General features: G+C 72.4%; 108 protein-coding genes, 3 tRNA genes and 1 pseudogene (1 of these 112 only partly in view). 63 read left to right on the top strand and 49 right to left on the bottom strand.

Features of this window, described 5'->3' with window-relative positions; all coding sequences use genetic code 11:
- Positions 1–212, bottom strand: a 212-nt coding sequence (locus tag ACLQ2U_RS09240) for an epoxide hydrolase N-terminal domain-containing protein (protein WP_425750123.1), incomplete at its 3' end; no start/stop codon positions are given.
- Between the two features lie 421 nt (positions 213–633).
- Positions 634–1251 carry a TMEM175 family protein gene (locus tag ACLQ2U_RS09235; protein WP_425750122.1) on the bottom strand — a complete coding sequence of 206 codons (618 nt, stop codon included), beginning with the start codon at positions 1249–1251 and terminating at the stop codon, positions 634–636.
- 306 nt (positions 1252–1557) lie between these two features.
- On the opposite strand from ACLQ2U_RS09235, the gene ACLQ2U_RS09230 reads away from it, so the two are divergent.
- Positions 1558–1881: a hypothetical protein gene (locus ACLQ2U_RS09230; protein WP_425750121.1), complete on the top strand. Its 324-nt coding sequence runs from the start codon at positions 1558–1560 to the stop codon at positions 1879–1881.
- Between the two features lie 77 nt (positions 1882–1958).
- Here the strand turns inward: ACLQ2U_RS09230 and ACLQ2U_RS09225 are convergent, their stop codons facing one another.
- From ACLQ2U_RS09225 to ACLQ2U_RS09215, 3 genes are read right to left on the bottom strand one after another with little or no spacing between them, the layout of a single operon-like run.
- Positions 1959–2636, bottom strand: coding sequence for a GOLPH3/VPS74 family protein (locus ACLQ2U_RS09225; protein WP_425750120.1), 678 nt, complete (start codon positions 2634–2636; stop codon positions 1959–1961).
- The gene (locus ACLQ2U_RS09220; RefSeq protein ID WP_425750119.1) at positions 2633–3649 is read right to left on the bottom strand and encodes an acetamidase/formamidase family protein; all 1017 of its coding nucleotides are present in this window, start codon (positions 3647–3649) and stop codon (positions 2633–2635) included. Before ACLQ2U_RS09220 ends, ACLQ2U_RS09225 begins: the two co-directional genes overlap by 4 nt.
- Positions 3650–3654: 5 nt before the next feature.
- Complete coding sequence (locus tag ACLQ2U_RS09215; protein WP_425750118.1) at positions 3655–5061, bottom strand: APC family permease; 1407 nt, start codon at positions 5059–5061, stop codon at positions 3655–3657.
- Positions 5062–5454: 393 nt separating this feature from the next.
- On the opposite strand from ACLQ2U_RS09215, the gene cutA reads away from it, so the two are divergent.
- Both cutA and ACLQ2U_RS09205 read left to right on the top strand, forming a co-directional pair.
- A complete protein-coding gene (gene cutA / locus ACLQ2U_RS09210) occupies positions 5455–5793 on the top strand; it encodes a divalent-cation tolerance protein CutA (protein WP_425750117.1) in 339 nt (112 codons plus the stop codon).
- Between the two features lie 165 nt (positions 5794–5958).
- Positions 5959–7422 (top strand): annotated as a pseudogene (locus ACLQ2U_RS09205) (NF041680 family putative transposase).
- Here the strand turns inward: ACLQ2U_RS09205 and ACLQ2U_RS09200 are convergent.
- The gene (locus tag ACLQ2U_RS09200) at positions 7419–8708 is read right to left on the bottom strand and encodes a helix-turn-helix domain-containing protein (RefSeq protein ID WP_425750116.1); all 1290 of its coding nucleotides are present in this window, start codon (positions 8706–8708) and stop codon (positions 7419–7421) included. The pseudogene ACLQ2U_RS09205 and the gene ACLQ2U_RS09200 overlap by 4 nt on opposite strands.
- Before the next feature lie 405 nt (positions 8709–9113).
- Between ACLQ2U_RS09200 and ACLQ2U_RS09195 the strand changes: the two genes are divergently transcribed.
- On the top strand, positions 9114–9725 hold the full coding sequence (locus ACLQ2U_RS09195; RefSeq protein ID WP_425750115.1) for a hypothetical protein: 612 nt from the start codon (positions 9114–9116) through the stop codon (positions 9723–9725).
- Here the strand turns inward: ACLQ2U_RS09195 and ACLQ2U_RS09190 are convergent.
- Positions 9715–10161, bottom strand: a complete 447-nt coding sequence (locus tag ACLQ2U_RS09190; protein ID WP_425750114.1) for a hypothetical protein — start codon at positions 10159–10161, stop codon at positions 9715–9717. The two genes, ACLQ2U_RS09195 and ACLQ2U_RS09190, sit on opposite strands and share 11 nt — an antisense overlap.
- Positions 10162–10195: 34 nt before the next feature.
- Here ACLQ2U_RS09190 and ACLQ2U_RS09185 point away from each other — a divergent pair, with 34 nt between their 5' ends.
- The 4 genes from ACLQ2U_RS09185 (at position 10196) to ACLQ2U_RS09170 (ending at position 13459) form a co-directional block, all read left to right on the top strand.
- Positions 10196–10783 carry an HD domain-containing protein gene (locus ACLQ2U_RS09185; protein ID WP_425750113.1) on the top strand — a complete coding sequence of 196 codons (588 nt, stop codon included), beginning with the start codon at positions 10196–10198 and terminating at the stop codon, positions 10781–10783.
- On the top strand, positions 10780–11709 hold the full coding sequence (locus ACLQ2U_RS09180) for a phosphotransferase (protein ID WP_425750112.1): 930 nt from the start codon (positions 10780–10782) through the stop codon (positions 11707–11709). The genes ACLQ2U_RS09185 and ACLQ2U_RS09180 overlap by 4 nt, the downstream gene beginning before the upstream one ends.
- An 884-nt stretch (positions 11710–12593) precedes the next feature.
- Positions 12594–12666, top strand: a tRNA-Arg gene (locus ACLQ2U_RS09175).
- Positions 12667–12784: 118 nt separating this feature from the next.
- Positions 12785–13459, top strand: coding sequence for a hypothetical protein (locus ACLQ2U_RS09170; RefSeq protein WP_425750111.1), 675 nt, complete (start codon positions 12785–12787; stop codon positions 13457–13459).
- A 109-nt stretch (positions 13460–13568) separates the two neighbouring features.
- On the opposite strand, the gene ACLQ2U_RS09165 is transcribed toward ACLQ2U_RS09170, so the two are convergent.
- The 3 genes from ACLQ2U_RS09165 to ACLQ2U_RS09155 form a co-directional block, all read right to left on the bottom strand.
- Positions 13569–14744 carry a low temperature requirement protein A gene (locus ACLQ2U_RS09165; protein ID WP_425750110.1) on the bottom strand — a complete coding sequence of 392 codons (1176 nt, stop codon included), beginning with the start codon at positions 14742–14744 and terminating at the stop codon, positions 13569–13571.
- 411 nt (positions 14745–15155) lie between these two features.
- Positions 15156–15629, bottom strand: a complete 474-nt coding sequence (locus ACLQ2U_RS09160; RefSeq protein WP_425750109.1) for an SRPBCC family protein — start codon at positions 15627–15629, stop codon at positions 15156–15158.
- Positions 15626–15946, bottom strand: a complete 321-nt coding sequence (locus tag ACLQ2U_RS09155) for an ArsR/SmtB family transcription factor (RefSeq protein WP_425750108.1) — start codon at positions 15944–15946, stop codon at positions 15626–15628. The genes ACLQ2U_RS09160 and ACLQ2U_RS09155 overlap by 4 nt, the downstream gene beginning before the upstream one ends.
- Before the next feature lie 250 nt (positions 15947–16196).
- Between ACLQ2U_RS09155 and ACLQ2U_RS09150 the strand changes: the two genes are divergently transcribed.
- The gene (locus tag ACLQ2U_RS09150; RefSeq protein WP_425750107.1) at positions 16197–17078 is read left to right on the top strand and encodes a trypsin-like serine protease; all 882 of its coding nucleotides are present in this window, start codon (positions 16197–16199) and stop codon (positions 17076–17078) included.
- A 64-nt stretch (positions 17079–17142) separates the two neighbouring features.
- On the opposite strand, the gene ACLQ2U_RS09145 is transcribed toward ACLQ2U_RS09150, so the two are convergent.
- Together ACLQ2U_RS09145 and ACLQ2U_RS09140 are read right to left on the bottom strand one after the other, a co-directional pair.
- Entirely contained in the window at positions 17143–17739 is a 597-nt protein-coding gene (locus tag ACLQ2U_RS09145) for an ATP-dependent Clp protease proteolytic subunit (protein WP_425750106.1), read from the bottom strand.
- A 132-nt stretch (positions 17740–17871) separates the two neighbouring features.
- The gene (locus tag ACLQ2U_RS09140) at positions 17872–18543 is read right to left on the bottom strand and encodes a helix-turn-helix domain-containing protein (protein ID WP_425750152.1); all 672 of its coding nucleotides are present in this window, start codon (positions 18541–18543) and stop codon (positions 17872–17874) included.
- Positions 18544–18695: 152 nt separating this feature from the next.
- Here ACLQ2U_RS09140 and ACLQ2U_RS09135 point away from each other — a divergent pair, with 152 nt between their 5' ends.
- On the top strand, positions 18696–19706 hold the full coding sequence (locus ACLQ2U_RS09135; RefSeq protein ID WP_425750105.1) for a potassium channel family protein: 1011 nt from the start codon (positions 18696–18698) through the stop codon (positions 19704–19706).
- Between the two features lie 79 nt (positions 19707–19785).
- Here ACLQ2U_RS09135 and ACLQ2U_RS09130 read toward each other — a convergent pair whose 3' ends face one another.
- The 3 genes from ACLQ2U_RS09130 to ACLQ2U_RS09120 all read right to left on the bottom strand — a co-directional run bounded on the left by ACLQ2U_RS09130 (position 19786) and on the right by ACLQ2U_RS09120 (position 24410).
- Positions 19786–20820: a 2-oxoacid:ferredoxin oxidoreductase subunit beta gene (locus ACLQ2U_RS09130; RefSeq protein WP_425750104.1), complete on the bottom strand. Its 1035-nt coding sequence runs from the start codon at positions 20818–20820 to the stop codon at positions 19786–19788.
- Positions 20813–22660 carry a 2-oxoacid:acceptor oxidoreductase subunit alpha gene (locus ACLQ2U_RS09125; protein WP_425750103.1) on the bottom strand — a complete coding sequence of 616 codons (1848 nt, stop codon included), beginning with the start codon at positions 22658–22660 and terminating at the stop codon, positions 20813–20815. The genes ACLQ2U_RS09130 and ACLQ2U_RS09125 overlap by 8 nt, the downstream gene beginning before the upstream one ends.
- A gap of 295 nt (positions 22661–22955) precedes the next feature.
- Entirely contained in the window at positions 22956–24410 is a 1455-nt protein-coding gene (locus ACLQ2U_RS09120) for a hypothetical protein (protein WP_425750102.1), read from the bottom strand.
- A 146-nt stretch (positions 24411–24556) separates the two neighbouring features.
- Here ACLQ2U_RS09120 and ndhC point away from each other — a divergent pair, with 146 nt between their 5' ends.
- Positions 24557–24934 carry an NADH-quinone oxidoreductase subunit A gene (ndhC, locus tag ACLQ2U_RS09115; RefSeq protein WP_425750101.1) on the top strand — a complete coding sequence of 126 codons (378 nt, stop codon included), beginning with the start codon at positions 24557–24559 and terminating at the stop codon, positions 24932–24934.
- Positions 24935–24957: 23 nt separating this feature from the next.
- Here the strand turns inward: ndhC and folP are convergent, their stop codons facing one another.
- On the bottom strand, positions 24958–25827 hold the full coding sequence (folP, locus tag ACLQ2U_RS09110; RefSeq protein ID WP_425750100.1) for a dihydropteroate synthase: 870 nt from the start codon (positions 25825–25827) through the stop codon (positions 24958–24960).
- A 156-nt stretch (positions 25828–25983) separates the two neighbouring features.
- Between folP and ACLQ2U_RS09105 the strand changes: the two genes are divergently transcribed.
- The 4 genes from ACLQ2U_RS09105 to ACLQ2U_RS09090 are packed head-to-tail and all read left to right on the top strand — an operon-like array spanning position 25984 to position 28388.
- The gene (locus ACLQ2U_RS09105; RefSeq protein ID WP_425750099.1) at positions 25984–26658 is read left to right on the top strand and encodes a DivIVA domain-containing protein; all 675 of its coding nucleotides are present in this window, start codon (positions 25984–25986) and stop codon (positions 26656–26658) included.
- On the top strand, positions 26655–27170 hold the full coding sequence (locus ACLQ2U_RS09100; RefSeq protein ID WP_425750098.1) for an SRPBCC family protein: 516 nt from the start codon (positions 26655–26657) through the stop codon (positions 27168–27170). Before ACLQ2U_RS09105 ends, ACLQ2U_RS09100 begins: the two co-directional genes overlap by 4 nt.
- Positions 27171–27210: 40 nt before the next feature.
- Entirely contained in the window at positions 27211–27807 is a 597-nt protein-coding gene (locus ACLQ2U_RS09095; RefSeq protein WP_425750097.1) for a DNA-3-methyladenine glycosylase I, read from the top strand.
- Positions 27804–28388 carry a hypothetical protein gene (locus tag ACLQ2U_RS09090; protein ID WP_425750096.1) on the top strand — a complete coding sequence of 195 codons (585 nt, stop codon included), beginning with the start codon at positions 27804–27806 and terminating at the stop codon, positions 28386–28388. The genes ACLQ2U_RS09095 and ACLQ2U_RS09090 overlap by 4 nt, the downstream gene beginning before the upstream one ends.
- A gap of 72 nt (positions 28389–28460) precedes the next feature.
- Here ACLQ2U_RS09090 and ACLQ2U_RS09085 read toward each other — a convergent pair whose 3' ends face one another.
- Complete coding sequence (locus ACLQ2U_RS09085) at positions 28461–29252, bottom strand: enoyl-CoA hydratase/isomerase family protein (RefSeq protein WP_425750095.1); 792 nt, start codon at positions 29250–29252, stop codon at positions 28461–28463.
- A gap of 4 nt (positions 29253–29256) precedes the next feature.
- Positions 29257–30075, bottom strand: coding sequence for a PaaX family transcriptional regulator C-terminal domain-containing protein (locus ACLQ2U_RS09080; RefSeq protein ID WP_425750094.1), 819 nt, complete (start codon positions 30073–30075; stop codon positions 29257–29259).
- 189 nt (positions 30076–30264) lie between these two features.
- Between ACLQ2U_RS09080 and ACLQ2U_RS09075 the strand changes: the two genes are divergently transcribed.
- Together ACLQ2U_RS09075 and ACLQ2U_RS09070 are read left to right on the top strand one after the other, a co-directional pair.
- Positions 30265–30432, top strand: a complete 168-nt coding sequence (locus tag ACLQ2U_RS09075; protein WP_007455245.1) for a DUF3117 domain-containing protein — start codon at positions 30265–30267, stop codon at positions 30430–30432.
- Between the two features lie 145 nt (positions 30433–30577).
- Positions 30578–32053 (top strand): leucyl aminopeptidase family protein, encoded by a 1476-nt coding sequence (locus ACLQ2U_RS09070; RefSeq protein WP_425750093.1) that lies wholly within the window; start codon positions 30578–30580, stop codon positions 32051–32053.
- 48 nt (positions 32054–32101) lie between these two features.
- Here the strand turns inward: ACLQ2U_RS09070 and ACLQ2U_RS09065 are convergent, their stop codons facing one another.
- A complete protein-coding gene (locus ACLQ2U_RS09065; RefSeq protein ID WP_425750151.1) occupies positions 32102–32710 on the bottom strand; it encodes an O-methyltransferase in 609 nt (202 codons plus the stop codon).
- Positions 32711–32966: 256 nt separating this feature from the next.
- On the opposite strand from ACLQ2U_RS09065, the gene ACLQ2U_RS09060 reads away from it, so the two are divergent.
- Positions 32967–34304 carry a S1C family serine protease gene (locus ACLQ2U_RS09060; RefSeq protein ID WP_425750150.1) on the top strand — a complete coding sequence of 446 codons (1338 nt, stop codon included), beginning with the start codon at positions 32967–32969 and terminating at the stop codon, positions 34302–34304.
- Positions 34305–34378: 74 nt separating this feature from the next.
- Positions 34379–34801 carry a preprotein translocase subunit TatB gene (locus ACLQ2U_RS09055; RefSeq protein ID WP_425750092.1) on the top strand — a complete coding sequence of 141 codons (423 nt, stop codon included), beginning with the start codon at positions 34379–34381 and terminating at the stop codon, positions 34799–34801.
- A gap of 191 nt (positions 34802–34992) precedes the next feature.
- Here ACLQ2U_RS09055 and ACLQ2U_RS09050 read toward each other — a convergent pair whose 3' ends face one another.
- The 3 genes from ACLQ2U_RS09050 to ACLQ2U_RS09040 all read right to left on the bottom strand — a co-directional run bounded on the left by ACLQ2U_RS09050 (position 34993) and on the right by ACLQ2U_RS09040 (position 38197).
- Positions 34993–36141, bottom strand: coding sequence for an Mrp/NBP35 family ATP-binding protein (locus ACLQ2U_RS09050; RefSeq protein ID WP_425750091.1), 1149 nt, complete (start codon positions 36139–36141; stop codon positions 34993–34995).
- Positions 36142–36315: 174 nt separating this feature from the next.
- On the bottom strand, positions 36316–36918 hold the full coding sequence (locus ACLQ2U_RS09045; protein ID WP_425750090.1) for a DUF1003 domain-containing protein: 603 nt from the start codon (positions 36916–36918) through the stop codon (positions 36316–36318).
- On the bottom strand, positions 36911–38197 hold the full coding sequence (locus ACLQ2U_RS09040) for a magnesium transporter MgtE N-terminal domain-containing protein (RefSeq protein ID WP_425750089.1): 1287 nt from the start codon (positions 38195–38197) through the stop codon (positions 36911–36913). Before ACLQ2U_RS09040 ends, ACLQ2U_RS09045 begins: the two co-directional genes overlap by 8 nt.
- 33 nt (positions 38198–38230) lie before the next feature.
- On the opposite strand from ACLQ2U_RS09040, the gene ACLQ2U_RS09035 reads away from it, so the two are divergent.
- Complete coding sequence (locus ACLQ2U_RS09035; RefSeq protein WP_425750088.1) at positions 38231–39100, top strand: PhzF family phenazine biosynthesis protein; 870 nt, start codon at positions 38231–38233, stop codon at positions 39098–39100.
- Positions 39101–39243: 143 nt separating this feature from the next.
- Positions 39244–39708 (top strand): hypothetical protein, encoded by a 465-nt coding sequence (locus ACLQ2U_RS09030; RefSeq protein WP_425750149.1) that lies wholly within the window; start codon positions 39244–39246, stop codon positions 39706–39708.
- 8 nt (positions 39709–39716) lie between these two features.
- Here ACLQ2U_RS09030 and ACLQ2U_RS09025 read toward each other — a convergent pair whose 3' ends face one another.
- Positions 39717–40415, bottom strand: a complete 699-nt coding sequence (locus ACLQ2U_RS09025) for an HAD family hydrolase (protein WP_425750087.1) — start codon at positions 40413–40415, stop codon at positions 39717–39719.
- A 96-nt stretch (positions 40416–40511) separates the two neighbouring features.
- Here ACLQ2U_RS09025 and ACLQ2U_RS09020 point away from each other — a divergent pair, with 96 nt between their 5' ends.
- The gene (locus ACLQ2U_RS09020) at positions 40512–41477 is read left to right on the top strand and encodes a DMT family transporter (protein WP_425750086.1); all 966 of its coding nucleotides are present in this window, start codon (positions 40512–40514) and stop codon (positions 41475–41477) included.
- 82 nt (positions 41478–41559) lie between these two features.
- Entirely contained in the window at positions 41560–43755 is a 2196-nt protein-coding gene (locus tag ACLQ2U_RS09015) for an amino acid permease (RefSeq protein ID WP_425750085.1), read from the top strand.
- 3 nt (positions 43756–43758) lie between these two features.
- Here the strand turns inward: ACLQ2U_RS09015 and ACLQ2U_RS09010 are convergent, their stop codons facing one another.
- Complete coding sequence (locus tag ACLQ2U_RS09010; protein ID WP_425750084.1) at positions 43759–44046, bottom strand: hypothetical protein; 288 nt, start codon at positions 44044–44046, stop codon at positions 43759–43761.
- Positions 44047–44090: 44 nt separating this feature from the next.
- Between ACLQ2U_RS09010 and ACLQ2U_RS09005 the strand changes: the two genes are divergently transcribed.
- A complete protein-coding gene (locus ACLQ2U_RS09005) occupies positions 44091–44831 on the top strand; it encodes a DUF2785 domain-containing protein (protein ID WP_425750083.1) in 741 nt (246 codons plus the stop codon).
- A gap of 26 nt (positions 44832–44857) precedes the next feature.
- On the opposite strand, the gene ACLQ2U_RS09000 is transcribed toward ACLQ2U_RS09005, so the two are convergent.
- Positions 44858–45616 carry a GNAT family N-acetyltransferase gene (locus tag ACLQ2U_RS09000; RefSeq protein WP_425750082.1) on the bottom strand — a complete coding sequence of 253 codons (759 nt, stop codon included), beginning with the start codon at positions 45614–45616 and terminating at the stop codon, positions 44858–44860.
- A gap of 49 nt (positions 45617–45665) precedes the next feature.
- The gene (locus tag ACLQ2U_RS08995; protein WP_425750148.1) at positions 45666–46490 is read right to left on the bottom strand and encodes an SDR family NAD(P)-dependent oxidoreductase; all 825 of its coding nucleotides are present in this window, start codon (positions 46488–46490) and stop codon (positions 45666–45668) included.
- Between the two features lie 108 nt (positions 46491–46598).
- Between ACLQ2U_RS08995 and ACLQ2U_RS08990 the strand changes: the two genes are divergently transcribed.
- On the top strand, positions 46599–47555 hold the full coding sequence (locus tag ACLQ2U_RS08990; protein WP_425750081.1) for an HpcH/HpaI aldolase/citrate lyase family protein: 957 nt from the start codon (positions 46599–46601) through the stop codon (positions 47553–47555).
- Between the two features lie 69 nt (positions 47556–47624).
- On the opposite strand, the gene ACLQ2U_RS08985 is transcribed toward ACLQ2U_RS08990, so the two are convergent.
- On the bottom strand, positions 47625–48110 hold the full coding sequence (locus ACLQ2U_RS08985; RefSeq protein ID WP_425750080.1) for a DUF4190 domain-containing protein: 486 nt from the start codon (positions 48108–48110) through the stop codon (positions 47625–47627).
- 112 nt (positions 48111–48222) lie between these two features.
- Here ACLQ2U_RS08985 and ACLQ2U_RS08980 point away from each other — a divergent pair, with 112 nt between their 5' ends.
- Positions 48223–49125, top strand: a complete 903-nt coding sequence (locus ACLQ2U_RS08980; protein ID WP_425750079.1) for an SDR family NAD(P)-dependent oxidoreductase — start codon at positions 48223–48225, stop codon at positions 49123–49125.
- Between the two features lie 4 nt (positions 49126–49129).
- Here ACLQ2U_RS08980 and ACLQ2U_RS08975 read toward each other — a convergent pair whose 3' ends face one another.
- Positions 49130–49555: a DUF4190 domain-containing protein gene (locus ACLQ2U_RS08975; RefSeq protein WP_425750078.1), complete on the bottom strand. Its 426-nt coding sequence runs from the start codon at positions 49553–49555 to the stop codon at positions 49130–49132.
- A gap of 180 nt (positions 49556–49735) precedes the next feature.
- Between ACLQ2U_RS08975 and ACLQ2U_RS08970 the strand changes: the two genes are divergently transcribed.
- A complete protein-coding gene (locus ACLQ2U_RS08970; RefSeq protein ID WP_425750077.1) occupies positions 49736–50932 on the top strand; it encodes an acyl-CoA dehydrogenase family protein in 1197 nt (398 codons plus the stop codon).
- A gap of 12 nt (positions 50933–50944) precedes the next feature.
- Here the strand turns inward: ACLQ2U_RS08970 and ACLQ2U_RS08965 are convergent, their stop codons facing one another.
- The 4 genes from ACLQ2U_RS08965 to trxA form a co-directional block, all read right to left on the bottom strand.
- Positions 50945–51697: a hypothetical protein gene (locus ACLQ2U_RS08965; protein WP_425750076.1), complete on the bottom strand. Its 753-nt coding sequence runs from the start codon at positions 51695–51697 to the stop codon at positions 50945–50947.
- 143 nt (positions 51698–51840) lie between these two features.
- Positions 51841–52248 carry a CoA-binding protein gene (locus ACLQ2U_RS08960; RefSeq protein WP_425750075.1) on the bottom strand — a complete coding sequence of 136 codons (408 nt, stop codon included), beginning with the start codon at positions 52246–52248 and terminating at the stop codon, positions 51841–51843.
- An 80-nt stretch (positions 52249–52328) separates the two neighbouring features.
- A complete protein-coding gene (locus ACLQ2U_RS08955; RefSeq protein ID WP_425750147.1) occupies positions 52329–54395 on the bottom strand; it encodes an intein-containing Rv2578c family radical SAM protein in 2067 nt (688 codons plus the stop codon).
- Positions 54396–54483: 88 nt separating this feature from the next.
- Complete coding sequence (gene trxA / locus ACLQ2U_RS08950) at positions 54484–54846, bottom strand: thioredoxin (RefSeq protein WP_425750074.1); 363 nt, start codon at positions 54844–54846, stop codon at positions 54484–54486.
- A gap of 545 nt (positions 54847–55391) precedes the next feature.
- Here trxA and ACLQ2U_RS08945 point away from each other — a divergent pair.
- The 11 genes from ACLQ2U_RS08945 (at position 55392) to ACLQ2U_RS08895 (ending at position 63793) form a co-directional block, all read left to right on the top strand.
- The gene (locus tag ACLQ2U_RS08945) at positions 55392–55907 is read left to right on the top strand and encodes a MaoC family dehydratase (RefSeq protein ID WP_425750073.1); all 516 of its coding nucleotides are present in this window, start codon (positions 55392–55394) and stop codon (positions 55905–55907) included.
- A gap of 78 nt (positions 55908–55985) precedes the next feature.
- Positions 55986–56522 (top strand): hypothetical protein, encoded by a 537-nt coding sequence (locus tag ACLQ2U_RS08940; RefSeq protein ID WP_425750072.1) that lies wholly within the window; start codon positions 55986–55988, stop codon positions 56520–56522.
- 61 nt (positions 56523–56583) lie between these two features.
- Positions 56584–57207: a TrmH family RNA methyltransferase gene (locus tag ACLQ2U_RS08935; RefSeq protein ID WP_425750071.1), complete on the top strand. Its 624-nt coding sequence runs from the start codon at positions 56584–56586 to the stop codon at positions 57205–57207.
- A gap of 74 nt (positions 57208–57281) precedes the next feature.
- Complete coding sequence (locus ACLQ2U_RS08930) at positions 57282–57977, top strand: DUF6758 family protein (RefSeq protein WP_425750070.1); 696 nt, start codon at positions 57282–57284, stop codon at positions 57975–57977.
- Positions 57978–58102: 125 nt separating this feature from the next.
- Entirely contained in the window at positions 58103–58261 is a 159-nt protein-coding gene (locus ACLQ2U_RS08925) for a hypothetical protein (RefSeq protein WP_007455302.1), read from the top strand.
- A gap of 6 nt (positions 58262–58267) precedes the next feature.
- A complete protein-coding gene (locus tag ACLQ2U_RS08920; RefSeq protein WP_425750069.1) occupies positions 58268–59149 on the top strand; it encodes a PH domain-containing protein in 882 nt (293 codons plus the stop codon).
- A gap of 101 nt (positions 59150–59250) precedes the next feature.
- Positions 59251–60042: a SigE family RNA polymerase sigma factor gene (locus ACLQ2U_RS08915; RefSeq protein ID WP_425750068.1), complete on the top strand. Its 792-nt coding sequence runs from the start codon at positions 59251–59253 to the stop codon at positions 60040–60042.
- Positions 60039–61280 (top strand): hypothetical protein, encoded by a 1242-nt coding sequence (locus ACLQ2U_RS08910; protein ID WP_425750067.1) that lies wholly within the window; start codon positions 60039–60041, stop codon positions 61278–61280. The genes ACLQ2U_RS08915 and ACLQ2U_RS08910 overlap by 4 nt, the downstream gene beginning before the upstream one ends.
- Before the next feature lie 48 nt (positions 61281–61328).
- Positions 61329–62189, top strand: a complete 861-nt coding sequence (locus ACLQ2U_RS08905) for a PHP domain-containing protein (protein WP_425750066.1) — start codon at positions 61329–61331, stop codon at positions 62187–62189.
- Positions 62190–62229: 40 nt separating this feature from the next.
- Entirely contained in the window at positions 62230–62844 is a 615-nt protein-coding gene (locus tag ACLQ2U_RS08900; RefSeq protein WP_425750065.1) for a MarC family protein, read from the top strand.
- A gap of 112 nt (positions 62845–62956) precedes the next feature.
- On the top strand, positions 62957–63793 hold the full coding sequence (locus ACLQ2U_RS08895) for a RecB family exonuclease (RefSeq protein WP_425750146.1): 837 nt from the start codon (positions 62957–62959) through the stop codon (positions 63791–63793).
- Positions 63794–63882: 89 nt separating this feature from the next.
- On the opposite strand, the gene ACLQ2U_RS08890 is transcribed toward ACLQ2U_RS08895, so the two are convergent.
- A complete protein-coding gene (locus ACLQ2U_RS08890; RefSeq protein WP_425750064.1) occupies positions 63883–64740 on the bottom strand; it encodes an oxygenase MpaB family protein in 858 nt (285 codons plus the stop codon).
- 47 nt (positions 64741–64787) lie between these two features.
- Positions 64788–65216 carry a Fur family transcriptional regulator gene (locus tag ACLQ2U_RS08885; RefSeq protein WP_425750063.1) on the bottom strand — a complete coding sequence of 143 codons (429 nt, stop codon included), beginning with the start codon at positions 65214–65216 and terminating at the stop codon, positions 64788–64790.
- A 186-nt stretch (positions 65217–65402) separates the two neighbouring features.
- On the opposite strand from ACLQ2U_RS08885, the gene ACLQ2U_RS08880 reads away from it, so the two are divergent.
- The gene (locus ACLQ2U_RS08880) at positions 65403–65885 is read left to right on the top strand and encodes a DUF2231 domain-containing protein (RefSeq protein ID WP_425750062.1); all 483 of its coding nucleotides are present in this window, start codon (positions 65403–65405) and stop codon (positions 65883–65885) included.
- Between the two features lie 58 nt (positions 65886–65943).
- Here the strand turns inward: ACLQ2U_RS08880 and ACLQ2U_RS08875 are convergent, their stop codons facing one another.
- On the bottom strand, positions 65944–66471 hold the full coding sequence (locus tag ACLQ2U_RS08875; RefSeq protein WP_425750061.1) for a hypothetical protein: 528 nt from the start codon (positions 66469–66471) through the stop codon (positions 65944–65946).
- A 152-nt stretch (positions 66472–66623) separates the two neighbouring features.
- On the opposite strand from ACLQ2U_RS08875, the gene ACLQ2U_RS08870 reads away from it, so the two are divergent.
- Positions 66624–66806, top strand: a complete 183-nt coding sequence (locus ACLQ2U_RS08870; protein WP_425750060.1) for a hypothetical protein — start codon at positions 66624–66626, stop codon at positions 66804–66806.
- A gap of 24 nt (positions 66807–66830) precedes the next feature.
- Here ACLQ2U_RS08870 and ACLQ2U_RS08865 read toward each other — a convergent pair whose 3' ends face one another.
- Positions 66831–67412, bottom strand: coding sequence for a flagellar biosynthesis protein FlgA (locus ACLQ2U_RS08865; protein WP_425750059.1), 582 nt, complete (start codon positions 67410–67412; stop codon positions 66831–66833).
- A 288-nt stretch (positions 67413–67700) separates the two neighbouring features.
- Between ACLQ2U_RS08865 and ACLQ2U_RS08860 the strand changes: the two genes are divergently transcribed.
- Complete coding sequence (locus tag ACLQ2U_RS08860; protein ID WP_425750153.1) at positions 67701–67934, top strand: hypothetical protein; 234 nt, start codon at positions 67701–67703, stop codon at positions 67932–67934.
- A 216-nt stretch (positions 67935–68150) separates the two neighbouring features.
- Here the strand turns inward: ACLQ2U_RS08860 and ACLQ2U_RS08855 are convergent, their stop codons facing one another.
- Entirely contained in the window at positions 68151–68816 is a 666-nt protein-coding gene (locus ACLQ2U_RS08855) for a 5-formyltetrahydrofolate cyclo-ligase (protein ID WP_425750058.1), read from the bottom strand.
- A gap of 84 nt (positions 68817–68900) precedes the next feature.
- On the opposite strand from ACLQ2U_RS08855, the gene ACLQ2U_RS08850 reads away from it, so the two are divergent.
- The 7 genes from ACLQ2U_RS08850 (at position 68901) to ACLQ2U_RS08820 (ending at position 75710) form a co-directional block, all read left to right on the top strand.
- Entirely contained in the window at positions 68901–71123 is a 2223-nt protein-coding gene (locus ACLQ2U_RS08850) for a diguanylate cyclase (RefSeq protein ID WP_425750057.1), read from the top strand.
- A gap of 9 nt (positions 71124–71132) precedes the next feature.
- Entirely contained in the window at positions 71133–72092 is a 960-nt protein-coding gene (locus ACLQ2U_RS08845) for a UTP--glucose-1-phosphate uridylyltransferase (RefSeq protein WP_425750056.1), read from the top strand.
- A complete protein-coding gene (gene glp, locus ACLQ2U_RS08840) occupies positions 72089–73384 on the top strand; it encodes a gephyrin-like molybdotransferase Glp (protein ID WP_425750055.1) in 1296 nt (431 codons plus the stop codon). The genes ACLQ2U_RS08845 and glp overlap by 4 nt, the downstream gene beginning before the upstream one ends.
- The gene (locus ACLQ2U_RS08835; protein ID WP_425750054.1) at positions 73381–74031 is read left to right on the top strand and encodes a GNAT family N-acetyltransferase; all 651 of its coding nucleotides are present in this window, start codon (positions 73381–73383) and stop codon (positions 74029–74031) included. The genes glp and ACLQ2U_RS08835 overlap by 4 nt, the downstream gene beginning before the upstream one ends.
- Before the next feature lie 177 nt (positions 74032–74208).
- Positions 74209–75006 (top strand): hypothetical protein, encoded by a 798-nt coding sequence (locus ACLQ2U_RS08830; protein ID WP_425750053.1) that lies wholly within the window; start codon positions 74209–74211, stop codon positions 75004–75006.
- A 210-nt stretch (positions 75007–75216) separates the two neighbouring features.
- A tRNA-Ala gene (locus tag ACLQ2U_RS08825) sits at positions 75217–75290 on the top strand.
- Positions 75291–75425: 135 nt separating this feature from the next.
- Positions 75426–75710 carry a DUF4304 domain-containing protein gene (locus ACLQ2U_RS08820; protein ID WP_425750052.1) on the top strand — a complete coding sequence of 95 codons (285 nt, stop codon included), beginning with the start codon at positions 75426–75428 and terminating at the stop codon, positions 75708–75710.
- Here ACLQ2U_RS08820 and ACLQ2U_RS08815 read toward each other — a convergent pair.
- The 3 genes from ACLQ2U_RS08815 to ACLQ2U_RS08805 all read right to left on the bottom strand — a co-directional run bounded on the left by ACLQ2U_RS08815 (position 75691) and on the right by ACLQ2U_RS08805 (position 78352).
- Positions 75691–76386: a hypothetical protein gene (locus tag ACLQ2U_RS08815; RefSeq protein WP_425750051.1), complete on the bottom strand. Its 696-nt coding sequence runs from the start codon at positions 76384–76386 to the stop codon at positions 75691–75693. The two genes, ACLQ2U_RS08820 and ACLQ2U_RS08815, sit on opposite strands and share 20 nt — an antisense overlap.
- 379 nt (positions 76387–76765) lie before the next feature.
- The gene (locus ACLQ2U_RS08810) at positions 76766–76960 is read right to left on the bottom strand and encodes a general stress protein CsbD (protein ID WP_425750050.1); all 195 of its coding nucleotides are present in this window, start codon (positions 76958–76960) and stop codon (positions 76766–76768) included.
- A 156-nt stretch (positions 76961–77116) separates the two neighbouring features.
- Positions 77117–78352 (bottom strand): RNA-guided endonuclease InsQ/TnpB family protein, encoded by a 1236-nt coding sequence (locus tag ACLQ2U_RS08805; protein WP_425750049.1) that lies wholly within the window; start codon positions 78350–78352, stop codon positions 77117–77119.
- A gap of 23 nt (positions 78353–78375) precedes the next feature.
- On the opposite strand from ACLQ2U_RS08805, the gene tnpA reads away from it, so the two are divergent.
- A complete protein-coding gene (tnpA, locus tag ACLQ2U_RS08800; protein ID WP_425750048.1) occupies positions 78376–78792 on the top strand; it encodes an IS200/IS605 family transposase in 417 nt (138 codons plus the stop codon).
- 174 nt (positions 78793–78966) lie between these two features.
- On the opposite strand, the gene ACLQ2U_RS08795 is transcribed toward tnpA, so the two are convergent.
- The 4 genes from ACLQ2U_RS08795 to ACLQ2U_RS08780 form a co-directional block, all read right to left on the bottom strand.
- A complete protein-coding gene (locus tag ACLQ2U_RS08795; RefSeq protein ID WP_425750047.1) occupies positions 78967–79854 on the bottom strand; it encodes a S1 family peptidase in 888 nt (295 codons plus the stop codon).
- A gap of 289 nt (positions 79855–80143) precedes the next feature.
- Positions 80144–80554, bottom strand: a complete 411-nt coding sequence (locus ACLQ2U_RS08790; RefSeq protein ID WP_425750046.1) for a hypothetical protein — start codon at positions 80552–80554, stop codon at positions 80144–80146.
- Positions 80555–80559: 5 nt separating this feature from the next.
- Entirely contained in the window at positions 80560–81216 is a 657-nt protein-coding gene (locus tag ACLQ2U_RS08785; protein WP_425750045.1) for a 4'-phosphopantetheinyl transferase family protein, read from the bottom strand.
- Positions 81209–82321: a DNA glycosylase AlkZ-like family protein gene (locus ACLQ2U_RS08780; protein WP_425750044.1), complete on the bottom strand. Its 1113-nt coding sequence runs from the start codon at positions 82319–82321 to the stop codon at positions 81209–81211. The genes ACLQ2U_RS08785 and ACLQ2U_RS08780 overlap by 8 nt, the downstream gene beginning before the upstream one ends.
- Positions 82322–82472: 151 nt before the next feature.
- Between ACLQ2U_RS08780 and ACLQ2U_RS08775 the strand changes: the two genes are divergently transcribed.
- Positions 82473–82733: a hypothetical protein gene (locus ACLQ2U_RS08775; RefSeq protein ID WP_425750043.1), complete on the top strand. Its 261-nt coding sequence runs from the start codon at positions 82473–82475 to the stop codon at positions 82731–82733.
- A 547-nt stretch (positions 82734–83280) separates the two neighbouring features.
- Here ACLQ2U_RS08775 and ACLQ2U_RS08770 read toward each other — a convergent pair.
- On the bottom strand, positions 83281–84957 hold the full coding sequence (locus ACLQ2U_RS08770) for a dolichyl-phosphate-mannose--protein mannosyltransferase (protein ID WP_425750042.1): 1677 nt from the start codon (positions 84955–84957) through the stop codon (positions 83281–83283).
- A gap of 92 nt (positions 84958–85049) precedes the next feature.
- Between ACLQ2U_RS08770 and rsmI the strand changes: the two genes are divergently transcribed.
- Entirely contained in the window at positions 85050–85889 is an 840-nt protein-coding gene (rsmI, locus tag ACLQ2U_RS08765) for a 16S rRNA (cytidine(1402)-2'-O)-methyltransferase (protein ID WP_425750145.1), read from the top strand.
- Positions 85890–86132: 243 nt separating this feature from the next.
- Positions 86133–87935, top strand: coding sequence for a methionine--tRNA ligase (gene metG / locus ACLQ2U_RS08760; RefSeq protein WP_425750041.1), 1803 nt, complete (start codon positions 86133–86135; stop codon positions 87933–87935).
- 61 nt (positions 87936–87996) lie between these two features.
- On the opposite strand, the gene ACLQ2U_RS08755 is transcribed toward metG, so the two are convergent.
- Both ACLQ2U_RS08755 and ACLQ2U_RS08750 read right to left on the bottom strand, forming a co-directional pair.
- Complete coding sequence (locus ACLQ2U_RS08755) at positions 87997–88848, bottom strand: alpha/beta fold hydrolase (protein ID WP_425750040.1); 852 nt, start codon at positions 88846–88848, stop codon at positions 87997–87999.
- A gap of 55 nt (positions 88849–88903) precedes the next feature.
- Positions 88904–90154, bottom strand: coding sequence for a hypothetical protein (locus tag ACLQ2U_RS08750; protein WP_425750039.1), 1251 nt, complete (start codon positions 90152–90154; stop codon positions 88904–88906).
- Positions 90155–90236: 82 nt separating this feature from the next.
- Here ACLQ2U_RS08750 and ACLQ2U_RS08745 point away from each other — a divergent pair, with 82 nt between their 5' ends.
- The 3 genes from ACLQ2U_RS08745 (at position 90237) to ACLQ2U_RS08735 (ending at position 93134) form a co-directional block, all read left to right on the top strand.
- Positions 90237–91136, top strand: coding sequence for a TatD family hydrolase (locus ACLQ2U_RS08745; protein WP_425750038.1), 900 nt, complete (start codon positions 90237–90239; stop codon positions 91134–91136).
- Between the two features lie 32 nt (positions 91137–91168).
- Positions 91169–92038, top strand: a complete 870-nt coding sequence (rsmA, locus tag ACLQ2U_RS08740) for a 16S rRNA (adenine(1518)-N(6)/adenine(1519)-N(6))-dimethyltransferase RsmA (protein WP_425750037.1) — start codon at positions 91169–91171, stop codon at positions 92036–92038.
- Between the two features lie 145 nt (positions 92039–92183).
- Positions 92184–93134 (top strand): 4-(cytidine 5'-diphospho)-2-C-methyl-D-erythritol kinase, encoded by a 951-nt coding sequence (locus tag ACLQ2U_RS08735; protein WP_425750036.1) that lies wholly within the window; start codon positions 92184–92186, stop codon positions 93132–93134.
- A gap of 50 nt (positions 93135–93184) precedes the next feature.
- Here the strand turns inward: ACLQ2U_RS08735 and ACLQ2U_RS08730 are convergent, their stop codons facing one another.
- Positions 93185–94162, bottom strand: a complete 978-nt coding sequence (locus ACLQ2U_RS08730) for an NADP-dependent oxidoreductase (protein ID WP_425750035.1) — start codon at positions 94160–94162, stop codon at positions 93185–93187.
- A gap of 56 nt (positions 94163–94218) precedes the next feature.
- Between ACLQ2U_RS08730 and ACLQ2U_RS08725 the strand changes: the two genes are divergently transcribed.
- The 4 genes from ACLQ2U_RS08725 to ACLQ2U_RS08710 all read left to right on the top strand — a co-directional run bounded on the left by ACLQ2U_RS08725 (position 94219) and on the right by ACLQ2U_RS08710 (position 98439).
- A complete protein-coding gene (locus ACLQ2U_RS08725) occupies positions 94219–95184 on the top strand; it encodes a helix-turn-helix domain-containing protein (protein ID WP_425750034.1) in 966 nt (321 codons plus the stop codon).
- Positions 95185–95348: 164 nt separating this feature from the next.
- Positions 95349–97151 (top strand): ABC-F family ATP-binding cassette domain-containing protein, encoded by a 1803-nt coding sequence (locus tag ACLQ2U_RS08720; RefSeq protein ID WP_425750033.1) that lies wholly within the window; start codon positions 95349–95351, stop codon positions 97149–97151.
- Between the two features lie 112 nt (positions 97152–97263).
- On the top strand, positions 97264–97719 hold the full coding sequence (locus ACLQ2U_RS08715) for a DUF4383 domain-containing protein (protein WP_425750032.1): 456 nt from the start codon (positions 97264–97266) through the stop codon (positions 97717–97719).
- A gap of 243 nt (positions 97720–97962) precedes the next feature.
- Positions 97963–98439 (top strand): DUF4383 domain-containing protein, encoded by a 477-nt coding sequence (locus tag ACLQ2U_RS08710; protein WP_425750031.1) that lies wholly within the window; start codon positions 97963–97965, stop codon positions 98437–98439.
- 24 nt (positions 98440–98463) lie between these two features.
- On the opposite strand, the gene ACLQ2U_RS08705 is transcribed toward ACLQ2U_RS08710, so the two are convergent.
- On the bottom strand, positions 98464–99156 hold the full coding sequence (locus tag ACLQ2U_RS08705; RefSeq protein ID WP_425750030.1) for a TetR family transcriptional regulator: 693 nt from the start codon (positions 99154–99156) through the stop codon (positions 98464–98466).
- A gap of 345 nt (positions 99157–99501) precedes the next feature.
- Between ACLQ2U_RS08705 and ACLQ2U_RS08700 the strand changes: the two genes are divergently transcribed.
- The 4 genes from ACLQ2U_RS08700 to ACLQ2U_RS08685 all read left to right on the top strand — a co-directional run.
- Positions 99502–99573 (top strand) — tRNA-Gln (locus tag ACLQ2U_RS08700).
- A 104-nt stretch (positions 99574–99677) separates the two neighbouring features.
- On the top strand, positions 99678–101216 hold the full coding sequence (gene glmU / locus ACLQ2U_RS08695) for a bifunctional UDP-N-acetylglucosamine diphosphorylase/glucosamine-1-phosphate N-acetyltransferase GlmU (protein WP_425750029.1): 1539 nt from the start codon (positions 99678–99680) through the stop codon (positions 101214–101216).
- 55 nt (positions 101217–101271) lie between these two features.
- Complete coding sequence (locus ACLQ2U_RS08690) at positions 101272–102252, top strand: ribose-phosphate diphosphokinase (protein ID WP_425750028.1); 981 nt, start codon at positions 101272–101274, stop codon at positions 102250–102252.
- Between the two features lie 346 nt (positions 102253–102598).
- Positions 102599–102670 carry the beginning of a 50S ribosomal protein L25/general stress protein Ctc gene (locus tag ACLQ2U_RS08685; RefSeq protein ID WP_425750027.1) on the top strand. Its footprint extends 636 nt past the window's final position, so the window shows 72 of its 708 coding nt (coding positions 1–72); its start codon is at positions 102599–102601; its stop codon lies beyond the right edge, outside the window.

Genomic DNA, 102670 nt, shown 5'->3' with positions numbered 1-102670 from the left:
TTGCGCCAGTCGTAGTCGGTCGCCCAGTAGCGAGCGAGGTCCTGCATGAGCGCGAGCGGCACGCCCTGCGAGTCATCGTCGACGGTCTCTTTGTTCGGCCAGCGCGTGGCTCTGATGCGCGCGCGCAGATCCTCGAGGTCCGTCTCGGGGACCTCGATCTTGAATGGCCGCACTTCTGCGGCGCCCGTTCGCGCTTCCGTCTTGACAGCCACGCAGGCCTCCCTTCTGCTTTGAACGCCTTTGAGGTCGAGCGGGTGGTCTCCGCCCGCCTACCGCCGACAAATGGCATGCCCCGGCTCCTGCCTCGCGAGGGGCAAGTCCGGTGAGGGCGCTGCCCGAACTTGTGCCAGGTCAGCAGGGGCGCGCGGCCCTATCTGTCCAGAGCGTAGGACGCCTTTCCCCGCGTCCGGAGCCATACGAGCAATCCCGCATGGCCTTCCGGGACGGGCCGGGCCCGCGCGAGCTATGGACTTTGCTGTCACCGTTGCTGTCGCCAGCCACGGCCCGGGCTTCCCACGCCGCTCGATCCGCCAGGCCACGAACGGTAAGCCAGGAAGGGAACGCGCCGAGCAACAGGCCGCTAGCCACCACGACAGACGCGTAATCCGGGCTGGGTCCTCGCTCGGCAGCGCCTCATTGCTGCCGGTCGCCTGCAGGAGAGCCGACCACCTCGAGGCGTTCGAAGATGTAGTAAACGGGGACGGCGGCGATGATGGCCAGTGCCACTGGCGGGCTGACGAAGGCGACGGCGACCGCGGCCAGATACAGGACCGACGCTACCCCGAATCGCAGCCGCGCCTTCCAACGGGCCCGCTTCGGCAACGGCTGCCGGAGCCGCCCCGAACGCAAGGTCCATTCGAAGATCCCGGCGAAGCTGAACCCCATCCCCATGAAGGCAGCCGCATACAGAAGCACCGCCACCCGGGCGTCCTGCCCGCCCAGCGCGAGGTACTTGGCCACCGTCGCCGTATCTGCCGGGATGAGGACGACGAACACCAGCAGGACGAGGTTGAGGAGGGCCAGCGTCCGGTCGACGACGGCGACGTTCTGGACGAGGGCGTGATGGTTGACCCAGATGAGCCCGATCGTCATGAAGCTGATCAGGTAGGCGACAAATGAAGGCCAGTGGTCCGCGACTTGATGCAGGAGCGGGCCATGACCCGGGCCGGCCACCGCCAGGTTCAGCGCTAGTAGGGTGATCGCGACCGCGAAGACCGCATCGCTGAAGACCTCCAGCCGAGTTCGGCTCACTCCACAGTTCTACCGCAACACTGCGACGTGCCGAGGGGATTCAACCCGGCCAGCTACCGCCGGGCCCCGCCGTCGCAACCCACCCCGGCCTGAGCCCCGCACCTCCGCACTGCGTGTCAGACGTTGAAGCGGAACTGCGAGCCGTGATTGGCTCACCAGCGGGAACAGCATTCGACACCTGCTCACACGGCGTCTCAGGCTGCCAGGGCTGCTCACTAGTCGACAACGTTTGACAGTGTCTCGTGCCCCCTGTGTGCCCCAGATAGCCGCGCCGACAAAGGGTGGCGACCTGGCAGGATCAGCCCGGTGATGAGTTCCGCCGGATTGCTGCGCTGCGCGGCGATCGCATGGGTCGACGAAGACTGGCCGGGGTGGGTCCGTGTGCGGCTGATCGACGCCGACGGACGAAGCTGGTTCTTCGTCGACAAGGTCCCGATCTTCTTCACGGATGACGGCATCCTTCCTGGCGCTTCTCTCCCCCGGCCGGCGTTCGTGCGGTGCTACGTCGTCGGCCAGCAGGAGGACCAGGTCCTTGTCGTTAGCACTGATCCGGACCACGTGGAAGCCGAGGACGGAACCACTCAGTTCCGGGTCCGCCCGAATCAGCTAGAGCGGACGAGCCCGACCTGAGCGTTTGTCGGTCCAGCGGGCGGCGCGGATGCGGGGCAGGGCGGGCACGTGTCGGAGTCCTTTGGTGTGGCGCGAGGTTAGCGGTAGGCGGCGGTGGCGAGGTCGCCGATGGTGGCGTCGACGGCGGTGGTGATGTCGCGTACGGCCTGGTAGTGCTGATCGGCGATCGCCTTCAGGTGTGTGGTGACGGTGGTGGTGTCGTGGTCGAGGTAGAGGTGTTCGGTGAGTCCGAGGACGGCGGTGAGGCCGGCGAGGGCGGCGGTGTGGTTGTCGGGTTGTTCCCGGCCGGCGACCAGGTAGCGCAGCCGGGCTCGGGCGACGATCGCCCATTTGCGGTCGGTGGCTTGGTAGCTGTCGGTGCGGAGGAGGCCGCCGAGGCGTCGCTGGCTGTGCTGGCGCAGGATGCCCGCCGCGACGAGCCCGGCTCGGGTGCGGTCGTACATGTCGGTGGAAGAGGTTCGAAGCCACATCCTCAGCGGCGGGGCAGCGTGCCGGATCGAGGAGAGAGCGGAGTCCGCGATCAGGTCGCCAACGGGTGTGTCGGTGTGCAGGCGGATGCGCTGGTCGGTGGCGGCTCGGACGTCGTCGCGGGGGCCGAGGTGGATCCGTCCGGCGAGGAATAAGTCGATCAGCACGGCGCCGGCGAGGCCGAGAGCGAGGGCCCGCTGGTGCAGGTGGAGCTGACCGGTGTCGTCGTCGTGGCCGAGGAGGTAGAGCTCGTCGCGCAGCGGCAGGCGGGGGAGCGGGAGGCTCATCGGCTGCCCTCCTGCTGGGCGGCGGTGAGCTGCCGCAACCGGTCGTGTCTCCCGTTATACGGGGCGGCGGTTGTGGGCAGTAGCGCCTTGTCGGCTGCGGCGAGGACGGTGTAGTTCGGGTCGCAGACGTTGCCGATGGGCGCCTGGCCTATCTGGGAGACAAGCTGGTAGGCGTCGAGGACGTGCAGGCCGGTGAGCTTGCTGGTCCAGCCGACGAGGTCGTGGTGGGCGATGCGGTAGGCGTCTTCGAGGGGGCGGGCGCATCCCACGGACATGATCGACGTGTCGGTTTCCAGTCGCGGCCACGGTGTGGGCTCGGCTTTGATGACGTCGACGATGAGGGTGGTGGTGGCGGCGATTTCGATGCCGGCGCCGCAGGCTTCGCCGTCGCCTTGTCGGGCGTGGGCGTCGCCGAGGGCGAGCATCGCCCCGTGCACGTTGACCCCGAGGTAGACGGTGGTGCCGGCGCGTACCTGCGGGGTGTCGAGGTTGCCGCCGTGCGTGTCGCCGACGATGGTGGATCGGGCTTCGAATCCGCCGGGGGCGACGCCGATCGTGCCGATCATCGCCTCGAGGGGCAGGTCGATGCTGTGGTCGCTGTCCGTTGCTGCGAACCGCACGGTGCCCGCGCGTCGGTCGATCCGATACACCCATACCCGTTCTTCGAGGGGCGGTTGGAGGGTGGCGGTGTGCGTGGTGGAGGTCAGCGCCCCGAAGTGCGGGAAGGTCGTCGAGACTCCCCAGTCCCTGGCCGGGACGATGGCGCAGATGTGGACGGCCAGGGTGTCGCCGGGCTCGGCGTCTTCGACGAAGAACGGGCCGGACACGGGGTTCAGGTAGGGCATGCGGCACTTTTGTGAGGGGAGATCGGCCGGTCCGCGGACCAGGCCGCCGAAGCAGTCCTCGGTGTAGACCTGCAGCATGTCACCGGAGCGCAGGTGCGCCACGGGCATCCGGCCGCCGAAGGTGTAGGCCAGTTCGTCGCGGGTCGGCCGGTACACGGTCTTGTCCATGGCGTTCACACCCGTTCCGCGTCGTGCCGCAGCGGCTGGACCGGCGCCAGTCCGGACAGCACGGGGCGACGGCCGGTGGCATACAGGCCGGCGAGGACGAGCACGCCGAGGGTGAGCCAGGCCAGCCCGAGACGCTGCGCGGCGATGTTGGCGTTGATCACCACGTAGGCGAGGATCACGAATCCCACCGCCGGCATGACGAGGTGCGCCCACCAGTTGCGGCTTGGGCGGCGGATGAGGTGATGCACGACCACCGAGACGTGCAGGACCAGGAAGGCGACCATCGCCCCGAAGTTGATCAGCGACGACAGCAGGGTGATGCCGTCTGTGCGGGTGGCCATGTACAGGCCGAGGGTGAGGGACACCGCGCCGGTGAGCAGGGTGGCGTTGATCGGGACGCTGCGTCGCAACGACACCTTCGCCAGGAAGCGGGGCAGCTGCCGGTCGCGAGCCATCGCGTACAGCAGCCGGCTGGTGGCGACCTGGGCGACCATCGAGTTCGGCAGCCCCCACGCGATCGCGGTCGCGACCGCGCACAGCGTCGCCAGCCAGTTCCCGCCAGCGGCGCCGGCGGCGTCATAGAAGGCGGTGCCGTTCGGGTCGCCCCCGTGCAGGAGACCGGCAGAGTCGGGGACCAGCATGGCGGCCAGCCACGTCTGGGCGATGAACAGCACCCCGGCGAGGACGAGAACGGCCGCCATCGCCCGTCCGACCTGCCGGGAACCGTCCCGGCTCTCCTCGGCGAGCATGGAGATCCCGTCAAAGCCCAGGAACGACAACACCGCCACCGACACCGCCCCAGCGATGAGCGACCAGGTGAAAGTCTGCGGGTTGTAGAAGGCCTCCCAGCTGAAGCGGCCCTTCCCGGCGACCAGCGCCGCTGCGGCCACGACGAGGAAGATCCCCAGGACGATCAGCTCGCCGACGAGCATCACCCGGGTAACCGCCGCCGTCAGCCGGATCCCCACCGAGTTGACCACCGTGTTGACGGCGACGAACCCGAGCACCCACACCCAGACCGGCACCGACGGCACGCTCGCGTGCATCGCCACCGACGCAACCAGGTACAGCAGCCCGGGCACCAACACGTAGTCGAGGAGGATCACCCAGCCGGCGAGGAAGCCGACCGCCGGGTGCACGGCACGGCCGGCGTAGTTGTAGACGCTGCCCGACATGGGGAACGCCTTGACCATCTGGGCGTAGGAGAACGCCGTGAACACCAGCGCGGCCACGCCGATCGCGTAGGCCAGGGCCACCATCCCGCCCGAGGCGGCGTACACGCTGCCGAAGATCGCCATCGGCGCGATCGGCACCATGTACACCAGGCCGTACGCCATCAGGTCGCGGAACCGCAGTTGCCGGCTCAGCTCCTGCTGATAGCCGTATCGCAGCAGCTCGTCAGGGTCGTACATGAAGGACCTTCCGGACGGATTGCAAGGGGGGTGACCGGTTCCCACGCCAAGCCGCGCCCGTAGGAGTGACTAACAGCCCCGGCTGGCGTGTGGGACACGACTACAGCCAATGGGGCGGACCTTGATGTCGGACAGGGGCGAGCCGTAGATCGCGACAATCTGCCGACAGCACGTTGGCCGGCAGATACTCCCTGAGGTCTCGACAAGTGGTCAGTGATCGAGGAGTCTGCGCTCAGCCGCCGTGGTGGTCACCAACGCTCCGCACGAAGACGATGCCGCCGTGGGAAGCCACGCACGGATCAGCCGATCTGGCGTGATCGAGGTCCGTGGGCAACGGATAGGACCGGCAGTCGCAGGCGACGCATCGACGCACGGATGCGTAGTGTCGCGGGCATGAGTGAGGTTCTGCAGGTCTACACCGCAGCAGGTAGCCGGGAAGCCGCCCAGCGGCTGGCAGAGGGCGCTGTGAAAGCGCGGCTGGCGGCTGGTGGACAGATCGTCGGGCCCGTGGACTGCGTGTTCTGGCACGAGGGGAAGTTCGGTACAGGCCAGGAGTGGCAGGTGGTGCTCAGGTCCAGCAGCCGGCGGTATCCCGCACTGGAGAGCTACCTCAAAGAGCACCATGAGTGGGCCAACCCGGAGGTAACTGCAGTGCGGGTGGTCGCTGGTTCGGAGCCTTACCTGGCATGGGTCCGCAGTATCACTGAGGCCACCGATTCGCAGGACACGTGACGGCGCCTGGTGGCCTACGCGGGGATGTCCCCGCTTGCGGACAGCGCCTTAACTTGATCTTTAACCTCCGAGGGTCCTGTAGGGACCCTGACCGATCACGGAAACAGCCCTTGGTCGATGATCTTCTTGTCTAGGGAAGAACATCAATAACCAAGGGCTGTTCTGGTGACCAGTGTGCATGACCGTCGTCCGACCGATGCCGTCGGGGAGTTGGCGGGGTTCCGGCGGGAGTTCTACGGCTGCTTGACCGCTCGGGCTGACGCGTTGTTCGACCTGACGGACGCGGTGTTGTGCGCCGACGGTCCGGTCCGGTCGCTGGTGGAGTTGTCGCTGGTGGGTGAGCACCGTCGGGGTCACGGGGCGCTGTATGACGCCCTCGCCTGCGGCCGGCTGGACATCGATCGGCTGCGCACGGCCCTCGCGGCGGTGCCGTTGCCCCGGGCAGCTGACGGGCGTCTCGTCCTGGCGGTCGACATCACCTGTTGGCTGCGGCCGGACGCGCACACCTCGCCGCAGCGGATCTTGTGTCACACCTACGGCCGCGGCAAGGATCAGACCATCATGATCCCGGGCTGGCCGTACTCGATGGTCGTGGCCCTGGAATCTGGTCGCAGTTCGTGGACCGCGCCGTTGGACGCGGTGCGGCTGGCGCCTGGTGACGACGCGGCCACGGTCACCGCTGGTCAGCTGCGAGACATCGTGGGCCGGCTGATCGCGGCCGGACAGTGGCAGGCCGGGGACCCGGACATCCTGGTCGTGGCCGATGCTGGTTACGACGCGCCCCGACTGGCGTTTCTCCTGCGTGACCTGCCCGTGCAGGTCCTCGCTCGGATGCGCTCAGACCGGGTACTACGCCGGGCAGTGCCGCCCCGGCAGCCGGGAACGGTCGGCCGTCCGCCCCGCCACGGCGGCGAGTTCGTCTTCGGCGATCCCACCACCTGGGGCGAACCCGACGCGGCCACGATCACCGACACCCGTCTCTACGGCAGCGCGTGGGCTCGCGCCTGGGACCGACTGCACCCCCGGTTGACGTACCGATCCGCCTGGATCGACTCGGCGAAGGTACTGCCGGTCATCGAGGGAACCGTCATCCGGCTGGAAGTCGACCATCTACCCAGCGGCGCGACCCCGAAGCCGGTCTGACTGTGGTGGTCCGGCGTCGACGCCACCGCCGCCGACGTCGACCGGCTCTGGCAGACGTTCCTACGCCGATTCGACATCGAACACACGTTCCGCCTGTTCAAACAGACCCCTCGGCTGGACCTGCCCCAAGATCCGCACCCCACAAGCCGCCGACCGATGGACCTGGCTGATCCTCGCCGCCTACACCCAGCTCCGCCTTGGCCCGCGCCCTCGCCGCCGACCTGCGCCGCCCCTGGGAGAAACCTGCCCACCGCAGCGTCTGTCACCCGCCCGCGTCCGCCGAGGGTTTCGCACCTCCGCACAAAGGCCACCTGCCCCGCCAGCGCACCGAAACCCTCCCAGCCAGGACCAGGACGACCACCCGGCCGCCGCAACACCCACCCCACCCCGCGCTACGACGTCCACACCGCGACCACCACGAACGCCAAGACACCGGCTGCAAAGAAGACGAAGTCTGTCAATCCCCGTCCACGCCGCACGGGTTAAAGATCAAGCTTAAGAGGTGCGATGCGACGGCGCACGGTGGCGATCCGAATGGCGGGACGCGGAGACGCGACACCACGGCAGAGGCGCCTGGACCGGTCCAGCAGGATCGCCGCCCGCTCCACCTCACCAGCATCGAGGTAGGCCTCAGCCAGCCAGGTGGAATAAAGGGCCTTGTCCCGTGCATACGTGTCGTCGAATCGCTCAAGGGCGCTTTCCAGCTCAGGAATTGCCCTCAGTGGGCGCCGTAGCTCCGCCCAGACACGGCCGGTCATGATCTGAATCTCGTCGTGATCGACCCATGCCGCCCAGTCCGGAGCAACGTCGGTTCCAGGTTGGGCGACTGAATCATGCGCGGCGTCGAGCGCGGCGATGGCCTGCCTTTCCTGACCGGCGACCGCGTAGGTGAACGCGAGTCGCTCCAGCAGCAGGGCTTGAACTGCGGGGCTGGCACCGGCGTTCATGGGAACACGGGACGCTTCCGCGGTGGCGATGTCGGGCTGGCCGAGGCTCGCCCGCAGGTAAGCCGACAACGCCATGGCGTTGGCCGCCAACTGCACGTCGTCTGCCTGCACGGCGATGGACCGGCTGATGGCGAACATAGTGTTCGCGTGGGCGTTCTCGCCTGCATCAAAGGCCGCCCAGCCGGCCAATTGGGCCTGCTCGGCGAGGAGTGACAGCAGGGCCTTGGCCGTCGACTGGCTGAACGACGTCGTGTTGAACATGGCCATCGTCGCTCGGAGTTCGGCCTCATAAAGCCGTAGCGTGTCGACGCCACCAAGGTAGTTGTCGAGGCGCCGCAGCCGCGCCGTGCGCCTCACACGCTCCTCCACGTCCGCTAAGCCGATGCGACGGCCTGCCGCGGGGCATACCAAGGCCGCGCCGCCCGCCGCGAGCATCGCGGCGGCTTCGATGAACTCCCGGCGGTGCATCTCCTTGTTCTCCTCCACGAGCTCGGGCTGGATCTGGCTGGCTGGCGGTCCGCCAAAAAAGCCCTGTGATGCCGAGCCTGTCCCTCCAGCGGCACGCCGGAGCACTTGCAGCTGATCGAACGCTGCCGTCAGCTGCCCACCGGTGTCGAGGACCTCGTCGCAACGCTCCCAGAACCGCCTCGGGGGCCGTTGACGGCCAACCTCCACGTTAGCGATGGTGCTACGCCCGTAGTGAAGCAGCGGCGCTAGAGAGTGCTGCGTGTAGCCGGCCAGAGCGCGGAGACGTGCGAGCTGGCGCCCGAGCTGCTGCCAGCGTTCGTCGAGGCCAACCGCGCCCTGCATGGCTTCCTCAGTCATCTCATCTGCACCCGACGAACTCGCTATCGATCGATCACGGCCTCCGTCTCCATGCCGATCTTATGTGTCGGGAGCTCATAGCCCGGGGGCCGACAATGTCAACAAAATGTCATCGCTTGCCCCAACGGGCTTGTCGACACCTTCCCAGTCACCCCAGGGCTCCGAGTCGCTTGCGTGATGGAGCGCGAGCATCCTCGATATCTACACCGCTGGGTGGCTGCGGTTTGCAGCTCCCTGTCGCGATGTCGGCCGATTGTCGAAGGCGGCTGACAACCCTTACCGACATCAGCGGTGACGGTGTCCCCTTGAAGGCGTCACTACGCCGCCTTCTGCCGAGGCAGCGGGAATCTCACGTCCAAACCAGCGGCGCGTCAGCGTCGGTACCGTCGTCAGAAGGGAAAGGCCATGACCTCGGAGAACATGCCCGAGTGCACTGCGGTCGGCCAGTGCGCCGCCGAAATCCTCGACCGGATGAAGGACCACCCGGCCTACGACCGGCTGCACAGCTCCTCGATGAAGTACTCCAGCTGCTGGGCCACGTTCACCGGCTACCCGTCCATCAGCCGCTGGTCCCTGCAGCGCGACGCCGGACCGCTGCTGACCGAGGCCCTGCGCGTCCTGGCGCTCAAGGCCGCGGTGTTCGAGCTCTCCGGCGGCGACGAGCAGGCCGCAGAGCTGCTCGTGCCGGCACCGGTCGACGAGATGATCCACGCGGTGCTGGCCCAGTTCACGCTCATGTCCCGCATGCAGGCCGACCTGCAGGTCGTCTTCGCGCACGCCACCGAGCTCGAGGAGTTTACCTACACCCGCGGGTGCATCACCGACGCCTACTACGCCGCCGCCGGCTGGGGCGAGCAGCCGCTGCGGTACTGGCTCGACTCCGCCGAAGTGTCCCGCCGCCTGGCCGTGCTCAACGCGCACTACCAGCAGGCCGGGCTCGGGCGCGACGGCAGCAGCCACGACCTCGACTTCGACGCGCCGACCTCACCGGCCGCTGCCATGCCGGTCAGCGGTTAGCGAGCTCCACCGACAGGACCCGGCGCATCGCGGCCACCACCTGCCGAGGGTCGAACCGTTCACCGGCGAGCCGCTCCGCGCGCGCCACTGCCGTGAAGATGCCGTCCGGGTCAGCGTTCCGCAACACCGCTACCAGCCACCCTTCAAGGTCGACCAGCTCGGTGGGTAGCTCAAGGGCGGCAGCGGTCGGCGCCGGCCGGGCGGACTCCACCGGAAGAGGCTCCCCGGCGGAGGCGTAGCGGCCGGGAGGCAACCCGACCCGGTAGGGGTGCACACAGACTGCGGTGCCGGACGGCGCGACGCGCCACCCCACGTCCTTGTTGTAGGCGAACTCGGGGCCGGGCCGGTCGACCACGTCGAACTGGCCCGGCCCCAGCTCCTGAGCCGGGCACACCGCGCAGGTCTGCTCACACCACTCCGACCGCAGACCCGTCACGGCATCGATGCTACGACAACCAGGAGGTACCGGTATGACGGTCTTGTCCCATCCCCGTCCTCTGCTCGTTGACCGGGCACTGCGGGACGCCCGGCGCTGGTGCATCGGCCACACGATCGATGACCGGCCCGCCCTCGCACACGCCGTTCGTGTCGCAGTCACCATCGGCGACCACGTCGCCGCCCCCGAACCAGCCCTGATCGCGGCAGCCCTTCTTCATGATGTGCCGGACTTCGCCCCGCCGGGGGAGCACCTGTACCGGACGCTGATTGAGGATTACGGCCTGGAAGTGCCCCGGATCATCGCCGCGCTGCACGCCGAGCATCAGGCGCTCGACCAGCCGGATCCGCCGATCCTCGTCGAGGACGCCGCTGTCGTGCTCGCCTCAACAGCCGACAAGATCGTCGCCCTCACCTCGCTACTACGCCGCGCCCGCGCCAGCGGGGACGTCACCGACTTCTTTAGCAGGCGACCGACGCTGCTCGCCCTGCTCCCGTACTTCCGGGCATACAGCTCCGCCTGTCGCCGCCACGCCCCTGCCAGTCTGGCAGCGGCACTGGAGGCCGTGCTGCATCTGCTCGACGGGGCTACATCGAACGTGCACCCGCGGGCGGCCCGATGAGCACGGCCCAGTGGAGCCAAGCCACGGTGGACGTCATCCGCCAGCATGTGCTGCTTGAGGCCGGCGCAACGATGACAGCCTCCGAAGTCATCAGGATCTGGGAACTGTCAGGAGTCGAACGACTCCACCTGACCACCGACACCAGCGTGATCTTCAAGTTCGCGGTGAAGCCGTTCACAACCGAAGCGGAAACCCTGATCAACCTCGCCGACCACGGCATCCCAGTCGTCGCAGTACAAGCCTGGGCTATACGCGACCAGACGCTCGGAATGCTCACGGAGGACCTCGGCTTACCCGTGCGGACCGCGACCGAGAAGGACGCCGCAACCACGGCCGCATCGCTTCACGCCACCCCGGTCCTCGGCCACCTCGACACCTTCGACGAGGAAGCACTGACGAGCTTGCCCGAACGAGGGCTGGCCGCGCTCGCCGCATTGCAACGTCAGGGCCGCTTCCTCAACGCATGGGATATCAACCGGGCATTACAGCGCCTCGCCTCGTGCGCCAGGGCACTGGCAGCCGGCGCCGAGCGACCACCCTTCGGCGTATGCCATGGCGAGCTTCACCCGACATCGATTCACGTCGGCACCAAGGGCACCAGGCTCCTCGACCTCGCCAAAGCGTTCAACGGCCCGGGCCTGCTGGACCTGGCCACCTGGTTCGGCACCCGCGCTCCTGCCCAACCCCAGCATCTGAACCGACTCATCCATGCCTACATTCACGTTGGCGGCCACCCAGACGCGGCGAGCCGTCGCGGCGGGCTTCCCGCACACCGGTGGGCACTGGGCTGGCACCGCGTCTGGGCCGCGCACTGGTTCCTCGCTCACGCCGCCGCCGGACACCACAGCCGCGCGAGAGACGACTCCCACCACACGATCATCCGCCGGCAGGTCACAACTGCCGTCACGCTCTTGACGTCGTCGTAATCCACCAACTCATAGACTTACGCCCCTATCAAAACCGGGGCCGCGTGAACGCCGACGATGCGGTGGTCAGCGCGTGGCGCGTCTGCACGATCATGAGAATGACTGGCGAACACTGGGTACCCGCCTGGCGCAGCTACGCCGGGCCGCGGGCCACAACCAGCACCGGTGCGGCTTGCGTCAACCGCCCACGGCAGCGGGGACGGTGCTGTGCCGCGGCAGGTTCTGACACCACCATCACGCGGGCCAGGTCGGGCAATGCGCCAATGGCGCGGCCGGATCCGGGATCGTGGTGCGTTTGCGGCGGCCCAGGTGCTGGCCCACGAACCCCCACTGCTGCATGATCCACTCGACCCGCTTGCCATCAACCCGCACGCCGCACACTGCCGTAAGGGCGGTGGCGGCTGGCGGAGTGGTTACCGCAGCTCAACCTGACCCGACCTGAACCCAGCCCGACGCCAACAGTTGCCATCACCTTGAACGCCGGCTAGGACTTGGCGGCGAGGCGAGCCAGGTGTGGGTGGATAGCGGACACTCCTACGGATCAAAGGGTCCAGGTTGCTAGAGTGCTCGGCGCTGATAGGTCCCGTCGCCACCGAGGCCGCCGACGAAGTGAACGGGGGCGGGAGCCGGCTCTGCCAGATGAGGAGCCTGCCCGACCCTGTTGATCCCTGCTGCTCGCGCGGAATCTGCTCGGTGAGTCGTGGGCGCTGCTGGGCCGCCTTGGTCAGCGCTGGGCAGGGACTGGCACGGAAACCGCCCGGCCGGCGATTGCATGCTCCATGTGTGCTCCGCCGGTCGGCGCAACGGCAGCCGACACCGCGCGGCACGGGAGGGCCCTCCTGGGCACTTGTGGGTATCCACTGGCAGGTACGCTGGGCACTCGCGCCCTCGTAGCTCAGGGGATAGAGCATCGGTTTCCTAAACCGTGTGTCGCAGGTTCGAATCCTGCCGGGGGCACCTCGAAGATCAGCGAAAACGCTACCTGAGCTGGCAATACGCGCAGCGCTCGAGTGGCCGGCGTATGCAGCCGTAGGCCACCAGAATCGGCCGTCGTAGGTCGCGGAAAATACGCGGAATGATTTTAACTTCGCCTGCCCAGGTCAGCTGGGGTGTCGGGCCAGGCGACGCCGGTCAACGCCTCATCGATCCGGCTGTTGACGGTGGACTCCTCGCCGCCGGTCCGACAGTCGATGCCATTGCCCGTGAAATGACCGCTACCGCCAACGCGCTGGCGCAACGCGACGCCCAGCAGGCCGAGGACGCGCTGCAACGGCTGGGTGTGGCAGAGGCGGCAAGACGCAACACGACCGAGATGGTCGCCGCAGCATGCGAGGTCGCGCGTCTCTCACCGTGGCGGAGACGACGGCTGGGCATCATGCGCCGGTACGAGCACGCGGCCGAGCACCTTGAACTCGCCTACACCAACAGCCGCGAGATGGTGCAATGGGCCGCGTTGGCCATACGCGCCCGGGAGCCGCTGCCGGCCGGTCTTCCAGCAGCGATCGAGCACTTCGGCCAAGCGTTCAGGCTCCTGCATCGTGACTTCCTCGCCGGACGGGAGCCGGATCGTGGGCGGGAGCGAGCGCTAAGGGCGATCAATGACGCCAACGAGGCGTGCGCCGAGGGTCTCGAGTTCTCCGGGGCTGTCGTCGTCTCGCAACTGCGCGTTGTCGTCAGTCAGTTGCTCCAAGTCTCCGGACTCCCACAGACAGAGGCGAATCAGCAGGCGGGTTTGAATGCCGACGTCTAGCTGATGCCCCGGCGGTTGGACTCCTGCCGGACCGCCTCTGTGAGCCGGCGTTGTCGGGTCTCAGGACGTCCGTGACAGAACAGTCTCCAGACGTGGGTGACACTTCCGCCTAGCCGGGTGGTGACGGCGGCTCGAGTGGGCGTCCTCTCGCGCGGGCCGTGTCGGTGACGGCGATCCCGGCCAGGACTGCGGTCGCGGCGAGGGCGGCCAGCAGCGGCGGCACGAACAGCATCGCCGGTGCCAGGGCGGCCAGCACGAGCACGCCGATCGGCCGGTTCCGGGATACGCGGGCGAAGACGGCGTATTCGAGCCCGGCACGCCCGGCCAGGAACAGCGCGGGTCCGCCGAGGATGACGGTGATCCAGGCCGGTTGCGTGTGTCCGAGTGGATGGGCGATGACGAGTTCGACGCCGACGGCGGTGACGACGATGCCGGCCACCATGATCGGGTGGGAGTATGTCGCCGCGAAGCCGACGCGGGTCGGGTCCGGGGCCGCTGCGGCAGCCTCGGCCAACAGTTCCCCGGCGCGGTAGATGTAGATCCGCCAGAACAGCACCGTGGTGGCGAACGACACCACGAACGCCGCGCTCCGATCAGCCGCGAAGCCGCTGCCATAAAGGGTCAAACCGGAGACCAGGATCAACTCGCCGAGCACGATGATAAAGAACTGCCGGAAGCGGTCGGCCAGGTGCTCGCCCAGGACGCCCAGATCCGCCTTAGGTGAGCGACCCAGCCCCGGCGTGGGCCAGCGGAGCGGGACCGCCGCGTAGTCCACGGCCACCGCCAGCGTCCACAGCGCCCCACGCGCCGCACCGTGCGTGACCGCTCCAGCGATCCACGGCACCGCGGACACACCGAACCAGAACAGCACCCGGATGCTTCTGCTCTGCAACTCGTGGCCACGCAGGGCGAGGACGAGGAAGAGTTGGCGGCCGACATGGATGGCGACGTACCCGCCTGCGAAGACCAGACCTCGCTCGCCGAACGCGTCGGGCACCGCGACCACCATCACCAAGCTGCTGAGCATGGTCACGGTGACCAGCAGCTGTATCGCCGCCCGTTGTGGGTCATACAAGTCGGTTGTCACCGCTGTCATGATCCAGACCCACCACATGGCCAACAGCAGCACCAGCGTCTGGAAGGCGCCGCTCCACCGGAGATCCTGGACCAGCCCGTGCGAGAGCTGGACGAGCGCGACGACAAACACCAGGTCGAAGAACAGCTCCAGAAAGTTTGTCCGCGGCTCCTCGGGTCCTCGCAGCAGCTTGGCACCGCTCGTCGTCATCTTCTCGCCCGTTCTGCCGGCTTTGTCTCAGGCTTGAAGCATTCGTACCACGCGGCGGCGCGAAGATGTCGGCCCGACAGCAACGCTGACAGCAACCAGGTCAGTCGCTAGCGGCCAGCCGACGAGTGAGGACAAGATCCGGACTATTCGTGGAACGATCATGGCGGCGTCGACCGGGGGAGTGCCGTTTGCACTGCTAGTAGGCCCAGCAGCCGATGAAGCGGTAACCCCCTTCCTAAACCGTGTGTCGCAGGTTCGAATCCTGCCGGGGGCACCAGGTCACAGCCTTGATTCACGATCACTGTTCCGCCTGTTCCCGCCGCTGGTGGTTCTTCGGCCATCGCCGGCCGGCAGGCGCCCCGGCGGGGACCGGGGCGCCTGCTGCCGTCGCGGTCGGACCGCCGTTGAGCGTCAGACGGTGGCGGCGTACATCCGCAGCCCGGCCGGCCAGCCGCCATCGCTGGCGACCGCGTCCCGTACGCCCTCCCAGCCGGACCCGTGCGCGTCGAGCCGGTCGTGCACCAGCTCGACCCGGGTGCCGGCCTCCGTCGGGGTGAAGGTGACGGTGACCCGGCTGCCGGGGGCGTCCGGGGCCGGCGGCTTCCAGTCGGGGCCGATCAGCCAGGAGAAGGCGAAGGTGCGCGGCGGGTCCCAGGTGAGGACCCGGCCCCAGGTGCAGACCTCGCCGGCGTCGTTCTCCTCCCACAGTCGGCCACCGACCTGCGGGTCGACGCCGACCTGCTTGAGTTCGCCGGACTGGAGGTGGTGCGAGCGTTCCCACCAGCGGTCCATGCCGGTGGTGAAGACACTGAAGGCGTGTTCGGGTGGGGCGGCGACCTCGACGCTGGTGCGGACGACGGTCGGCCCGGTGGTCTCTGTTGTCATGGTGTCTCCTCGGGCTGGTGCTCTACGGCCTGCGCGAACGCGGCCAGGGCCTGGTTCCAGAACTGGTCGAAGTAGCCGCGTACGGCGGCCAGACCCTGGGGGTCGAGCGCGTAGACGCGGCGGGTGCCCACGGCGGTGGACGAGACGAGTCGGGCTTCCTTGAGGACTTTCAGGTGTTGCGAGACCGCGGGACGGCTGACCGGCAGGCCGGCCGCGATCTCGGCGACGGAACGGGGACCGGCGGCGAGGAGCTCGAAGATGGACCGCCGGGTCGCGTCGCCCAGGGCGTCCAACATCCGCCCTTGGTAAGTGGCCACGAACGGTAAGTCTAGACTTTCCGATGCTCCTGTCAAGGAGGCCAGGGCCCGCCGACGAACGACGGGCGATGTAACGAGAATTGGCCGGAAAGCGCTGCGCCTTCCCGCGCCGCGCGCTGGGCCGCCCCGGCATAGGCTCCCATGTATGTCGACCGCGGGTCACGGTGGGTCGTGACCTGGTCGGACGCGATCGAGGGGGCGCGTCCGGCATCGGTCGTCCTCGTCTTCACGTGACCACCCGGAGGACCCTTTGCGTCGTACCGCACTGCTCTCCACACTGACCGCCGGGGCGCTCGCCGCGGTCCTGGCCGGCGCCGGTCCGGCGTCGGCGATCAACACCTACCACGCGCAGCCCGCGCCCGAACGCACCGAGGTCGGGGCGCTCGTCGTGCAGTGGGACAACGACCTCGACCCGGCCACGCCGGACGTCGTCGACTGGTACTGCACCGGCACCATGGTCGACCGGAACACTTTCCTCACCGCCGCCCACTGCACCACCGACTGGGCGCCGGGCGTGCGCTTCTACGTCTCGCTCGCCCAGAACGTGCAGGCTGAGCTGGACGCGGCCAAGGCCAAGGGGCTCAGCCCGGCCGCGGTCGCCGCGAAGGTCGGCGTCGAGGGCACCGAGCACACCAGCCCCGACTACCCGGGCAACTCGGCCGACTCGCACGACATCGGCGTGATCGAGTTCGGCGACGCCGGGGCCGCCACGCTGGCGGAGCGCTGGCCGTTTACCCCGGCCGTATTGCCGTCCGCCGGCCAGCTCGACGCCCTCGGCTCCCGCGCGCTCGACGCGGCCCGCTGGGAGGTCATGGGGTACGGCACCGAGGAGGCCCTGCGCGGCCCCGGCGGCCACACCCACCCGGGCGGCGGCGCCCGGATGAAGGCCGACGTCGGCTTCGACGCGCTCAACAAGACCTGGGTACGCCTGGCGATGAACGAGTCGCGGGGCTACGGCGGCGCCTGCTACGGCGATTCCGGCGGCCCGAACTTCGTCACCGTCGAGGGCCGGCGGATCCTCGCCGCCACCACCATCACCGGCGACTCTCCCTGCTACGCCACCAACGTGGTGTACCGGATGGACACTGACAGCGCGCGGGGCTTCCTCGACGACTTCGTCGACCTGCCCTGACCCGACGCGCGAGCGGCGGCCGGCGGGAGTCCATCCCGCCGGCCGCCGTCTTTTCCGCCGCGGGTCACACCCCGAGCTGGTCCGCGCGGGTGATCACCTGGTCGATCAGGCCGTAGTCGCGGGCCTGCCCGGCGGTGAACCAGCGGTCCCGGTCCCAGTCGCGCTGGATCTCGTCGAGGGTGCGCCCGCTGTGCTCGGCGGTCAGCTCCTGCATGGTCCGCTTCACGTGCAGCATGTTCTCCGCCTGGATGGTGATGTCGGCGGCCGTGCCGCCCATCCCGCCCGAGGGCTGGTGCATCATGATCCGCGAGTGCGGGAGCGCGAAACGCTTGCCCGCCGCCCCGGCGCAGAGCAGGAACTGACCCATCGAGCCGGCGAAGCCGAGCGCCAGGGTCGCCACGTCGTTCCTGACGTAGCGCATGGTGTCGTAGACGGCCATCCCCGCGCTGACCGAGCCGCCCGGCGAGTTGATGTAGAGGTAGATGTCCCGCTCGGCGTCCTCGGCGGCTAGCAGCAGGATCTGCGCACAGATCTGGTTCGCCGAGGCGTCGGTGACCTCGGTGCCGAGGAAGACGATCCGTTCCCGCAGCAGCCGCTCGTACACCTGGTCACCGAAGGACGGCTGGCCGCCGTCCAGCATTCGCACGCCGTACCCGATCATCGCGACCGCCCTCCACGCGCCGGCGGGCGACCGCACCGCCCGGGAACCGGCGCCTCCAGCCTGCGCCCGGCGGTGGTCGCGGCCCCAGCGTTTCTGCCGGCGGCAGATCGGCCGTGGGCAGAACCGGCCGGCCTAACCGGCGGTCAGTCGCCGCCGGCCCGCCCGGGCCCGCCTCCGGGCCAGCGCCCGGCGGGTACGCGGACCAGGGTGCCCGGCCGGCGCCAAGGCGATCAGCCGGACCCGCAGGCCGGACCCGCCGACGGGCGAGCCGCCGTGCAGCGTCGCCCCGCCGACGTGCACGGCCAAACCCAGGGGCGGCAGGGATCCGACGACGTGCAGCAACGGCCCGCCCGCACCGCCGACGGACGACATCGGCCGGCCCACGTGCGGCATGGAAGCGCCGACGGGCGACATCGACCCGCCCGGCCGCGGCACCGGCGCGGCCGTCCGTGCGTTGGGCCCGCCGGCGTGGAAGCCGATCCGGAGGGTCGGGCCGGTGGCGTCGCGGCGGGCGACCGGCACCCGCTCCAGCCGGGCCAGGGCGGCCCGGGGCGCGGCGGGGATCCGCGGCTCGACCCGGCGCAGGTCGTCGCGGGCCCCCTCCAGCAGGTCCGACAGGCTGATTCCGAGGGCGCGGCAGATCGCGGCGAGCACCTCCGAGGAGGCCTCCTTGCGCCCGCGCTCCACCTCGGAGAGATAGGGCAGCGAGACGCCGGCTGCCTTGGCCACCTCGCGCAGCGTGCGGCCCTGACGCAGGCGTACCCGGCGCAGCACCCCACCGATCACCCGGCGCAGCAGCGACATGCGGGCCTCCTCGTGGTCGGCGTCCCGGGACCTCCCCATCATGCCCGGTCCCGGCCCCGCCTACCGGCCCGGTACGCCACCCCGGGGTGCGCTTTCCCCGCCAACCGCTATGTTGTGGGCGTGCAGGCGACCCAGGGGGAGCAGGACCGACGGTGATCCATTTCCCGGCGCAGCGGCGGGGCCCGCTCAGCGCGTTGAGCCTCCGCCTGGCCGCCGCCCTGGGCCTGGTGGTCCTCACCGTGGCAGTGGTCTACCTCGACCGGGCCGGCTACCGCGACGTCGACGAGAACGGGCTGACCCTGCTCGACTGCGCCTACTACGCGGTGGTCACCCTTTCGACGACCGGGTACGGCGACATCACCCCGTTCTCGCCGTCGGCCCGGTTGGTCAACGTCCTGTTCATCACCCCCGCCCGGGTGATCTTCCTGATCATCCTGGTTGGCACCACCTTGGAAGTCCTGACCGAGCAGTACCGGACCGGCCGTCGCCTGGGGCGGTGGAGGAGAACCGTGAAGGACCACGTCATCATCTGCGGCTATGGCACCAAGGGCCGAAGCGCGGTCTCCGCCCTGCTGGAGAACGGCCTGGACAAGTCCCGGATCGTGGTGGTGGAGCGCAGCGGCGCCGCCCTGCGGCAGGCCACCTCCGCCGGGCTGGTCGCCATCGAGGGCTCCGCCACCCGCTCGTCGGTGCTGGAGGAGGCGCACGTCCGCAACGCCAAGTCGGTGATCATCGCGACCGACAGCGACGACGCGTCGGTGCTGGTGGCGCTCACCGTCCGGCAGCTCACCGCCGGTCAGGTCCGGATCATCGCGGCGGTTCGGGAGGCGGAGAACGCCCCGCTGCTGCGGCAGAGCGGCGCGCACCACGTGATCGTCTCCTCGGCCACCGCGGGCCGGCTTCTCGGCCTCTCCACCTCGGCGCCGCCGCTGATCGACGTGGTGGAGGACCTGCTCACCCCGGGCCAGGGCATGGCGCTGGCGATGCGTTCGGCCGAGCGGCACGAGGTGGGCAAGTCGCCGCGCGAGCTGGAGGCGCTGGTGATCGCGCTGGTCCGGCGCGGCAAGGTGGTCACCCTCATGGACAAGGCCGCCGCGGTGATCGAGACCGGCGACATGCTGGTCCACGTCCGCGACGACCGCCCCACCGCCACCACCTCCTGACCCCCTCCGCGCACGCATACAGAGAAAGAGTGGCCAGTCCCGAGGGGATGGCCACTCTTTCCGTGAAAGCGCGGTGGAGCTAGACGATGGTCCAGGTGTCGCCGCTGGAGAGGAGGGCGGCGAGCTGCTGCTCGGGGGTCTCGGTGACCGTGGCCTTCGCCGTGGCGAGCTGCTCCTGCACCACGCTGTCGTACGACGGGCGGTCGACCGAGCGGAACACGCCGATCGGGGTGTTCCGCAGGTCCAGACCGGGCAGCCGGGACAGCGCGAAGGCGTACGCCGGGTCGGTGACCGTCGCGTCGTGCACGACGATCTCCCCGGCCGGGGTGGTCGCGGTCTCCCGGACCTCGAGGCCGAAGCCGCCCGGCGGGTGGACGACGCAGAACTGCCCGTCCTTGCCGAAGGTGATCGGCTGCCCGTGCTCCAGCCGGATCAGGTAGTCGTCCCGGGTGTCCGGCTCCTTGAGCTGGTCGAACGCGCCGTCGTTGAAGATGTTGCAGTTCTGGTAGATCTCCACGAACGCCGAGCCCTGGTGCTCCGCGGCGGCCCGCAGCACCGACTGGAGGTGCTTGCGGTCCGAGTCGATGGTGCGGCCGACGAAGGTGGCCTCCGCGCCGAGCGCCAGCGACAGCGGGTTGAACGGAGCATCCGCCGAACCGGCCGGGGTCGACTTGGTGATCTTGCCGACCTCGGAGGTGGGGGAGTACTGGCCCTTGGTCAGACCGTAGATCCGGTTGTTGAAGAGCAGGATCTTGAGGTTGACGTTGCGGCGCAGCGCGTGGATCAGGTGGTTGCCGCCGATGGAGAGCGCGTCGCCGTCACCGGTCACCACCCAGACCGACAGGTCCGGGCGGGAGACCGACAGGCCGGTGGCGATCGCCGGGGCGCGACCGTGGATCGAGTGCATCCCGTAGGTGTTCATGTAGTACGGGAAGCGCGACGAGCAGCCGATGCCGGAGACGAAGACGATGTTCTCGCGGGGGATGTTCAGCTCGGGCATGAACTGCTGCACCGCGGCGAGGATCGCGTAGTCACCGCACCCGGGGCACCAGCGCACCTCCTGGTCGGACTTGAAGTCCTTGGCGGTGAGCTTGAGGGCGACGGGCTCAGACATTCTTCAGCACCTCTTCCAGCATCGTCTCCAGCTCGGCGGCGGTGAACGGCAGGCCGCGGACCTGGTTGTAGCCGATCGCGTCGACCAGGTAGCGGCCCCGGATCACCTGGGCCAGCTGGCCGAGGTTCATCTCGGGGATGACCACCCGGTCGTAGGCGCGCAGCACCTCGCCGAGGTTGGCCGGCATCGGGGCCAGGTGCCGCAGGTGGGCCTGGGCCACGGAGAGCCCGCGCTGGCGCAGGCCACGGCAGGCCGCGCCGATCGGGCCGTACGTGGAGCCCCAGCCGAGCACCAGCACCCGGGCGTCGCCGTCCGGGTCCTCCACCTCGATGTCGGGCACCGGGATGGTCTCGATCCGGGCCGCCCGGGTGCGCACCATGAAGTCGTGGTTCGCCGGGTCGTACGAGATGTCACCGGTCTTGTCGGCTTTCTCCAGCCCGCCGATCCGGTGCTCCAGCCCCGGCGTGCCCGGGATGGCCCACGGCCGGGCCAGGGTCTCCGGGTCGCGCAGGTAGGGCAGGAAGGTGGTGCCGTCCTCGCCGTTGGGCGTGGTGGCGAACTCGACCCGCAGGTCGGGCAGGGACTCGACGTCGGGCAGCAGCCACGGCTCGGAGCCGTTCGCGACGTAGTTGTCCGACAGCAGGAGCACCGGGGTGCGGTAGGTCAGCGCGATCCGGGCTGCCTCGAGCGCCGCGTGGAAGCAGTCCGACGGCGACTTCGGCGCGATCACCGCGACCGGCGCCTCGCCGTGCCGGCCGTACAGCGCCATGTTGAGGTCGGCCTGCTCGGTCTTGGTCGGCATGCCGGTGGACGGTCCGGCCCGCTGCACGTCCACGATCACCAGCGGCAGCTCCAGCGCCACGGCCAGTGAGATGGTCTCGCTCTTGAGCGCGACACCGGGACCGCTGGTGGTGGTGATGCCGAGCGAGCCGCCGTACGACGCGCCCAGCGCCGCGCCGACCGCGGCGATCTCGTCCTCGGCCTGCATGGTGATTACGCCGAACCGCTTGTGTTTGCTCAGCTCGTGCAGGATGTCCGAGGCCGGGGTGATCGGGTACGCCCCGAGGAAGACCGGCAGCCCCGAGCGCACGCCGGCGGCCACCAGGCCGAGCGAGAGCGCCGCGTTGCCGGTGATGTTCCGGTAGGTGCCGGGCAGCATCTTCGCCGGCTTCACCTCGTAGCGCACCGAGAAGTCCTCGGTGGTCTCGCCGAAGTTCCAGCCGGCCTTGAAGGCGGCCACGTTCGCGGTGACCAGCTCGGGCCGGGCCGCGAACTTGCGCCCGAGGAAGCGCAGCGTCGACTCGTACGGCCGGGAGTACATCCAGGAGAGCAGGCCGAGGGCGAACATGTTCTTGGCCCGCTCGGCGTCCTTCTTGGACACGTCGTGCTCGGCCAGCGCGCCGACCGTCATCGAGGTCAGCGCCACCGGGTGCACCACGTAGCCGGCGAGCGAGTCGTCCTCGAGCGGGCTGGTCTGGTAGCCCACCTTGGCCAGGTTGCGCCTGGTGAACTCGTCGGTGTTGACGATGATGTCCGCCCCGCGCGGCAGGTCGCCCAGGTTGGCCTTGAGGGCCGCTGGGTTCATCGCCACCAGGACGTTCGGCGCGTCGCCGGGGGTCAGGATGTCATAGTCGGCGAAGTGCACCTGGAAGCTCGACACACCCGGGAGCGTGCCGGCGGGTGCCCGGATCTCGGCCGGGAAGTTGGGCAACGTGGAGATGTCGTTGCCCAGCTGCGCCGTCTCCGAGGTGAACCGGTCGCCGGTCAACTGCATGCCGTCGCCGGAGTCACCGGCGAAACGGATGACCACCCGGTCCAGTTGACGGATCTGCTTGGTCACGCCCGCACCTCGCTTAGCTCAGCCCCGGACCGCGGGCGGCTGAACATGTTGGTGACCCCGCCTTGCCCCGCCACGTGACCTCCTTGACGCGCCACTGCGCCGACCCACCCGTGGCTGGTCCGGCCCGCTGTCGTTCCTCACCTGAGAGCCTACGTCGAGCCGTTAGAGCATCCCTGGTGGAGGTCAGACGACTGGGACCGGATTTGGCAGCCGTATATCCCAGTTTGTGAAGTTTGGCGGGCAGTCGCCGTAATCGAGATCACCGGCCATCGGCACATACCGGTGGCCGGTCCGGTCACTCGGTCGTCGCCGGGTTCGCCGCCGGGTCGGGGGCCGGCCCGGTCATCCGCCGTCGCAGCGACGTGGTGGCCAGGGCCAGCGCCAGCACCACCAGCAGCCCGGAGACCGCGATCAGGATGACCGCGATCCGCTGCACCGAGGTCATCCCGCCGCCGCCGGAGGACTGTCCAGCCGCGGCGAGCACGCCCTGCGAGCCGGTCGGGGCGGGGGTCGCCACCGGCGGCGTGGCCAGCGCGGCCGCGGCGGTGATCCGGAAGCTCATCTGCATCTGCTTCGTCCGGCCGCTGCGCGGGTCGAGCCGACCGACCACGGCGCCGGCCAGCGGCGCCTCGCGCTGCGCCTCCGGCGTGGCGGTGACCGGCAGCCGCAGGGTCGCGATCCGGCCGGCGGGCAGGGTGCCCACGTCGCACCGGGTACGCGTCGGCGAGGTCGCCGCGCAGCCGGCCGGCGGGGTCGGCACGCTCACCCCGGCGGGCAGGACCACCTCGACCCGGCCGGCGGCGTCCACCTTGCCGGTGTTACCCAGCCGGACGGCCAGCTCGGTGGGGGCGCCGCTGATGTCGAAGGCCACCTCGTCGGCGTCCAGCGTCAACCCGGGCACCGGCGGGCCGGGCGGGAAGAGCACCGCGAAGCCCTCGTTGTCCTCGGCGGTGCCGTTCACCCCCGCGCCGGTCGCGGTCACCCGGACCGAGCCGCTCAGCGGCATCTGCCGCCAGGCGGTGCCGCTGACCCGTACCCGGATCAGGCTGCTGAACCTCGCGCCCGGCGCGGTGGTCCACTCGCCGCAGCGCCAGTTCCCGTCGCCGGAGGCGGCGCAGCCGGGAGTCCCGGCGTCGGTCAGCCCGGCCGGCAGCGTGTAGGCGAGTCGGAGCTGCTCCGGCACGGTGCCGGTGTTGGTGACGGTGACCCGCAGCGTGGTGACGGTGCTCCTCGCGTTCCAGTACGCGGGGCTGAGCGACACGTCCCGGGTGTGCACCCGGGCGCCGATCTGGCCCGTGGCCACCGGACCCGGCCCGGGCTGGGCCGGCGGGGCGGGATTGGCGGGCAGACCCGGCGCGGACGGCCTGGTGGCCGGGGCGGTGGTGGGTGCCGCGGTGGTGACGGTCGGGGCCGGCTTGTCCGGCGCGGTGGTCTCCGGCACGGCCGTGGTCGGGGCCGTCGTAGGACTGGTCGGTTCCGGGTCCGGGGACTGGGTGGGCGGCGCGGTGGGCGGATCCGGCTCGGGTGCCGTCGGCTCCACCGGCGGCGTGGTCTCCTCGGTCGGGTCACCGGCCGGAGTGGTCTCCTCGGCACCCACCGTAGCGACGCGGGCGACCGTCGGCGCCGCCGTCGCCAGGCCTGGCGCGACCGCCAGCGCGACCGCCAGGCCGACCGCGAGGGACGCCGCGACCAGCGAAGAAGTATGCCGGTCCGACACCCGTCGATCGGGGCCTGAGTCCACGCGGGCCATCTGTCCTCCGTGACACTGGGTGAAGCTTCATTATTCGGCAACAGTTGCCTCGGGGCACTAGTCCCGTCGGGAAACAAATGCGTAACGTGTTCGGTACTCCGCCCGGTCCGTCCGGTCGGGGTCGGTGCCCGGTAGGCTGACTCACCGTGACCGGTTACCTGGGCTCGTACGCGACGCTCGGGCTCCTGCTGCTCGCCGCCGCGCTCTTCTTCGTTACGGCGTTCTCGGCCAATCGGGTGTTACGTCCCGGCCGTCCGGCCGATCCCCCGGGCAAGCGGGCCAGCTACGAGTGCGGCCTCGACCCGGTCGGCGGGGACTGGGCGCAGATGCAGATCCGCTACTACGTCTACGCCTACCTCTACGTCCTCTTCGCGGTCGAGGCGGTCTTCCTGTTCCCCTGGGCGGTGGTCTTCGACCGGCCGGGCTTCGGCCTGGTCACCGTGGCCGAGATGGCCATCTTCGTGGCCGTCGTCGCGCTCGGCATCCTCTACGCCTGGCGCAAGCGCATCCTCCGCTGGACCTGACGCCCCGGCCCCGGGCGGCGGGGTCAGGCCAGGCCGCGGCGGGTCGCCGTCGGGGGGCGGTGACCCCGGATGGAGGCGACCATGTCGAGGACCCGGCGGGTGGGTCGGACCTGGTGGGCGCGGAAGACCTGGGCGCCGAGCCAGGCGGAGACCGCGGTGGCGGCGAGGGTGCCCTCCAGCCGTTCCGGCACCGGCAGGTCGAGCGTCTCGCCGATGAAGTCCTTGTTCGACAACGCCACCAGCAGCGGCCAGCCGGTGCCGGAGAGCTCGTCCAGCCGGCGGGTGATCTCCAGTGAGTGCCGGCTGTTCTTGCCGAAGTCGTGCGCCGGGTCGATCAGGATGCCGTCGGGGCGTACCCCCAGGGCGACCGCGCGCTCGGCGAGCCCGGTCACCGTGGTGACCACGTCGGCGACCACGTCGTCGAAGGTGGCCCGGTGCGGCCGGGTCCGCGGCGCGAGCCCGCCGGCGTGCGAGCAGACCAGCCCGGCGCCGGTCTCGGCGGCCACCCGGGCGAGTGCCGGGTCGGCGCCGGACCAGGTGTCGTTGAGCAGGTCGGCGCCGGCCGCGACCGCCTCCACCGCCACCTCGGCCCGCCAGGTGTCGATCGAGATGACCACCTCGGGAAAGGCGGCCCGGACGGTGGCGATGGTGTCCACCGTCCGCCGGATCTCCTCGGTCACGTCTACCTCGTCGCCCGGGCCGGCCTTCACCCCGCCGATGTCGATGATCTCCGCACCCTCGGTGACCGCGCGCTCCACCGCGCGTAGCGCGCTGTCCTGGGCGAAGGTGGCGCCCCGGTCGAAGAACGAGTCGGGCGTCCGGTTGACGATCGCCATCACCACCAGATCGCCCGGTGCGAACGTCCGCCCACCGAGCCGCAGCGCCCCGGCCATGCCCCGCCTCCCGCCCGTCACCGGCCGGGTCGCCCGGCCGGTGACGACGCTATCCGGTGGTCCGTCGCGCCGTCGGGGCGGGACGCCGACCAGGATCGCCGACGACCCGGCTCGTTGGGGTCGCTCGGGTGCCGGTCCCCGTGCCACGATCTCCCCATGGGTCAGGTTCTGCTCGTACTCGTCATCGCGTTGACCGTGGCCGCGGTGGTGTTCGGGGTGACGGTGCTGGTCTCCGGGCGGGATCCCGGCCTGGCGCCGGCCGAGCCGGACGGTCGGGCCGTCCCGCTGCCCGGCGCCCGCCCGTTGCGCGAGTCGGACGTCGGGGAGGTCCGTTTCGACACCGCGCTGCGCGGCTACCGGATGGCCCAGGTCGACGAGGCGATGCGCCGCGCCGCCTACGACATCGGCTACAAGTCCGAGCTGATCGGCGTGCTGGAGGCGGAGGTCGCGGCGCTGCGCGAGGGCCGGACGGCGGACGCCGACGCGCTGCGCCGGGTCCGCGAGGAGGCCGCCGGCACGCCGTCCGCCGTCGGCGACGACACTCGGGACCACGACCACCCGCCCGTCACCCCGGCCGGCGGCGCCACCGCGCCCGCCGATCGGCTCGGCGTCGAGCGGGTGCCGCCGGTCGACGGTGCGCCCGGCTCCGCGCGCGATGCCGACGACCCCGGCACCCCGCGGGACGCCGTCGCGGCCCCCGCGCCGGACGGCACGGAGCCGCCGCGGGCCGCCGTCGGCGACACCCCGCTCGACACCGCCACCCGCCACGCCGACGACGCCGCCCCGGTCGACGGGCGACCGGGCGCGGTGGCCCGCTCGGAGTCGGCGTGACCGGCCCGGACGGCCCGGACGGCCCGGACGGCCCAGACGGCCTGGGCGAGGCGGCCCAGCCCGGTGCCGGCGAGTTCACCGCCACGGTGATCGTCGACGCCCCCGCCCCCCGCGTCTTCGCGGCGCTGACCGCCTGGGAGCGGCAGTCCGACTGGATCCCGCTCACCACCGTCCGGGTCGTCGAGGGCGACGGCGGGGAGGGCAGCCTGGTCGAGGTGGTCACCCAGCTCGGCCCCGCGGCGCTCCGCGACGAGATGCGGGTGGTCCGGGTCGACGCGCCGTACGAGGTCGGTGTGGTGCACTGCGGCAAACTGCTGCGCGGCCCCGGCGTGCTGCGCTGCACGCCGCTGGCCCGGGACCGGACCCAGGTGGTCTGGCACGAGTGGTTCCACCTCCCCGGCGGGGCGGCCGGCCGGCTGGCCTGGCCGCTGCTCTGGCCGGGCTCCAAGGGCAGCCTGACCCTGGCGCTGAAGAAGTTCGCCCGGCTGGTCGAGCAGGGCCGCCTGCCCTGACCCGAGTCCGATGTCAGGGCCCTGCCCTACCGTGTACGCCGTGACTGACCTGGTGACCGGCGCCGACGGGCTGCCCCGCTGCGCCTGGGGGGCGAGCACCCCGGACTACGCCGTCTACCACGACGAGGAGTGGGGTCGCCCGCTGCACGGCGACGACGCGCTCTACGAGCGCCTCACCCTGGAGGCGTTCCAGTCCGGCCTGTCCTGGCTGACCATCCTGCGCAAGCGTCCCGCGTTCCGGCTCGCCTTCGACGACTTCCGGATCGACCGGGTCGCCCGCTACGGCGAGGCCGACGTGGCCCGGCTCCTCGCCGACGCGGGGATCGTCCGCAACCGGGCCAAGATCGAGGCGGCGGTCGCCAACGCCCGGGCCGCGGCCGAGCTGCCCGACGGCCTCTCCGCGCTGCTCTGGTCGTACGCGCCACCGCCCCGCGCCGCCCGGCCGGAGTCGTTCGCGGCGGTGCCGGCGCTGACCCCGGAGTCCACCGCGCTGGCCAAGGCGCTCAAGAAGCGCGGCTTCCGCTTCGTCGGCCCGACCACGGCGTACGCGCTGATGCAGGCCACCGGGATGGTCGACGACCACCTCGCGGGCTGCCACGTCGCGTCCGGACCGGCGCGTGATGGGATTGGAGCATGACCGCAACCGACCACCGCACCAGCGGGACGACCGACGCTGACGGCGGCCGGGGGGACGGCGCCTGGGCGGTGCTGCTCCCGGCCGGGCGCTACGACGCCGAACGCCTCGTCCACCACGACACCCTCGAGCTGGCCGCCCCGGCCGGGGAGCACCGGCCGCGCGAGGGCGACCCGGTGGCGGTGCTGACGGACGCGCCGGCCCGGCTGGTGGCGCTGGGCCGGGTCATCCGGTTGGGCGCGGAGTCGCTGGTCGTGGCGTACACCCGGCGAGCCTTCGACCACCCGGCGCCGGCCGAGACGGTGACGCTGGCCGGGCCGGTCACCGCGCTCGACGAGGCGGCCTACCGGGAGCTTGCCGACCGGCTCGGCCCGCCGCCGCTGCGCCGCACCTGGCTGGTCAGCCTCGACCTGCCGATCGAGGCCGACTCGCCGGCCGAGGCGGTCCGGCTCTTCTGGTCGTACGTGCGGGAGCTGGGCCCGGCGGAGCTGCCCGCGTTCGTCTCGCCCTCCGGCGACGAGCTGGCCATGCAGGCGTTCGTGCTGGGCGCCGAGGCCAACCAGGATCCGGAGGAGGACGATTAGCCGGGGTTGGGCCGGGTAAGGGCCGCGGAAGCAACGTCGGCCCCGGAGCCGGCGGCGGGGTGCGGGACGCGTTCAGTGTCCCTCGAAGACCGGTTTCTGCTTGTTCACGAAGGCCATCGTGGCGGCCTTGTGGTCGGTGGTGGCGCCGCAGATCGCCTGGGCCTGCGCCTCTGCGGCGAGGGCGTCGGCGAGGGTGCCCGCGTCGGCGATGGAGAGCTGGCGCTTGATCGCCCCGTACGCCACGGTAGGGCCGGCGGCGAGCCGGGCGGCCAGCTCCTGGGCCGTGGGCAGCACCTTCTCGTCGTCGTCCACCAGCGTGTTGAGCAGGCCCAGCCGGCAGGCCTCGTCGGCGCCGACCGGCTCGGCGAGCATCAGCAGCTCGACCGCCTTGGCGTGCCCGACCAGCCGGGGCAGCGTCCAGGAGGCGCCGGTGTCGGCGGCCAGCCCGACCCCGGCGAAGGCCATCAGGAACCGGGTCTTCGGCCCGCCGATCCGGAAGTCGGCGAGGAACGCCAGCGAGGCGCCGGCCCCGGCGGCCATCCCGCGGACCGCGGCCACCACCGGCTTGGGCAGGTTGGCCAGCCGGGCGGCGATCGGGTTGTAGTGCGCCCGCACGGTGTCCAGCGGGTTCGCGGTGGCGGACTGCAGGGTCTGCACGTGCTCGCGCAGGTCCTGGCCGGCGCTGAACGAGCCGCCCGCGCCGGCCAGCACGACCGCCCGGCAGGACCGGTCGGTCTCCAGCTCGGCGAGGGCGTCCCGGAGCGCCTCCTTGAGCGCCACGTCGAGCGAGTTCATCGCCGTCGGGCGGTTCAGCGTCAGGGTGACGATGGCGTCGGTGCGGTCGACGAGCAGCGGCTCGGTCACGTTGTCAACGACCCTTCTGTCGAGCGGTGCGGTTGCAGGCGTCGAGGCAATGCTCGACGTACCGGTCGGCGGCCGGCCGCAGCCGGGCCGCGTGCCGGTCGAAGAAGCTGGCCGCGGCGGTGCCGGGCCAGCGCTCCGGGAGCAGCGCCGGCGGCAGCTGCGGGTCCCGGAAGAGGAAGGTACGCCACGCGTGCACCAGCCGGAACCGGGCCGCGTACGCCTCCTCGTCGCCGCTGCGTACGGTCACCCCGGCCAGCAGGGGGCGCTGCTCGGCGACGAACCCTTCGTACGCGTGCCCGATCTCGCCGAGGTCCCAGGCCCGGCGGACCACCCCCATCGCGCCGGGGGTGCCGGCGGCATGCGCGGCGGTGAACCGCTCGTAGCGCACCCCGGCCTCCTCCAGCAGCACGTCGACGTCCTCGTTGGCCCGGGTCGCCACCCAGGTCTGCTCGTCGAGGGTGCCGTAGCCGAGGAAGCTCAGGTTGGCGGCGAGCCGCTGCCGGTCCCGCCGGGCCGTCGGGGTCTGGAGCACCAGCAGGTCGAATCGGCCGTCCCAGCTGATCCGGCCGGTCCGGTAGATCCGGGCCGCCGCCTCGTCGAGTCGTCGGGCCGCCTTCGGTGTGATCGAATATCCCGGTCCGGTGGCGAGGCGCAGCGGGTCGAGCCAGCCCTGGCGCACCATGCGGGAGACCGCGGTGCGGACGGCCGGGGGTGCGATCCCCAGCGGCGCCAGCAGCTTGACCAGGGCGGCGACGGGTGCGCGGCCACCCCTCGGACGGAGGTAGTCGCCGTACAGGTCGAAGAGTGCCGACCGTGCCTGCATGACCGCACATTGTGACAGGCCTATCCAAGATAAGCTAGATGCTGTTACATCAATGCTGCTCCGGTTTGGGTCCGGCGGTGTTCATCAGGGAAAATCGTTGTCGACACCCCCGTGCACCTTGCGGGTGGTCATGACGAAGTGGCTGTGGGGCAACCCACCGACCCTGGTGTAGGTCTGAGGGGAGACAACATGGCGGCGATGAAGCCGCGGACGGGCGACGGTCCGCTGGAAGTCACCAAGGAGGGCCGGGGCATCGTCATGCGCGTCCCGCTGGAGGGCGGTGGCAGGCTAGTCGTCGAGATGACTCCCGACGAGGCCAACGCGCTCGGTGACGCGCTGAAGGCGGCCGCGGGCTGAGCGACCGACGGTCCACGCGGCGTCCGCCGCATGGACGGTTCGTCATACCCTGAGCCACCGGCATCGCCGGTGGCTCAGGGCCTTCACGTGTCGCGCGGGGCGTCGAGGTCCCGCACCACGAACTTTTCCGGAGGTACGGTCCAGCGTGCTCGCCATCCGTCTGACCGCCGGCTCCGACCGGCTGGACACTCTCGCCCTGCCCGTCCGAGCCGGGGCGGCGACCGGCGGGGGCAACTCCCCGGCGGCGCTGCTCCCGACCGGGCCGGCCCTGCCGGACGAGGTGCTGACGGAGGCGGCCGCCCTGCTGCCGGCGGCCCGGCTGAAGGGCCGGGCCGGCGAGACGTTCCGGCACCTGCGGCCGGCCCGCACCCCGGGCCGGCTGTTGCTGCTCGGGGTCGGCGACGGCGCCGACCGGGGCTGGCGGGCCGCCGGGGCGGCGCTGGCCCGCGCTGCGGCGGATGAGATGCACGTCACGTTCGCGTTGCCGACCGGCGCGCCGGCGGAGGCTGTCCGGTCCTTCGTCGAGGGGCTGCTGCTCGGCTCGTACCGGTTCCGGCTGACCGACGCGGGGGACCCGCCCGCGCTGGCCGAGGTGGAGCTGCTGGCCGCCGACCCGGACAGGTACCACGACGCGGTCGAGGCGGGCCGGACCACCGCCCGGATGACCCGGCTGGCCCGGGACCTGACCAACACCCCCTCCTCCGTGAAGAACCCACAGTGGTTCGCCGAGCAGGTGGCCGCCGCCGCGACCGACCTGCCCGACCTGCACCTGCGGGTACGCGGGCCGGAGGAGCTGGCGGCCGAGGGCTTCGGCGGCATCGTCGCCGTGGGCGGGGGCTCGGCCAGCGGTCCCCGCCTGGTCGAGCTGGACTGGCGGCCGGCCGACGCCCGTACCCACGTGGTGCTGGTCGGGAAGGGGATCACCTTCGACACCGGCGGCATCTCGATCAAGCCGGTGCCGGCGATGAAGCTGATGCGCAAGGACATGGCCGGTGCCGCGGCGGTCGTCGCGGCCACCCTGGGCGCGGCGACAATGGGCCTGCCCGTGCGGGTCACCACCCTCGCCCCGCTGGCGGAGAACATGGTCAGCGGCTCGGCGTTCCGCCCCGGCGACGTCGTCCGCCACTACGGCGGCCTGACCAGCGAGACCACCAACTCCGACGCCGAGGGGCGACTGGTGCTCGCCGACGCCCTCGCGTACGCCGTGCGGGAGCTCAAGCCGGACCTGCTGGTCGACCTGGCCACCCTGACCGGCGCCAACGCGGTCGCGCTCGGCAAGCGGCACGGCGCCCTCTACAGCGAGAACGACGGGCTCGCCGCCGACCTGCTGGCCGCGATCGACGCCGCCGGCGAGGCCGCCTGGCGGATGCCGCTCGCCGGCGACTACGTCGAGCACCTCGGCAGCGAGCTGGCCGACCTGCACAGCTCGCCGGACCGCGGCGCCGGCTCGGTGATGGCCGCGCTCTTCCTGCGCGAGTTCACCGGCGAACTACGCGACCGCTGGCTGCACATCGACATGTCCGCGCCGTCCTGGGCCGACGGGGACGACGCCGAGCTGACCCGGGGCGCGACCGGCTGGGGCGTACGCGGGCTGCTGCGCTGGCTGGCCACGCTGGCCTGAGCCGGCGGTCGTGCCCGGCACCCGGTGGACGTCGGGTCGGTCAGCGGGTCAGCACTTCACCGCGGCGAGCAGGCCGTGGCCGACCGGCAGCAGCGCGGGGATCCAGTGCTCGGACTCCCGGAGCGCCTTGATCGTCTCCCGGACCGTCACCGTCTCCGCGTCCCGGGCCGTCGGGTCACCGATCCGGCCACCGGCGAGGGTGCCGTGCAGGGCGAGCACCCCGCCCGGGCGCAGCAGCCGCAGCGCGGCGTCCACGTACGCCACGAAGCCAGTCGGCTCGGCGTCGACGAAGACCAGGTCGTACGCGCCGTCGGCGAGCCGGGGCAGCACGTCCAGCGCCCGGCCGGTGATGATCCGGGTACGCCCGGACGGGAAGCCGGCCTCGACGAAGATCCGCCGGGCGATCCGCTGGTGCTCGACCTCCAGGTCGATGGTGGTGAGCACCCCGTCGGCCCGCATCCCGCGCAGCAGCCAGGCGCCGCTGACCCCGGTGCCGGTGCCGATCTCCACCACCGCCCGGGCGTTGCCGGCGGCGGCGAGCAGGCGCAGCGCCGCCCCGGCTCCCGGGGTGACCGCGTCGAGGCCCACTTCCCGGGCGAGGCTGCGGGCGGTCCGCAGTACGAGGTCCTCGCCGACGTACGACTCGGCGAACTGCAGCGCCTGCGCCGTCGGGTTGCCGGAACTGGCGACCGTGGCGATGGGACACCTCCGGGCGGCGGGAGTGGTGCGAGGGGCGGGTTGGCGGTATGAGCCTAGAGGCGAGCCTTCCGCCGCGCAGCCGCGCGTCCGCCGGTGACGATCACGCCCGGTAAGTGCTGACTCCACTCGGGGCATCCGTGCAATCCTGGATGCGGTACCCCTCTCGCCGCGGCGGACCCCCTCCCGGCGCGGCACGGGGGGACCGGGGGACGGACTGGGAGGCACCGACGTGACCGACGGCTGGGACTGGCGCCAGCCCGGCGGGACTCCGGCACCGGCGGGACCGCCGGCCGGGGCGCCGCCGCTGGGGCCGCCGGCGGCGCCGCACGGCGCCCCGGGAGGCGCGACATCACCCTGGTGGTCCGACGCGCTCGCCGACCCGTGGCGGGACCCGTACGCGCCGGCCGCGGTGGTGATCCCGACCGCGCCCGCTCCCGGGACCGCACCGGAGCCGGTCAGCGACCCGGACGCGCCGGGCCGGCCGACACTGCGCCAGCTGCTGCTGGTCCCGCTGATCATCGCGCTGCTCGCCGGCACCCTGGGCGGTGCCCTGGGGTACGCCTTCGCGGTCCGCGGCGGAGCCGGCGCCGGGGTGGCGCTCGGCGCCCGTCCCGAGGCGCCGGCGCTGGCCCAGCGCCGTCCCGAGTCGCTGGCCGGGGTCGCCGAGAAGGTCCTGCCCAGCGTGGTGACCGTACGGGTGGCCAGCCTGGGCGGCACCAGCGAGGGCTCCGGCTTCATCGTCAGCGCCGACGGGCACGTGATCACCAACGACCACGTGGTGGCGGGCGGCATCGGCAAGGCGTCGGTGGTCTTCAACGACGGCAGCATCGCCCCGGCGACCGTGGTCGGTCAGGACCCGGAATCGGACATCGCGGTGATCAAGGTGAAGCGCAGCGGGCTGCGCCCGGTCGAGTTCGGCGACTCCGACGCGCTCGCCGTCGGCGACCCGGTGCTCGCCATCGGCTCGCCGCTCTCGCTGGCCAACACCGTCACCGCCGGCATCGTCAGCGCGTTGGACCGCACCATGCAGGCCGGTGAGCCCGGCGGGCCGGTGCGCTACTACGCGGCCATCCAGACCGACGCGGCGGTCAACCACGGCAACTCCGGCGGCCCCCTGGTCGACTCGGCGGGCCGGGTGATCGGGGTCAACTCGACCATCAAGTCGCTGGTCGCCGAGGGGCATGAGGCGGGCAACATCGGGCTCGCCTTCGCCATCCCGATCAACCAGGCCAAGCGGGTCACCCAGGACATCATCGGCACCGGCAAGGCCCGTCGTACGGTGATCGGCGCCCAGGTGGGCGGTACCGGCTCGGCCACCGCGGCCGGCAGCGGCGTACGCCTGGCGGCGGTGGAGCCGTCCGGCCCGGCGGCGGGGGCGGGCCTGCGGGCCGGGGACGTGATCCTGAAGCTCAACGGCCGGCCGATGACCGAGCCGGCCGACCTGATCGCGCTGGTCCGCAAGTTCGCCCCGGGCTCGGTGGTGACGGTCGAGTACCGGCGCGGCGCGAACCGGCAGAACGCCTCGGTGACGCTCGCCGCAGACGCCAAGTGAGGGCCGGTCACCCCCTCCCGGAGCGGCGTCCGACGTGCGTAGTCTTGCCCTGACGCCGACGAGGAGGCCCAGCAGTGCTCGACAACCTGAACTGGTGGGAGATCGGTGCGCTGCTGCTCCTGGCGCTGCTGATCTTCGGTGACCGGCTGCCCAACGTGATCAACGACGGGCTGCGGATGGTGCGCAACCTGCGGAACATGGCCCGCAACGCGACCGGCGACCTCAGCCGCGAGCTGGGCACCGACATCCAGCTGGAGGACCTGCACCCCAAGGCGTTCATCCGCAAGCACCTGCTCAGCGAGGAGGACGAGCAGGCGATCCGGAAGCCGCTGCAGGGCGTCTACGACAACCTGCGGGCGGACGTCACGGGCGTGCACAACGAGCTCAAGGACGTGGCCGACGCCGCGGACGTACGCGGCAACGGCCGCCGCCCCGGCACCGCCACGGGCGGCGCCCCCGCCCCGGCCCCTCGTCCCAGCTACGACGACGCCACCTGACCCCCGCCCGGCCCGGCCCCGGCCGGCGCACGCCATGTCGCCGACATGGCGGTGTCGCGGTCAACGGGACACCGCCACATCGCCGACCCGGAGTTGATCACCGCCCAGGGCGCACGCGCGCGGAAAGAGGGGCCTCCCGCACTCGGGAGGCCCCTATTTCCGTCAAGCGGTTCTCGGCGGGACCGGGAGGGTCAGCGGCCGGCTGGCTTGAGGCCCAGCGGCTTGCCGAGCAGGGACTCGCGGCGCATGGCGAGCCGGTCGGCGAGCTGGCCCAGCGCCTTCGCGGCCGGGGACTCCGGCTCGGCCAGCACGATCGGGTTGCCGGCGTCGCCGCCCTCGCGGACCCGGGTGTCCAGCGGGATCTGACCCAGCAGCGGCACCTGCGCGCCGATCGTCCGGCTCAGCGACTCGGCGACCGCCTGCCCGCCGCCCGCGCCGAAGAGCTCCATCCGCGAGCCGTCCGGCAGCTCCAGCCAGGACATGTTCTCGATGACGCCGACCACCCGCTGGTGGGTCTGCAGGGCGATCGCGCCGGCCCGCTCGGCGACCTCGGCGGCCGCCGCCTGCGGGGTGGTCACCAACAGGATCTCCGAGTTCGGCAGCAGCTGGGCCAGCGAGATGGCCACGTCGCCGGTGCCCGGCGGCAGGTCGAGCAGGAGGACGTCGAGGTCGCCCCAGTAGACGTCGGCGAGGAACTGCTGCAGCGCCCGGTGCAGCATCGGGCCGCGCCACACCACGGCGGCGTTGCCGGAGGTGAACATGCCGATCGAGATGACCTTCACGCCGTGCGCCTGCGGCGGCATGATCATGTCTTCCACCCGGGTCGGGCGGCCGTCCGCGCCGAGCATCCGGGGCACCGAGTGGCCGTAGATGTCCGCGTCGACCACGCCGACGGAGAGGCCGCGGGCGGCCAGCGCGGCGGCCAGGTTGACCGTGACGCTGGACTTGCCGACGCCGCCCTTGCCGCTGGCGACCGCGTAGACGCGGGTACGGGAGCCGGGCTGGGCGAACGGAATCACCGGCTCCTCGGTGGCGCCGCCGCCGCGCAGCTTCGCCTGGAGGCCCTGGCGCTGCTCCGGGCTCATCACGCCGAACTCGATCTCGACACCCGTCACGCCGGGGACCGCCCCCACGGCGGCGGTGATGTCGCTGCGCAGCTTGTCCTTCAGCGGGCAGCCGGCGATGGTCAGCAGCAGCTCGACGCGGACGACGCCGTCGTCGCCGACCTCGGCGGAGCGGACCATGCCCAGCTCGGTGATGGGCCGGCGGATCTCCGGGTCGTTGACGGTGGCCAGGGCGGCCTGGATCGCGTCGGAGATGGTGCTGACGGGTGCTGACATGCCCGCAATGCTACGTCGGTGGTGATCGGCCATCGTCGCCGCCGGGCCTGGTGTGAGCGAATCGATGGCCGCATCCGGAGGGCGGACGGCCCACCTCCCGAAAGCGGACGTTCGGCGCGAACGCCGTGCCCGCCCCTGCCCGGCCCCGTGCGCCATGCGGCGCCCCGGGGCGGCTCAGCCCTCCGGCCGGCCGTCCCGGGCGAAATCCCCGTCCAGGTCGTCGCGGGGCTCGTCGAGCGCCTCCCCGCCGCCCCGACGGGCCTTCTCCTGCTGCCGCCGCTCCAGCTTCTGCCGGCGCTGCGCCGCCTCGTCCAGCTCCTCGGCCAGCCGGGCCAGCTCGGAGCGGAGGAAGTCCCGGGTGGCCACCTCACCCATGGCGATCCGCAGCGCGGCGATCTCCCGGGCCAGGTACTCCGTGTCGGCCTTCTGCAATGTCGCCCGCCGCCGGTCCTCCTCCAGCGACACCCGGTCCCGGTCGGCCTGCCGGTTCTGCGCGAGCAGGATCAGCGGGGCCGCGTACGAGGCCTGCAACGACAGCACCAGGGTCAGGAACGTGAAGGTGTACGGGTCGAAGCGCAGGTTCGTCGGGGCCAGCGTGTTCCAGACGAACCAGATGGCGATCACCACCGTCATGTAGACGATGAAGTTCGCCGTGCCCATGCCCCGGGCGATCCCCTCCGACCAGCGGCCGAACGCCTCCGGGTCGAACCGGGGCAGCTTGACGCCCCGGGGCTCGCGCGGCTGGTCCAGCCGCTCGGCCCGTCGCTGCTCAGCCATCGGCGTCGTCCGTCGCCGCCTCGGCGGGGGCCGGGCCCGGTACGGCGTCCCGGTCCCGCCAGTCCCGGGGCAGCGAGTGGTCGAGCACGTCGTCCACGGTGACCGCCCCGACCAGCCGGTTGTTGCGGTCCACCACCGGCATGGCGACCAGGTCGTAGGTGGCCATCCGGCGGGTGATCTCGGGCAGCGGCGTGGTCGGCCGCAGCGGGTCTATGTCGTTGACCACCACCCCGCCGAGCATGTCGGCCGGGGGCTCGCGGAGCAGCCGCTGGAAGTGCACCATGCCCAGGTAGCGGCCGGTGGGGGTGGTCATCGGGGCGCGGGTCACGAAGACCTGCGCGGCCACCGCCGGGGAGACCTGCTCCTCGCGGATCCGGGCGAGGGCCTCGGCCACGGTGGCGTCCGGCGGCAGGATCACCGGCTCGGAGGTCATCACGCTGCCGGCGGTGCCGGAGGTGTACTTCAGCAGCTGGCGGACCGGGTCGGCCTCGTCCGGCTCCATCAGGTCGAGCAGCACGTCCTGCTCCGGCGGGGGCAGTTCGTTGAGCAGGTCGGCGGCGTCGTCCGGGTCCATCTCCTCGAGGACGTCGGCGGCGCGTTCCCGGTCCAGCGCGGCGAGGATCTCCACCTGGTCGTGCTCCGGCAGCTCGCTGAGCACGTCGGCGAGGCGCTCGTCGTCCAGCGCCGCCGCCACCTCGTTGCGGCGCGCGTCCGGCAGGTCCTGCAGCGCGTTGGCCAGGTCGGCCGGGCGCATGTCCTCCAGCACGGCGAGCAGGTTGGCCGTACCCCGGTTGTCGGCGATGCCGCTGAGCCCGCGGACCCGGTCCCACTCGACCTGGTGCAGGTGGCCGCGGCGGGTGAGCCGGCTGACCTGCTCGCGGACCGCGACCCGGGACAGCGACCACTCGCCGCCCCGGTGGCACTCCATCGCCACGTCGACCACCGTGCCCGGTTGGCCGCCGGGCTCGAGCTGGACCCGCCGGTCCAGCAGCTCCTGGAGGACGAGCAGCTCGTTCGGGCGCTTCTCGAAGCGGCGCAGGTTGAGGGTGCCGCTGCCGAGGACGACCGCGTCGGCGTCGATGGAGGTGATCCGGTTGATGGACAGGAAGATCCGTCGGCGCATCGGCATCTCGGCGACCAGGCCCACCACCTCGGGCGGACGTTGGGTCGGCCGGATCCGGGCCACCGCGTCGCGGACCCGCCCCACCTGGTCGCCGTTGGGGTCGAAGACGGCGACTCCGGCGAGTCGTGCGATGTAGACCCGGTTCGGCATGCTCACGGGCACCAGCCTAAGCGCCTAGTGTCTATCAACATGTCGACCTTGGCCTACGAGATCGTGGACGTCTTCACCGACCGCCCGTTCGCCGGCAACCCGCTGGCCGTGGTGTTCGGCGCGGAGGGGCTGGCCACCGAACAGATGCAGGCGCTCGCGCTGGAGTTCAACCTGTCGGAGACGGTGTTCGTGCTGCCGCCGACCCAGGTCGGCGCCACCTACCGGGCCCGGATCTTCACCCCGGCGGAGGAGCTGCCGTTCGCCGGGCACCCCAGCGTCGGCGCGGCGGTGACCGCGAGCCGGCGTGGGATGTTCGGTGTGGGGCAGGTCACCCAGGAGTGCGGTGCCGGGGTGCTGCCGATCGTGGTCACCGAGACCGGCGCCACCCTGACCGGCGGCACGCCCACCCTCGGGCCGGAGCTCGACCCCGAGCCGCTGCTGGAGATGGCCGGCCTCACCGCGGCCGACCACGCCGGCCCGGCGCCCCGGGTGGCCGGCTGCGGGCTGGAGTTCCCCTACCTGCCGGTACGCCCGGACGCGGTGGCCCGCGCCCGGGTGAACGCGGCGGCGGTGGAGCGGTACGGGGTGGAGCACGTCTGCGTCTTCTCCTGGGACGCCGAGGCGCAAACCGCGCACGCGCGCGTCTTCGTGCCGGGGCTGGGCGTCCCGGAGGACCCGGCGACCGGCTCGGCCGCCCTCGGGCTCGGCGTCTGGCTGGTGGCCAGCGAGCTGCTCCCCGGGGACGGAAGCTCGGCGTACGCGGTGCGCCAGGGTGTCGAGATCCACCGACCGTCGGCGCTGGCCTGCACGGTGACCGCGCTCGGCGGCTCGGCGGTCGGCGCCACGGTCTCCGGCCACGTGATGCCGGTGGCCCGGGGCGAGATCCTGGTCCCGCCCTTCGTCGGCTGAGCGGGCCGCGCGGCGCTCGCCGAACCACCCCGGTGACGGCACGCGGGGCCGTAGCCGGTGCCGGACCGGGCGACGTACGAGAGGATGCCGGTGTGACGGACGAGCTGGACGCCCGCGAGACGACGCCGCTGGTCGACGAGGCGATGAAGAAGGCGGCCGTGGCCTGGGTGAACGTCCCCGGCGGGCCGGCGCTGGCGCTGTGGTGCGTACCGCTGGAGGGGGCGCTCTTCGTGGTCAGCGGGCCCGGTGAGCAGTCGGCGCCGGGACTGGCCGACGCGCCCGAGGCCCGGGTGACCCTGCGCGGCGACCACGGCGGGCGGATCGTGACCTGGCCGGCCCGGGTGACCCGGGTGACGCCCGGCACCGAGGCGTGGGAGAGTGCGGCGCCGCTTGTCGCGGCGAAGCGGCTGAACGCCTCCGGCCCCACCACCAACCTGGTCGCCCGCTGGGCGGCCGACGGCTGCGCGCTGAACCGGCTCGCCCCGGCCGGCGCGCCCGACTCGGGCGCCGGGCTGCCGGAGGAGTCGCTCGCCGAGGTGCCGCGCGGCGCCCCGGTCGTCCGGGCCACCCGCAAGCCGTTCCGCCTGCACAAGGTCCGCCGCCGCTGAGGAACGGGTCAGCAGCCCGCCGGCACCGCCTCGACCAGCTCGACCACCTCGCTCAACGACCGGACCACCGGGCCGTCCCAGTCCTGTTCCGCGTCGAAGACCAGATGACCGGCGAGGTCCGGGGCGACCAGGCGGACCGCGGTCATCCCGGTCCGCCGGGCGCCGGTCAGCTCCCGGCTGCCGCCGTCGCCGACGTAGAGGCAGCCCTCCGGCGCGACGCCGAGTCGCCGGGACGCGGCCAGGTAGAGCTCCGGGTCGGGCTTGCACCGGCCGACCTGGACGGAGAAGACCCGCACGTCGAGCAGCGGGGCGACCGCCAGCTGCGGCAGGAACGCCGGCAGTTCGTGGGTGCAGTCGCTGACCAGGCCGGTCCGCGCCCCCCGCTGGCGCAGCGCGGCGAGGGCGGGCACGGCGTCGTCGCGCAGCCGGGTGTCGGCGCGTACCGCCCGGTGCCGGGAGGCGACCGCGGCGCGTACCGCGTCGTCGGAGGGGTGCAGGCCGGCCTGTGCGCAGACCCACCGCAGCGTCGCCTCGGCGTTGCCGTGCCGGCCGGCGGCCCGCTGGTAGAAGGTCCGGTCGAGTACGGCGGCGAGGGTGTCGACCGGGCAGCCGAGCAGCTCGGCCGTCATCCGGTGGGCGGAGCCGCGCTGGACGCAGCGGGTCAGGGTGCCGAAGAAGTCGAACAGCACCGCCTGGTAGCTGGGCATGGGGGAGCGCCTCCGGGCGTCGAGGGGGTCGCCGGCGCGGACGCCATGATCGTAACGGAGTACTGACGTTCCGTGGTGTCGGGTGTTGTGTGAGTATTGCTCTCCGTGTCTCCGACCCCGCCCCGCCGTCCGGTGGATCCGTTGACCGCCGGTGTTCTCGTCCTCGCCGTCGCCGCCGTCTCGTCGTCCGCCCCGCTGGTCGCCTTCGCGGCCGCCCCGGCGCTGGCCATCGCGTTCTGGCGGAACCTGCTCTCCACCGCGGTGCTGGGCCCGTTCTCGCTGGCCCGCCGCCGGGCCGAGTTCCGGGCGCTGACCGTCGGGGACGGCCGCCGGGAGGGCTTCTACTGCATTCTCTCCGGGGTGGCACTCGCCGCCCACTTCGCCACCTGGATGCCGAGCGCGCAGCTCACCTCCGTCGCCGCGGCCACCGCGCTGGGCGCCACCCAGCCGGTCTGGCAGGGGTTGATCGCCCGCTGGCAGGGCCGCCACCTGCCGTACGCCGTCTGGGCCGGCATCGCGGTGGCGGTGACCGGCGCGGTGCTGGCCACCGGCGCGGACTTCGCCGCCTCCGGCCGGGCCTTCGCCGGTGACCTGCTGGCGGTGACCGGCGGCATGTTCGCCGCCGTCTACACCGCCTTCGGCGAGCGGGCCCGGGCCACGATCAGCACCACCACGTACACCACGATCTGCTACGGGGTGTGCGCGCTGATCCTGCTGGTGGTCTGCCTGGTGGGCGGGGTGCCGCTGCACGGCTTCGACGGCAGCACCTGGCTGGCGATCCTCGGCCTGGTGGCCGGCGCGCAGCTGCTCGGCCACTCGATGTTCAACTACGCCCTGCGGCGGATCTCCGCGACCACGGTCAGCGTGCTGGTCCTGCTGGAGGCCCCCGGCGCGGCCCTGATCGCCTGGATCTGGCTCGGCCAGCTGCCCCGCCCGCTCGCCCTGCCCGGGTTGGCGCTGCTCCTGGCCGGCGTCGCCGTGGTGGTGCTCGGCGGCGCCCGCGCCGGTCGCCGCCCCTCCCCGGTCCCCCTCCCCGCCGACCCCGCCCCCCTCGCCGACTGAGCCGGTCGCACTTTCCCGGAAAGTGTGGCCATTCCGCAGCCGGAGGGGCCGCTTTCCGTGAAAGTGCGGAGGAGGGGGTGGGATGGGGCGCCGGAGCGGAGGCGACGACGACGAGGCCAAGCGTGGCACCGTCGTCACGCCCTCGGCCGAGTTCCCCCCGCTCGACCCGGACGAGCTGGCCGCGCTGACCCGGATCGGCGACCGGTGGCAGACACCGCGCTGCCCGGGCGGGGACGAGCTGCCCGTGGACCCAACCCTGGGTCGAAACCGGCGTCGGCCGGCGCCGACCCGCTTTGGCCGCCTCGCGCCGATCGAGATGTTCACGGTCGAGGAGCCGGACGAGCTGGTCGCCGCCGAGCCGGCGAACCTGCCCGGCTCCCGGCTGGGGCGCGCCCTCACCCGCCTCCGCCGGGTGCTCTTCGGCCCGCCGCTGAGCAGCACCGCCGTGCTGTACGAGCGGATGCGCAAGATTGTCGCCCTACCGATCCTCTCCTCGGACCTGCTCAGCTCGGTGGCGTACGGGCCGGAGGCGATGCTGACCGTGCTGGCGCTGGCCGGCAGCGGCTCGCTGGGACTCTCACTGCCGCTGGCCGCCGTGCTGGTGGTGCTGATGATCGCGGTCGGGCTGTCGTACCGGCAGACCATCCCGGCCTATCCGCACGGCGCCGGCTCGTACATCGTGGCCAGCGACAACCTCGGCGCCACGCCCGGACTCGCGGCGGCCGCCGGCCTGATGCTCGACTACGTGCTGACCGTGTCGGTGTCGGTGGCGGCCGGCGTGCACGCGGTCACCTCGGCGCTGCCCGGGCTGGCGCCGGCCACCGTGCCGCTCGGCGTGCTGGCGATCGCCCTGCTGCTGGCCGGAAACCTGCGCGGCGTCCGTACCGCCGGCAACATCTTCGTGTTGCCGACGTACGCCTTCGTGGTCGCGGTCCTCGCGCTGCTGGTGGTCGGCTACCTGCGCGTGGCGGGCCGGGGCTTCGCGCCGGTGCCGCCGCCGCCGGTGCCGGCCGTCGAGGGCCTCGGGCTGCTGCTGGTGCTGCGCGCGTTCGCCTCCGGCGCGGTGTCGATGACCGGCATCGAGGCGGTGTCGAACGCGGTGCCGGCCTTCCGGCGCCGGCCCATCGAGTGGCGCAACGCCCGCACCACGCTCAGCTGGATGGTCTCCATGCTGGTGCTGCTCTTCGTCGGGCTGGTCGTCCTGATCCACATGGACGGCCTGGTGCCCCGGCCGGGGGAGACCCTGCTCTCCCAGCTCGGCCGGGTCACCTTCCCCACCGGCCCCTGGTACGCCCTGCTCCAAGCCACCACCGCGCTGATCCTGCTGCTGGCCGCCAACACCGCCTTCAACGACTTCCCCCGGCTGCTCTTCTTCATGGCCCGGCAGGGTCACGCGCCCCGCCGCTTCCTGCACATGGGGGACCGGCTGGCGTTCAGCAACGGGCTGGTGGCGCTCGCCGTCGCGGCAGCGGTCATCTTCGTCGCCTTCGGTGGCAACACCGAGGCGCTGATCCCGCTCTTCGCGGTGGGCGTGTTCCTGGCGTTCACCCTCTCCCAGGCCGGCATGGTGGTGCACTGGCGACGTCGGCGCGGGCCGGGTTGGCAGCGTCGGCTGGTCATCAACGCGGTCGGCGCCACCATGTCCGGGGTGGTCCTGCTGACCGCCGGGATCGGGAAGTTCACCGAGGGCGCCTGGGTGGTGGTGCTCGCGGTGCCCCTGCTGGTGCTGCTCGCCCGCCGGATCCAACAGCACTACGCCACGCTGCACCGGGCACTGGCGCTGCGCCCGCCGCCCGACGCCGGGCCCGCGCCGCGGCCGTCGGGGTCCGCGCCGGGGGCAGCGCCCGCCGAGGGCGAGGAGCTGCCCCAGGAGGTACGCCACCTGGTGGTCGTGCCGGTCGCCCGGCTGAACCGGGCGTCGCTGCGCGCCCTGGCGTACGCGGCCTCGCTGGGGCAGCCGACGCTGGCCGTGCACATCGCGCCTGAGGAGGAGGAAGCCGACCGGTTCCGGGAGCAGTGGCGGGCCTGGGGCGACCACGTGCGGCTGGAGACGATCGTGTCGCCGTACCGGGTCGTGATCGGGCCGCTGGCGCACTACCTGGAGGCGCTGCACGCCTCCCGGACGGATCTGACGCTGACCGTGATCGTGCCGGAGGTGGTGCTGCGCCGCCCTTGGCACCGGCCGCTGCACAGCCGGGCCGGGCAGCGGTTGCGCAAGGCCCTGCGCGCCCTGCCCGGCGTGGTGGTCACCAGCGTGCCGGTGCACCTAGCCGAGTGAGGCTCACAGGTAGGCCGCGAGGTGCTCGGCCACCAGCCCGGCGATCCCTTCGGCGTCCCGGCTGCCGTCCACCTCGATCACCCGTACCCCCAGCTCCCGAGCCGGCGCCACGGTGTCGGCCGCGAGCAGCTCGTCGCGGTCCTCGTGCGCCCGGGCGTCGCGCCGGTCGTAGAGGTACGCGGTCAGCCCGTACCGCAGGGCCAGGGTGGCCGCGAGAGTCGTCTTGCCGGCCCACTGCGCGCCGCCGATCCACAACGCCCGGCGGGCGGTGGCCATGGGATCGAAGTCCATGCCATCGAGCCTGCGCGCCCGACCCTTCCAAGATCAAGCCTTGGGTGCTCAACGGGGTGTGCGACGCCGACCTGGTCGGGTTGGGCGACCGACTGGTCGCCGCGATGGGCCGGGGGCTGGGCGAGGTCGGTACGGACAGCGTGTTCGGGCGCAGCTTCGCCGCGTTGGTCCTCGGCCTGGTGATCGAACGCGACATCGTGGCCGAGATCGTGGACGGCGAGACGATGACCCAGTGGCTGAACGCCTCTCTCGACTGGTTCTCGGCCGAACGCGATCTGCGAGGCGTGGTGGACACCGGGCGAGGCGTGGCGCACGCGCCCGCCCATGCCGCCGATGTCATCGCCTCCCTCGCTCGCAGCCGTCATGTCGACACCGCCGCTGCCGGCCGGCTCCTCGACGCGCTCCCGGCACGGTTGGTCGACACCGCTGGCACCACCCTGCTGCTCTCCGAGGACGAGCGCCTGGCGTACGCGACGGTGACACTGCTGCACCGCGGTGACCTGCCCGCCGGCCGGCTCGAGCGGGCCCTCGCCCCGCTGCGGGAGCTGTCGGCGGTGCGCCACCGCCATGACCTCGATCCGCGCGCCCACGCCCGCCTCAACGCGGTCAACTACCTCCGGGCGCTCTCCCTGCAGCTGGACCTCGGCGTCAGGGCCATGCCCTGGTACGCCGCCGCCGACCACTTCGCCGCACCGCCGCCGGGCCGGGAGGCGATGCGCGCGGTGATCGCTGACGCTCTGCGCCCCTTCTCCTTCTGGTACGCCGACGGCGGTGCTCTGGCCTGATCCGGGTGGGGGGGCCGGACGTCAGCTCAGGCCTCGGACACCTCCAACACCTCGGCGGCCGGGGCGGCGTCGCCGAGGGCGGCGCGCAGCGCGGCCCGCTCCGGGTCGGCAAGGAACGACTCGTAGCCGGCACGGGAGGCGAACCGGATCACGTGCACCTCGCGTCGCCCGTCGCCGGTACGCAGTCGCCGCTCCAGCCGTCCGCCGTGCCGCCCGAGCAGGGCGAGCACCTGGTCCTCGTACCGCTGACCGGCCTCGACCGCGTCGGTGGCCAGCTCGACCAGCGCAACCAAGCGCAGCGCGGCGGCGGGGTCGTCGACCAGCGACTTCCAGAAGTGGTGGTCGACGTGGCCGCCGGGGATGCCGTCGCGGATGCCGGTGTCGGAGTAGCCGTGCCGCCGGTAGAAGCCGGGCGCCTGGAACGAAAAGGAGGACACCGAGATCTCGGTGCAGCCCCGGCAGCGGGCCTCCTCCTCGGCGGCCCGCAGCATCCGCCCGCCCCAGCCCTGGTGTCGGCGGTCCGCGCGGACCCACATCGTGTTGAGCCCGGCGCGGCCGCCCCAGGTCCAGCCGGTCAGCCCGCCGACGAGCTCGCCGTCGGCGTCGGTGACCCCTACCGAGAGGTCGGCCTCGTCGTCGGCCCCGGTCGCGGCGTTGTTGAACGCGGTCAGCTCCCGCCCGATCCGGGCCTCCAGCTCCGCGTCCGCGCCGCCCACGTGCAGGATTGCGCCGTCGGCCCGGACCGTGTCGACGGCGCCGGCCCCAGTGCCGTTTTCCGTGGTCATGGCGCGGAGTGTGGCAGCTGGCCGCGGCCGGACGCCACCGGTAAACCCGTCACCCGTCGATGCCGACGGCCTTGGCGCTGGCCGTCCAGAGTCGGGTGGCGAGCTGCGGGTCGGTGGCCTTGCTCAGCGGTCGGCGCGGTCGCCGGTCGGCGTAGTAGCCGCCGTCGACCAGGCGGGACGGGTCCTGGTTGGCGAGCCAGACCAGCGTCTCCGCGCCCTTCTCGGGGCTGCGGAACGGCAGCAGCCGCATGCCGAGGGCGACCAGCCGGCTGTCGTTGCCGAACCGGGTCCGCACCACCCCCGGGTGGAAGGAGTGCGCCGGGATCTCCGGCCAGCGCCGGGCCGCCTCGGCGGTGAAGAGGATGTTCGCCTGCTTGCTGGTGCCGTACGCGCGCATCGGCCGGTAGCGGCGCAGCGAGGCGTTGAGGTCGTCCGGGTCGAGCCTGCCGCTGCGGTGCGCGCCGGACGCGGTGACCACCATCCGGCCGATCCGGTCCCGCAGCAGGTTGCTGAGCAGGAACGGGGCCAGGTGGTTGGCCTGGATGGAGAGCTCGAAACCGTCCACGGTGGTGAGCGGCTGCAACACGATCGCGCCGGCGTTGTTGGCGAGCACGTCGATCCGGTCGTACGCGGCCCGCAGCCGCTCCGCGAGCCGGCGGACGTCGTCGAGCACCGCGAAGTCGGCCCGGAACAGTTCGGGTCGCTCGCCGGCGACCTCGCGGACCTGGTCCCCGGCGGACTGCAGCCGGGCCGGGTCCCGCCCGACCAGTACCACCTGGTCACCCCGGCGGGCGAGGTCGACGGCGGCGGCGAGCCCGATGCCGGAGCTGGCCCCGGTCACCACCACCAGTCGACGCTCAGTGAGATCTTCCACAGGTCCATTCACCTCGGTCACGGCACGAGGTTACCGTGACGTCACAAAGACCTTTGGGATCGTTAAGTCCGCCGGTGTGCCCGTCGGACGCTGGAAGGAGCGCATTCGATGGCCGCAGTTGGGCGCCCCCGCCGGTCCTGCCTCGCCGTGCCGGGTTCCAGCGTCAAGATGCTCGGCAAGGCCCAGGGCCTCCCCGCCGACCAGGTCTTCCTCGACCTGGAGGACGCGGTCGCCCCGCTGGCGAAGCCGGACGCGCGCAAGAACATCGTCGCCGCGCTCAACGAGGGCGACTGGGCCGGCAAGACCCGGGTGGTCCGGGTCAACGACCTGACCACCCCGTGGACCTACCGGGACGTGATCGAGGTGGTCGAGGGCGCCGGCGCCAACCTGGACTGCATCATGCTGCCGAAGGTGCAGAACGCCGCCCAGGTGCAGTGGCTGGACCTGACGCTCACCCAGATCGAGAAGACTCTCGGCCTGGAGGTCGGCCGGATCGGCATCGAGGCGCAGATCGAGAACGCCGCCGGCCTGGTCAACGTCGACGCGATCGCGGCCGCCTCGCCGCGGGTGGAGACCATCATCTTCGGCCCGGCCGACTTCATGGCCTCGATCAACATGAGGTCGCTGGTGGTCGGCGCGCTGATCCCGGACTACCCGGGCGACCCGTACCACTACATCCTGATGCGGATCCTGATGGCTGCCCGGATGCACGACAAGCAGGCCATTGACGGCCCGTTCCTGCAGATCCGTGACGTGGACGCGTTCCGCGAGGTGGCGAAGCGCTCGGCGGCGCTCGGCTTCGACGGCAAGTGGGTGCTGCACCCCGGCCAGATCGACGCGGCCAACGAGGTCTACCAGCCGGCCCAGGCCGACTACGACCACGCCGAGCTGATCCTCGACGCGTACGAGCACTACACCTCGGAGGCGGGCGGCAAGCTCGGCGCGGTGATGCTCGGCGACGAGATGATCGACGAGGCCTCCCGGAAGATGGCCCTGGTGATCGCGGCCAAGGGGCGCGCCGCCGGGATGAGCCGCACCTCCACCTTCACCCCGCCCTCGGAGTGAGCGGCGCGCGCCGCCCCGGCGAGGGGCGGCGCAGGGGCCGTCCCGGGGAGTCGGGACGGCCCTTTCGCGTCAATTGCTGCTGCCGCTGGACGAGTCGGCGAACGCCAGCACGATGATCACCACGTAGAAGGCGATCAGCAGCACCAACAGGCCGGTGAGGATCCAGCCCACGATGATGGCGGCCTTCGCCATGCCCTCGCCGCCCTCGCCGGTCTCCCGGATCTGCTTGCGGGCCACGTGGCCGAGGATCGCGCCCACCGGCGCGGTGATGCACGAGGCGATGCCGACCAGCGACAGCACCAGGGCGGCGATCGCCATGCTGTTCGTCTTCGGCGCGGCCGGGTAGCCGTACCCGGGATAGCCCGGCGGGGGGTATCCCGGTGTCCCGTACGCCGCCGCGGCGGCGTACGGGTCGACGGGGGCGGCCGGCGATCCGGCGTACGGGGCGTACGGGTCCTTGCCGGTCGGTTGGGCGGGGATCGGCTGGCCGCTGACCGGCAGGGTCGGGTCGGCCGCCGGGTCGTGCCAACCGCCAGGGGGTGGGGGATAGGTCATTAGGCTTCTCCGTCGAGTGTGGGTGCGCCGTCAGGGTAGCCAGGACCAGCCAGACGCGGTGTCCCCGTGGTGCCGCATTGCCCGGGCCGCCTCGAGCGGGCAGGATCGCGGCATGGCTATCGACGCGCGCGGCGCCGACCGTTCCGGCAGCAGACCGAGGCGGGACGTGACCCGTCCCGGGCTGGCCCGGCGCACCCGCGCCACCACCGCCGGCCCGGACGGCCAGGACGAGCCGGCGCCGGTGGCCGAGCCGGTGACCATGCGGCTGGACGGCAGGGTCGCCCTGGTCACCGGGGCGGGCAGCCCGGACGGCATCGGGTACGCGACGGCCCGCCGGCTGGCCGACCTGGGCGCCCGGGTCGCGATCGTCTCCACCACCCGACGGATCCACGAACGGGCCGGCGAGCTCGGCGTGACCGGCTTCGTCGCCGACCTGACCGACGAGTCGGAGGTCGGCGCGCTCGCCGACGCGGTCACCGAACAGCTCGGCGACGTCGAGGTGCTGGTGAACAACGCCGGCCTGGCCAGCCGGGCCAGCCCGGAGGTGCTGCGCCCGGTGGCCCAGCTCAGCTACGACGAGTGGCGCGGCGAGATCGACCGGAACCTGACCACCGCGTTCCTGTGCAGCCGGGCCTTCATCAGCTGCATGTCGGAGCGGGGCTGGGGGCGGATCGTCAACCTGGCGGCGACCGCCGGCCCGGTCAACGCCCTGCCCACGGAGGCGGCGTACGCGGCGGCGAAGGCCGGGGTGGTCGGGCTGACCCGGGCCCTGGCGATGGAGATGATCGCCGACGGGGTGACCGTCAACGCGGTGGCTCCCGGCACCATCTACACCGCGGCCTCCACGATGGCCGAGGTCAAGCAGGGGTTGGGCACGCCGGTCGGCCGCCCCGGCACGCCGGACGAGGTGGCTGCGGCGATCGCCTTCCTCTGCTCCCCGGCCGCGTCGTACATCACCGGTCAGATGCTGGTGGTGGACGGCGGCAACAGCGTCCGCGAGGCGCAGTTCCGTTGACGGGTCAGTAGGTGCTGCCGTTGTCGGAGCCGGCCCAGATGGCGAAGCCGAGCCAGCCGCAGCAGGCCAGCAGGCCGATCACCGTGAAGATGTAGCTGAGGATCAGGCCCCAGGTGGCGAGCTGGTCGCCCTCCTCGCCGGTCCGCTTGATCTGCCGTTTCGCCAGGTGGCCCAGGACGATGCCGGCCGGGGCGAAGAGGAACGCGAAGACCAGCGACAGGATGGCCATCACGTTGGTGCCCCCGCCGCCCGGTGGCGGGCCGTACTGGCCGTACGGGCCCTGCGGCGGGTACGGCGGCTGCTGCCCCCACTGCGGGTGCTCGGGCTGCTGTCCCCAGGGCTGCTGGTCGCCGGGCCGGTCCGACTCGCCGTGCGGCCGCTCGTACGGCGACGGTGGCTGCTCCGGCTCGCCCGGTGGTGGATAGCTCACGTCCGTTCGCCCCCTCCGCCGCAGGTCCACGCCGCTCTCTCTTGCGGACGCTACCCGTAGCGGTGAACCTTTTCACAGCGGTTGTATGGACCGGTCACCTTGGCGCGGCAGGCAGGGAGGCCGATACTGACCGAGCGTTCAGTTACCCACGAGTAAGGCGCCGATCCCCCGGAGGCTGAGATGGCTCGACTCGCCCAGACGCCCGGCCTGACCGATGTGCAGCGGTCGATCCTGGAAACCGTCCGGGAGTTCGCCGACAAGGAGATCATCCCGCACGCCCAGCGGCTGGAGCACGCCGACGAGTACCCCACCGACATCCTCGACGGGATGCGCGAGATGGGGCTGTTCGGCCTCACCATCGACGAGGAGTTCGGCGGGCTCGGCGAGTCGCTGCTGACCTACGCCCTGGTGGTCGAGGAGCTCTCCCGGGGCTGGATGTCGATCTCCGGCATCGTCAACACTCACTTCATCGTGGCGTACCTGATCTCCCAGCACGGCTCGGCCGAGCAGAAGGCCCGGCTGCTGCCGAAGATGGCCACCGGCGAGGTGCGCGGCGCCTTCTCGATGTCCGAGCCGGAGTGCGGCTCCGACGTCTCGGCGATCAAGTCGAAGGCCGTCCGTGACGGCGACCGCTTCGTGCTCAACGGCCAGAAGATGTGGCTGACCAACGGGGCGTACTCCTCGGTGGTGGCCACTCTGGTCAAGACCGACACCGGCGCCGACTCGGTCTACGGCAACATGAGCACCTTCCTGCTGGAGAAGGAGCCGGGCTTCGGCGAGACCGCCCCCGGGCTGACCATCCCCGGCAAGATCGACAAGATGGGCTACAAGGGCGTCGAGACCACCGAGATGGTGCTCGACGGGGTCACCGTCCCCGAGTCGGCGGTCCTCGGCGGGGCTGACAAGGTGGGCCGCGGCTTCTACCAGATGATGGACGGCATCGAGGTCGGCCGGGTCAACGTCGCCGCCCGCGCCTGCGGCATCTCCATCCGCGCCTTCGAGTTGGCCGTCGCGTACGCCCAGCAGCGCCGCACCTTCGGCCAGCCGCTCGCCAAGCACCAGGCCATCGCCTTCAAGCTCGCCGAGATGGGCACCAAGATCGAGGCCGCGCACTCGCTGATGGTCAACGCCGCCCGACTCAAGGACGCCGGCCAGCGCAACGACGTCGAGGCCGGCATGGCCAAGCTGCTCGCCTCGGAATACTGCGCCGAGGTCGTCCAGGAGGCCTTCCGCATCCACGGCGGCTACGGCTACTCCAAGGAGTACGAGATCGAGCGGCTGATGCGGGAGGCCCCGTTCCTGCTCATCGGCGAGGGCACCTCGGAGATCCAGAAGACCATCATCTCCCGCGGCCTGCTCAGGGAGTACAAGCTCTGACCGGTGCGCCGGTCACCCGCCGGCTGGCTCCACGGTCGGCTCCGGTGCGGTGACCGGCAATCCCACCGCCAGCACCTCCGGCCGCGACCGGTAGTGCTCGATCGCGGCCACCAGCCGCGCCTCCGGCACGGCCGTGTCCCGACCGCCGACCACCGGCGCCGGCTCCAGCGACAACCACTTCACCGGCCGCAGCCGTACCCCGTTGATCCGGCCGTCCTGCCGGTGCGGGGTGACCCGGTCGATGTTCGTCCAGTCGTGCCGCCGGCGGCCGTGCCGGATCCCGCTCGCGGTGAGCGCCACGCGGCCGGTGAACCGCAGTTCGTCGTAGACGATCCGACCCGTGCCGGCGGCGATGCCCACCGTGAGCACCACCCGCGCGATGCGGGCCCACTGCGGGTCGTCGGGGAGCGTGGCGATCACGCCCACCCCGATCGCCGTCATCCATACCAGGTCCGCCACCAGGTCCACCCAGCCGGCGAGCGACCGCCGGGCCACCAGGCCGGGCTCCACCCCGTCCCGACCGGCGATCCGCACGTTCCACACCAGGCGGGCGTCGCGCCGCGGCCACCACCGCTTCGACAGCAGGTGGGCCCCGATGATCAGCCAGACGGCGCAGCTGATGCTGTCGTAGTCGAGCCGGGGCAGCCGCAGCAGCGTGGCCGCCACCAGGGCCGTCACCGCCGTGGCGGTCGCGAGGGAGAGCAGCCGCCGCGACCAGAGCCCGTCACCGAGCGAGGGGACGCGGACCGACCGCAGCAGAGGCATGGGCGCAGGGTACGGCGTGGCCTCCAACGATCTCGGGCAGGCATCTCGTCGGCCGCCGCTGACGCGGCACGGTCGACGTCGGCTTTCCGGCCGCTATGAACCTGATGTCGTCGACGGATCGCCGACCCCCGGCGCTGCTGCCGTCAGGGGAGGCGGGTGAGGTTGCCGGCAGCGCGTTCCACGATCAGGCAGCGGTCCTCGACGTAGTCCATGCCGGCCTCCTCGGCGATCTGCCGGGCCTCGGCGGAGACGATGCCCAGTTGCAGCCAGACCGCCGGCGCGCCGATCGCCGCCGCGTCCCGGACCACCTGCACCGCGTCCCGCGCGGGCCGGAAGACGTCGACCAGGTCGACCGGGTGCGGGATGTCGGCCAGCGAGGGGTACGCCTTCTCGCCGAAGAGCTCGTCCACTGTCGGGTTGACCGGGATGATCCGCCAGCCGTACCGCTGCATCTGGAACGGCACGCTGTGGGCGGCCTTGCGCGGGTCGCGGGACGCGCCCACGACGGCGATCACGGCCGAGTCGGCGAGGATCTGCTGAACGGTACGCACCGGCCGACTCTAACCCCGCCGCTCAGCCGCCGTCGGCCAGCGCCCGACACAGCCGGGGCCGGCAGGGTAGACCGGACCCGCTAGAGCAGCGAGAGCTGCTCGGCGGCCGGTGGGGGCGGTGGGTCCGGCAGCCGCCGGTTGTCGCCGCGCTCGCCGCGGTGCAGGCCGTGCCGGCGGGCCGCGATCCGCACCCGCGCGGTCAGCTCCCGCTGGTACGCCTGCGGCGCGTACGCGCCGGAGCGGTAGAGCTCGCGGTAGCGGGGGACCAGGTGCGGGAAGTCCCGGGCCAGCCAGTGCGCGTACCACGCGCGGGCGCCGGGACGCAGGTGCAGCGCCATCGGCGTCACGCTGACCGCTCCGGCGGCGGCGACCGCCGCCACGGTCGCCTCGATCGACTCGTCACCGTCGCTGAGGCCCGGCAGGATCGGTGCCATCAGCACGCCGACCTCGAAGCCGGCGTCGGTCAGCTGCCGGACCGCGTCGAGCCGCCGCCGCGGGCTCGGCGTGCCCGGCTCGACCGCCCGCCACAGCGCCTCGTCGACGAACCCCACCGAGTACGACACGCCGACCCGGGTCACCTCGGCGGCCTGCCTCAGCAGCGGCAGGTCCCGCAGGATCAGGGTGCCCTTGGTCAGGATGGAGAACGGGTTGGCGAAGTCGCGCAGTGCCTCGATGATCGGTGGCATCAGCCGGTAGCGGCCCTCGGCCCGCTGGTAGCAGTCCACGTTGGTGCCCATCGCGACGTGCGCGCCGCGCCAGCGGGGAGCGGCCAGCTCACGACGGACCAGCTCGCCGGCGTTGACCTTGACGATCACCTTCCGGTCGAAGTCGGATCCCGCGTCGAGGTCAAGATAGGTGTGGGTGTTGCGGGCAAAGCAGTTGTGGCTCACCACGCCGTTGGCGATGAAGTCGCCGGTGCCCGTGGTGATGTCCCACAGCGGCAGCTCCAGCCCGAGGGGCTCGATGGCGGTCACCCGAAGCGCCGCCTGGCACTTCAACGCCGCTCCCTCGATGGAGCGCTTCCGGGTGATGGCCGGGTCGGTGAGGTGGAAGAACCGCAGGCGCTCGGGAAGCCCGCCGGTCAGACGGATCTGTCGTACCCGGTTCGGCCGGCCGGGACCCTCCAACACGCTACGGAAGCCGAAGAGGTCGAGGGCCTCGGAGATGTGGTCCAGGATCGCGTCGTCGGCGAGGCAGATCCGGAAGACGCCCTGGCTGCAACTTCCCTCGGCGTCAAAGATCCCGGCGAGGAAGCCCAACCGCCAGTCGTCGCCGGGCTCGTCGGGCCAGTCGACCAGGGATGTGATGGCTTCGATGTCCCGCTGCCGGGAAGTGCGGATCGCCGACATGGCTCGTCGGGTGGCGCTCGCCGCCGCGAACGAGAAGCGGCTGGTTGCCACGCCGAAGTCGGAGAGGAATCGTGCGCTGCGCTGCAGCGCCTCCTCGTCGGTGAGCGCGAGACGGAACCTGTGTACCACCCTTCGGGGATAGCGGTAGGTGCCGAGCTTCGCGTTGCCACGGATCATCCCGCAGAGATAGCCCCGCCGGTAGTCGGTCGAGTCCTTGGGGCCGGACGCGAAACGGCCGGTGCCGATCAGGCGGTTGTCGGTGGTCAGGTAGGGGCGTTGACCGATGCCCTGCATCGTGCCCGTGACGTACTTCCAGCCCCGCTCGGACAGGAACCGGTGGTCGCCACTGGCCACGAGCGTCGTGCCGTCCTCAAGGGTGACCCGGTAGGCGGGCTTGGTGGTCGACCACTTGTCGAGGACCGTGGTGACCACGTAACGGCGGTATGCGCCCCGCCGCTCGGTCCCGTAGATCCGATCGCCGGGCTCCAGCTCGCTGATCTGCTTCGTCCGCCCGTCCGCCATCAGGATCGGGGTGTCACCGGCCACGCAGTACACACACGCATGGCTGCAGCCACGGTACGGGTTGATGGTCCACTCGAAGGGAACACGGGACTCGCCGGACACCCGGTTGATGATCGATTTGGCCCGCACCTCGTAGAACGTCATCCCGGCGAAGCCGGGGGTGTCGAAGGTGCGGGCGATCGCGCCGGGCAGCGCCAGCGGCAGGGGTGGCGTCGCTGGCGCTGACCCGTCGGGATGCCCCTCGTCCGGGGGAGCGGAGAGGTTCTCCCAGCGCATGGTCCTCATTCGAACATGCGTACGAGAAGAGTGCAAGCGGACACGACGATGGCCGGGCCCCTCTGGGTCCGGCCATCCTCGGCGGTGCTCAGTGCTTGTGTTCGGCCAGCTGCTTGCGGACGTCCGCCATGTCGAGCGCCTGAACCTGCTCGATCAGGTTCTCCAGGGCCGACTCGGGCAGCGCGCCCGGCTGGGCGAAGACGATCACGCCGTCCCGTACCGCCATGATCGTCGGGATGGACCGGATGTCGAACTTCGCGCCGAGCTCCTGCTGGGCCTCGGTGTCGACCTTGCCGAAGACGATCTCCGGGTGTTTCTCCGAGGAGCGCTCGTAGACCGGGGCGAACCGCTTGCACGGACCGCACCACTCGGCCCAGAAGTCGACCAGCACGATGCCGTCGCGCTCGGTTACCTCGTCGAAGTTGGCCGTGGTCAGCTCAACCGTTGCCATTGCTCTCTCCGATCAGCGCGGATTGCTCTCGTCCCATGGAACCAGGGCGGGTGCTGCCGAATTCCCGGGCCGGTCCCACCGAAACCGGGCCTGGCCTGCCGGATCGGGATCATGCCGATCGAGCGGAATCTGTCGGTCTCGCCCTGTGGACCGCAAGTGCACGACGCATTTGCGTGACCAGCCGTGATGGGAGCGTTTCCAAGGAGATCGCCGCGATGGTGCGCTACGAATCGGTAACTTCAGCCTTGACAAGCGGGTATCCCACCTGCAGAGATCGCCGATCGCCCGACTTGTCATCACCCAAAGTGACGTTACAAAAAGGTAACTGTGACGCCCGTCTCTGTCCGTCCCTCGCTGGCTACGGCAGAATCTTCCACATCAGAGCGTGGGCGGCGGGTGCCGGGGAGGGCCCCGCCGCTCATTGCGTCTCCCCCCGGATGTGGCCGGTGTGACATTTCCTCACCACCCGCGCCCCCGTCGTCGCCTTAACAATCGGTAAGGCATGCTGTGCCGAACTCCATTGCCGCCCGTCGAAGGGGACAAGGATGCAGTTCGGCCGCTACTACGAGGAGTTCGAGGTCGGCGCGGTCTACCGGCACTGGCCGGGCAAGACGGTCACCGAGTACGACGACCACCTCTTCTGCCTGCTCACCATGAACCACCACCCGTTGCACATGGACGCGCACTACGCCGAGTCGGCGAGCCAGTTCAAGCGCAACGTCGTGGTCGGCAACTACATCTACTCGCTGCTCCTCGGCATGTCGGTGCCGGATGTCAGTGGCAAGGCGATCGCCAACCTGGAGATCGAGTCGCTGCGGCACGTCGCGCCGACCTTCCACGGCGACACCATCTACGGCGAGACCACCGTCCTGGACAAGCGCGAGTCCGGGTCGAAGCCGGACCGCGGCGTGGTCGCGGTGGAGACCCGCGGCTACAACCAGGACGGCGTCATGGTCTGCGTCTTCCGCCGCAAGGTGATGGTCCCCAAGCGGGAGTACGCCGCGGCGGCGGTGCCCGATGGCGTCGACCCGGAGCGGCCCAGCTTCCCCGAGCCCCGCTGACCCGACCGGTACGGACGGAAACCGGCCCCGCCCCGCCCGGTATCGGTGGGACGGGGCCCTTTCCGTGCTCCGCGTCATATGCTGGCGCCGGAGGTCCCCATGAGCCACTCCCTCGCCGGAGAGCCGCCCTCTGCCGGACGTCGTGCCGCACCGTTGACCACCGCCGTCTACTCCGCCGCCGAGTGGGACCTGCTCACCACCCTGCCCGGCCGGGTGCTGGTGGCCGCCGCGTCGCCCGGACCGGGCCGGCCGCCCCGGGACGTGGCCGCCGGGCTCGCCGGCCTCGACGCCGTGGCCGCCGGCCGGGCCTTCGACAGCGATCTGGTCCGGGCCGTGGTGGCCGCGATCTACGCCCGGCACGACGGCACCTCGACGCCGGTCGACCGGCTGACCGACCTGGTGGACCTCCTGGCCGCCTGCCGGGCCGCGGCGCGCATCCTGGATCGCCGGGCCGACCCGGCGGACTCGGCCGCGTACCGGCAGTGGGTGCAGTCGGTGGCCGCCCGGGTCTGCCGGGCCGGCCCGACCGGTGGGCCGGTGACGATCAGCCTGTCGCCCGCCCCCGCTGACCAGCGGTTCCTGGACCGGCTGGGCGGGGCGCTGGGGCTGCGGTGAGCGGACCGTCGGCGGGGGCCCGGGCGGTGCCGGCCCGGTCGGGCCGTACCCTCTTGTGACCGTGACCGAGGACCAGCTCGACGTGGGTGTCGGCCCGTGGCCCGGCGACCCGCCGGACGACCCGCGGTACGACCCGGAACTGCTCGCCGGGGGCGACCGGCGCAACGTGGTCGACCGCTACCGGTACTGGCGGCGGGAGGCCGTCGTCGCGGACCTGGACCGGCGGCGGCACGACTTCCACGTGGCGATCGAGAACTGGCAGCACGACTTCAACATCGGCACCGTCGTCCGCAACGCCAACGCCTTCCTCGCCGCGGAGGTGCACATCGTCGGCCAGCGCCGGTGGAACCGGCGTGGCGCCATGGTGACCGACCGCTACCAGCACGTCCGGCACCACCCGACCATCGCGGAGTTCGTCGGGTGGGCGGCAGAGCGGGAGCTGCCGGTGGTCGGCATCGACAACCTGCCGGGCTCCCGGCCGCTGGAGACCACCACCCTGCCCCGGCGCTGCGTGCTCCTCTTCGGCCAGGAGGGGCCCGGTCTCTCCGACCCGGCCCGGGCGGCCTGCGACCAGCTTTTCTCGATCGCCCAGTACGGCTCCACCCGGTCGATCAACGCCGGGGTGGCCAGCGGCATCGCCATGCACGCCTGGATCCGGGCGTACGCCGGCCCGCCGCCCGCCTGAGGCCGAACCCACCGTCAGCGGGGGAAACGGCGGCTCCGCTTGACGCGCCGTTGGCGCCGGGCCACGGTGGGGATGTGAGTGTCGTGGTGAGTTGTCCGAGGTGCGCCGGTCCGGTCCGGCTGCCGGACCTGATGCACGCCGAGTCGCGGTGCGCGCGGTGTGGACCGGTCGCGCCCCTGCACGTCCCGGAGCACATCGACGCGGACATCGTGGCGAGCGTGGTCGGCCGGGTCGCCGCCACCGAGGCGTCCGAGCGGCGGACCCTGCCGGTGTGGTGCCCCTGGCCGCTCCCTCCGGGCTGGACGGTCACCGGGGTGGCCTGGGCCGGGGACGACGCCTCCGGCGTCCGGGCCACGGCGGTGGCCTGCGCGGGGCCGGCGCCGCTCGGCGGCGGGCCGGCCGATCTGGTCCTGGTGGCCGAGGAGCCGGGGGTCGGGCTGGGTGCCCGCTTCGCCGGCATGTCCGGGCCGGACCCGGGGCCGGAGCTGGTCGAGGCGTTGACCGCGCCCGCCGCGGGGCAGCCCGAGCACGTCGAGCCGGCCCGGATCCGGGTCGGTGGCCATCCGACTCCACTGTGGTTGGTGAATTCCGCGACGGATCGAAGCGCGTACGCCGGCGAGGCTCGGGGAATGTGGCTCCATGCGATAGCCTGGCCGGCGAGCGCGGGTCACCTCCTCGCGGAAGATGTCGTCCTGCACGACCTCACCGAGTGGACTCCGCCCGAGCTCGTGTACGGCGCACCATCCCCGTACCTGCACGGAAGGGCGTGACACACCCTCCCGGGCCGGTCGGGGCAACGGGCGCAGACGCAGATATTCACTCTACGATACCGTACTGATACTCTGGGTGCCGCTGCGGTACACGGACCCGGCGCCGCGCGAGAGGATGGCCCGCTATGGTCAAGAAGGTCCTCACCTGGGCCGGCATCGCGTTCTTGATCTTCTTCGTCGCGTACCGGCCGAACTCCGCCGCGGACGTCTTCAAGTCGCTCGGCGGCGGCATCATGGACATCGCCCAGGGCTTCGGCGACTTCTTCACCAGCCTCGTCGCCTAGCCGCCGATGGGCAGCCCCTCCGGTCCCCCCTTCGACCCGGACGATCCCGATCGGGAGCGCCGGGAGCGCGACACCGAGCCCATCCCGAGATACCGGCCCGACGACGGGCCCGGCTTCGGCTCCGGCGCGGGTCTCTCCGACGGGCCGTCCCTGTCGGACGATGCCGGCTACGGCGACGGGCCGGCCTACGCCGGTGAGGGGCGCTCCGGGCGGGCCTGGGTGCGTGACCCGGAGGCCGGCTACCAGTCGCCGCAGATCTCCGAGGACGAGCTGGCCGGGCTGCGGGTGGACGCCTCCGGCATGCCGCTCGGCCCGCGCCGGGTGCTGCCGCTGGAGGACGAGCCCAGCTCACTGGTCGCCCGCTACCTCTTCCCCACCGAGCGCTACCGGGGCGAGTGGAAGCGGCACTGGATCCACCTCTTCACCCCGATCGTGGTCGGCATCGCGGCGACCTTCGTCCTCGGCTACCTCTCCGGCTTCCTCGCCGGGCAGGACGTCGGCGCGCTCACCACGGTCGCGGTGCTGCTCTGGTTCGCGGTGATGGGCTGGGTGGCCTGGCGGGTCGCCGACTGGTGGTACGACCGCTTCATCCTGACCAACAAACGGGTCATGGTGGTCAACGGCATCATCACCCGTCGGGTGGCCATGATGCCGCTGGTCCGGGTCACCGACATGAAGTACGAGCAGAGCCCGAGCGGCCGGGCGCTCAACTACGGCACCTTCGTGCTGGAGTCCGCCGGTCAGGAGCAGGCGCTGCGCGAGATCAAGAACCTGCCCAACCCGAACGAGCTCTACCTGCGCGTGGTCGAGGAGATGTACGAGCCGCAGGCGGTCGAGGCGCGGCTGGGCAAGGAGGCGGACGAGGCCAAGGCCGACGACGGCGCGTGAAACTTTTCGTCCGTTCATCGGATGAACAGCGCACCATCTGCCGTCGACCGGACGCCCTCGGCCGTGGCACCCTGCCAGGCAGGACGGGGTGGAGGTGAGCGGTGGGCGACAGGGATCCACTGGAGGAGGAGTTCCGTGAGTTCGTCGCGGCCCGCTCCGGCGCCCTGCTCCGCACCGCGTACCTGCTGGCCGGGGACTGGGCCACCGCCGAGGACCTGCTGCAGACCGCGCTCACCAAGACCTACCTCGCCTGGAAGCGGCTCGGCGGGATCGACGCGATCGAGCCGTACGCCCGGCGGGTAATGGTCAACACGTCGACCAGTTGGTGGCGGCGGCGGTGGCACGGTGAACGGCCGACCGAGGTGCTGCCCGAGCGGGCCGGGGTCGACGAGATCGAGCAGCAGCTCGACCGGGACGCGCTCTGGCGCCACCTGAAGGCGCTGCCCGCGCGGCAACGGGCGGTGCTGGTCCTCCGGTTCTACGAGGACATGTCGGAGGCGCAGACCGCCGCGCTGCTGGAGATCTCGCCGGGCACGGTGAAGAGCCAGTCCTCCCGCGCCCTCGCCACGCTGCGCCGCCGGCTGGGCGGTCAGGCCATGCTCGACCTGCCCGAGGAGCAGGAGGCGGCGCCGACCCGTACCCCCGCTCCGGGCCGGCCCGCGCCGGCCGCGGCGGGCGGCGTGCCCGACGGCGCCGGGCCACGCCGCCGGGCCGGGACCGCCGGCACCCCCAGGACCGCCGGCACCAGTGGCACCACCACAGCCGGGGCCGCCAGGACAGCGGGCGCCGCCACGACCGCCGCCGCGCCGGCCCGGCGACCGGCCGCGCCGGTGGTACGCCCCCGACCGGCCGGCCCGGCGCCGAGCACGGCCGTCCCGGCGGAGAGCCGATGAACTCCACCACGCCGGACAACCGGACCGAGGGTCCCGAGCGTTCATTCGCTGTGACGCAGGACGACCTGGAGCGGGCGCTGCGGGAGACGCTCTCCCGCCGGGTCGCCGTACCCCCGCCGCCGGTCGCCGATCCGGCGGGAGTGGCCATCCGGCGGGCCCGCCGGGCACGGCGCCGGACGGCGCTCGCCGGGCTGGCCCTGGCCGGGGTCGCCACGGCCGGGGTCACCGGTGGGATGGTGCAGCTGGGCGGCCAGGCCGGACGCCCCACCACCCCCACCGTGGTGCTCGGCGACCCGCGCGAGGAGTCCGGCATGTCCGCCTGGCCGGTCGCGCCCACCCCGCCGGCCCGGCCGGCCGACGGCGCGGTGGACCTGATCGTGGGCGGCGCCCTGATCACCGAGGGGAAACGCTACGAGCTGGGCGTCGACCCGGCCGAGCGGGCCCAGCGGCTACCTGACGACGGCGGCTGGCTGGTGGCGGGCGCGTCCACCGCGGCCGGCCGTACCCTCTGGGTCGTGCCGACCGGCGGCGCCCCGAGGGCGCTGCTCGCCGGCGCCGAGGAGATCGCCCTCGCGTCGGACGGGCGGCAGGTGGCCTGGCGCGACGGCGACCAGCTCTTCGCCGCCGGCGTCGTCGCCAACCAGCTCGTCGCCACGGTCCGGGCGTCCGCCCCGGCCGGCGTGGCGCCGGTCCGGTTCGTCGGCGACCGGGTGCTGGTGCGCTCCGACCCCCGACGCGGCGGGTACGCCCTGTGGCGGCCGTCGCCGGGGACGGCGCCGAACGGCAGCGACCCGGATGTCCTCGACGTCTACGGCGTACGGCCCGACGGTCGGCTCGTCGGCCTGGTCCGCACCGGCGACCCGCGCGGGTCGTGCCCGGCGCTGCTCTCCCCGGACCTGGCCCCGGTCACCACCCGCTGCGGTCCGGCCCTGGCCGCCGACGGGCGGGGCGCGGTCTCCGCGGACGGGCGCTGGCTGCTGGCGAACGGGCGGGCCGGCACGTCGGACGGCGCGCTCCTGGTCGACCTGGGCGGCGCGACGCCGACCGCCTGGCCGGCGGGGCCGCTGATCACCGGCGACGTGGCGTGGACCGGCTCGGCGAGCGCCGCCTACGTCGACCGCGGGGGCGCCCTGGCCCGGCTGCGTCCTGACCGGGTGCTGGCCGGGGAACGCGCCTCCTCGACCCTGGTGGACGTCGGCTCCGGCGGCCGTCCGGTGGTGGTGACCGGGGCGTCCTGACCGGGCGTACCGGCGGGCCGCGCCCGGCCGGCCCGGTAGCGTCGGGCGATGACCCCGCGTCCGGTGATCGACCTGCACACCCACTCCACCGCGAGCGACGGCACGCTCAGCCCGGCCGAGCTGGTCCGGGCCGCCGTCGAGGCCGGGCTGGACGTCGTCGCGATCACCGACCACGACACCACGGCCGGCTGGGACGCCGCGGTCGCCGCGCTGCCGCCTGGCCTGACGCTGGTCCGGGGAGCGGAGATCTCCTGCCGCTGGCACGGGGTGGAGCCGGCGGTGCCGCTGCACCTGCTCGCGTACCTCTTCGACCCGGACCACCCGGACCTCGTCGCCGAGCTGGCCCGGGTGCGGGCGGCCCGGGAGGTACGCGGGGAACGGATCGTGCGGCTGTTGAATGCCGATGGGATCGACATCAGCTGGCCGGAGATCATCTCCGCGGCCGGCGGCGGGACGGTCGGCCGCCCGCACATCGCGGCGGCGATGATCCGGGCCGGTCTGGTCGCCACCACCACCGAGGCGTTCGGGCCGGACTGGCTGGGCGAGCGGTACCGGCTGCCCAAGGAGGACATCGACGTGTTCCGGGCGGTCGCGCTGGTGCGCGCGGCCGGGGGCGTACCGGTGTTCGCCCACCCACGGGCGACCCGGCGGGGACGGATCGTGCCGGACGAGCTGATCGTCGAGCTGGCCGCGGCGGGGCTGGCCGGCCTGGAGGCCGACCACGAGGACCACTCGCCGGCCGAGGCCGCGCACGTCCGCGCGCTCGCCGTCGAGCTGGGCCTGCTGGTCACCGGCTCCTCGGACTTCCACGGCACGCACAAGACCGTCCGGCTGGGCGCCCATACCACCGCCCCCGAGGCGTACGAGCGGATCGTCGCGGCCGGGGTGACACCGGTCGCTTCCGGCTGATCCGCGTTTGGGTTCCTGGCGGCGCGGATACCGTTACCCGGTGGATCTCAAGCTTTTCGGTGAGGTCTTCGTGACCCTGCTGGTGATCACCGACCCGCCGGGCATGATGCCCATCTTCCTCGCCCTGACCGGGCCACTGGCCGCCCGGGACCGCAACCGGGCCGCGTGGCAGGCGGTCGCCCTGGCGCTCGGTGTGATCGTGATCTTCGCGGTGGCCGGTCAGACGCTCCTCGCCTACCTGCACGTGGACCTGCCGGCGCTGCAGGCCGCCGGCGGCCTGCTGCTGGTGCTGGTCGCGCTGGAGCTGCTGACCGGCAAGGCCGACGACCCCAGCCAGCAGGCCACCTCCAACATCGCCCTGGTGCCGCTGGGCACCCCGCTGCTGGCCGGGCCCGGTGCCATCGTGGCCACCATGCTCTTCGTGCAGCAGGCCGACGGGTTCGGCGACTACTCCGCCATCGCCGTCGCGATCGTCGCGGTGATGGTGGCGGTCTGGATCGTGCTGCGCTTCTCCGGCGGGATCGTCAAGATCCTGCGACCCGGTGGCATCGAGGTGCTGACCCGGATCGCCGGTCTGCTGCTGGCCGCGATCGCGGTGCAGCTGATCGCCGACGCGGTGGCCGCCTTCGTCACCCAGTACGTGAACATGGCCTGACTCCTCCCGGCGCGAATCTGTCGTACCGGGGTGGCAGGATCGGACCGTGCGACGATCCGCGGGCGCGCCCCGCCCCCGTGCCGGCCAGCCCGAGCAGCTCGGCTTCGACGGGATGCCGGAGCGGCTGTTCGTCTGCACCCCGAGCAAACTCGGCGCGTACGAGGACTGCCCGCGCCGCTACCGCTACTCCTACGTCGACCGGCCCGCCCCGCCGAAGGGGCCCCCGTGGGCGCACAACTCGCTCGGCGCCAGCGTGCACACCGCTCTGAAGAACTGGTATGCGCTGCCCGCCGAGCGGCGCCGGCCGGAGGCCCTCGCCGGGCTGCTCAAGGGCACCTGGGTGCGCGAGGGCTACCGCGACGACGAGCAGGAGCGGGAGGCCTACCGGCGGGCGCTGGGCTGGCTGGAGGCGTATGTCGAGACGCTGGAGCCGGGGGCGGACCCGCTCGGCGTGGAGCGGGTGGTCGCGGTGAAGACCGCGGTGCTGGCCTTCAACGGCCGGGCCGACCGGATCGACTCCCGCCCCGGCCCGAGCGGGCCAGAGCTGGTCATCGTCGACTACAAGACCGGCAGGACCGGACTGGACGGTGACGACGCCCGTGGCTCGCAGGCGCTCGCGCTCTACGCGTACGCCGCCGAGCGGACTTTCCGCCGGCCGTGCCGCCGGGTCGAGCTGCACCACCTGCCGACCGGGACGGTCGCCGCGCACGACCACACGGAGGAGTCGCTGGCCCGGCAGCTGTCCCGGGCCGAGGACACCGCGCGGGACATCATGGCCGCCGAGCGGGCGGTCGCCGACGGCGCCGACCCGGACGAGGCGTTCCCGACCGTGGCAGGGCCGCGCTGCGGCTGGTGCGACTACCGCCGCAGCTGCCCGACCGGCGCGCAGACGCCGGGGCGGGACCCGTGGGCGGCGATGGACCGCCCGGCCGTGCCGACCAGCGAGTGATCGGCGTTCCCTGACGGCCCGGGTCGCCGGCCTTCGCCGGATGGCCGGCCGGGACGATCCGCGGCGTGGTCGGGGCGGGTTGCCCGGGCTCAGGCGGCGGTCGCGGTGAGACGGGCCGCGCGTTCCTTGGCCGCCTGCTGCATCGGACCCTCCCGCCAGTTGCGAGGCAGCGCCGCCAGGGCGAGGCGCAACGCGCGGACGCTCAGGTCAGCGGAGAGCGCGGTGGTGGGCAGCCCCAGGCCGCCGTACAACCGCAGCGCCCAGGGCGGCAGCAGCCCGAGCGCGGTGCCGGCGACCCCTAGGTACGCCCAGCGGGGCGGCCCGAGATTCAGGCCCACCCGGGCCGGCAGGCTGACCTTCCACGGGAGCGGCGGGGCGGTCAGGAACAGGGCGGTTTCGGCCGCCTCCCTGGTCATCCGCAGCTCGGGGCGGACCGCCCGGTAGTAGTCGGCCACCTCGGCGGCGCTGCCGGGCACGTCGGCCGGGTCCAGCCCGGCCAGCGCGGCGGCCCGCCGCTGCTCGGCGTAGTAGCCGTCCACCTCGGCGTCGGTCAGCGGCAGCCCGGCCCGGCGGGCGGTGCTGACGAACGACTCGACCTCGGTGACGTGCACCCAGCGCAGCAGGTCCGGCTCGTCGACCCGGAACTCCTCGCCGGTGAACGGGTCGGTGGCGCGCATCCGGCCGTGCAGGGCGCGCAGCCGGCGACCGGCGGCCTCCGCCTCGGCGGTTGTCCCGTAGATGACCGTGCCGACGTAGGTGGCGGTGCGGACCAGCCGGCCCCAGGCGTCGGACTTGTACCTGCTGTTCTGCGCCACCCCGGCCATCGCCCGGGGATGCAGCGCCTGGAGGTAGAGCGAGCGCAGGCCGGCGACGATCAGGACCGGTTCGTCGTGCACCTTCCAGGTGACCGAGCCGGGACCGAAGAGGCCGAGGTCGTCGGAGTCCACCGACCAAGAGTGCCACGGGCGCGGCCGGCCGGCCCGCCCGTCCCGGCTCAGTCGTCGGCGGAGCGGCGGGCCTGGCAGGTGGGGCAGAGGCCCCAGAAGGTCACTTCCGCCTCGTCGACCTCGAAGCCGTGGGCGATGTTCGGGTCCAGGCAGGGGGCGCGACCGACGGCGCAGTCGATGTCGGCGATCTCGCCGCAGCCCCGGCAGACCACGTGGTGGTGGTTGTCGCCGGCCCGCGCCTCGTAGCGGGCGGGGCTGCCGGCCGGCTCGATCCGGCGGGCCAGGTCGGCCCGGGAGAGTGCGCCGAGGACGTCGTACACGGCCTGGGTGGAGACCGAGTCGAGGCGTTCGCGGACCCGGCGGGTGATCTCGTCGACCTCCAGGTGGCCCCCGCCGGCCAGGACGCCCAGCACGGCGAGCCGCGGTCGGGTGACCCGCAGGCCCCTCGACCGGAGCAGTTCCTCCCCACTGGACATGAGGCAATGACAGCACGGCGTCACCGGGCCGACAAGCGGACCCGGTGGCAGGTGGCCCCGGACACAGCCCAGGTGGTGCCGGTTGAACCGTCCGGTACCGCGCCGCGTGTACCAGATCGGCGTGTTGCTACACGCTGTCGTCTTACGCTGTTCGTTGCGGAACCGCATCCATGCGCGGAGGTGCCGGTGTTCAAGGAAATCGAAGGCCTGCCGTTCCATCCCCTGATCGTCCATGCCGTCGTGGTGTTCGTTCCGCTGCTGGCGCTGCTGGCCACGGTGTACGCGCTGGCGCCCCGTTGGCGGCCCCGGCTCGACTGGGCGGTCGCCATCCTCGCGGTGGTGGCTCCGATCGCCGCCTTCGTGGCGAAGGAGTCCGGTGAGGCGTTGGAGGAGGCCCTGGCGGCACAGGGCTATCCGCCCGAGCAGCTGGCCAAGATCAATGAGCATGCCGAGCACGGCGAGACGCTGCTCTGGATCACCGTCGGGCTCGGCGTGGCGGCCCTCCTGCTGCTGGCGGTGACCGGCGGTCGGATCCGGCCCGCGTGGCTGCCCTCCTGGGCCGGCTGGCTGCTCACCGGGATCATCGTGGTGCTGGCGCTCTTCGCGCTGATCTACGCCTACCTGACCGGGGACAGTGGCGCGCAACTGGTCTGGGGCAACATCCTCTGACCCGCGGCCCCGCCGCCCGGCTCGGTCGGCCTGCCCGGCCCGCTCTGGCGGGCCGGGCTCAGAAGATCGCCCGGGAGCAGAGCAGGCAGAGCAGGACCAGCAGCACCGCCCCGGCGACCGCGCCGACGCTGTAGGTGAGCCGCTGGGCCCGCTGCTCCGCCGCGTCCATCGCGTCCATGTCCTGCGGGGGCAGGGCGCGCGGCGCCGTGGGCTGCAGGTGCACCGGGGGCCGCCAGCCGGCCGGCGGCGGGGTGGTCGGCGGCGGCCCGGCATAGCCGCCGCCCGGTCGAGGCGCCGCGGGGCCGGGCGCCGGTGCCGGGGGTACGCCGGTCGGAGCCGCCCACGGTGACAGCGACGTCGGCGCGGCCGTCGGCCCGCGCTCGCCGCCGACGGCGGGTCCGGTCGGCGGCGTGCCGCCGGTCCCCAGTGCGGGCGTCGGTGTGCTGCCGGTTCCCGGTGAGGGCGTCGGTGTGCCACCGGTCCCCGGTCCGGGCGTCGGATCGGTGGCCGGGGTGGCCGGCCTGGTGTCCTCAGGCGGCTGTCGCCAGTAGTCGTCCTCCGGGCTGGTACCGCTGGGCGTCGTCACGCCGTCCGACGCTACCAACGCCGCCGGCGCGCGGCCGTCCGACGCGACGATGGTCGATCCGGCCGTCGCCGTGCCGGGTTCGCGCAGGAGTGGCGCCGCCACGTGCAGCGGTGCCGGCGGGGTGGCTCGGGGCTGGGATAGTCTTGCCGCTCGTGAGCACCGAGAACCCGGGCCCGCAGGGCGTGCGCGGCGACGACGACCGCGCTGTCGACCTCAGCGACGACTTCGTGGTGCTGCCCGAGCAGACGGTCGACGACACCGACAACGGCTGGGGCGAGCGCGGCGGCGGCAACGACGACTGGCTGCTCGCCGAGCGCCCCCCGCACTGGGACTGACCACCGCGGTCGGGGTGGGCGAGGTCAGCCGCGGACCACCACGGCGAAGCGGCTCCCCTCCGGCTGGCCGACCGCGCGGTGCGCCTGGTCCGGCCGGAGCGCCAGGTAGAGGGCCGAGGAGCCGTCGCTGGCGTCCCCGCCCACCACGTCGAGCACCAGCGCGCCGGAGGCCAGCAGGCCGGCCTCGGTGGCCGTCCGCCCCGCCGGCACGACCAGCAGGTCGACCCTGGCCCCGGGCCGGAGCACCGCGAGCGCGGCGGGCTCGGCCAGCCGCACCGGTACGCCCACCGCACCGCTCGGCAGCGGCAGCGCCGCCGGCCGCCCCGCACCCGGCGGCCCGGCCCCACCCGGCGGCATGACCACGCCGGACGGCGCGCTTCCGTCCGCCGACCGGCCCGCGGGCGCCGATCCCCGGGTGGCTTCGGGGGACGGGCCGGACGCCGGGATCGCCGACCCGGGACAGCCGGCCGGCGTGTCCAGGACGATCACCGCGAGACCGAGCAGCGCGGCGACCAGCCCCGCCCGCAGCAGCGTGCCGCCGCCCGGCCGGCGGGGCCAGCGCACCGGCCGAAGGGAACGCGCACCGTCCGGGTCACCGGCCGTCATGACACCCACCACCTCCGCCGTCCGCGCCGGGCGCCGTGACCGGTGCCCCCCGGCTCAGCAGGCTAGGTGGGCAGCGACCGCTACGGCGGGCGTCGAGCCGCGCCTGTGGACAACCACCGGGCCTGTGGACAACCGCCGACGAGGGTCCGGATGCGCTATGGGGCGGACGGCGAGGGCCCCGGACGCTGCCGGAGGGGAGCCTTCGACGGGTCGGCGCGTGAAGCCGGGGACGATCCGACCGGCCGGAACGCCGAACGCCCCTGCGGCCACGGGCGGCAGGGGCGTTCGGTGGAGCAGGATCAGGAGGCGGCGGAGCTGCCGGACGAACTGGTGGCTGGGGCCTTGGCGGACCCGCCGTTCGACGAGCCGCCGTTGGACGAGCCGGAGGCGCTGCCGGACGAACCGGACGACGTGCTCGACGACGAGTCGCTCCCGGAGGACGAGCTCTCCGACTTTGCCGCAGGCTTGGCGGACCCGCTGCTGCCGTCGTCCGAGCCCGAGGAGCGGGAGTCGGTGCGGTAGAAGCCGGAGCCCTTGAACACGATGCCGACCGAGTTGAAGACCTTGCGCAGCCGCCCCTCGCACGTGGGGCACTCGGTCAGCGGCTCGTCAGAGAAGGACTGCACCGCCTCGAGCTGGTGGCCGCACGCGGTGCAGGCGTACTGGTAGGTGGGCACGTTCTCCTCCGGATCTGGCACGGCCGATTGGCACTCGTCGTATTCGAGTGCCAATGGTGCGTCATCGGACCCGGGTTCGTCCAGCGGACGTGTGGCGATCGACACCGGGCGCGTCGGAGAGCGTACGCAGGCCGTCCGACGGGGTGACCACCGCGCGGACCGGACAGTCGTGCGGCTCGGCGGGGAGCGCCTCCACCAGCTCACCGTCGTGCAGCAGCGCCACGGTGAGCGCTGACGCCGGGACCCGGGCCAGAGCCCGGTCGTACGAGCCGCCGCCCCGGCCCAGCCGCCGCCCGAGCCGGTCCACCGCCAGCGCCGGCACCACCAGCAGCTCCGCCCCGGCGACCGCCTCCCGGCCCCGTCGAGGCCCGTCCGGCTCGCGCAGCCCGCGCCCCGCCGCCACCAGCGAGCCCGGCCCGGCGTACCCGGCCCAGTCCAGGTCCAGGTCGTCGCGGAGCACCGGGAGCAGCAGCTCGGCCCCGGCGGGCAGCGCCGCGCGGAGCACCTCGGGCAGCTCCGGGCCGCCCGGCTCCGAGCCGACCGGCACGTACGCCGTCATCCGGAGCGGACGCAGCCGGCGTACCAGATCGGCCAGCTCGGCCTGGACGCGCGCCGCGGCGGCGGCCCGGCGCGGCCCGGTCAGCGCCCGACGGCGGGCGAGCAGCGCGACCCGCGCCTCGCGTTTCGCCTCATGCGTCACTTCCGCTCCATCAGAAAAATCCGGCACGCAACACTCCTGACGCAACGCTTGTCTCCCGGTAGCTCTGTGTCAGCATCGCAGGAACGGGCGCGGAACTCCCAGGGGGAAGCGTTGACGCTACGCGGGCGGTTGACGGCAGCCTTCCTCGCGGTGGTGCTCGGCCCGGTGCTGCTCGGGGCGGTCTTCGTCGGCACCACCCTGGCGGCGGTCGACCGCAGCCGCTCCACCGAACGGCTCGGGCTGGCCGCCTCCGCCGTGCGCACCTCCGTTGACGCGCTCTGCCAGCAGCTGCGGGCCGCCGCCGACGCGGTCGCGCTGCGCACCGACGCGGCCGCCCGGGCCGCCGCGGCCGGCCAGGTGGTCAGCCGGGGGCTCGCCGCGGCCGTGCTGGTCACCGACGTGACCGGCGTGACCACGTACGCCACCCCCGGCGCGCCGCCCACACCCTGGCAGGACTGTTCGGCGGGCCGTTCCGCCGACGGCCCGGTGCGGGCGCTCAGCGCCCGGGTCGACCTGCGGGACCCGGCCGGCGCGGCGCTCGGCACGGTCGTCGCCGCCCAGGTCGTCGACCCGGCGTTCGTGGCCCGGCTGGCCGCCGCCACCGGCGTCGCGGTCACCCTGCTCGACGCCGGTCCCGCCCCCGGCCGGGTCACCCACACCACCGAGTCCAGGCAGGTACGCGAGGCGGTGCTGGCCGCCGCCGGCACGGCCGACGGCGGCCGGGTCACCGAGACCCCCGACGGCCGGTACGTGCGGCGGCTCGACCCGACCTCCGGGCAGCCGCTGCCGCTGGTCCTCTCCGTCCCCGGCGAACGACCGCCCGGGCTGCCCGCGGTGCTGCTCGGCGCGGTGCTGCTCGCCGCGGTGCTGGCCGTGCTGGCCGCCTGGCGGCTGGCCCGGGTCACCACCCGGCCGTTGGTCGAGCTGGCCGCCGCGGTGGACCGGGTCGCCCGGGGGGACCTGACCGCCCGGGTGCCGGTCCGCAGCCGGGACGAGATCGGCCGGCTGGCCGGGGCGTTCAACCGGATGACCCGGGAGACCGCCAGCTACGTGACCGCGCTGACCAGCAGCCGCGACCAGCTCCGGGGCCATCTCGCGGTGCTCGGCGACACCCTGGCCTCCACCCACGACCTGCAACGCATCCTGCGGGTGATCCTGCACAGCGCCATCGCGGCGACCGGGGCCCGGGCCGGCGCGGTGCTGCTGCTCGACCCGACCGGGATGCTGGTCGGGCAGTGCGCCGAGGGACTCGACGGGCGCTGGCCGGCCGGGTGGGCGCCGGACGCCCTGCGGGTGCCGGTCGGTGCCGGGGTGGTCGGGGCGGTGGCGGCCACCGGGGAGCCGCGACGCGGCCGGGTCGACCCCGGCGCCCCGTCCGACGGCGAGCCGACCGCCCCGCCGGACGGCGAACCGCCCTGCGAGTCGTACATCGCGGTGCCCTTCACCGCGCCCGGCGGTGCGGCCGGCGGCGACCCGGCCGGCCGTGACCCGGCCGGCCGTGACCCGGCGGTCGGGGTGCTGGCCCTCTACGACCGGCTGGGCGCCGACGAGTTCGACGACGACGACCTGGTCACCCTGCGCACCTTCGCCGGGCACGCGGCGGTGGCGGTGGAGAACGTCCGGGTGCACGAGGAGGCCCAGCGGCTGTCGTTGACCGACCCGCTCACCGGCCTGTGGAACTACCGCTACCTCCGCGAATCGTTGCGCCGCGAGGTGGAACGGGCCAACCGGTTCGGCCGGATGCTCAGCATCCTCGCCCTCGACCTGGACCGCTTCAAGAACGTCAACGACACGTACGGCCACACGGCCGGCGACGCGGTGCTCGCCGAGTTCGCCCGCCGGGTACGCGGCGAGATCCGCGAGGTCGACCTCGCCTTCCGGCAGGGCGGCGAGGAGTTCGTGGTGCTGCTGCCGGAGACCGACGCCCGGGGCGCGGCGATCGTCGCCGAGCGGCTCGGCGCGGCGGTCCGGGACACGCCGATCACGGTGGACGGGCACGCCGAGGGGCTGGTGGCGGTCCCGGTGACCGTCTCCATCGGCATCGCCGTCTACCCCGACCACGCCAGCAGCGGCCAGGAGGTGCTGGACGCGGCGGACGAGGCGCTGTACGCGGCCAAGGCCGCCGGACGCGACGGGTACCGGGTGACCGGGGAGCGGACCGCGCCGGTGGTGGAGGAGATCGCCGTACCGGCCGGGGTGGCCGGCCCGGACGACGGGCTGCCGCGCGGCGGGCCGGCGGCCGAGCGATCCAGCGGCGGGCACGCCGCCGGTGTGACGCAGCCGGGCGGCGCGTCTTCCGGTCCTCACCCGCCACGGCAGAGCCGTGGCCGATAGTCTCGCGGCATGTCGGAGCACTCAGCGAACTCCTCAACGCCCGCCGCGACCGGCCGTACCCGTGCGGTCAAGGCCGTCATCCCGGCCGCCGGCCTGGCCACCCGGTTCCTGCCGGCCACCAAGGCGGTGCCCAAGGAGCTGCTGCCGGTCGTCGACCGGCCGGTCCTGCAGTACATCGTCGAGGAGGCCACCCAGGCCGGCATCGGTGACGTTCTGCTGATCACCGGACGGGGTAAGACCTCGATGGTGGACCACTTCGACCGCCGTCCCGACCTGGAGGCCCGACTGGAGGCCAAGGGCGACCAGAAGACGCTCGACGCGGTACGCCGCCCGAGCGAGCTGGCCGAGATCTACACCTGCCGGCAGCCCGAGCAGCTCGGCCTCGGCCACGCCGTCGGGTACGCCGAGTCGCACGTCGGCGACCAGCCCTTCGCGGTGCTGCTCGGCGACGAGTTCGTCAAGCCGTCCGAGCCGCTGCTGCCGGCGATGCTGGAGCTGCAGGCGCGCACCGGCGGCGTGGTGCTGGCCTTCTTCGAGGTCGACCCGGCCGACACCAAGCGGTACGGCATCGCCTCGGTGGAGCCGGCCGAGTCCGAGCTGACCGACATCGGCGAGGTCGTCAAGGTCACCGGCATGGTGGAGAAGCCCAAGCCGGAGGACGCCCCGAGCAACCTGGCCGTCCTCGGCAGGTACGTGCTGCCGGGCCGGATCTTCGACGCGATCCGGCGGACGGAGCCGGGCAGCGGCGGCGAGATCCAGCTGACCGACGCGATGGAGCTGCTGCGCACCGAGGGCGTGCCGGTGCACGCGATCGTCTACCGGGGCACCCGCTACGACACCGGCATGCCGCTGGGCTACCTGCAGACGGTGGTGCAGATCGCCGCCGAGCGGGACGACCTCGGCGGGGAGTTCCGCAAGTGGCTGGCCGAGTTCGTCAACTCCGACGCGGCGGGCGGCTCCGGTACATGACCGCTACGGCCGACGCCGAGGCGGCCGCGAACGAGTTGACGCCGCTCGCCGACTACCTGGGCAGCGTGCTGCGCAGGTTACGCGCGCTGCCTCCGCTCGACCTCGACCTCACCCAGGCGTACGGCAACGTCCTCGCCGAGGACGTCGTCGCCCCGCACTCGTTCCCCGCCTTCGACCAGGCGGCCGTGGACGGGTACGCCGCGCGCTGGGAGGACCTCGTCGGGTACGGCCCCGTCCCCTCCGGGGGGCCGGGCGGCCGTACCGTGCGGCTCAACGTGGTCGGTGACCTCGGCGCGGCGAGCTGGCGACCGGTCCGGCTCACCCCGGGCTCGTGCTTCTCGGTGGCCGCCGGGGCGCCGCTGCCGGTCGCCGCGGACGTCGTGGTGCCGGTGGAGTGGACCGACCAGGGCATGGCCGCGGTGGAGATCTTCCGCACCCCCAAGCGGGGGTACGGGGTCCGCCGGGCCGGCGAGGAGCTGCCGGCCGGCACCCTGCTCGCCAGCGCCGGCACGTACGTCTCGCCGGCGCTGGTCGCCGTCTTCGCCGCCACCGGGATCGGGCACGTGGTGGTCCGGCCCAGCCCCCGGGTGGTCATTGTGGCCACCGGCGACGAACTGGTCGACGTGGGCCGGGGCAGCCAGCCGGGCCAGGTGGTGGACGCCAACTCGCACGCGCTGACCGCCGCGGCGGCCGAGGTGGGCGCGCTGGCGTACCGGGTGGGCATCTGCGACGACGACCCGGATGGGCTGCGCGGCCTGCTGGAGGACCAGACGCTGCGCGCCGACCTGATCGTCACCACCGGCGGCACCGGCACCGGGCCGGGGGACATGGTGCGCCGGATCCTGTCCAGGAGGGAGGGTGGCCGGGCCGGGCCGGTCACCTTCACTGACGTGGCGCTCTATCCCGGCACCGCGCTCGGATTCGGTACGGTCGGCGCCGAGGAGGTGCCGGTGGTGTGTCTTCCCGGTGAGCCCGGCGCGGCGCTGATCGGCTTCGAGGTGCTGGCCCGGCCGGCGATCCAACTGCTGGCCGGCGCCGAGCCGGTGTTCCGGCCCAGCGTCCGGGCGCACCTGCTGGAGACCATCTCGTCGCCAAGCGGGCTGCGCGAGTTCCGGCCCGCGCACGTGGCCGAGCGGCGCGGCGGCGGCTACACCGTCCAGCCTCTGCCGGGCGGGCCGTTCACCCTCTCCGGGCTGGCCGAGGCGAACGGGCTGATGGTGCTCGGCGAGCGGGTCACCGCCGCCGCCGCCGGCTCCACGGTGGACGTCTTGTTGCTGGATCGGCGCCGGTGAGCCTGTTCGGATTCGGGCGGGCGCCGGGCTGGCCGGTGGTGTTGGTGGACGGTCCGGTGGTGCTGCGGCCGTACCGGCGGTCCGACGCGGCGGCCTGGTCGGCGGTGCGGCGCGCCAACCGGGCCTGGCTGTCACCGTGGGAGTCGCACCTGCCGGGCGGCTGGGACGAGACGAACTCGCCGGCCGCGTTCCGCTACGTGCACCGCGACCAGCGGCGGTCGGCGCGTACCGGTGAGGGGATGCCGTTCGCGGTCTGCCTGCGCGAGGACGGCCGGGACCGGCTGGTCGGGCACATCAACCTGGGCAGCATCGTCCGGCGGGCGTACTGCTCCGGGTACGTCGGGTACTGGGTGGACTCCCGGGTGGCCGGTCGCGGGGTGATCCCGACCGCGATGGCGCTCGCCGTGGACCACGCGTTCGGGCCGGGCGGGCTGCACCGGGTGGAGGTCAACATCCGGCCGGAGAACCGTCCCTCCCGGAGGGTGGTGGAGAAGCTGGGCTTCCGCGAGGAGGCGTACCACGTGCGCTACATGCACATCGACGGTGCCTGGCGCGACCACATCGGATATGCGATGACCAGCGAGGAAGTGGCCGCCGAGGGCGGTCTGCTGGCCCGCTGGCACCGGGTACGCCACGCCGGCGGGTGAGCCGTCCCGCGGACGGGATCGGCGCGGCGTGCCGGCATCCCGGTCGGCGGCCCGTAACCTCAAGTAACTGCAAGCTGTGGCAAGCGCTGCTCGCCCGCAGGATCTGCGCCGTGGACGACCATCCGGGGAAGATCCTGCGGCACTCCGGCGGTTGCCCCGAATTCGGTGACGGGAGGGGTGAGGGTGCCGACGTCGGTGCTCCTCGCCGTCCTCGCCGCCGCCGGCCTGCTCGCCCTCGCTCCGGCGCTGGTCCGCCGGTACGACGCCACCGAGCGGCTGGTGGCGGAGCGGGCGCAGTCGACGGCGCGGGTGCTCCAGCGCCGCCGACGGGCTCGTACTGTCCCGGGCCGCCGGCCGGTCAACCCGTCCCGCGCCCTCGTCGTCACACTCAGCGAGGACTCGACCACGGGTGGCCTGGGCGCCCCGGTCTCCGCGCCGCCCGCGCCGGTACGCCGCTCCGGCCGGCTGCGCGCCGTGCCGCCCGCCCCTCGCAGGGCGCGCCGCCGACCGCCGTCCCACCGGCACCACACCCCGGCCGTCTACCGCCGGCGCCGGGTGCTGGCCGCGCTGCTGCTGCTCAACTTCGTCGAGCTGGTCGGCGTGATCGTGGTCAGCCCCGGGTTTTGGATCGGCTTCTCGGTCACCGCGACCCTGCTCGTGGCGTACGTCGTACACCTGCGGGGGCGCGCCCTGACGGAGCGCCGGCGGCGGCGGATCCAGGCCCGGGAGGTGGCCTGGCTGGCCGCCCGGCAGGCCGAGGTGCGGCGGGAGCAGGCCCGTCGGCAGGCGGCCCGCCGGGAGGCGCAGCGCCGCCTGGCGGCCCAGCGCGAGGCGGTACGCCGCTCCGCGATGGGCCTCGACCGCCCCACCGACCTCCCGCCGGCGGCCAGCGGCGGCGGCTCGGTTTCCTACCGACGGACGGGCGGGCTCCGTGGACGCCCGTACCAGTCCGGCCGCGGCCCCCACACCGCCTGACCCACGCACGCCCCTCCATCCCCCGGCGATCTTGCAGTTGCGGCCCTCGTTCTGCGTCCTTCGTCCTGTTCGTCCGAACCACACCTGCAAGATCGGCGGAGGAAGGGGTGGGCCGGTGGGGCGGTTCGCTCGGGGGAGAGGGGTCTGTTAGCCTTGTCGTCGGCCCGCCCGGTGAAAGCCGGGTGGGACCGAAGCCGGTCCGCCGGCGGAGGGGTTGTGGCGCAGTCCGGTAGCGCACCTCGTTCGCATCGAGGGGGTCAGGGGTTCGAATCCCCTCAACTCCACCCCAGGTCAAAGGCTGTTTCCGCTAGTCGGAGACGGCCTTTTTCGATCTTGTACAGCAACGGAGTGCAGCAACCCCTGCGCGCCCTCCCGATTCGACTTCTTTCCCCCAATACGATCTTCCGCATGGAGCGCCGGTGCGGCAGGCATACCGGAACATGATCGCCAAGCAGGTCGGGCCGGTGCTACGAGGGCACGGATTCAAACGGTCGCACGGCACCTTTCGCCGGATCTCCGATGCCGGCCATGCCGCGGTCGTCGAGTTCCAGGGATTCGCGGGCAGCTGGGGTGACACTTCCCTCTTCTACGTCTACCTCGGGGTCGCCACCGCCCCATGGCTTGACTGGTTCCAGGAGCGATTGAGCGGAAAATACCGTGATCGGCCCACGGCGTGCTGCGGTTTCAGGCCGGAGTCTTGGTGAGGAGGGGCTTGTGACGGCTCCATAGCCACCGCAGGTACTCCTGCAGTTCCTCGAGCGTGGCGACCCATTCCTTGTTCATGTACGTGAGGATGCGTTCCGCTTCCCCGGGGAGCAGGTCGTAGGCGGTGGCTTGCGTTTCTGGGATGGCTGCGTCGGGAGAGATAGTCACTGGGTCCGGGATGAGGGGGATGCGGATCCCGCTCTGGCTGAGCGCTTTGAGGACTGTGAGGTAGACGCGAGGCAGGTGGTATGAGGAGACGGTGAGGGCGAGGCTGGTGATGCCGAGGTCTTCGACCTGGCCGGCGATCCATGCGCCTTGTAGGCCGGTGTTGGGGGCCGGTTCGGCCTGGAGGTAGACCCCACGAAGGCGGCGGAGGCCGAGACTGCGCAAGTAGTCGAGCGTGATCTCGATGTAAGTGTCTTCGGCCGGGTTCCCATTTGCTACCAGCAGGTACCTGATGTCTCGGTTGGCCTCCCAGCCGCGGATCGCATGAGTGTGACGCCACTCCTCTCCCTGGCCGGTGGGTACGACGAGTGCGTCGACGTGGCCAGCGGCCGAGTGGGGCAGGGCCAGGATCACCATGAAGGCCTTCATCACGTCCATGAGCTGGCCAGATGTGAAGCCGGCGAGATCCTCTGTCTGCACGATCCGTGGGGTCGCTCTATTCGGATTCACCGATGCTCCACCTCCGCACCCGGTGACCGGACGGCATGCCTACCGGCTCGCCGTTCGATGCCCAGCAGCCGGACGGGGCGCGGGCGGTACGGCGCGATGGCTGCAAGATCCACGATTCCAATGATCTCACTATTCGCATCAAGCGGAACGTCCCGGCGTCGTGATCAACACCGTCTGTGCGTCCTGGCACAAGGCTGGCCGTACAGCTCGTCGACGCGGCCCAGGAGCTGGCCCACGTCCCCGCCGGCCACCTGCACTACCGGTTCCTCGGCTGGACCCGATGAGCATCCTGCGGCCCGGCGACGAGAAGTTCCACTACAGCGACGGCTCCACGGCAGCGCCCCCGACCCGCGGACCGAGGGCGCCGCGTCGTGCCGGGTCAGCTGGTGAAGCTCTCCCGCGCATCCCGCGCGTCCTCCTGGACGTGCTCGCCGGGCTGCCTGCCCCGGGTCTCATCCCGCTGCATCACCCGCTCCGCCCGCGACCGCTCGTCCTGGGTCATATCGCCCATTCGCGCCCTGGCGGCGCCGGCCACCCGCTCGACCTTGTCCTTGGCCCTTTCGGTGGAGCTCATGTCGCCTCCCTGCCGTTTTGGCGGACCGGGGTGCTGTCCGCCCCTCCGGACCCGCGTCCCCGCCGGTCCGCGGGTGAAAACCCCGGTCAGCTCCCGAGCTGCTCACCGAGGCGTTTGAGCGGCGGGGGTGCAGCTACGATTGACGTTCTCCCCGCCCTAGAGGACGGGGATTCCCTCCGCGCTGCGCGCGGAACAGCGCGCAGCGCGCGGGCGGATTCCTGCTTCCCGGCGTGGTGCCGGCACGGGTGCCGGTCTTACCTGCGCTCCACAGGCGTTTAGGCTCTCGGCGCGTCCCGCCGCGAGCACGTTGATGGCCGCGTTGACGTCCCGGTCGTGAACCGCACCGCACGGGCAGGTCCACGACCGGACGTTCAGCGGCTTGGGTCCGTCGGGCCGGCTGCACACCGAGCACGTCTGCGACGTGGGCGCGAACCGGTCGATCTTTGCGAAGGTGCGCCCGTACCGGGCGGCCTTGTACTCCAGCATCGCGGTGAAGCCGGCCCAGCCGGCGTCGTGCACCGACTTCGCCAGGCGGGTCCGGGCGAGGCCGGTAACACACAGGTCCTCGACGTACACCGCTTGGTTGTCGCGGATGATCTGGGCCGAGAGCTTGTGCTGCCAGTCTCGCCGGGTGTCAGCCACCCGGGCGTGCGCCTTCGCCACCTTGACGACGGCCTTCTTGCGGTTGTTGCTGCCCCGCTGCTTGCGGGACAGGTCCTGCTGGAGTCGGCGCAGCTTGCGGGCGGCTCGGCGCAGGAATTGCGGCGCCGCCACCTTCGTGCCGTCGGACAGGACCGCGAAGTGGGTCAGACCCAGGTCGATGCCCACCTCGGCGTCGGCCGGCGGCAGCGGCTCGTCGGCGGCCTGGACGACGAACGAGGCGAAGTACCGGCCCGCTGCGTCCTTGACGACCGTCACCGAGCTCGGTGGAGCGGGCAGCGCCCGCGACCACCGCACCGCCAGATCACCGATCTTCGGCAGCCGCAGCCGACCGTTGTCCATCACCTTGAATCGGGCGTTGGCGGTGAACCGGATGGCCTGCCGGTTGTCCTTGCGCGACCGGAACCGCGGCGGGGCCACCTTGCGGCCCTTCCGCTTCCCGGACCGGGATGCGAAGAAGTTGCGGTACGCGAGGTTCAGATCGGCGAGGGCCTGCTGAAGCACCACCGCCGACACCTCGCCCAGCCACGCCCGCTCCGGCGTCGTCTTCGCCTCGGTGATCACCTGCTTGGACAGGTCCCCGTCGGCGATGTAGGGCAGGCCCTGCTCCCGGGCTTCCTGTCGTGCGCGCAGCGCGTCGTTGAACACCACCCGCGCGCACCCGAACGCCCGCGCCAGCGATTGCTGCTGGACGAGCGTCGGGTAGACGCGGTAGTTGTACCGGAGCTGCACATCGGACAGACTAGCGTTGGTCTATGACTGAGGCCTCAAGCGTACGTACTGGCAGGCATTGCGTTTTCGCGCTGCATGCCCACTTGGTCTTCGTGACGAAGTTCCGGCACCGCGTATTTGGTGACCGGCACCTGGTGCGGCTGGAGGAGATCATGCGGTCGGTGTGCGCCGACTTCGAGTGCGAGCTGGTCGAGTTCAACGGCGAAGGCGAGCACGTGCACCTGCTGGTCAACTTCCCGCCCAAGGTGGCGCTGGCGCGGCTGGTCAACAGCCTCAAGGGCGTATCGTCCCGGCGGATGCGTCAGGAGTTCCCCGATCTCGTTCGCCACTACTACCAGGCCAACCGGCTCTGGTCAGCCTCGTACTTCGCCGGGTCCGTCGGCGGCGCACCCCTGACTGTCCTGCGCCAGTACATCGAGCAGCAGAACCGGCCAGGTTAGAGCACGCTCGGGCCCAGACGGCCCTCCCGCGCGGGCCTTCAACCCCGCCCTGAAGGGCGGAGCACTGGCCCGCATCTTGGTAGCTACGCAAGTTGCCAAGGGTGCAGACATGAAGCAGACCCCGGGGCGGCCCGGCCGAGAGAGGCGGCCTCTCGGCCGGGCGCGCCGGGTGGATCAGTACACGGTCACGTTGTACGCGTTGGCCGCTTCGCGAACAGGCTGGTAGAAGGTTGTGCCGCCGGACTTGCAGTCGCCGCTGCCGCCGGAGGTGATGCCGAGCGCCTTGGAGCCGTCGTAGAGTGCGCCGCCGGAGTCGCCGGGCTCAGCGCACACGTTGGTCCGGATCATGCCACTGACGGTGCCGCCGCCCTTGCCGACGTAGCGGACTGAGACGTTGAGTGCGGTGACGGTTCCACTGTGGGTGCCCGTGGTCGACCCGGTGCGCTTGACCGACTCCCCGACATAGGCGTCCGCGACTGTGAACCCGCCAGGGTGGCTGAGCGAGGTGTTGTCGTAGCGGACCAGCGCGTAGTCGTTGCCAGGGTAGCTGGAGCCGATGGTCGGGCCGATGAGAGTGGTGTGGCTGGAGTTGGTGTACCAGGTGTTGGCCACGTCCCCGCAGTGCCCGGCGGTGAGGAAGTAGTAGGTGCTGCCGCTGACGACGTTGAAGCCGAGCGAGCAACGATACTGGCCGCCGTAGATGGCATCACCGGCGGACAGCAGCGGGGTGAAGACACCGGGGGCGCGCTCGACCCGAATCGCACCGGCGTTGGCGCCTGCACTCTGCCTGATCTTCGCGATCTCTGCCCGGGAGACGCTGCTGTCGGCCGTCACAAGGACGTGGTCGGCTCCCTCGTCCACATGCCATGCGATGCCCTCGACGCCCGACCGTTGCACCGCGTCGCTCACCTCGGAGAGCTGGCTGGCGCTGTAGTCCTGAGGGGACGCCGACACGGCGGTCGGCAGGGCAAAGGCGGTGGTGGCGACCATGCCGACGGTTACGGCGAGCAGCTGGGCGGATCGGGCGATCTGACGACGGGATGGACTGCGTTTGATCCTCACGGTCTCCTCCTCGGGAGTGATAGGACCAGATGGGTGGTGGCCCCGTGAGTCGCCGTCGGGAGGAGCGCCGCGGGTCAGTCGAAGTCGTCCTCCTGACGAACGCTTTCGTCAGTATCGGCGCGCATCAATCAGTTTGCCAAGGTGCAACTTCCTGGGCGAACGTGCAGGTCGCGAAACGGCCGAGCCCGGACCGGTGCTGATCACGGACGCACGTTGACGGATCAGACTGGACCAACGGACGGCAGGGGTGTCCAGCCACCAGAAGCCGTCATCCGCCTGGAAGAAGACGTCACCGAACGGACCTCCGCGAATCCTGTCGGGCCGGCCCCCGCCAGAGGGCCGGCCCGTTCACAGGCCGGACGTCACGGCTTCCAGGAGCCGGCCGCCTCGCCACCGCCGCCGCGACCACACCGCCGCAGCAGAGCAGCAGCACCGCCACCACGGCGCCGACGATGATCCACGGCTTTTGCTTCGACTTCGGCGCCTGGGGCGCGCCCATCGGGTAGCCCGGCGGCACCGGCGCGCCCGGCGCCGGCGGGTACGGCCCAGCCGACGCGGGCGGGTAGCCGCCGCCGGCGACCGGCGGGTACGGCGCGCCCGACACCGGCGGCTGGGGCGCGTACGGGTTCTGCGGCGCGCCCGAGACCGGCGGCAGCGGCGCGGTCGGGTCGGCGGGGTACTGCGGGACGGGTGCGCGCAACCGGGTCAGCGAAGGGGCAGCACCGCCGCCGTCCGGACCAGGTCGCCGGCCACCACGAACCGGCCGGTGACCACCGACGGCGGGTCGGCCACCGCCGCCGCCGCGACCCGCTCCGGGTTGATCCGCGCGGTGAACGTGCCGGCGTCCGGGTCGAGGTCCACGGCGGCGTCCTGGAAGTCCAACCAGGACCCCACCACCGGGTGCCAGACCTTGTAGACGGTCTCCTTGGCGCTGAACACCACGACCGGCCAGCCGACACCGCCGGGCAGCCGGGCCAGCCGCTCCTCCTCCTCGGGCCGCAGGATCAGCCGGCGTACCCCCGGGCTGAGTTCCTTGTGCCGCTCGGCGTCCATGCCCACCGACCGGACCTCCGTGCGGCGGGCGACCGCAGCGGCGCAGTAGCCGCGGGTGTGGGTGATGGTGCCGACCACGCCGGCCGGCCAGACCGGGGAGCGGTCGCCGGCCGCGACCAGCGGCGCGGCCGGCATCCCGAGCGCGGCCATCGCCCGCCGGGCGCAGACCCGGCCGGCGGTGAAGTCCCGCCGCCGGCTCTCCACCGCGCGTTCGCCGAGCCCCGCCGCTTCCTCGGGGAGCAGATCGCCCACCCAGTCCGGCGGCCCGGCCTCGACCACCACGACCGTCGGTGGCAGCAGGTCACGCATCACCCACCCCTTTCAGGTACGACCGCAGCCGCTCCCGCTCGGCGTCGAGCCGCTCGGCCGGCACCGGCGGCGACTCGGGCCAGAGTGTCACCTCCGGCTCGCCGTCACGGGCCTCCCAGGTGCCGACCACCCGGCCTCGGTGCACCACCACCGGCGCGATCCACCCGGCGGCCCGGCTCACGTCCGAACGGCGCGCCGGTGGCACCACCGTCGGATCCTTCGTGCCCGGCCCGAGCACCCACTGGTCGAAGGCGGGCAGCAGGCGTACCTCGTCGGTGGGCTCGGCGGCGGCGATCTCCTCGACGTCGCCGGCCCGGGCGTACGCCGGCCGGCCGTCCACGGTCACCTCGACCAGCTCGCCCGCCTCGACCAGTCGCCGGAACCAGCCGCGCAGCATCGGCCGCTTCCACCCGCCCCGGCTCAGCCACTGGTCGAAGGTCTCCGCGTCCGCCGGCCCGTACGCCCCGAGGTAGGCCGGGACGACCCGGTCCGCCGCTGTGTCCGGGTCGGGCAGCCCGGGCCAGTCGGGCAGCAGGGTGTCGGGGCGGGTGAAGGTGACCCGGTTGCCGTCGGCCGGCCCGTGCACCAGCAGCCCCTGCCAGGCCAGCGGCTTGAGCACCGCGCCCCAGCCGGAGGTCAGGTGCCCGGCGAGCGTGGCGTCCCCGGTGCGGGCCACGATCTCGGCGGTGAGCTGCTCGCGGCCGAGGATCCGACCGTCCAGCGCGGACACCGCCGCCTCGGCGATCGCGTCGAGCTGGCCGACCGTGACAAAGCTGCGCTGCCAGGAGCCCTTCTCCCAGAACCGGCCGGCGGCCAGCAGGGACAGGCAGGACGGGGCGTCCACGGTGCGCAGCAGGTGCAGGGTGCCGCGCATCGCCCAGGTCTTCGCCAGCGCGCCGGCGGCGAGCGCGGCGGCCGTCGTACCCCGTTGCGAGGTGGGCTGCCGGGCGGCGACGGCCTGCGCGGCGGCGGAGGCCAGCTGCGCCTGCACCCCGACCAGCCGGCCGACCACGGTGTCGGTCTCGGCGCCGGCCGGGCGGTCCAGCAGTTGCCGGGTCGCCCGCCAGGCCAGCACCCGGTCGACGGGAAGGTCAATCACGGCCATGGCTGGTGAACGTACCGCAATGACGTAACGCCGGAGCGTGGCGCGGCGCTGTAAGAGCGTCGCTGGGGAGCCGACCGGATCACGTCCGTCACGGGGCCCGAGGGGTCGCCGTGCACGGCCACCCGTCGGAACAACTGGAGAGGAAGTGACGATGACCGGTCGTGCGGAACCCCCGCGGTCACGCCCCGACGAGCACGTCCCGGTGACGCCGGGCTGGACCTGCGGCTCCTGCGGCGACGAATGGCCGTGCGCGACGAAGCGGACCCGGCTGCTCGCGGAGTACAAGGTGGACCGCGCCTCGCTCAGCGTCTATCTGGGCTCCTGCCTGGCCGCGGCGAGCGTGGACCTGCCCGGGTCACCCGGCTCGTTGCTGCGGGACCGGTTCATCGGCTGGGTGCCGAGGGGGCGCTGACGTCCTGACCGCACCGGCGCGGTCGTTCCCGCGGCGTCCGCGCCCGGCCCCTCGGTGCCGTGCCTCTTCGCGCGCGTCCCGGTTCCTCATGATCGGGCACGAAACGGTACGGACCGACCCAATGTAAACCTTTTGCGCCCCCATGCATCCGTCGGGAATCTGACTCAACTCGTCCCGTTGTGCCGGTGCCGCAACGTGGTTAAGCTCTTCTTGCGCGCCCCAATCGCCCGCTTCCCCCGTGGCAGGCGATCGGGGCGTGCCCTATTTCTCCCGGTGTTCGCCCGCCCGATGTGCCGGCGAACCGGGTCCCTCCGCCCGGCTGGTCGGCTGTTCCGCCTCCCGTGCTCCGGCGCGCGCAATTCCTCCACGCCGCCGATCCCGGTGGGACCTCTGTCGCGCCCTTTGGAACTGATGACGTGAACGAATCAGCGGCTCGGCGGCCATCCCGCCGCCCGGACCCGGCGGGCATGGGCGGTAGCGAGCCCGCGGTGTCCCCGGAGGCCGGCCGGGAAGCCACGGCGGGCGACGGGCCGACGAGGGGCGCGGATCAGATCCAGCGCCCGTCCAGCCACATCCGGGCCGACCAGTCGTCGTACGGCAGCACGTGGCCCACGAAGATCGGATAGAAGTACGCGAAGCAGAGCGCCACCAGCAGCACGTACGCGCCCACGATCACGCCGCCCACCATCCGCCGGTCGGCACCCCGCTCCGCCGCCTCCTCGGGGTCGGCCGGCGCGGGGCCGTCCGGGACGGTCGGTGTGACGATCGCGCCGAGGACGTAGACCACGGCCAGCACCAGGAACGGCAGCACCGGGGCGGCGTAGAAGGAGAACATCGTCCGGCCGTCGAGGGCGAACCAGAACCAGGGCAGCAGGCCGGTGGCGACGGTGAGCAGGATCGCCCCGGCCCGCCAGTCCCGCCGGGCCAGGCCCAGCCAGGCCAGCGCCGCCAGGGCGGGCAGGAACGACCACCAGAGCAGCGGCGTGCCGAGCAGCAGGATCTCCGAGGCGCAGCTCGGGGCGCCGCAGGCGCCGTCGCCGGACCAGTAGAAGGCGACGGGCCGGCCGAGCAGCAGCCACTGCCATGGCCAGGACTGGTACTTGTGCGGCGTCTCCAGGTCGGTGTGGAAGTCGAACGCCGCCTTGTGATATTGGAACAGGTTGTTCAGCGCCCCGATGATCGGGGTGTCGCTGAGCCCGGGAGTGTTCGGGTAGCGGGACGCCAGCCGGTAGTAGCCGTCGTCGGTGAGCAGCCAGCCCGACCAGGTGGCCAGGTACGTCCCGACGATCAGCAGCCCGGCGAGCACCAGCCAGGGCAGTTCGTCCAGGAGCGCGTCGCGCCACGGGCGGCGTACTCCGGCGGAACGGCGGACACCGACCTCCCAGAGCAGCACCAGCAGCCCGAACGCCGGCACGAAGTAGACCGCGCTCCACTTCACCGCGCAGGCGCAGCCGAGCAGCACCCCGGCGACCAGCCGCCACCACGGCCAGGTCCGCCAGCCACCGGCCGGCCGCCCGGCCCGCCCGGGCGTGGTCGGGTCCAACCCGGCCGCCAGGGCCCGGCTCCAGCGCCGCCGCCGGGCGTCCCGGTCCAGGACCAGCGCGCCGAAGGCGGCCAGCACGAACAGCAGCAGGAAGATGTCGAGCAGCGCGGTACGGGAGAGCACCAGGTGGAAGCCGTCCAGCGCGAGCAGCAGGCCGGCGGCGCAGCCCAGCGTGGTGGAGCGGAACATGCGCCGCGCGATCCGGGTCAGCATGAGCACCGAGACGATGCCGGCGAGCGCCGCCGCGATCCGCCAGCCGAACTCCGGGGCGGTGGTGAACAGGTGGCCCGGGACGGAGATGTTGAGCTCCTGGTCCTGGTAGCCGAAGGCCCACTCGCCGAGCCCGATCAGCCACTTGCCCAGCGGCGGGTGGACCACGTACGACGGGCCGTTGTCCTTGTAGTTCCACTCGACGCCCTTGTCGATCAGCCCGTAGGCGTCCCGGGCGTAGTAGATCTCGTCGAAGATCTTGCCCTTGGGACCGCTCAGCCCGAGCAGGCGCAGCACCGCGGCGATCGCCACCACCACGGCGGTGGCGATCCACGAGTTCACGTCCAGCCGGGCCTCGACGGTGGCGAGCCGGCGGCGGACCACCGCCGGGATGCCACCGTCACCGGCCGGTGAGGTCACCTGCTCGGGCCGGTCCGCGTTCGCGCTCTGTGCTGTCGCCGCACTCGTCACCCGGCGATCGTAGGCTGCGAAGGTGCCCGGTGGCGTCGGTCGTCGCCGAGATTGGCACCGCTGTCGATGAAGGAGCACACTCCGTGGGTGAAATGTCCGAGGTTGGGCGCCTGATCCTGCTCGGCGCGCCGCTGGGCAACCCCGCCGACGCCTCGGCCCGGTTCCGGGAGGTGCTCGCCACCGCCGACGTGGTCGCCGCCGAGGACACCCGCCGGCTCACCCGGCTGGCCCGCGACCTCGACGTCACCGTCCCCGGCCGGATCGTCTCCTACTTCGAGGGCAACGAGGAACGGCGCACCCCCGAGCTGGCCGAGGTGCTCACCGCCGGGTACGTGGTCGCGCTGGTCACCGACGGCGGGATGCCCAGCGTCTCCGACCCCGGCTACCGGCTGGTCCGGGCCGCCCTCGACGCTGGCGTGCCGGTCACCGCCGCCCCCGGGCCGAGCGCGGTCACCACCGCGCTGGCCCTGTCCGGCCTGCCCTGCGACCGGTTCTGCTTCGAGGGCTTCCTGCCCCGCTCGCCCGGGACCCGCCGGTCCCGGCTGCGGGCGCTCGCCGCCGAGGAGCGCACGCTGGTGTTCTTCGAGGCGCCGCACCGGATCACCGGCGCGCTGGCCGACCTGGCCGCGGCGTTCGGCGCCGACCGCCCCGCCGCGCTCTGCCGCGAGCTGACCAAGACGTACGAGGAGGTCGTCCGCCGGCCGCTCGGTGAGCTGGCCGACTGGGCCGCCGAGGGTGAACCGCGCGGCGAGATCACCCTGGTGGTGGCCGGCGCGCCGGCCACCCCGGCCGAGCGGCCCGACGACGACGCGCTGCGCGCCGCGGTGGCCGAGCGCGAGGCCGCCGGTATGTCCCGCCGGGACGCGATCAGCGAGGTTGCCACCGGGTACGGGCTTCGCCGGCGGGACGTCTACACCGTCGTGCACCGCTGACGGCGGGGCTCACCAGGCGGCGATCAGGAATTCCAGGGTGATCAGCAGTGGCCCGCCTGACCTCGTCGTGCCCCGCTCGTCTACCAGTCAAGACAGTCATTGGACACCGCGCCGTCGGAAGGCCCGGGCAGCTCAGGCCGCGCGTCGGCGGCAAATCGGACGAACGGCTCGATTCGGATCCGCCGGGCCGGGGAGGCCTATTGGTTCGCGGGCACCCGGAGCCGGTCACTAGGCTTGCTGGTCATGAGTCACGTTCTCGCCGCGGTCGCCTGGCCCTACGCCAACGGCCCGCGCCACATCGGCCACGTATCCGGATTCGGCGTTCCCTCCGACGTCTTCTCCCGGTACATGCGGATGGCCGGTCACGACGTGCTCATGGTCTCGGGCACCGACGAGCACGGCACGCCGATCCAGGTGCAGGCCGACACCGAGGGGGTCACCCCGCGCGAGCTGGCCGACCGGTACAACCGGGTGATCGCCGAGGACCTGCGGGCGCTCGGGCTGTCGTACGACCTGTTCACCCGCACCACCACCCGCAACCACTACGCGGTGGTCCAGGAACTCTTCGTGGGGCTGCACCGCAACGGCTACATCGTCCCCAAGGTCACCACCGGCGCGATCTCCCCGTCCACCGGCCGGACACTGCCCGACCGCTACATCGAGGGCACCTGCCCGATCTGCGGCTACGACAGCGCCCGCGGCGACCAGTGCGACAACTGCGGCAACCAGCTCGACCCGATCGACCTGATCAACCCCAAGTCCAAGATCAACGGTGAGACGCCGGAGTTCGTCGAGACCGAGCACTTCTTCCTCGACCTGCCCGCCCTGGCCGACGCGCTACGGCAGTGGCTGGACACCCGGGAGGGCTGGCGCCCCAACGTGCTGCGGTTCTCGAGGAACCTGCTCGACGACCTGCAGCCCCGGGCCATCACCCGGGACCTGGAGTGGGGCGTGCCGATCCCGCTCGACGGCTGGCGCGACCGGGGCGACAAGCGGATCTACGTCTGGTTCGACGCGGTGATCGGCTACCTGTCCGCCTCCATCGAGTGGGCCCGCCGCACCGGCGACCCGGAGGCCTGGCGCAGGTGGTGGTCCGCCGATGGCGAGGGCAAGGACGCCCGCGGCTACTACTTCATGGGCAAGGACAACATCGTCTTCCACTCGGTGATCTGGCCGGCGCTGCTCTCCGGCTACTCCGGCGAGGGCGGGCGCGACGGCGAGCCGGGCGAGCTGGGCCGGCTCAACCTCCCCACGGAGGTGGTCTCCAGCGAGTACCTGACCATGGAGGGGCGGAAGTTCTCCTCGTCCCGCAAGGTGGTCATCTACGTCCGGGACTTCCTGGAGCGGTACGACGCCGACGCGCTGCGCTACTTCATCGCCGCCGCCGGGCCGGAAAGCAACGACACCGACTTCACCTGGGCCGAGTTCCTCCGCCGCAACAACGACGAGCTGGTCGCCGGCTGGGGCAACCTGGTGAACCGGTCCGTCTCGATGGCGGCGAAGAACTTCGGCGCGATCCCGCCGGTCGACCCGGCCGGGCTCACCGAGGCCGACGAGGCGCTGCTCGCCACCGCACGGGCCGGCTTCGCCACGGTCGGCGACCTGATCGCCAAGCACCGGCAGAAGCAGGCCATCGGCGAGGCGATGCGGGTGGTCGCCGAGGCCAACCGGTACCTCTCCGAGCAGGCCCCGTGGAAGCTCAAGGGCGAGGCGGACAAGCCGCGGATGGGCACCATTCTGCACGTCGCCCTCCAGGTGGTCAGCGACGCCAACACACTGCTCACCCCGTTCCTGCCGCACTCCGCGCAGAAGATCCACGAGCTGCTCGGCGGCACCGGCGTGCACGCGCCGATGCCGGTCATCGAGGAGGTCGAGGACCTCGACGGCGGGCCGGCGTACCCGGTGCTGACCGGGGACTACACGGTCGGGGCGCGCTGGGAGTCCGTACCGATGGAGGCCGGCAGGCCGCTCGCCGCGCCGAAGCCGGTCTTCCGCAAACTCGACCCGGTCATCGTCGAGGAGGAGCTGGCCCGGCTGGCCGGCTGACCGCACCCGCGTCGACGCGGCCCCCGGGGTGTCTCCGGGGGCCGCGTCGGGTTTTCGCCGGTCAGGCGCGGGCCATGCGCGGCTGCCTGATGAAGCTCATGATCGCCTGGTTGACCTCGTCCGCGTTCGTCCAGGGTGTGCCGTGCGGGGCGCCGTTCAGCGTCACCAACTGGCCATTGGGCAGCATCGGCGCCAACCGCTGCCCGGTCACCGGGTACGGCAGCACGTTGTCCTGGTCGCCCTGCACGATCAGCACCGGCACGTCGATCCGCGGCACGTCACCCCGGAAGTCGGTCAGCCAGGCGTCCACGCTGTCCAGCGTGCCCTTGGCCGACGCCTGCGCGCCGATGTTCCAGTGCGCCCGGTACGCCTCCTCGCTGACCAGCTTCCCCTTGTTCTGGTCCCAGTTGAAGAAGTTGTTGCAGAACTGGGTGAGGAAGGCGAACCGGTCGGCCCGGATGGCCTGCTTGAAGCCGTCGAAGAGGCTCTGGTCCACGCCCTCCGGGTTGTCCGCGGTCTTCAGCAGGAACGGGGCCAGCGGCGCCAGCAGCACCGCCTGGTTGACCCGGTTCGAGCCGTACGTGCCCAGGTAGCGGGTCACCTCACCGGTGCCCATCGAGTGGCCGACCAGCACCGTGTCCCGCAGGTCCAGCTCGGTCATGATCATGTCGAGGTCGGCGGCGAAGGTGTCGTAGTCGTACCCCGTCGCGGGCTGGCTGGACGCGCCGAAACCCCGCCGGTCGTACGTGATCACCCGGTAGCCGGCCTCCAGCAGCGCGCCGGCCTGTTTCTCCCAGGTGGCGCCGTTGAACGGGAAGCCGTGAATCAGCACGATCGGCTGACCCGAACCGTGGTCCTCGTAGTACAGGTCGATGGGCGCGGAGTTCTCCGCGCCGACGGTGATGAAAGGCATTCGGGCTCCTGATGCATGGACGTCAGACGCCCGCGCTTTCCCGCCCCGGCCGCCGTTATGCCAGCGCGTACGGCACGTCCACCACCTGGTCGTCGGTGACCTCCGTGCCCGGCGCCCACGTCTCGTAGACGCCCCGTTCGTGGCACTGCGCCCCGGTGTCGATCACCGCGTCCGGATCCGGCCGGCACAACCGCAGCCGCAGCCAGCCCGCCTCCTCCCGGAGCACCAGGCAGGGCACGCCCCGCCAGTGCGCGTACCGCAGCCGGCGGGCCACCGAGTCCACCGGGTACCGGGCCGCCCGGGTCATCGCCAGCACCCGGAACCCGCCGGGCAGGTCGGCCACCGCCTCGTACTCGCTGCCGCCGTAGCCGCCGACCAGCTGGGTCGAGCGGGGCGCGTCGCCGGTCGGGACGTACTCCTGGTCGGGGGAGAGCCCCGGCACCGCCGACAGCAGGTGCCGCCACTGTGGGCCCACCATCCGCAGCCAGCCCCGCTGCTCCGCCTGGTAGCTGTAGAGCACCACCTCCACGCCCTCGGCCGGGTAGGCGAGCAGGGTGGCGTTCGCCGGCAACGGCAGGTCGGCGAAGTCGCGGGTGACGAACTCCGGGATCAGCTGCGCCGAGCTGGGCACGAACCCGGTGCCCAGCACCGGCGGGCCGAGCCGGTCCCGCGGCGGCAACGCCAGCAGGCCCCGGTGCGCCTCGCCGGCCGGCACGTCGTAGTCGCCCGGGTCGGCGGCCCGCCAGCGCAACGCGTACGCGATGTCGGTGCCGTCCCGGCCGCTCGTGCCGTCACCGCGCAGCACCGCCAGTGCCGCCGGCGTCCGCAGGTGGGCCACGTCGTGCTCGCGGTAGCAGAAGCCGTGCGGCAGCCAGCCCCGCACGTACCCGGCGAGCTGCCGGGCGGAGAGCACCTTGACCATGCGGGTGCCGCGCCGGATCACCGCCGAGCCGCGCACCGCCGTGAGCGCCGGGTCACCGGCCGCCGTCGGCTGCTGGCTGGCCTGGTGCACGTGCGGCCAGCCCCGGTCCCGGTGCAGCGGCACCATCAGCGGCGCCTCCGGCTCCTCGGCCGGCTCCGGCGCGCCGTGCACCGCGGTCACCTCGGTGGCGTGCACGAACTTCCGCCACGGCTGCATCGTGCCGGGACGGGGCGACCACTGGAACCCGACCACCTCGTCGGCGCTGAACAGCTCGTAGGCCGCGCCCCGGGCGAGCTCCTCCGCCGGGTACACCGCACCGTCGTACGTCACGTGCAGCCCGGTCCGTTCGGACGCGGCGCCGCTGGCCTGAGGGGTGACGCTCACTCCCGTGACGCTAAGCGGCCCGCATGCCGAACTGGTGAACAGTCGATGGCGACCCGGAAACGTGGCCCGGTGCTGGTGTGTGATGCTGGCCGGGATGAGTGAGCCGACCGGAACCCGCAAGCAGCGTGCCGCCCGCCGGGCCGGGGAGTTCCCGCCCGCGCCGGAGGCGCTGCCCCGCCCCGTGCTGGACAGCCACACCCACCTCGACATCACGGTCAGCGAGGCCGGGGTGCCCGGCGGCGGCCCCGCCGACGACCCGGTCGCCGCCGCGATCGAGGTGGCCGCCGCCGTCGGCGTGGACCGGCTGGTCCAGGTCGGCGTCGACGTCGACTCCTCCCGCTGGGGCGCGGACGTGGCCGAGAAGTACCCTGCGGTGCTGGCCACCGTCGCGCTGCACCCGAACGAGGCGCCCCGGCTGGCCGACCTGGACGAGGCGCTGCGCGAGATCGAGGCGCTCGCCGGCCGGGACCGGGTCCGCGGCGTCGGCGAGACCGGGATGGACTTCTTCCGTACCGGCGACGAGGGGCGCGCTGTCCAGGAGGAGAGCTTCCGGACGCACATCGCCATCGCCAAGCGGTACGGCAAGGCGCTGGTCATCCACGACCGGGACGCGCACGCCGACGTGCTGCGCATCCTCGACGACGAGGGCGCCCCCGACACGGTGGTGCTGCACTGCTTCTCCGGCGACGCCGGGTTCGCCGCCGAGTGCGTGCGCCGGGGCTACCTGCTCAGCTTCGCCGGCACGGTCACCTTCGGCAGCGCCGCCGCGCTGCGCGAGGCCGCCGCGCTCACCCCGATCGACCAGATCCTGGTGGAGACCGACGCGCCGTACCTGACCCCGATGCCGCACCGCGGCCGGCCGAACGCGTCGTACCTGATCCCGCTGACGGTCCGGTCGCTGGCCGCGACCACCGGCGCCGACCTCGACGAACTCTGCGCCGCCATCTCCGCCACCGGCGACCGGGTCTTCGGCCCGTGGTGAGCGAGCCGGACGCCGCCGCTACGCTACGGGGCGTGACCGGACTCCTCGGCCCGGCGGAGATCCGGGAACTCGCCGCGCGCCTCGGCGTGAACCCCACCAAGAGGCTCGGCCAGAACTTCGTGCACGATCCGAACACCGTCCGCCGGATCGTCACCGCCGCCGGGCTCGCCCCGGACGACGTGGCGCTGGAGGTCGGCCCGGGCCTGGGTTCGCTGACGCTGGCCCTGCTGCCGGTCGCCGCGCACGTGCACGCCGTCGAGATCGACCCCACGCTGGCCGGGGCGCTGCCGGAGACCGCCGCCCGGCACGCCGGCCCGGACGCCGCCCGGCTCACCGTGCACCGGGCCGACGCGCTGCGGGTCCACGCCGCCGAGCTGGCCGACCCGGCGCCCACCGCGCTGGTGGCGAACCTGCCCTACAACGTCGCCGTGCCGGTGGTGCTGCACCTGCTCGCCGAGTTGCCCACCCTCCGGCAGGGCCTGGTGATGGTGCAGAAGGAGGTCGCCGACCGGCTCGTCGCCGGTCCCGGCTCCAAGGTGTACGGCATCCCCTCGGTCAAGCTGGCCTGGTACGCGCGGGCCCGGGCCGCCGGCCGGGTGCCACCGAACGTGTTCTGGCCGGTGCCGAACGTCGACTCCGGCCTGGTCGCCTTCACCCGCCGCGAACCGCCCCGCGACGACGTCACCCGGGAGGCGGTCTTCGCCGTGGTCGACGCCGCGTTCGCGCAGCGCCGCAAGACCCTGCGCGCCGCGCTCGCCGGCTGGGCCGGCGGCGCCGACCGGGCCGCCGCCGCGCTCACCGCCGCCCTCGTCGACCCTGGTGCCCGCGGGGAGTCACTCACCGTCGAGCAGTTCGCCGCCATCGCCGCGTCGGCCCCGGCCGCCACGCCCGCCGCACAGTAGGCTGGCGCCGTGCCCGCCGCGGGCACCCGCACGGGTACGCGTACGACCCGGTTGACGGCCGGTACGGACCGGCCGCCGACTCCGCCGAGGAGCTGATCGTGGAGAAGCCGTTCGACATCCGGCTGCCTGTCCGGGACACCACCCAGTGACCGAGGCCTGGCGACCGGACGACGAGGACGAGCGACGCGGGGCCAGCGGACCGGTCAAGGTCCGGGTGCCCGCGAAGGTCAACCTGCACCTCGGGGTGGGGCCGCTGCGGCACGACGGTTACCACGAGCTGAACACCGTCTACCACGCGATCTCCATCTACGACGAGCTCACCGCCCGCCGGGGCGACACGCTCGCCCTGACCATGGAGGGCGAGGGCACCGGCGAGCTGGCCCTGGACGACTCCAACCTGGTGATCCGGGCCGCCCACGCGCTCGCCGGGTACGCCGGCGTCCTGCCGCACGCCCGGCTGCACCTGCGCAAGCAGATCCCGCTCGCCGGCGGGCTGGCCGGCGGCAGCGCCGACGCGGCGGCCGCCCTGGTCGCCTGCGACGCGCTCTGGGGCACCGGGCTGTCCCGCGACGAGTTGGCGGGGATCGCCGCCGACCTCGGCTCCGACGTGCCGTTCCTGATCTACGGCGGCACCGCGCTCGGCACCGGCCGGGGCGAGGCGGTCAGCCCGGTGCTGGCCCGCCCCACCTCCTGGCACTGGGTGGTCGCCGTCGCCGACGGCGGCCTCTCCACCCCGGCCGCCTATCGGGAACTGGACCGGCTCCGTGACGCCGGCACCGCCGGCGAGCCGCTGGGCAGCACCGACGCCCTGCTCGCCGCGCTGCGCCAGCGCGACCCCCGGGTGCTCGCCGCCACCCTCGGCAACGACCTCCAGGACGCCGCCCTGGCCATGCGCCCCGCCCTGGCCGACACCCTCAAGGCCGGGGAGACGGCCGGCGCGCTCGCCGGGATCGTCTCCGGCTCCGGCCCGACCTGCGTCTTCCTCGCCACCGACGAGGCGCACGCCGGCCGGATCGCCGCCGAGTTGGAGGCCGCCGAGGTGTGCCGGGAGGCCCGTGTCGCACACGGGCCGGTGGCTGGCGCCCGGATCAGCTGACCCGAGCCAGCGTGCCGCGGCCGCACAGCCAGCGTGCCGCGGCCGCACAGTCAGAGCCGGATGAGCATCTTGCCGGTGTTGCCGCCACTCAACATCGACAGGAAGGCGTCGACCATGTTCGTCAGGCCGTCGACGACCGTCTCGTCCACCACGATCCGTCCGTCGCGCAGCCGCGGTACGACGAACTTCTCCAGCTCCGGTTGCAGGTGCTGGTAGTCCCGGACCAGGAACCCCTCCAGTCGTAGCTGCTTGGCGACGATGGTGAAGAGGTTGCGTGGGGCGGCCGGCGCGGTGAGAGCGTTGTACTGTGCCACCGCCCCGCACCAGGCGATCCGGCCGTGGTCGCGTAACACGTCGATGGCCGCCTCAAGGTGGCTTCCACCGACGTTGTCGAAGTAGACGTCAACGCCGCCGAGCGCCGCGGCGGCCAGTTGAGCGGTCAGGTCCCCTGCGGTGTAGTCGACCGCGGCGTCGAAACCCAGGTTGGTGAGCAGGTGTGCGGCCTTGGCCGCGGTTCCGGTGCTGCCGATGACCCGTTCCGCCCCGAGCTGACGGGCGAACTGGCCGACCGCGCCGCCGACCGCGCCGGCCGCCGCCGAGACGAAGACCGTCTCGCCGGGTTGCAGGCGGGCGACTTGGGTCAACCCCGCGTACGCCGAGAGCCCTGTCCCGCCGAGGACCCCCAGGTAGGCGGTGAGGGGTACGCCCGGCAGCTCGGGAAGGACCCGGACGTCCGACGGGGTCACGATGGCGTGGCTGCGCCAGCCCTGGCGATGGAAGACCAGATGGTCGACGTCAAGGCCGGAGGCGGCGGAACGGACCACCCGCCCGATGGACCGGCCCTCCATGGGCGTCCCCAGCTCGTCCTCATTCATGGCTTCCCGCATGTACGGGTCGACCGAAAGGTAGAGGTTCTCCACCAGCGCCTCGCCGGTGCCGGGCACGGGCGTGGGTACCTCGAGGTAGGCGAACTGGTCGAAAGTGGGCGTGCCGAGCGGACGGGTCACCTGGTGTACGACGAGAGACATGCGTTGAGCCCATCCTGGCCGCCCCGGGGGTCGCCAGAGTTTTAGTATATCGCTTAATGATCACTTACCGACTCGGTGTCAACGACCTCGCTGACACGCGGTTCGCGTATTCGCCGCTGTTGGAGACGGTCACCAGCCTCTGGGCGCTGCGCTGGCCGGAACGGTACGTCCTGCATCTGCCCTGGATCCGGCGGACCCGGGCGGCGCTCGCCGAGGCTCCGCGAGACCGGCTCGCGGCCCTCGACGGGCTGCTCAGTCCCGACCGCGGCTGGCTGCCGGATTTTCTGACCCCGCGGCCGGAGACGCCGCTTCCTGACTTCGCCGAAGAGCTGCGGCGGGTGCAGGAGACGCCCACCGCGTCGGCCGTGGCCGATTTTCGTACCGTCTACGGCCGGCACCCGCTGCCGCCAGTCATGGCACCCCCCGTCATCGCGGAGGCGCTCCGGTTCTACTGGCACCTCGCGATCGAGCCGCACTGGCCGCGCATGCGCGCCCTGCTGGAGGCCGACCTGCTGTACCGGGCTCGGCTGCTCGCCCGGGACGGTGCCGCGGCGGTGCTGGCCGAACTGGATCGCCGGGCCCGGTTCGCCGACGGCGAGTACCGGCTGCACGTCAGTCACGCGCTGCATTACGACGTCCCGGTCGCGGGCCGGGGGCTCTGGCTGGTACCGGCCCTGTTCCTGCCACAGGCGGTCAGCCCGGTCAGCCCGTCGCGACCGCCGACGGTGGCCTATCCCGCGCGGGGCATCGCCACGCTCTGGGAGACCTCGCCGCCCCGGCCGGTCGGAGCGGTCGTTGATCTGATCGGCGCCGCCCGGGCGGGTCTGCTGGCGGCGATCGAGGCTCCGACCTCCACCAGCGACCTGGCACGGCGACTCGACGTCACTCCGAGCGCGGTCTCCCAACACCTCGGTGTGCTGCTGCGCACCGGCCTGCTCAACCGGGTCAGGGCCGGCCGGGTGGTGCTCTACGCCCGGACGGAGCTGGCGGAGCGGTTACTGCACGACAGCGTCGATGAGTGAAGCCGCCGGTGAACCGCACAGCGGGCCGCGAGCCCGGCGCCGCGCATCGGCCGTGGCCTGTGCGCGGATCAGCTGACCCGGCGCCCGCGTACCCTTGAGGTTCCAGGCGTCCCCAGGTGCCCGCCGGCACCGGGACGCCTTGATCATGGGAGGTAGGTGAGGTCGTGGCCAACATCGTCAACCTGGACCGGGTGTCCAAGGGGTACGGCGCCGCCGGGCCGCTGCTCACCGACGTCTCACTCGGCCTCGACGACGCCGACCGGATCGGCGTGGTCGGCCTCAACGGCGCCGGCAAGTCCACCCTGCTGCGGCTGTTCACCAAGCAGGAGGAGCCGGACGACGGCCGGGTCACCCACCGCCGCGACCTGCGGGTTCTCTGGCTGCCGCAGAGCCTCACGCTCGCCCCCGACGCCACCGTCCGGGACGTGGTGCTCGGCACCGCCTGGCTCGGCCAGAGCATGGGCGCCGAGCACGAGTGGGCCGGCGACGCCGGCGTCCGGGCCATCCTCGACGGCCTCGGCATGCCGCACCTCGGCCTCGACCAGCCCGTCGGCCCGATGTCCGGCGGCGAGCGGCGCCGGGTGGCCCTGGCCGCGCTGCTGGTCCGCGAGTCCGACCTGCTGATCCTCGACGAGCCCACCAACCACCTCGACGTCGGCGGCGTCGACTGGCTGGCGAAGCACCTGGTCGGCCGCAAGGGCGCGCTGGTCGTGGTCACCCACGACCGGTGGTTCCTCGACGCGGTCTGCACCACCACCTTCGAGGTCGCCGACCAGACCGTCCGGGCGTACGAGGGCGGCTTCGCCGCCTGGACCCTGGCCCGCGTCGAGCGCGAGCGGGTCGCCGCGGCCACCGAGGCCCGCCGGCAGAACCTGCTCCGCAAGGAGATCGCCTGGCTGCGCCGCGGCCCGCCCGCCCGGACGTCCAAGCCCCAGTTCCGGATCGACGCCGCCAACGCGCTGATCGCCGACGTCCCGGAGCCGCGCGACACCATGTCGCTGCAACGGCTCGCCACCGCCCGACTCGGCAAGCAGGTGTACGACCTGGAACACGTCACCCTGCACGCCGGCCCGAAGGAGATCCTGCACGGCGCCACCTGGCAGGTCGGGCCCGGCGACCGGATCGCCATCCTCGGCCGCAACGGCGCAGGCAAGACCACCCTGCTGCGGATGCTGGCCGGGTTGACCCGCCCCGACGGCGGCCGGTTCGCCACCGGCTCGACCGTCAAGCCGGCCTTCCTCTCCCAGGAACTGGCCGAACTCCCCGGCCACCTGCGGGTCCTCGAAGCCGTCGAGGAGGTCGCCCGCCGGGTGCAGCTCGGCGACCGGGAGGTCTCCGCCGCCCAGCTCGCCGAGGTCTTCGGCTTCGACGACCGGCGGCTCTGGACCCCGGTCAGCGACCTCTCCGGTGGGGAGCGCCGCCGGCTGCAGATGCTCCGGCTGCTCGCCGGCGAGCCGAACGTGCTCCTCTTCGACGAGCCCACCAACGACCTGGACACCGACACCCTCGCCGCGCTGGAGGACCTGCTCGACTCCTGGCCCGGCACGGTCATCGTGGCCAGCCACGACCGGTACCTGATCGAGCGGGTCACCGAGTCGGTGTACGGGATGTTCGGCGACGGCCGGCTGGTGCATCTGCCCGGCGGCGTCGACGAGTACCTGTCGCGGGCCGGCGGGGCCGAGCCGGCGCGCACCGCGGCGGCCCCCACGGCCGCGCCGGGCGCCCCGGCCGCGACCGGCATGTCCGCCGCCGAGGCCCGGCAGGCCCGCAAGGAACTGACCCGGCTGGAACGCCAGATCGGCAAGCTGGAGCAGAAGGAGACCGCGCTGCTCGACCAGCTCGCCACGCACGCCACCGACTACGCCAGGGTCGCCGAACTCGACGCTCAGCTCAAGGAGCTGCGTGCCGAACGGGAGCGGACCGAGGAGAGCTGGCTGGCCCTGGCCGACGAGATCCCGCCGGTCTGACCGCCGTCGGCCGGGCTCCGACCACACGACGGCCCCCGTGTGCGACGCCACATCTCGCCGTGCGGGACAATCGTCGTCGACCTCTCATCCGAACGGCGTTGGAGACACAGTCATGGCCCACACCCCCGTCAACCACCCCGCGCGGCCGGTCTACCGGGCGATCGGCGGGCTCGTCGGTCTGTACCTGGTGGTCTTCGGTGCGCTCGGCATCATCGTGAGCGTCGGCAACGACATGCTCGCCCAGGATGACACCAAGATCCTCGGCCAGGGGACCAACCTCGGATTCTCGCTGCTCTCCGTGCTGCTCGGCATCGCCGTGCTGGCCGGCACCGTGATCGGCCGCAACCTCGACGTGGCGATCAACCAGTGGTTGGCGTACACCATCATGGTGATCAGCCTGGCCGGGCTGGCCTTCGTGCGGACCGACGCCAACATCGCCAACTTCAACATCATGACGATCATCGTGCTGATGACCCTCAGCCTCGTCCTGCTGATGGTCGGCATGTACGGCAAGGTCGGCACCGACGAGGAGCAGGACGCCTGGCAGAAGGCTCGTCTCGTCCTCTGATCGCGCTTGTTGGTTTTCACCGGAGCCCGAGCCGCCCCGGGCGGTCGGGCCTGGTCCCTCCACGGGTCGGGCTCCGGCGAGAACCTGTCGTGGTCCCGCTCCGTCTGTGGCCTTGCTGGCCGGGCGGGGTGGGACATCTTTCGTCGTGGCCCGGCTCCGCGCCGGGCCTTGGCGTTTGACCGACATCCGCTCCTTGTTCGGGTGACAATTCTCCTGAATTGCTCCTACTGGGACGGAGGGGTCATGGCGCATTTTCCGGTGAACCACCCGGCGCGTCCGCTCTACCGGGTCTTCGCCGGACTCGTCGGGCTCTACATCCTCGTCTTCGGCGTCTGGGGCGTCGTCCAGACCTGGGGCGATCCGCTTTTCGGCCGGAGCAGCAACTGGGTCCTCGGGCTCCGTACCAACCTGGCGTTCTCGCTGGTGTCGGTGGTCTTCGGGATCGTGTTGATCATCGGCGCCTCACGCCGCGGCAACCTCGGCCACTACATGAACCTGACCGCCGGGGTGGTCTTTCTGGTCACCGGCATCGCCATGATGTCCGTGCTGCAGACCGGCGCGAACTTCCTCAACTTCTCGATGTCCACGGTGATCGTCTCGCTGATCTTCGGGCTGCTCCTGCTCGCCACCGGGCTCTACGACAAGATCGGCAGCCACGAGCACGCCGAGGCGGAGCGGATGAACCGTCGCCACCCGATCTCGGAGGCCGGCACCCGCTGACCCCGGATCGGGCCCGCTCGCGACTCAGGGCCGCTTGCGGGCGGTTATCAGGCCCGGCTGCGCCTCCAGGTGCGACAGCCCGTTCCAGGCCAGGTTGACCAGGTGCGCGGCCACCGTCTCCTTGCGGGGTTTGCGCACCTCCAGCCACCAGCGGCCGGTCAACGCCACCATCCCCACCAGGGCCTGCGAGTAGAGCTCGGCCAGCTTCGGGTCGTACCCCCGGCTGGAGAACTCGGCGCCCAGGATGTGCTCCACCTGGTGCCCGACGTCGTTCATCACGCTGCTGAAGTTGCCCGTCGCGGACATCAGCGGCGACTCCCGGACCAGCACGCGGAACCCGCTGGTCTCCTCCTCGATGTAGCCCAGCAGGGCCATCGCCGCCTGCTCCAGCAGCTCCCGCGGATGCCCGGCGGTCAGGGCGGTGGTGATCCGGTCCAGCAGGGCCCGCACCTCACGGTCGACCACCACCGCGTAGAGCCCCTCCTTGCCGCCGAAGTGCTCGTAGACCACCGGCTTGGAGACCTTGGCGCGGGACGCCACCTCTTCGATGGAGGTCGCGTCGAAGCCCTTCTCGGCGAAGATCTGCCGACCGATCGAGATCAGCTGCTCGCGCCGCTGAGCGGCCGACATCCGTACCCGCGAGGTCGGCTTCGCGGCCGCCGCCGGCACCGCCCGGCGCCGTCCGCCGCTGTTCCCCCCGCCCGGGGCCTCCGTCATGTCGTCACCTCGCCGGCGCTCGGTGACGCCCTGTAGTGGGATGTTCCTGCCGTCGTGCCCGTCTGTGTCGGTCACCCGGCCATACTGTCAGGTGGCCGCGTCGGACATCGCCCGGTTCGGTGCCGTGCGACCAGCTCGCCGGTCCAACCGAACGCACGGGGACAGGCGGGAGGCTCGGGGTTTCGAAGTCAACCGCCTACCAGTGGGTGAAGCACATCCCGCTCGACAGCGACGATGGCCGCGCGGCGTCGCGCGCATTCGAGGGCCTGGTCCGAGGGCTCGACGATGCGAGCACATAGGGGTGGGGCCGTTGCGAGGCGAGCGCTAAGCTGTCTTGCGTCACAGTCGGCCGTGGTGTAATTGGCAACACCCGGGTCTTTGGTACCCGTGTTTCAGGTTCGAACCCTGGCGGCCGAGCCTTCTCTGATGTCCACCCCATCAGTCGGGGTATGGGGCGAAGTGCCCAGACAGTCTGGTTAGCATGGCGGCGAGACTGTCGCCTTCCCGACGGGAGCCACGTCGTGCCCCAGCCCCACCTTCGAACCGTCGTCGTGCTCGCCGCCGGTGAGGGAAAGCGGATGAAGTCGGCGCTGCCCAAGGTGCTGCACCCGTTGCTCGGTCGTACCCTCCTCGGCCACGTGCTGGCCGCGGCCGCGCCACTGGCCGCGGACCGCACCGTCGTGGTGGTCGGGCACGGTGCCGAGCAGGTCCGCGCCCACCTGACCGAGATCGCTCCCGAAGCGATCCCGGTGCTGCAGGCCCAGCAGCTCGGCACCGGCCACGCCGTGCGGATCGCGCTGGAGGCGGTGCCGGAGGCCTCCGGCACCGTGGTGGTGATCAACGGTGACGTGCCGCTGTTGCGCGCGGAGACGGTGGCCGCGCTGGTCGAGGCGCACGAGGGCGAGGGCGCGGCGGCGACCGTGCTGGCCGCCGAGGTGCCGGACCCGACCGGTCTGGGCCGGATCGTGCGCGACGCCGCGGGCCGGCTCGAGCAGATCGTCGAGGAGCGGGACGCCACCCCGGCGCAGCGTGCGCTGCGGGAGATCAACGCCGGGATCTACGCCTTCGACGTGGTCCGGCTGCGAAACGCGCTTGGCAAGCTCTCCACCGACAACGACCAGGGCGAGGAGTACCTCACCGACGTCTTCGGCCTGCTCGTCTCGGCCGGTGAGCCGGTCGGCGTGCACGTGGCCGCCGACCACGTGGAGACGCTGGGCTGCAACGACCGGGTGGAGCTGGCCGGGCTGCGCCAGCTGCTCCGCGACCGGGTCAACGAGGGCTGGATGCGGACCGGGGTGAGCATCCTGGACCCGGAGACGACCTGGATCGACGTGACCGCGACCGTCGAGCGGGACGCGGTGATCGACCAGAACACCCAGCTGCGCGGCAGCACCGTGGTGGGCGCCGAGGCGGTGGTCGGGCCGGACGTGACGCTGATCGACACGGTGGTCGGCCCGGCGGCGACCGTGCTGCGCAGCCACGCGGTGAGCGCCGAGGTGGGCGCGGGCGCCAGCGTCGGCCCGTACGCGTACCTGCGGCCGGCCGCGCGGCTGGCCGAGAACTCGAAGGTCGGCACCTTCGTCGAGGTGAAGAACTCCGAGCTCGGCGCGGGCGCGAAGGTGCCGCACCTGTCGTACGTCGGTGACGCGACGATCGGGGCGAAGGCGAACATCGGCGCGGCGACGATCTTCGTGAACTACGACGGGGTGAACAAGCACCGGACCACGGTCGGCGAGGGAGCCTTCGTCGGCTGTGACACCAGCCTGATCGCGCCGGTCGAGGTGGGCGCCGGGGCGTACGTCGCGGCGGGGAGCGCGATCGCCCAGGACGTGCCGCCGGGCGCGCTGGGGGTGACCCGGGCGCCGCAGCGCAACATCGAGGGTTGGGTGGCCCGGAAGCGGCCGGGCACGGTCTCCGCGGCGGCGGCCGAGCGGGCCCGGCAGGCCGCCGCCGAGGGTGCGTCGGAGGGTGCCTTGGCGGCAAGCGAAGGTGAGCCACTGCACGGGGGTGCCGAGACCGTGGGACGGCCGTCGGGCGCGGGGGATACTGCAACCGAATAGTCCCCGGCCCCACACCGCCGCCGGGAACCACCGACCAACGGGAGCAGACGGGCCCATGGGCAGCATCGTCGCCGAAAACCGCAAGAGCCTGATGCTCTTCTCCGGACGTGCCTTTCCGGAGCTGGCCAAGGAGATCGGTGAGGTGCTCGGCGTCGCGCCGACGCCTTCCGACGCGTACGAGTTCGCCAACGGCGAGATCTTCGTACGGTACAAGGACTCGGTGCGTGGTTCGGACGCCTTCGTGGTGCAGTCCGTCACGCACGGGGTCAACACCTGGGTCATGGAGACCCTGATCATGATCGACGCGCTGAAGCGCGGTTCGGCCAAGCGGATCACCGTGGTGCTGCCGTTCTACCCGTACTCCCGGCAGGACAAGAAGCACCGCGGCCGGGAGCCGATCTCGGCCCGCCTGGTGGCCGACCTGATGAAGACGGCGGGGGCGAACCGGATCCTCACGGTAGACCTGCACACCGCGCAGATTCAGGGCTTCTTCGACGGCCCGGTGGACCACCTCTTCGCGATGGACGTGCTGGCCGAGTACGTGGAGCGCAAGTACGCCGGCCGCCCGATGACGGTGGTGGCGCCGGACTCGGGCCGGGTGCGGGTGGCGGAGCGGTGGACCGACCGGCTGGGCGGCTGCCCGCTGGCGTTCATCCACAAGACCCGGGACCCGCTGAAGCCGAACCAGGTGGTGGCGAACCGGGTGGTCGGTGAGGTCGAGGGTCGGGTCTGCCTGATCGTCGACGACATGATCGACACCGGTGGCACGATCACCAAGGCCGCCGACATCCTCAAGGAGTCGGGCGCGGCGGAGATCGTGGTCGCCTCCACCCACGCGCTGCTGTCGGACCCGGCGACCGAGCGGCTGAAGAACAGCCCGATCAGCGAGGTCGTGGTGACCAACACGCTGCCGCTGCCGCCGGAGAAGCAGCTCGACAAGCTCACCGTGCTGTCGATCGCGCCGCTGCTGGCGCGGGCGATCCGCGAGGTCTTCGACGACGGGTCGGTGACCACCCTCTTCGGTGGCCTGAGCTGAGCTGCTGACCGCGGCGGGCGAGGCCACCGACGCCGCGGGCGGCGGTGGCGCGAGCGCTGCCGACGGCCGCGCCCGAGACGTCCCCCCATCACCGTTTCCGTCAGGCTGCACGCCGGCGGGAGCGGTGATAAGGGGACTGCCGGAAACCTCGGAATCCGCTCGGGTAGACTAGTGCGGTTGCCACGGCGAGGGTGCCCGGCGGGCCGCTGAGAAGCGCCTGTACGGAGGCACCGTCATCGACGCGGTGCTCCGGGCAGGCGTTCATGACGCATGAGCCCCAAGCGAGCCCCTCGCCCAGCACCGCCAGACGACAAGCCGCCGCAGCGAAAGCATCAGGAGTTTCCCCGTGTCCGAGGTAAAGATCAGCGCCGAGCCCCGTACCGAGTTCGGCAAGGGTGGTGCCCGTCGTACCCGCCGG

The sequence above is a fragment of the Micromonospora sp. DT47 genome (assembly GCF_049844475.1).
In the GTDB taxonomy this organism is placed as follows: domain Bacteria; phylum Actinomycetota; class Actinomycetes; order Mycobacteriales; family Micromonosporaceae; genus Micromonospora.
This window is presented reverse-complemented; position numbering and strand designations above follow the sequence as displayed.

Coding starts and splice junctions, on each gene's coding strand:
- ACLQ2U_RS08905 (WP_425750066.1), top strand. CDS start 61,329: ATGACCCCGCGTCCGGTGATCGACCTGCACACCCACTCCACCGCGAGC.
- ACLQ2U_RS09010 (WP_425750084.1), bottom strand. CDS start 44,046: ATGGACTTCGATCCCATGGCCACCGCCCGCCGGGCGTTGTGGATCGGC.
- tnpA (WP_425750048.1), top strand. CDS start 78,376: ATGACTGAGGCCTCAAGCGTACGTACTGGCAGGCATTGCGTTTTCGCG.
- ACLQ2U_RS08885 (WP_425750063.1), bottom strand. CDS start 65,216: ATGTCCAGTGGGGAGGAACTGCTCCGGTCGAGGGGCCTGCGGGTCACC.
- ACLQ2U_RS08845 (WP_425750056.1), top strand. CDS start 71,133: ATGTCGGAGCACTCAGCGAACTCCTCAACGCCCGCCGCGACCGGCCGT.
- ACLQ2U_RS08970 (WP_425750077.1), top strand. CDS start 49,736: ATGGCTCGACTCGCCCAGACGCCCGGCCTGACCGATGTGCAGCGGTCG.
- ACLQ2U_RS08785 (WP_425750045.1), bottom strand. CDS start 81,216: ATGCGTGACCTGCTGCCACCGACGGTCGTGGTGGTCGAGGCCGGGCCG.
- ACLQ2U_RS09195 (WP_425750115.1), top strand. CDS start 9,114: ATGACCTCGGAGAACATGCCCGAGTGCACTGCGGTCGGCCAGTGCGCC.
- ACLQ2U_RS08980 (WP_425750079.1), top strand. CDS start 48,223: ATGGCTATCGACGCGCGCGGCGCCGACCGTTCCGGCAGCAGACCGAGG.
- ACLQ2U_RS08920 (WP_425750069.1), top strand. CDS start 58,268: ATGGGCAGCCCCTCCGGTCCCCCCTTCGACCCGGACGATCCCGATCGG.
- ACLQ2U_RS08745 (WP_425750038.1), top strand. CDS start 90,237: ATGCTGGCCGGGATGAGTGAGCCGACCGGAACCCGCAAGCAGCGTGCC.
- ACLQ2U_RS08715 (WP_425750032.1), top strand. CDS start 97,264: ATGGCCCACACCCCCGTCAACCACCCCGCGCGGCCGGTCTACCGGGCG.
- ACLQ2U_RS09105 (WP_425750099.1), top strand. CDS start 25,984: ATGGGTCAGGTTCTGCTCGTACTCGTCATCGCGTTGACCGTGGCCGCG.
- ACLQ2U_RS08955 (WP_425750147.1), bottom strand. CDS start 54,395: ATGCGCTGGGAGAACCTCTCCGCTCCCCCGGACGAGGGGCATCCCGAC.
- cutA (WP_425750117.1), top strand. CDS start 5,455: ATGAGTGAGGTTCTGCAGGTCTACACCGCAGCAGGTAGCCGGGAAGCC.
- ACLQ2U_RS08710 (WP_425750031.1), top strand. CDS start 97,963: ATGGCGCATTTTCCGGTGAACCACCCGGCGCGTCCGCTCTACCGGGTC.
- ACLQ2U_RS09000 (WP_425750082.1), bottom strand. CDS start 45,616: ATGACCACGGAAAACGGCACTGGGGCCGGCGCCGTCGACACGGTCCGG.
- ACLQ2U_RS09165 (WP_425750110.1), bottom strand. CDS start 14,744: ATGACGACGAGCGGTGCCAAGCTGCTGCGAGGACCCGAGGAGCCGCGG.
- metG (WP_425750041.1), top strand. CDS start 86,133: ATGAGTCACGTTCTCGCCGCGGTCGCCTGGCCCTACGCCAACGGCCCG.
- ACLQ2U_RS09120 (WP_425750102.1), bottom strand. CDS start 24,410: ATGGCCCGCGTGGACTCAGGCCCCGATCGACGGGTGTCGGACCGGCAT.
- rsmI (WP_425750145.1), top strand. CDS start 85,050: ATGTCCGAGGTTGGGCGCCTGATCCTGCTCGGCGCGCCGCTGGGCAAC.
- ACLQ2U_RS09200 (WP_425750116.1), bottom strand. CDS start 8,708: ATGACTGAGGAAGCCATGCAGGGCGCGGTTGGCCTCGACGAACGCTGG.
- ACLQ2U_RS08945 (WP_425750073.1), top strand. CDS start 55,392: ATGCAGTTCGGCCGCTACTACGAGGAGTTCGAGGTCGGCGCGGTCTAC.
- ACLQ2U_RS08690 (WP_425750028.1), top strand. CDS start 101,272: ATGGGCAGCATCGTCGCCGAAAACCGCAAGAGCCTGATGCTCTTCTCC.
- ACLQ2U_RS09050 (WP_425750091.1), bottom strand. CDS start 36,141: ATGTCAGCACCCGTCAGCACCATCTCCGACGCGATCCAGGCCGCCCTG.
- ACLQ2U_RS09080 (WP_425750094.1), bottom strand. CDS start 30,075: ATGCAGGCACGGTCGGCACTCTTCGACCTGTACGGCGACTACCTCCGT.
- ACLQ2U_RS08755 (WP_425750040.1), bottom strand. CDS start 88,848: ATGCCTTTCATCACCGTCGGCGCGGAGAACTCCGCGCCCATCGACCTG.
- ACLQ2U_RS08910 (WP_425750067.1), top strand. CDS start 60,039: ATGAACTCCACCACGCCGGACAACCGGACCGAGGGTCCCGAGCGTTCA.
- ACLQ2U_RS08810 (WP_425750050.1), bottom strand. CDS start 76,960: ATGAGCTCCACCGAAAGGGCCAAGGACAAGGTCGAGCGGGTGGCCGGC.
- ACLQ2U_RS09160 (WP_425750109.1), bottom strand. CDS start 15,629: ATGACAACAGAGACCACCGGGCCGACCGTCGTCCGCACCAGCGTCGAG.
- ACLQ2U_RS09170 (WP_425750111.1), top strand. CDS start 12,785: ATGATTTTAACTTCGCCTGCCCAGGTCAGCTGGGGTGTCGGGCCAGGC.
- ACLQ2U_RS08895 (WP_425750146.1), top strand. CDS start 62,957: ATGCCGGAGCGGCTGTTCGTCTGCACCCCGAGCAAACTCGGCGCGTAC.
- trxA (WP_425750074.1), bottom strand. CDS start 54,846: ATGGCAACGGTTGAGCTGACCACGGCCAACTTCGACGAGGTAACCGAG.
- ACLQ2U_RS09140 (WP_425750152.1), bottom strand. CDS start 18,543: ATGTCGCTGCTGCGCCGGGTGATCGGTGGGGTGCTGCGCCGGGTACGC.
- ACLQ2U_RS09025 (WP_425750087.1), bottom strand. CDS start 40,415: ATGCCCAGCTACCAGGCGGTGCTGTTCGACTTCTTCGGCACCCTGACC.
- ACLQ2U_RS08925 (WP_007455302.1), top strand. CDS start 58,103: ATGGTCAAGAAGGTCCTCACCTGGGCCGGCATCGCGTTCTTGATCTTC.
- glp (WP_425750055.1), top strand. CDS start 72,089: ATGACCGCTACGGCCGACGCCGAGGCGGCCGCGAACGAGTTGACGCCG.
- ACLQ2U_RS09225 (WP_425750120.1), bottom strand. CDS start 2,636: ATGAGCCTCCCGCTCCCCCGCCTGCCGCTGCGCGACGAGCTCTACCTC.
- ACLQ2U_RS09045 (WP_425750090.1), bottom strand. CDS start 36,918: ATGGCTGAGCAGCGACGGGCCGAGCGGCTGGACCAGCCGCGCGAGCCC.
- ACLQ2U_RS08780 (WP_425750044.1), bottom strand. CDS start 82,321: ATGGCCGTGATTGACCTTCCCGTCGACCGGGTGCTGGCCTGGCGGGCG.
- ACLQ2U_RS08990 (WP_425750081.1), top strand. CDS start 46,599: ATGGCCGCAGTTGGGCGCCCCCGCCGGTCCTGCCTCGCCGTGCCGGGT.
- ACLQ2U_RS08940 (WP_425750072.1), top strand. CDS start 55,986: ATGCTGGCGCCGGAGGTCCCCATGAGCCACTCCCTCGCCGGAGAGCCG.
- ACLQ2U_RS08965 (WP_425750076.1), bottom strand. CDS start 51,697: ATGCCTCTGCTGCGGTCGGTCCGCGTCCCCTCGCTCGGTGACGGGCTC.
- ACLQ2U_RS09145 (WP_425750106.1), bottom strand. CDS start 17,739: ATGATCGGGTACGGCGTGCGAATGCTGGACGGCGGCCAGCCGTCCTTC.
- ACLQ2U_RS09215 (WP_425750118.1), bottom strand. CDS start 5,061: ATGTACGACCCTGACGAGCTGCTGCGATACGGCTATCAGCAGGAGCTG.
- ACLQ2U_RS09035 (WP_425750088.1), top strand. CDS start 38,231: ATGTCGACCTTGGCCTACGAGATCGTGGACGTCTTCACCGACCGCCCG.
- ACLQ2U_RS09075 (WP_007455245.1), top strand. CDS start 30,265: ATGGCGGCGATGAAGCCGCGGACGGGCGACGGTCCGCTGGAAGTCACC.
- ACLQ2U_RS08730 (WP_425750035.1), bottom strand. CDS start 94,162: ATGTCTCTCGTCGTACACCAGGTGACCCGTCCGCTCGGCACGCCCACT.
- ACLQ2U_RS08985 (WP_425750080.1), bottom strand. CDS start 48,110: ATGACCTATCCCCCACCCCCTGGCGGTTGGCACGACCCGGCGGCCGAC.
- ACLQ2U_RS09030 (WP_425750149.1), top strand. CDS start 39,244: ATGAAGAAGGCGGCCGTGGCCTGGGTGAACGTCCCCGGCGGGCCGGCG.
- ACLQ2U_RS09015 (WP_425750085.1), top strand. CDS start 41,560: ATGGGGCGCCGGAGCGGAGGCGACGACGACGAGGCCAAGCGTGGCACC.
- ACLQ2U_RS08775 (WP_425750043.1), top strand. CDS start 82,473: ATGACCGGTCGTGCGGAACCCCCGCGGTCACGCCCCGACGAGCACGTC.
- ACLQ2U_RS08725 (WP_425750034.1), top strand. CDS start 94,219: ATGATCACTTACCGACTCGGTGTCAACGACCTCGCTGACACGCGGTTC.
- ACLQ2U_RS09220 (WP_425750119.1), bottom strand. CDS start 3,649: ATGGACAAGACCGTGTACCGGCCGACCCGCGACGAACTGGCCTACACC.
- ACLQ2U_RS08865 (WP_425750059.1), bottom strand. CDS start 67,412: ATGACGGCCGGTGACCCGGACGGTGCGCGTTCCCTTCGGCCGGTGCGC.
- ACLQ2U_RS09090 (WP_425750096.1), top strand. CDS start 27,804: ATGACCGCAACCGACCACCGCACCAGCGGGACGACCGACGCTGACGGC.
- ACLQ2U_RS09130 (WP_425750104.1), bottom strand. CDS start 20,820: ATGTCTGAGCCCGTCGCCCTCAAGCTCACCGCCAAGGACTTCAAGTCC.
- ACLQ2U_RS09180 (WP_425750112.1), top strand. CDS start 10,780: ATGAGCACGGCCCAGTGGAGCCAAGCCACGGTGGACGTCATCCGCCAG.
- ACLQ2U_RS09185 (WP_425750113.1), top strand. CDS start 10,196: ATGACGGTCTTGTCCCATCCCCGTCCTCTGCTCGTTGACCGGGCACTG.
- ACLQ2U_RS08705 (WP_425750030.1), bottom strand. CDS start 99,156: ATGACGGAGGCCCCGGGCGGGGGGAACAGCGGCGGACGGCGCCGGGCG.
- folP (WP_425750100.1), bottom strand. CDS start 25,827: ATGGCCGGGGCGCTGCGGCTCGGTGGGCGGACGTTCGCACCGGGCGAT.